The sequence below is a fragment of the Bradyrhizobium sp. CER78 genome, from assembly GCF_029846235.1.
Lineage (GTDB): Bacteria > Pseudomonadota > Alphaproteobacteria > Rhizobiales > Xanthobacteraceae > Bradyrhizobium.
The window spans coordinates 55,059-168,211 of record NZ_JARVWP010000012.1; the positions used below are offsets into that span (position 1 = coordinate 55,059).

A 113,153-nucleotide genomic window follows, 5' to 3' on the forward strand; every position below is an offset into this window, starting at 1 on the left:
AGCCTGCGTCATGTAGGGAAGCAGCTGGCCAAGCTCCTGGTTCGGCACCGCGCCGAACGAGAACAGATAGCGGCTGCATTTGCCGCCCTCGTAATTGGTGGCGTAGAGCAGCGGCGTCTTCGAGCTCTCGGCAAGCGGCACCAGCGCATTCAGGTTGCGCGAGGTGATCGGGCCGACCACCGCAATCACGCCCTGCTTCTCGACCAGCAAATGCATTGCGTCGGCGGCGGCCTCCGGTCGTGTCTTGTCATCGGAATAGATCACCTCGACGGGCCGGCCGAGAATGCCGCCGGCGGCGTTGATGTCCTTTGCGGCGAGATCGAGCCCGAGCCTGGCCTGCCGGCCGTAGAGCTCGACGCCGCCGGAAAACGGCAGCACCGCGCCGACCTTGATCGGTGGACCGGATTCGGCAGCGCACGAAGGCTGAAGCACCGCAGCGTAGAACGCCAGCGCCAGCGTCATGAACGAGATCGAGCGTGATGCCATATCCGTCTTCCCTTCGCGCAGATGCAACCGCGCTCGATTGACATTATCGGCGCTGCACTGAAGAATTCGTCAAGCACGCGCCGCCTTGCGTCACATTCGCACAGCGACAGGCGACCGCCGTCACTTGACATTCAGAGGTTGCAGGCGTATCTCGGCGACCCTCGCGAACGCCATGTTTGCGAACAAGTGCGAGCAAACCGATGGTACCGCAGCAAGGACACGAACAGATCCGCAGACCGTCAGCCAATCTACGGCCGATCGTCTATGCATGCCCGGTTCATGGGAGCGGTCTCGCGTAAGCGCGATCGACAATCCGTACGTCACGGACCCTCCCGAGCCAGCCGCTTCGGAGGGTTTTTTGTTGCCCACAAGCGGTCTGGTCAAGCTCCGGCAAGGACAATCCCGAATGGCCGCGCGGCGTGCGCGCGGCTTGTCCAGATTCAGCAGGAACAAAGACAATGCGACGACCTGATCCCTACCAGGAACGCGCCCGCGAACTCTGCCTCGCCGCGGGCGTCGATCCGGATTCCCGCGTCGGCGAAGGCCGCGGCCAGCCGGCTTGGTGCCTGTATCGCGATGCCGCCCGCAAGGAGAAGCTTGCGCGCGAGGCCGATGCGGCCTCGTCGGAGATCGCGATGCTGCGCCCGCAAGAGGAGCGCTTCAAGAACGCGCCACTGCAGGTGTTCGGCGAGCATGACGCGGCGACCATCAAGCAGATGCGAAACTGCATGGCGGTCGGTAACGTCGTGTCCGGCGTGATCTGCGCGGATGGCCATCTCGGTTACGCGCAGCCGGTCGGCGGCGTGATCGCTTATGAGAAGCAGATCAGCATCTCCGGCGTCGGCTTCGACATCGGCTGCGGCAACATGGCCGCGCGGCTCGATGTGCGCTTCGACGACATCCGTGCGACCGTCCCGACCATCATCCGCGACGTTGCCAAGGTGATCTCCTTCGGCATCGGCCGGAAGAACGTCGAGAAGGTCGAGCACGCGCTGTTCGACGATAGCGACGCCTGGCGCGAGAGCGACATGGAGGCATACCGGCAGAAGGCCGTCGGCCAGCTCGGCACGGTCGGCTCCGGCAACCACTATGTCGATCTGATGCGCGACGAGGCAGGCTTCGTCTGGATCGGCGTTCACTTCGGAAGCCGCGGGCTCGGGCACACCAGCGCGACCCGCTACCTCAAGGCCGCCGGCGGCAAGGACGGGATGAATGTTCCGCCCGCCATCGTCGACGAGGATTCCGAACTCGGGCGCCGCTACATCGCCGCGATGCAGCTCGCCGGGCGCTATTCCTATGCGGGCCGCGAGTGGGTCGTAGATCGTGTCCGCCAGATCATCGGCGGCAAGGTCACCGAGTCCGTGCACAACCACCACAACTACGCCTGGCGGGAAACGCATGACGGCAAGGAATTGTGGGTGGTGCGCAAGGGCGCGACGCCGGCCTTTCCCGGACAGCGGGGCTTTGTCGGCGGGTCGATGGGCGACGATGCCGTCATTCTCGAGGGCGTCGATAGTCCGGAGGCCAAGGCCTCGCTCTACTCGACGGTGCACGGCGCCGGCCGGCTGTTCGGCCGCAACGAAGCGAAGCGCCGCTTCACGCGCGAGGAGATGGACCGTTGGCTCACCGAGCGCGGCGTCACGCTTGTCGGCGCCGATCTCGACGAGAGCCCGATGGCCTATCGGTGCTTGCCGGAGGTGCTTGCCCAGCATGCCGGAACGGTGAAGGTGCTGCACACGCTGCGGCCGTTTGCCGTGGCCATGGCCGGTGAAGGCGAGTTCGACCCGTTCAAGGACTAAAGCGAGGCGTACGCGCCTCGCTGGGTGTGGTGGCGAAATGGGAACGCTGCGGTCTGCAAAACCGCCATGAGCCGGTTCGATTCCGGCCCACACCTCCAAGGCTTGACCTCCAAGGCTTGTTGCCTGTCCCGGACCCGGAAGCTATCCTGGTCCTGCCCGTCGAGAGCGTCTCCGGGCGATCCCCCAGACCTGCAAGTTCCATCAGGCGTTCCGCGACCGCGGACCGCCCTGCTCTCACTGTCGCAAGCAAAGGACCTTCTCTTGAACCATCGCTCCGTGCTGATCTCCGGCTGCTCCGGCGGCGGAAAATCGACCTTGCTGGCTGAACTGCGCGCACGCGGCTATCCGGTCGTCGAGGAGCCCGGCCGCCGCATCATCGCCGATGAGATCGCATCCGGCGGCAATGCGCTGCCCTGGGTCGATGCAGCGGCTTTTATCCGCCGCGCCGTGGACGTCGCGCTCAGGGATATGGAGATGGCCGAATCCCATTCCGGATGGGTGTTCTTCGATCGCGGTCTCATTGACGCGGCGTCGGCGCTCGAGACGCTGACAAGCGAGCCGGCGCTGCGCCCGATCTGCTCTGCACATCGCTACCACAGGCGCGTGTTCATGACGCCGCCATGGCCCGAGATCTACGTGACCGATTCCGAGCGCCGCCACGGCTTCGAGGCAGCAACGGCGGAATATCACCGGTTGATGCAAACGTTTCCCATGCTCGGCTACGACGTCATTAACCTGCCGAAGAGTTCGCCGGCCACGAGGGCCGATTTCGTGCTGGCGACGCTCGGCAGCTGCGTCGCTCCGGCGGCGAAACCATCGCCCTCCTAGAACGACGTCCCGCCGCCGAACCGGAACTCCTGCACGATGTCGTATTTGCCCTTCGTGATCGGCACGGCGTAATCGAAGCGCAGCGGCCCGAATGGCGACGCCCAGATCAGGCCGACGCCGAAGATCGCTGCGTGGCTGATCGTGGCGATCATCCCGCAGATGGGCAGCAACGTCCTGCACAACTCGAACTCCCCTCTGCGTCATCCCGAGGCGGAGCGGAGTGGGTGGCGAAAATCCGGAAGGCCGCGATGCAGATACAGCGCGTTACATTTTGCTGCCGAACGATCAGCCCTTCTTCGCATCGCCGCGCGTGTGATGCAGCAGGTTGTCGCGCAGCCTGACCACGCTCTTCTGCACGATCGGAAATTCGTCGCCGAGCCCGGTGGCTTCGACCAGCGACGCGTTGATCTCCTTGTCGAGCAGACGCCGGCCCGCCGCCGTCAGGCTCACCCGCACCTGCCGCTCGTCGGCGGGATCGCGGGTACGGCTGATGTAGCCGCTCTGCTCCAGCTTCTTGAGGATCGGCGTCAGCGTGTTGGATTCCAGGAACAGCTTTTCGCCGAGCGCGCTGACGGTCTGCTCGTCCGCCTCCGACAGCGCGATCATGGCAATGTACTGGGTGTAGGTCAGACCGAACGCGTCGAGGATCGGCTTGTAGGCGCGGCCGAAGGCCAGATTGGCCGAATAGACCGCAAAGCACAGAAAACTCGATAGTTTTCGGCCTTTGGTGTCGGCCTTGGGGGAACGGGTCACGGGCGTCTCCGGAGTTTGTGAAGTCTCGACCAATATAAATCGTATCCGATTAAATCGGAAGAGCTTGACATCGCCCGGCACGGGGTCTATTTCAACTCGCATCCGATTAGATCGGATACGATCTATATCCAACCCAAAGGAGTTCGCCATGACCGCCAATGCAAAGGTTCTCGTCACCGGAAAGACCCACGTCACCGCCGGCCCGAACGGCGCCGCCCGCTCGCGCGACGGCTTCCTCGACGTCAAGCTGCCGCAGCCGCACCCCGCCGCCGAAAACCTATTCGCCGCCGCCTGGTCGGCTTGCTACATCGGCGCAATCCAGCTCGCCGCCGGACAGCGCAAGGTCAAGCTCGCGAGCGAGCCCGAGGTCGACGCCGAGATCGACCTGAACCAGGCCGGCAGCGCCTACTTCCTGAGCGCACGCCTCAACGTTCACGTTCCTGGCGTCGAGCGCGAGGTCGCGCAGGAGCTGATCGAAGCCGCGCACGGCATCTGCCCCTACTCCAAGGCGGTTCACGGCAACATCGACGTTACGACCACCCTGGTCTGAGACCAGCCCATGACGAGCTCCGACGCGGCCGGCCGCTTGCCGGCTCGCGGTCGGACAGCACAACTCCAGGAGTTCAAGATGACCAGCAAGCTGATGACGGCGACGCGTCTCCTCGCAAGGACGGCCTTGTTCGCTGCAAGTCTCCTGACGATCCCGAGCGCGCAGGCGCGGCAGCCGGCCGGCATCGCTCGAACCGATCTGCAGCGCCACGACCTCAGCGCGCCCGGACGCGAAGCCGTGCAGGTGCGTGTCGACATCGCACCGGGCAAGGCCTTCGGCCAGCACACCCATCCCGGCGAAGAGATCATCTATGTGCTATCAGGGACGCTCGAATACGATGTCGACGGCAGGCCGCCGGCAACGCTGAAGGCCGGCGACGTCCTGTTCATCCCCGCAGGCACCATCCATGCGGCGAAGAATGTCGGCAACGTCACCGCCAGCGAGCTTGCGACCTATATCGTCGAGAAAGACAAGCCGCTGCTGACGCTTGTAAAGTGAACCGATGCCGCCTGCCCGCCCGTGCTCAGCCTGGGGCGGGCGCGGCGACATCATCTCACTTCGTGCATTGAACCTGCGGCTGCCGCACCGTCCGCCCATTGAAGATCAGGAAACTGATTGCGGCCATGATCCAGACGCCGATGCCGCCATAGAGCATCACCCAGCCAAAACCGCTCGCCAGCGCCTGGTGCACGACCGGGCCGGTCAGCTCCGGTGCGGACGCGGCATCGCCGGACGCGATCCGCTCGGCGAGGACACGGAGTTGCGCACCGTCCAGCGACGGCAGCACGGACTTCAGATGTGCCAGCACGCCGCTCGCCAGGATGAATCCCATCAGCGCGATATTGACCGAGAGGGAGACCATCCGCGCGCTCATGTCGATGCCGGAGGCCATGCCGGCACGGTCGCTCGAGACCGAGCCGGTGGTCGTGTTGGTGACCGGCGTATTGGTGATGCCGAGTCCGATCCCGGCAAGCAGGCAGCCCGGCAGCATCGTCAGCCAGTCGGGCTGCGCGGCCGCGCTGCCGAACTTCATCAGCATGAACCCGGTGCCGATGGTGAACAGCCCCGCCGGGATGATCAGGCCCGGCTGATAGCGCAGCGAAAGCCGCTCGGCAAACGGCGGCATCACCAACGTCGGCAGCGTGTAGGCGAGCAGCGCAAGGCCGGCGGACACGCTGTCATAACCGAGACCGGCGTGAAACCAGATCGGCAGATAGATCATGAACGGCCAGTAGCTGAGGTTCATCGCCGCCGAGCCAACGATCGAGCCGGAGAACGCCGGGATCCGAAACACAGAGAAGTCGAACATCGGCCGCCGGCTGATTCTCTCGGCGACGAGGAACGCGATGAAGCTGACCGCCGAGACGCCGAGGATCGCGAGCCCCTTCGGGCTGACGAAGCCGAGATCCGGCCCCTGCGTGATGTAGAAGGCGAGACAGAACACCGCGAGCGACATCGTCACGATGCCGGCGACGTCGAGGCTGCTGGCCTTCGGGTCCTTCGACTCATGCACGCCGCCGATCGTGAGCACGAACGCAACGGCTGCGAACAGCACGTGGACAAGGAACACCCACTCCCAGCTCAGCACCGCGACGACGGCGCCGCCGATGATCGGGCCGAAGCCGAGGCCGATGCCGAAGATGACGCCCCACCAGCCCCAGGCAACCGCGCGCAGGCGGCCGCCCTGGAATTCGTGCGAGAGCACGGCGATCTGGCAGATCAAGAGCGCGCCGCCGCTCAGCCCTTGCAGGAAGCGGGCGACGATCAGCATTTCGACGCTCGAGGCGACGCCGCAGATCAGCGAGGTGATGCCGAACGCCGCGATCGCGACCAGGAAGATGCGCTTGCGCCCGTAGCGGTCCGCCACCGTCCCGATCGCCATGAGTACGGTGGTCACCGCGATGGTGTAGGCATTCATGATCCATTGCAGCGCCTTGAAATCGGCATGCAGCACCCGTTCCAGCGTCGGCAAGATCGCGGGGATGCTGGATATCTCCAATCCGAACATCAGGCAGGCAAGGCATACGGCGGAGAGGACAACAGCGCCGCGGCGGCTCAGTTCAGTAGACATGATCGGGCCTTTTGTTGTGGCAAGCCAACGGCATACCGCACCCTGTTGCCAGGGTGCTGGCAGCAGCGTCGGTCGATCGACTCACGATGGTTTGAGGCAGCAGCGGCAGGAATCGGGTGGCCGCGGCGCTTCACGACGCAAAGCTAGTCACGCCTTGAGCATTGGTGAATTGGATGACTAGATATTTCAGAGACAACAATTCCGGATGATTGACATGACCACGCTCGACATCGACGCCGTGAAGACCTTCATGACCATCGCCGAGCTCAGCAGTTTTACCCGCGCTGCCGAAGCGCTCGGCACGACGCAGGGCGCGATCAGCGTCAAGCTGAAGCGGCTGGAGCGCCAAGTCGGCCACAGACTGATCGAGCGAACCCCGCGGCTGGTGCGCCTGTCGGCCCAGGGTGCCGAGTTCCTCGCTCCCGCGCGCGAACTGCTCGCCGCGCATGACCGCGCCGTCGCCGGACTGTCGTCAGCCCGCCGCCGTTTTTCACTGGGGATCGCCACTCACGTCGGCGCCCCCGAACTTCCCACCCTGCTCGCCCGGCTCAATGCACATGATCCCATGCTCACGATCGAGGTACGCCTCGGCGATGCCCGTGATCTGCTCGACACTTTCGATCGCGGAATGATCGACGCCGTGATCATTTTTCGGGAGGACGATCGTCGCGACGGCGTCGTTCTCGGCCCCGATCATTTCGGCTGGTTTGCCACGCCGGACTTTCTCCATCGCGCCGGAGAGCCGTTCCGATTGGCGGCATCGTCACCCGCCTGCGGCATCCTTAACACCGCCACGCGTGCGCTCGACGCAGCGGCACTGCCGTGGACGGAAACCTTCCTCGGTTGCGGCGCTTTTGCCGTGGCCGATGCGGTCTCGGCGGGCCTGGCGATCTCGGTGTTCTCACGCCGGGTGGCGCCGCCCGGCACGATCGAGGTGACCGAGAAGTTCGGCCTCCCCGCCCTGCCTCCATCCGAGATCATGCTGCTGTCGACGTTGTCAGACGCGAGGTCGCGCGCGGCGTTGAAGACGTTGGCAAGCGCCTTTCGCGAGCACCATCGTCCGCCCGCGAGCACCGGCAGCGCAGCGGGGAACACGCGAACCATCGCTGTCGCTGCCGGGTCCTGAACAATCAGTGACGCGCAAGATCGCCTATCGGCTAACGCCGCGAGCCTTCGGCCCGCTTTCCCTCGAACAGCGCGCGTTCCGACCCAAGCGCCTTGGCCAGAAAATCCAGCGTGGCGCGAATCCGCGCGGTGCGCCTGAGATCGTCATGCGTCAACAGCCATAGCGCCGATCGCGGCCCGGCGAGCGGCTTCGGCGTCAGGCGGCGCAGCGCAGGCGTGAGATCGCCGACATAGCAGGGAAGCAGAGCCAGACCCATTCCAACCATTGCTGCGTCGCGCAGCGCCGGAAGCGCATCGACGCGGCAGACGACGCGCACCGAACGCAGGTTCTTCCGCATCCAGTCGGCGATCACGGTCCCCGCCAGCGCGTCATCGAGCCCGATCCAGTCATGCGCGGACAGATCCTTGTCGTTGCGCCGGGCGAGATAGGCACGCGATCCGTAGACCGCATGGGCAATCTCGGCGATGCGCCGTCCGACCAGCAACTCGGACGGCGCCGGCGTCGGCCGGATCGCGATGTCGGCCTCGCGGCGCGTCAGGTTGGCCATCGCGTTCGAGACGATGATCTCGGGCCGGATCTCCGGATGCGCAGCGCGCATCGCCGGCAGATGCCGCACCAGCACCGCGCCGAGCGTGTCCGTGGTCGTGATCCGGACCGGACCCGACGGCCTGAGGTCCTGTCCCGCCAGCTTGCGCTCGAGCGCGAGCACCTCGTCCTCGAGCCGGACCGCCGACGCTGCCGCGGTGTCGCCGGCCGGTGTCGGCGCATAGCCGTCGCGGAAGCGCTCGAACAGCCGCGTACCGATCGCTGTTTCGATCGTGCCGAGACGGCGAAACACCGTCGAATGCGTGACGCCCAGCCTGCGCGCCGCGCCTGAGAGGCTGCCCTCGCGCGCGACAGCGAGGACGAGCCGAAGGTCATTCCAGTCGAGAGGACTGTGCATTTTTGCAAACTCGCTTGGCAGCTCTGGATAATATCTTATCACGAACGGACAGGCCATCTTCCGGTCGTTGGTGCGGCGCGCCGACGATGCAGAGGAGTTGGCAGGTGACAAGCGAGACCACCGAGACATTGCGATTGCACGACACGCGGCCGGCGATGGTCGACCCGCGGCGCTGGCTGGCGCTGCCCGTGCTGCTGACCGGAGCCTTCCTGCCGATCCTCGACTTCAACGTCGTCAACCTCGCTCTGCCGGCCATTCGCGACAATCTCGGCGCGACAGCGAGCGAGGTGCAGTTCGTGATCTCGGCCTATGCCGCGACCTACGCGGTCTTCCTGATCACGGGCGGCCGGCTCGGCGACCTGCTTGGCCGGCGGCGCATGTTCCTGACCGGTGTTGCGGGCTTCACGATTGCGTCGGTGTTGTGCGGTATTGCATGGTCGCCCACCGTGCTGGTCGCCGGGCGGATCCTGCAAGGCCTCACCGCCACCGTGATGGCGCCGCAGGTGCTCGCCTCGATCCGCGTGCTGTTCCCCGCGGCCGAACAGGGCCGCGCGCTCGGCTTCTACGGCGCGACGTTCGGTCTTGCCAACATCTGCGGCCAGGTGCTGGGCGGCATCCTGGTGTCGGCCCATCCGTTTGGCCTCGCCTGGCAAGCGATCTTCCTGATCAACGTGCCGATTGGCCTCGTCGCGTTCATCGGCGGCCTGCTGTATCTGACCGACTCGCGTGCCGAGCATGCCCAACGGCTTGATGTCGGCGGCGTCGTCCTGCTGTCGCTCACGCTCGGCTGTCTGGTCTATCCGCTGATCGAGGGACGCGAATCCGGCTGGCCGGTCTGGATCACCGCGATGCTGCTGGCGTCTCCGCTGACGCTCGCCGCCTTCGTCCGCTTCGAGGCGCAGCTGTCGGCGCGCGGCGGCGATCCGCTGGTTGCCCTGCATCTGCTGCGCAACGGCGACTTCGTGATCGGGCTGGTGATGGCGCTTGCCTTCTACATGCTGTCGTCGTTCTATTTGACCTTTGCGGTCTACCTGCAGAGCGGACTGCATTTTTCACCGCTGGCGGCCGGCCTCGCCACCCTGCCCTTTGCCACCGGATTCTTCGTGAGCTCGCTGGTGTCATCGCTGGTGATGCAATGGCTCGGCGCGCGCACGCTGACCGTTGGCTTCGCGCTCCAGGTCATCGGCTTCGGCATCGTGATGCTGTCGGTGGGCGGAGTGCTGCCGCAGAGTGCGGAGTTCGGCCTGATCTGCGGCGGGCTCGGCTTCGGCACCGTGATGCCGTCGGTGATCAAGGCCGTGATCGGCAGCATCGATCCGCGCCATGCGGGACTGGCGTCGGGCATGATGATCTCGACCTTCCAGATCGGTGCCGCACTCGGCGTCGCCATCATCGGCGGCATCTTCTACAGCCTGCTCGGGCCGCATCCGCAGGCCGACGACTACGCCCATGCCTTCACGATCGCGCTCGGCTGCAACGTCGCTTTGCTGGCGCTCGGCGGCTGGCTGTCGCTGTGGCTGCCGCGCGAGCCGGTTGCTTGAAATCAGGAGAATCCATGACCGCACCGCTCTACGATGCATCCGTCCCGGTATTTCGCCAGATGCTCGACGCACTCGCCGATCTCCTGCGCAAGGGCGAGGCCCACGCCCGCGAACGCGGTCTCGATTCCGACGTTATGCTCGCGGCGCGGCTGGCGCCCGACATGCTGACGCTGGTCGGCCAAGTGCAACGGGCCAGCGATCACGCCAAGGGCGCTGCCGGGCGGCTCGCCGGCCTCGAGCCACCGCCCTTCGCCGACGATGAACGGAGCCTCGCCGAGGCCCACGCCCGCATCTCGCGGACGCTCGACTACATCGACACGGTCCCGGTTCGGGCATTCGACCAGGCAGCGGAACGTCTCATCACTCTGCCCTTCGGCGTCCCGCCAATGCCGGCAGCGCGCTACCTCCACGGCTTCGCGCTGCCGAGCCTGTTCTTCCACGTCGCCACCGCCTACGCCATCCTGCGCCATCGCGGCGTGCCGCTCGGCAAGCGTGACTTCCTCGGCAACTACCTCTCGAATTGATCGCTACTTCTTTGCGACCTCGCGAAGCGTGTTGTAGACCCACTCCGCGCCCTGCTTGACGGCCTCGACGCCGATCCTTTCGTCGTTGCCATGCATCCGGCTCAGAATGTCGTCGTCGAGCGGATAGGGATAGATGCCGTAGACGGGCACGTTGCGCTCGCGCCAGGCGGTGGCGTCGGTGCCCGCCTCGAACATGGTCGGCACCAGGACGGCGTCCTTCCAGATCCGCTTGGCATTGCGATCCAGCGCGGCATAAAGCTCGGTATCGACCGGCGACGCGGGGATCTTGCTCCGCATCAGATAGGCGTCCCGCGCCGCCTGCTGCGTCAGCGAGGTCACGATGCTGACTTCAATGCCGGGATCGCCGACCGCGCGCTTGATCTCGGCGATCATCTGGTCCGTCGTCGTTCCCGGAAGCAACCGCGTGTTCACGACCGCCTTGGCGTCGCCGGGGATGACGTTGGGCTTGATGCCGGCGTCGATCATCGTGATCACCATGGTGTCGCGCAGCAGGGCGTGCAGCAGCAGGCTGTCCTTGGGATTGTCGGCGACCAGTTTCTTTCCGGCCGATTCGAGATCACCCTGGTCCTTTGCGGCCAACAGCTGCTTGATGTCGGCCGCCGTCTGCTCCGAACTGATCGGCAGCAGTGCTTTGAAATAGGCCTCCGTCGCCGGCACCAGCTTGACGGCCGGATCGTGCGCCGCGAGCTTGGCCAGTGCCGCGATCAGGCGGTCGTTGGCCATCGCGCCCGCCGGGAACGGCCGCGAGGAATGGCCCGAGGGACCGGTCGCCTTCAAGGCAAAGGTCGCCGAGATCTTTTCCGCCGTCGTGACATTGACCTGGCGCACCCTGCCGTCGCGCTCCTGCAGCACGTAGCCGCCTTCGTTCAGCGCGAACTCCGCGTCGATCTTGTCCCAATGGTCCTTCGCCAGCCACACCGTGCTGTACTGCCCCTGCTCCTCGTCGGCCTCGGCCAGGAAGATCACATCGCGCGCAAGCGGCGTCTTCTCTTCCGCCAGCCGCATCACGGCGCTCGCGAAGACGGCGAGCCCGCCCTTGAAATCCATCGCGCCCCGCCCGTAGACGAAACCGTCCTTTTCGACGCCGGCGAACGGCTCGACGGTCCACTTCTCGCGTTCGACCGGAACGACGTCGGCATGCGCGGCGAGCAGCACCGGCTTCTTCGAGCCGTCACCGCGCAGCCGCGCGATGAAATGCGCGGCCTTGCCGTTCGGGGCGACGAAGATGTCCACCTCGGCGCCCAGCGGCGCGAACTGCGACTTCAAGTACTCGGCGAGCGCCCGCGTATCGCCCGGGCCATTCGAAGTGTCGAAGGAGATCAGTTTCTTGAGCAGCGCAACCGTGCGGTCGCCCGGCTGCTCGGCGCGCGCATGTCCCGCTCCGGCACAGGACAGCAACGCGGCAACGGCCAACGCTGCGAGGCGGGTCTTGGTCGACGGCATCATGTTCTTCTTCCTCCCATATATGGTTTTGAAACAGGATAATCTGCGCCGCTCGCCCCAGGGAGTCCTCGAGTTCAAGAAGTTCTGGGGAACATCACCTTCAGCATGGCGGCTGCGAGCAGTGTCGTCATAGCGAGGCCGGTGGAGAGATAGAGCGCGCTCGCATCGCCGAACCGGTCGATCACGATCGCATAGACCAGCGGCGCCGCCGCCGGCAGGATGAAGCTCGGAACGATCAGCCGGCCGACCAGCGTGCCGTAGCTGCGATGATCGAACAGGATCAGCGGTAGCGTTCCCCTTGTGATGGTGAGAATGCCGTTGCAGGCGCCGTAGAGCAGCGCGAAGGCGATCGCCATCTGCTTCGACGACCCGCTGAACAATCCGGCGATGAAGGAGAGCGGCATGATCAGGCATGCCATCAGATTGAGCGCCAGCGGATCGAGCCGTGCACCGAACAGGATTTCGCAAAGGCGCGCAGCGGATTGTCCAATGCCCCGCAGCGTTGCGATCCAGACGGCCACGCTGACGGTGAGCCCGAGGCCTGAGAGCACCGCGATCATGTGCGCGGACATGCCGGCATTCAGGAAGTTGGCGCCGGTCATGATCACGGCATAGAGCCCGCCTGCCGCGGCAAGCTGCCGGCGGCTGGCGGCGCGTGGTTGCTTATGTGCCGGCGCGGCGGAGCTCGATACGCCGGCAAACCGTTTGGTCGGGATCAGCACGTGCAGCGGGATCGTCAGCAGTGCGAGACCGGCATAGACCAGCACCGCGATGCGCCAGCCGAACTGTTCCGAGAGCGTATGGCCGAGCGGCCAGAACACAGTTGCCGCGAGGCCGCCGAGCAAGGTGATCCCGGACATCGCGCGGCGCGCCTCCGGTCCGCCGATCCGGGCCAGCGCGGCGAACGCCGCATCGTACAGCGTCAACCGCATGCCGAAGCCGAGCACGATCCAGGATGCGTAGTAGGTGCCGATCTGATGCGAGACCGCGAGACCGGCGCAGCCGAGCGCGTTGATCACGGCGCCTGCGACCATGACCTGACGGCCGCCGCTTCTGTCCACCCACCTCCCCGCAAGGGGCGACGTCACTCCCATCACCAGCAACGCCGCGGCGAATCCGCCGTAGACGATGTCGCGCCCCCAGCCGACATCCGCCGATATCTGCTCGCCGAAGCCACCGATCAGATAATAGGTCGCGCCCCACGAGATCAATTGAGCCAGCCCGAGGGCGGCCACGACGCGGCGAGCGATCACCGTGGCAATTCCCTCTCCGCGGGAAGCGTGGCGGCGCCCGGCCCAAGCGGCCGCTGCATCAGCACGGTGTCGACCCATTGCCCGAGCTTGAAACCGACCGACCTGAGCGTTCCGACCATCTCGAAGCCCATGCGACGGTGCAGTGCGATCGATCCGACATTGCCGCTGTTGCCGATCACGGCGATCATTTGCCGCCAGGGCCCCGCCTCCGATCGCTCGATCAGCGCCTGCAGCAGCGCTGCCCCGACGCGGCGGCCGCGCAGGGCTTCCGACACGTAGACCGAGTCTTCAATGGTGTTGCGATAGGCCGGCCGCGGCCGGTACGCCGTCGCATAGGAATAGCCGGCCACCTGCCCGTCAACCACAGCCACGAGATACGGCAGCCCCGCCGCCAGCACGGCGCTCCGGCGGCTGCGCATCTCGTCCACCGTCGGCGGCACCTCCTCGAAGGTCGCTAGCCCGTTGAGCACGTGATGGGCATAGATGTGCTGCACTTCCGCCATGTCGACCTCGGTGGCGTCGCGGATCATTGTGGCTTCGCTGTCTCTCATCCTTCTACTCTCGTCCTGCGGCATCAGGCCTGTGGTTCGACGGCGCGTCGGCGCATTCTGCACGCACCATGGACTCATCTCGACATCGCTGCGCGACAGTCCGACATCCGCCAGCAGACGATCGTCGAGCTCGCCCAGCGCCTGCCAGCGGCGGATGCGCGAATGCGGTGAGACCGCAAGATAGCGCCCCAGCTCGACGATAACGCCGCCAATGCGCCTGAGGCCAGACAATGCCTGCTCCCGATCCGCCGAAGCCGTCGCTTGCCGGACTATGCGCTCCGGCCTTATATAAGTGAAGCTTTTATAATTTATGCGCAGCATAAGAGGTGCTTTGATGAAGAACCTCAACCTCAACTATCTCGAAAGCTTCGCCGTCGTGATCGATAGCGGCAGCTTCTCCGCCGCGGCCGAGCGGTTGCAGCTCACCCAGCCTGCGGTGAGCCTGCAGGTGCGCCAGCTCGAAAAGAGCCTGAATGCGACCTTGATCGAGCGGGTCGGACGACGGGCGAGGCCGACGGCCGCCGGCGTCGCCTTGCTCTCGCACGCGCAGCAGATCAGCGCGGCGGTGACGTCGGCGGTCGACGCCGTTGCGCAGCAGACCACGGGAACGGCAGGCCGCGTGCGGCTCGGCACCGGTGCCACCGCCTGCATCTTCCTGCTGCCGCCGATCCTGAAGGAGTTGCGGGCAGCAATGCCCTCGCTCGAGATCACGGTCACGACCGGCAACACCGCGGAGATCGCGCGGGCGGTCGAGGACAACACGATCGACATCGCGCTGGTCACGCTGCCGGTGTCGGGGCGCAGCTTTGAGATCACGCCTGTGATGAATGACGAGTTCGTGCTGATCGCGCCGCGCGAGATGAAGCTGCCGACACGGATCACGCCGGAGGTGCTGGCGACCAGGCCGGTTCTGCTGTTCGAGCCCGGCGGCAACACAAGGCGCACGGCCGACGAGTGGCTGGCGCGCGGCGGCGTGTCGCTAAAGCCGTTGATGTCGCTCGGCAGCGTCGAGGCGATCAAGGAAATGGTCCGCGCCGGCCTCGGCTGCGCGATCCTGCCCGGCATGGCGGTGCCTGCCAACACCAAGCGCGACCTGATCGTCCGGTCGCTGTCGCCAAAGCTCTATCGCCGCCTCGCGGTCGTGATCCGCCGCGACAAGCGCCTCGATCGCGGGCTGCGGCAGACCTTGTCTGCGCTGAAGGCGCTCTCGGCCAGATAGGGAGGACGCCGCGCGCCCTCCCCAACTCCACCCCCGTCAAGTCGCCTTGCGTTCCTGCTCGGCGATCTTGCGGAACGCAGCTTCGCCGGCGTCGGTCACGGCCGCCCACTTCGCGTTCGGTGCGGTCTCGACCTCGTAATTGTCGTGCCAGTTCCACCATTTGTAGGTCGGGCCCTGCGGATAGCCCTTCGGCGAGTCCTCCCAGAGCTCCTGACGGCCGAACGGCGTGATGTCGAGATAGCTCCACACCGTACCCATCGATTCGTCGCCGCGGCTGTTGACGAGATAGGTGCGGAAAATCCGTTCGCCGTCGCGGATGAAGACGTTGTGGCCGTGCCACTCGGCGACGCCGAAATCTGCGTCGAAGCTGTCGGTGATCGTGTACCACGGCATCTCCCATTCCATCCGCGCCTTCAGCCGCGCGATGTCGGCCTGCGGCGCGCGTGAGGCGTAGGCCAGCGTGGTATCGCGCTGGTTGAGATGCGAGAGATGGCTGACCTGATCGGCGCCGAGCGAGCAGCCGCGGCAGCCGTGATCCGGCCAGCCGAACACGCCGGGCTCGAAGAACGCGCGGTAGATGATCAGCTGTCGGCGGCCCTCGAACAGGTCGAGCAGGCTCACCTTGCCGTTCGGTCCCTCGAAGACATACGGCTTCTCGACCGCCATCCAGGGCATCCGCCGCCGCTCCGCCGCGAGCGCGTCGCGCGCCCGCACATGCGCCTTTTCCTTCACCAGCATCTCCAGGCGCGCCGCCTCCCACGCTTCCTGCGACACGACAGGCGGTGTCTGCATTGCCGCCAGTCCGCCGCGATCGCTTTCAACCGATTTGCTCATGATGATCTCCATCTCTCGAATTGGACGAACTCCGGCACCACTGCGCAGTTCCATTGCTGGCGGCCGTTCGTCATTGGCCATGCCGCAATCTGGCGCGGCGGCGGCGGCCGGTGGGAGTGACAAGTGTGTCGGGATTTTCGCGCATGCGCCCCGATCGGTTCAATCTCTTTGCATAGTACTTGCACTCTGCAATTATCTATGCGAGCCTCCAGCCATGAAACAGACCGCGCGTGCCGCCGACGATGGCCTGAAGCTGAGCAGCTGGCTGCCCTATCGCTTGTTCCTGGTCGCGGCCCAGGTCGCCCGTCCGCTCGAGAGTTTCTACGGCGAGACATACGGACTGAGCCAGGCCGGCTGGCGCATCCTCGCCGTCATCGCCGAGCGCGACGCTGCCAATGCCGCCGAGATCGGCCGCGCCTGCGCGCTCGACCCGTTCGCGACCAGCCGCGGCATCGGCCAGCTCACGGAGCTCGGCTTCGCGGTGCGACGTGCCGGCAAGTCCGATCGCCGCTTCGCCGCGGTCAGCATCACCCGCAGCGGCCGGACCGCCTTCAACCGGATCGCCGCACTCGGCAGCGCGATCGAGGCGCGGCTGCTGGCGCGCCTGTCGGAGAGCGAGCGAGCCGCGCTCGATTCCACCCTCACCCGGCTCGAGGACGAAAGCGCGCGGATCGATGCCGGCGGCTGGCGGGATGCCGGCGCGTCATGACGGCCGCATTGTTCGCGTTGACCGCACTGCTATGGGGCGGCGGCGCGCTGGCAACGGCGATGCAGGCCGGCATCACGCCAGCGCCGTGGTCGGTCGCGCTGCGCATGGTGCTGGCCGGCCTTATCCTGGTCGGTTACGCCCGGCTACGTGGCGTGCCGCTCGCGATCCCGCGCAAGGACCGAGCGGCCGTCGCATTGCAGGGCCTGCTATTCTTCGCGATCGCCTTCGTCGCCTTCTATGAAGCGACCGCGCGGATGCCGAGCGGACTTGCCGCGCTGGTGCTCTCGACCTCGTCGCTTTTCGCAGCCGTGATCGCGCGTGCCGCGCTCGGCGTCACGATCTCCTCCGGCTTCGTGTGGGGCGCGCTGTGCGGCATTCTCGGGCTCGCGATCATCTTCCTGCCAGGCGCCAGCGCGCATGGCGCTGCGTCGCCGGCTGGTTTCGCCTGGGCGCTCACCGCGGCGATCGCGACCGGCGCCGGGACGACCGTCGGCGCGCGCAACCAGCGCGCCGGACTGCCGGTAGTCTCCGTGCTGGCTTGGGGCGCGTTCGTCGGCGCCGCCGCGAGTGCGCTGTGGGCTGTCGCAACCGGCACGCCATTCGCGGCCGACGTCTCGCTCTCCTACGCAGCGAGCTTCCTCTACCTCGCGGTCGCGGCGTCCTGCATCACCTTCATGCTCTATTTCGAGCTGGTGCGCCGGCTCGGCCCCGGCCGCGCCGCCTACACGCTCGCTCTGGTGCCGCTCGTCGCCCTCGTGTTGTCGGCGCTGTTCGAGCACCTCGCGCTCGGCTGGCCGGTGCTCGCCGGCGCCGCCGCGATCCTGGCCGGCAATGTGCTTGTGCTGGCGCGAGCCTAGATTGCCGCCCGGTCGCGGAGCCATCGCAATTGACCTGCGGACGATATCTGACTAAAGTCAGATATATGCTCGACCCTGTTTCCCGCGTCCGCCGCTTCAACCGTGCCGTCACCTCTGCCGTCGGCGCGCTCGACACCTCATTCCTTGGTCGAGGCCGCCCGCTCGGCGCGGCGCGCGTGCTGAACGCGATCGGGCACGGCCGCGCTGATGTCGGCGACATCAGGGATTATCTCGGGCTCGATTCCGGCCTGATGAGCCGCCTGCTGCGCAGCCTCGAGGACGAGGAGCTGATCGAGACTACCGCGCATGAGGATGACGCGCGCCGCCGCATCGCCAAGCTGACGGCGGCGGGCAAGCGCGAGTTCAACGCCTATGAGGCGATCTCCAACCGGCAGGCGAAGGACTTCCTCGCCCACCATTCCCAACGCGAGGCGCTGCTGGCGGCGATGGATCTGATCGCCTCGGCGCTCGGGCGAGATGGCACCGCGCTGCATGAGATGGACCCGCGCAGCGAGGAAGCGCGTTATTGCCTCGGCGAATATTACGCCGAGCTGGCGCAGCGCTTCAAACAGGGGTTTGACGTCAAGCTGTCGCGCGACCCCGACGCCAAGGACATGGTGCGCCCGCGCGGCAGCTTCATCGTGGCGGTGTCGGACGGCCTGCCGCTCGGCTGCGTCGGGCTGAAAGGTGGCGGCCGCGAGTACGCGGAGATCAAGCGGCTCTGGGTCGCACCCGCCGCGCGCGGCCTCGGTCTCGGCCGCCGCCTGATGGACACCGCCGAGCATGCCGCGCGCGAGCTCGGCATCGCACTGCTGCGGCTCGACACCAACAGCGCGCTGGCGGAAGCCGGCCAGCTCTACCGCCGAAGCGGCTGGACCGAGATCGCGCGCTTCAACGATGACCCCTACCCTGACCTGTTCTTCGAGAAGCGGCTCTGAGCGGCGCGCCGCGCGCGGGTTGTCCAACATCCGACGCTGGCTTAAGACGCTGGCATGACCATTCGCCCCATCGTCCGCTATCCCGATCCGCGGCTGGCGCTGCCGGCCGAGCCGGTGACCATGTTCGACGACGCGCTGCGCGAGCTGGCAACGGATCTGCTCGAAACCATGCGCGCGGCGCCCGGGATCGGCATCACCGCGCCGCATATCGGCGTGTCACTCCGCGTCGTGGTGCTCGAACTCGACGCGCGCGAGGGCCCACAGACCTATGTCAATCCGAAAATCATCTACGCCTCGGACGACAAGATCCTGCACAAGGAAGGCAGCGTCTCGATGCCCGGGGTCAACGACGAGGTCGAGCGGCACGCGCAGGTCCGCATCCGCTACCAGGATCTCGACGGCAACATGCAGACCGAGGAATCCGACGGGCTGCGCGCGGTGTGCCATCAGCACGAGATCGACCAGCTCGACGGCGTGTTCTGGATCCGGCGGCTGTCCCGCCTGAAACGGGAGCGCCTGATCAAGCGATACGAAAAGATTTCGCGGGGCTAACCCAGAACCGTAGGGCGGGTTAGCGAAGCGTAACCCGCCGCATTTATCACCACGGAAAGTCGGTGGATTACGCCTTCCGCCTTCGCTCGTTGAGCTACGGCGGACGTGGTCGGCTAATCCACCCTACAAACGAAACTTGCGTCGCTAGCCTCCCGCCATCAAATCCTTGGCCAGCGCCATATAAGCCGGCAGCGTCACCGGGTCGTTCGCAGCATTACCCGCGGCGTGGTGCGAAGCGTAGCGCGCGATCACCATCTCGGCCTTCGGATCGATATAGATGCCCTGGCCGTGCACGCCGCGCGCCATGTAGGCGCCGTGCGCATTATGCGTCACCCACCATTGGTTGCGGTAGGACGCGCCCGGCAGCGTGGTGTAGCCGGCCGGCTTGAATTTTTCGGGATCGCCGCCGCGCGCGATGTCCTCGACCACTTGCGACGGCACGATCTGGCGGCCATTGAAGCGGCCGTGATTGCGGATGGTCTCGCCGAAGCGGGCGAGATCGCGCAGCGTCGTCGACAGCCCGCCACCGCCGCTTTCGGTGCCGATGCGGTCGACGTGATAATGCGCGTCCTCCTCCGCGCCCATCGGCGCCCAGATCTTCTCGGACAGCAGATCCGACAACGTCATGCCGCTGGCGCGCCTGACGATGAAGGCCAGCACGTCGGAATTGACTGTCTTGTAAGCGAACGCCTTGCCATGCTCGCCCTGCTTCTGCTGCGCGCAGAGGAAGTCGAAGATGTTGGTCGCGCCTTCATAGCCTGACGGAATCGGCGCCATGCCGTTGGCGCGCCGCAGCCCCCAGACATCGGAATTCCTGTCGGTATAGACCTCGGTGTATTTGAGGCCGGTGGTCATATCCATCGCCTCGTGCACGCGGGCGTCGCCGAACGCGCTTGCCTTCAGCTCCGGCACATAATCGGTGATCGGCGCCTGCGGATCGATCTTGCCCTCGGCGATCAGGATGCCGGCGAGCGTGCCGGTGAACGATTTCGTCACCGACATCGCAATATGCGGCTTGTGCGGTTTCAAGGCGCCGAAATAGCGCTCGTAGATCAGCTTGCCCCGGTGCAGCACGGCGATCCCATCGGCATAGCTGTCCTCGAGCATGCGCGCGAAGGTCTGCGGGCGGCCGTCCATCGTCACCGATGCGGAGCCGCCGATATCGTGATCCTCGCGCGGCAGCACCGACGCTGGCCCGGCCCCGCGCCAGACATTCACTGTCGGCACCAGCTGGCGGATGTTGCTCCAAGCCCAGCGCAGCTCGGGGAAGCTGCGGAGCGAGCCGTCCTGGAACGTGATCGTCTTGTCCTGCGGCGGCGGAAAGCCCTGCATCCAGCCAAGCGTCTCGGGATCGCTCTCGGCGGCGGTGGGAGGCTGTTGTTGGTTGGGGGCGGTCGCGACGGACATCAAGGTGGGCTCCGGTGAAACGATGTTGACATCGGATCATGGCATGCCCTCACGCCAGGAACATCCCATGTTTGCGCCGGGGTGATCATCGCCGCGAGCGCATGCCGGCATGCGTCACGATAGTTTTGCCAACGTTCGAGCCTCGGCCGTGCCATCATGACGTCCCACCGAAGCGGCCGGCGCGGCTCTTAACGTCCGTTCGCCGCCTGCTCGATCGCCGCGATGTCGATCTTCTTCATCGTCATCATCGCCTCCATCGCGCGCCTACCGGTCGCACGATCGGCGGCGTTGACCAGCTCGAGCAGCCGCCGCGGCGTGATCTGCCAGGCGAAGCCCCAGCGATCCCGGCACCAGCCGCACGGCAATTCCGCGCCGCCATTTTGCGTGACCGCGTTCCAGTAGCGGTCGGTCTCCTCCTGGCTGTCGGTCAGTACCATGAAACTCACCGCCTCGTTCGGCACGTAGTTGGAGCCGCCATTCAGCCCGACGAAGCGGCGGCCGAGTACGGTGAACTCAACCGTCAATTCATCACCCTGCCCGATGCCCGGGATCGGCGAGACATGCCCCGCATCGACATGGCTGTCGGGAAAGGTCGCGGCGTAAAACTCCGCCGCTTCGCGCGCGCGGCCCTGGTCGAACCAAAGGCATGTGACGAGATCGGTCATGTGCAGTCTCCTTGTTTGCGCGGAGGACGGTTGGCGAAGACGGCAACCGACAGGCCGACGAAAATAATTCGCGGGAACTGCGTTTGTGACGACACCGCCTCCCCACACGCCGCTGTCGTCCTGGCGAAAGCCGGGACCCATAACCACCGAATTTGATGATGAACGGGATTGCGGCTCCAGCGTCTTTAACAATTGCCATTTGGGGTAATGGGTCCTGGCCTTCGCCAGGACGACGGCGGGGATGGCTCTCAATTCAAGACACCAAACAACGCGCTGTCATCACCCGCGAAAGCGGGTGATCCAGTATTCCAGAGACGGTCGTAATTAAACCGAGAGGCCGCGGCGTACTGCATCGCCCGGTCGAGCCGAGCGATGACAGCTGTAAATGAGGATAGCTTCGCATTCTCGCGACATGAATCGTCCGAGCTTTGCTGTTCGATTTGCGTCGAGGCAACTCAGTCGCGCGATACGGACAATCCTGCGAGCAGCGGCGCGTACGCGGCGAGCCTGCGCGATACGAACTCGGTGAAGAGCCGCACCCGCTTGGTCTTGCGTGTCTCCCCCTGGGTGAGAAGCCAGAGCGTGCCATGCATGTGCAGGTCTGTGCCCGGCACCCTCGCCAGCAAGGGGTCGGCATCTCCGACAAAGCACGGCAGTGTCGTCATCCCGAGCCCTTGCCGAACGGCGGCGATCTGCGCCTCGCCGTCCGTGGTCCTGAACGGAACTCCCGTGGTACGCACCTCACCGTCGCCGGCCCAGTCCGGGACGCCATGCATGCTGATAACGATCCACCTGACAGGATCGGGCGCGCCCGCACGCCACGCGGCCAGTCGATCGCGGGACATGTAGACGCCGCCGAACAGCTCCGGCCCCTTCAGGCCGTGAAGATTGAGCGGCAGGGTCTTGCGGTCGTAAACGACACGGATCGCGACATCGGCCTCTCGATTGGTCAGATTTGCCAGCTCGCCGGACGACAGGATTTCCATTTCGATGTCCGGATGCAGACGCGCGAAATCGGCGAAGTCCGGCATGAGCAGGTGTGTCGCGAGGGTCGGCGCCAGCGTGACCCGCAGGAGCCCGCGCACGCTTTGGTCGCGCCCCAAGACGCGCGTCTCCAGCTGGTGCGACGACGCTTCCATCTGGTCCGCGAGTTCGAGGACCTCCTCCCCCGCAGCCGTCAGGCGGTAGCCCGAAGGCAGCTTTTCGAACATATGCGCCTCGAGGCGTTCCTCGAGCTGGGCGATACGTCGGAGCACGGTCGAGTGATTAACCCCGAGGCGCTCGGCGGCAGCCCGCACCGAGCCTCCGCGCGCGACGGCAAGAAAGTAGCGAATGTCATCCCAGTCGATCATGGTGCAATCCGGCACCGCGTGGTGCGCCTTCCAATGCCCGCATCTAACACATCGAACCGCAATACGGGCGGTCAACATAGCCTATGTCGACGAGCGGCCCAGTTCCGCGCGGCGGATACCAATCGTCGCGGCATGCCGTGAGTCGTCCTAGCCGGATCGTTTTCGCACCACCGCTGTGCGCACTTCCGCACTCAACGCCCGACTCCGGCGCACCCATCTTGGCCGTCACGGGGGGCTTCCCCGAACGACCAAGCGGAGCCTGAAAGGAGAAGTCATGGGAAAGCTTGAGGGTAAGGTTGCAGTCATCACGGGTGGATCGAGCGGCATGGCGCTGGCGAGCGCCAAGCGGTTCGTTGAAGAAGGCGCCCATGTCTTCATCACGGGCCGAAGGCAAGAGGCGCTCGACGCGGCCGTCAAGCTGATCGGCCGGAACGTGTCCGGCGTGCGCGGCGATGCGGCCAATCTCGACGACCTCGACCGCCTGTTCGATACGGTGAAGCGGGACAAGGGCAAGGTCGACGTCTTGTACGCGAGCGCCGGCATCGGCGAAGCCGTCCCACTGGGTGAGATCACCGAGCAGCATTTCGATGCGGCCTTCGGCCTGAATACGCGCGGCACGCTGTTTACGGTTCAGAAGGCGTTGCCGCTGTTCAGCGATGGCGGATCGATCTTCATGACCGGATCGGTTGCTTCGGTGAAAGGTTTTCCGGGTTACGGCGTGTATGCGGCGAGCAAGGCGGCGTTGCGCTCATTCGCACGCACCTGGCTCAACGAACTGAAGGGCAGGAATATCCGGGTCAACGTGCTGAGCCCGGGGCCGATCGCCACGCCGATGCAGGACCAGGTCCTCACCGAGGAGGCAAAGCGGATGTTCGAATCCCTGATCCCGCGGGGAAAGATGGGTCGCCCTGAGGAAATTGCGGCGGCCGCGGTGTTCCTAGCTTCCGACGAGTCCAGCTTCGTGAACGGCGTGGAGCTGTCCGTCGACGGCGGCTTCTCGGCCATCTGAAGGCGGGCAATCAATATCAACACGGATCGGAGAAGCATCATGAGCTACGCGATTATCGGATTCGGCAAAGTGGGCCAGGCTCTCGCCCACGCCTTCGCCCGCAAGAACATGGAGGTGGCCGTCGCGAGCCGCCGGCCGGCCGAGGCGTTGGCGCCGCAGGCCCGGGCGATTGGCCCCACGGTCGTCGCCAAGTCGCTGCGGGACGCACTGGCGGCCGACACAATCATCCTAGCTGTCCCGTTCGAGGAGCATCGCGAGGTCGCAAAAGCTCTGCCGAACTGGAACGGCAAGACGGTCATCGACACGATGAACACGTTGGCTCCGCCTGAGGCGCTCGATGGTCTGCCGTCCTCCGCATTCGTCGCGAAGGCCTTCAGCGGCGCCAGGCTCGTGAAAGGCTTCAATCACCTGATTGCGGCCAAGCTGGCTGTCGATCCGATCGTCGAGGGCGGCCACCGCGTCGTCTTTCTCTCTGGTGACGACGAGGACGCGACCGTTCCCGTGGCGGACTTGGCCAAACAACTCGGGTTCGCACCCGTCAAGCTCGGAAAGCTCAACGAGGGCGGGGCGCTGGTGCAGGGACGCGGCGGCACCTGGGGCCGGCTCGTCTTCCAGGATTTGTTCAAGAAGGCGCAGTGATCGAAAGCGTATAGACGCTGTGTAGCCCGCATGAGCGCAGCGATATGCGGGAGACCACGAACGAAGGAGCCCCGGATATCGCGGAGCCTGTCATCGGGCGCGCGTTCGCGCGACCCGTTGGCTCATCGGGGCTAGGCTTGCGACACTTGCCGATCCGCCCTCGCGCAGGACTCGCGAGGGCGGACGTGCGCCGTCTCCGCTCAACCAGATGCCTTGGCCGGTTCGGACATCGTGATCCGGTTCTTGACGCTGGGACGCTCCTGCATCCTCGCGTACCATGCCGAAAGAGCCTCGCACTCCGCCGGCACAGCCACCTTCACGAGTCCCGCGAAGATCAAGCCGCCGATGACGGTGATATCGGCCATCGTGAACGCTTCGCCGGCGACGAACGGCTGCCGCTTCAGAATGCCGTCGAAGTAGTGCATCCCCCTGAGCGCCTTGTCGCGCTGGCGGAGCCCCCATTCGGGGTTCTGATAGATCTCGACATGAGGCCCAAGACCCGGCGTGGCGTGGTGAAAATAGACGCTGATGGGGTCGAGCAGTTCCAGTTCGGCGCGCTTGCTCATCATGTGGATCACGCCCTTTTCGCGCGGCGTCCTGCCGGTCAGCGTTGGCGCGCCATCGAGCGCGTTGAGGTATTCGGTAATGGCCGTGCATTCGCCGATAAAGGTCCCGTCGTCGAGTTCGAGCACCGGCAGCGTGCCCGAGTAGTTCTTCGCAAGGAATTCAGGTTTCTTGTGTTCGCCCTTGTAGAGATCGACCAGGACGAACTGCACGCGCGGCCGCAGGTTCTTCTCGGCCAGGGCGATGCGAACGCGGGCCGGATATGGGCCAGTCGGCCAATCGTAAATCTTCATCACGACTCCTATTTTGTCTACCTGTCACTTGGTAGGTCCGATATGAGTACTTCACATCCGGCTGGTCAAGCCCTACCTGTCACTTGGTAGATAACGAAGCAGTGAGAGGACGAAGTGAGTTCAAGCGCTCGGGAGGCCATCTTGGCGGCAGCAAAGCGGACCGCGCAGGCGCGCGGCTATGGCGGCTTGAATTTCCGCGATCTCGCCGACGAGGTCGGGATCAAGGCGGCCAGCATCTACCACCATTTCCCGAGCAAGGCCGAACTCGGCGTCGCCGTCGCGAGGCGCTACTGGGAGGACACCGCCGCCCAGCTCGAGGCGATGCTGGCGGAAACCGCGGATCCGGTCCGCTGCCTGCGTCGATATCCCGAGGTGTTTCGCAAGGCGCTCGAGAACAACAATCGTATGTGCCTGTGCAGCTTCATGTCCGCGGAAGTCGACGACCTGCCGGACGCGGTGAAGCAGGAGGTCCAGACCTTTACCGACGTCAACGTGGCGTGGCTGAGCAAGCTGCTGGTGGCCGCGCGCCTGGCCAGTGCAAGAAAAAGCGAACAACGCGCCCGCGCCATCTTCGCCGCCGTCGCCGGCGCGCAGCTGATGGCCAGAAGCCGCGGCGATATTTCGCTCTACGATTCCTTGATCGACAACTATCGCGCCGCGGGTCTGCTGCCGGCGTAGCTCATCCATGGCTCGATGATCGATGTGGTGCATCACGCCTCCTCGGCCGATCCGCCCTGCCCGCTTCAGCGGCGCGCGGGCATGAAACCGCATTCTCGCGACTGAACCGTCCGAGCTTTGTGCATCGTTCGGCCCTCTCGAAGCAGAGGGCGCAGGGAAAGCCGGGTGCCGATCGCACCCATGGGCCCCGAGCAATGGGTAGGAAGCTCGGGGGTAGGACCACAGGTGTAACCGGAAACAACCCGGCTTTCCCTGCGCGATGGGCTACGGCTTACTTCGTGCTCTCCCCGGCGAGACCAGGCTTCTTTGTCACCGTCTTCGCCACGCGCACCGCGCAATGTGAAGAGACACCTGCCATGAGGGCGTCAGGACCACACGACTTCGCCGTCCGCCTCACGCGCACTCGTCAGTCGCGCACTCAGCGTCCACCGCATCTCGCCCCGCGTTCGTGACGATCGCGATCCGCCCCTCGTATCGGGTGAGACGCGCATATTGAACAGCTGAGTTGGGTCAAACGCCAAGCGGAATATTTTCTTATCCGCGGATTGACAGGTTTTGCTGAGTTGCCCGTCGGGGTGATTTGTCGCAGGGGGAGCAAAGAGGTTTGATTTGCGTCGGCGCAAATTGATCGTGGACTGGTCGCCGTTAGGCCCTATCCGAATCGATTTGCTAGCATCAGCCAAGAACCCTGGAGTTGCCGCAGCGCGTCTTCCCCGCAAATTTCAATCATCAACCGTAGATTAGACATCAGGTTGCAGAATCTATCTCTCTCCTGCATAGCTTACGTGGTTCACGCTTCGTGCTCATTCAGGAATGGGTGTGATCGGACGCCAGCAGCATGGAGGCCGGCAACTCAAGCCACCGGAGCTCAGCTGCTTGAACGAAGCATACCTATAGGTCCAACTCGTAAACTCGGGCCGCCGTCTGGATAGCCGAATGCTGCTAGAGTCTATGAACGAGATCATTGAGCGATACGGAGGCGATCCGTCTTCGATTCGGTCATTCGAATTGGACGGCCCAGAGCTGTTGCCATATGCAACTCTTCATACCGCACGCACTCACAGCACATCGGACTTTACGCCAATAGCGGCAGTGTACGAGTGGGACAAACGTCCCCTCATCATCTTGGTTGATGGAAACCAAGTGAGAGGTTCTAGCCATCTGAATGCAATCCGTCGAGCCGTCGCGATGCGTGGTGATGCGCCGTATCTCGGCGTGATTCAACTTGGTCGTTTGACCATCTACACTATCGCATTGGACGATCGCTCGATTGATCAAGCGTTAATACCGCTCGCACTTGATTTAGTGACGCAATCACGTGCCCTAATTCCACATCTTGGCAACACGCGACCGATCGTTTCGCCTCGACATTGGATCAGCGATGTGGTCCTGCGTCTCTTAACGGGCACCATCGACGCGATCATAGGAGACGGATTGGCCGATGAAGACGCCATTTCTTTGGTTGGGCGAGCCCTCTTCGTTAGATTCTTGGCGGATAGGTCGCTTCTACAGGCGGGCACGCTGCCCAAGCAACTAATCGATCCAGCAAGCTCGTTTGACACGCGAGAAGGCATCGCCACGATCACAAGGTGGCTCGACAAAACTTTTAACGGTGACTTTCTTCCGCTTACACCTGGCTTGGTCAAACAGCTACCTGACGCCACTCTTCTCCGCCTTGGAGATCTCCTTCGATCAGCGCCAGGCGGTCAGCTATACCTTGGCTGGCAAGAGAAATGGGACAGGCTCGACTTTGCTCATATCCCTGTGGGGGTGCTGAGCCAGGCTTATGAAAGGTATCTAAGTCGGCACGATCCGCTCACCCAAAGGCTTGAGGGAGGCTATTACACCCCGCGACATATCGCAGATCTGATGATCAGCGCGTCCTTTGCGGCTCTAGAGGATGACGGACGTGCGGCAGATGCTCGGGTCCTCGATCCCGCTGCGGGGGCAGGCGTCTTCTTGATTACTGCATTTCGCCAACTTGTCGCCCAGCATTGGCGAGCGCACAACAAGAGACCCGATACCACCACCTTGCGTGCTATTCTTCGCAACCAGATAACCGGCTTTGACATCAATGAATCTGCCCTTCGGTTTGCCGCGCTCGGGCTTTATCTGATTTCCATCGAGCTGGACCCGAATCCGGAGCCAATCGAGAAACTACGCTTCGACAACCTCAGACCTCAAGTCCTGCGCAAGGTCGAGGCGAAGCGACGAACCGACAGAGTTAAAGAGAGGCGAAAAACCAGTAAGGAAGCCTCGGAACTCGGCAGCTTAGGTCCAGACGTAGGGCTCGATCATCTTGGTGCTTACGATCTCGTCATCGGCAATCCTCCATGGGCAAGCTCAACTCGACTTCAAGGTTGGCACTGGCTTCAGGAGCACGTGAATGAGATCGCGCGAGATCGCGCTCAGGACGATTCATTAGTCGCACCACTGCCAAACGAAGTCCTGGACCTACCATTTGTTTGGCGGTCGCTAGAGTGGGCAAAGCCAGGAGCGCAAATTGCCTTTGCCCTTCACGCACGGCTGCTATTTCAGCAAGGGGAGACGATGCCCGGTGCGCGTGACGCGCTATTCCGTTGTCTCGATATTACCGGGGTCATAAACGGTACAGAGATTCGCAATACTCGCGTATGGCCCGAAATTAGCGCACCATTTTGCCTCTTGTTTGCTCGGAATCGGGCACCGAGCCCGGGTAGCGGATTCCGGTTCGTGACTCCCAGGTTAGAGTCTCGCTTGAATCAAGCAGGAGCGTGGCGCATCGACGTTACCAACTCCGAAACTGTCGCTATCGCTGAAGCACGCAGCCGGCCGACCTTGTTGAAAACTCTATTTCGCGGCAGCCGCCTAGACGCAGAGGCATTGGATCGCATCGAGTCGCATGGCTGGCCGTCATTGGAGCAGTATTGGATAAAGCTTTTCGGCGAGCACCGGGGTAAGTCTAGCGCTTCGGGCAATGGCTTCCAGAGGATACGCAGGAGCAGCCGAGTTCGAAAGAACGGCGACGGGCTGCCAGGAGTCTCGGCTGAGTATCTTCATGGCGTGCCGCTAGCAGATGCGGATGACGACCTAGGCGTTTTGGTTGAGAGCAGAACTCTAACCAAATTTAATGAGCCGCGCATACATGATCCGCGGCCACTGGAGATTTTTCGAGGACCACTCCTACTGGTTCGAGAGTCGCCTCCGGTGCGAAACGGTCGGATGAAGGTTTCGCTCGCAGAGAGTGATATCGTCTATAGTCAGAGCTTTCATGGCTACAGCGCGCAAGCGCACCCAGAACGCCTGACATTTAGCAAATATATTGCGCTCTTGATCGGCAGCAAGGTTGCCCTTTGGCGTGCACTTTTGACCAGTGGCCGCTTTGGTTTCGAACGAGAAGTTGTTGAGAAATTCATCATCGATGAAATTCCCATCAAGCCGTTCGAAGAACTTGACGGAGCCGACAAAGTAGAAATCGAGAGCTTATTTTCGGCGGTAGCTGCAGAGAAAGACGACGCTGGTTGGTGCAGGGTCGATAACTGGGTTGCATCGCTATACAAACTTCAAGACAGCGATCTGGAATGCATCGATGATACACTGCGGCTGAACCTCCCATTCGCTGAAAATAGACGCCTAAGTCAGGCCCCTCCCTCTGATAAAGAAGTCGAGCACTTCTGCGTAACGCTTGGCGGTGAACTGGCGGAATGGCGAACTGAGGCTAGACCATCGTTGACTATTTCAATGACGTCCCGACCTCCCTTGTCGCCCTGGCGATTTGTTCGAATTGCCGGAAAGCCGAGCCGGGCTGGCCCTAATGACCCGTTGGAGGATGGCCTAATCCAAGCCGCGAATGTTATGGCTGCAACAGAGATTGTGCTGGTCGACGAAGGAGAAGACTGCCTTTGGTTAGGGCGGTTAGATCAATCACGGTATTGGAGTCGCAGCCAAGCTCGCCTGGCCGCACGCCACATCGTATGGGAGCACTCTAGCTTTCTAAGCGGTAGGACTTAGCAGCGATGACACTAAGTCCGCGACCGGATCAAGTCGCTGAACTAACGCGCGGCGCGGCCCTTCCTATTCCGGCGATTGCTTCTCCGCTGCTCGGAGTGATCATCGATGCATTGCGCGAGGCTTGGCAGCAGCTCGCCTCTCGGTACGGCACTGCGTTGCATGGCAAGTCTGAACCCGAGCTAACAGCCTTGATGCAATCTCGCCTTAATGACCTACGGAACGACCGCCGCAAGTTCGGACAGATCGTATCTTGCATCGTCCGAGGCGCAGAAAGTATCAGCTACGACGGTAGGCACATCGAAAAGCGACCTGATCTATCAATCTTCATGACCACCAGGAACGCAAATTTCCCTTTGGTGGTTGAGTGTAAGATTATTGATCATGACCTTGGCAAAGGAGTTGCCCTATACTGCAATAACGGCGTGCGGCGATTTGTCGACGGCGAATACGGATGGGCATCAACTCAAGCATTGATGATTGGATATGTCTGCGACGATTCATCCGTAGAGAAGCATCTGATCCCTCATCTTAAGACGCGCGCAAGCTCCAAGTCCGACTCCTTAAAGACGAAAAGTTGGTCCGCGAAAGCGATAGCTGCTTCAATGACGTCCGATCATTTGCGAACGTTTCGTTACCTCACTCCATCACCTGATAGCGATCCTGGCCCGGTTACGATTTTTCATATTTGGACCGAGGTGCCGCGGGACAATATTTAGTGACTAATGGGCACACGCTAAATTTCTAGCCTAGCCTACTCCCACTCAATCGTCCCCGGCGGCTTGCTGGTCACGTCGTACACCACCCTATTCACGCCCTTCACCTCGTTGATGATGCGCGTCGCGGTCTCGGCCAGAAACTTCATGTCGAACTGATAGAAGTCGGCGGTCATGCCGTCGGTCGAGGTGACGGCGCGCAGGCCCACGACGTATTCGTAGGTGCGGCCGTCGCCCATCACGCCGACGGTCTTGACCGGCAGCAGCACCGCGAAGGCCTGCCAGATCGCATCATAGAGGCCGTGCTTGCGGATCTGGTCGATATAGACCGCATCCGCGTTGCGCAGGATGTCGAGCTTCTCGCGGGTGATGTCGCCGGGGCAGCGGATCGCAAGGCCCGGGCCCGGGAACGGGTGGCGGCCGACGAACACTTCGGGCAGACCGAGCTCGCGGCCGAGCACGCGCACCTCGTCCTTGAACAGCTCGCGCAAGGGCTCGACCAGCTTCATGTTCATGCGCGCCGGAAGGCCGCCGACATTGTGGTGCGACTTGATGGTGACCGACGGGCCGCCGGTGAAGGAGACGCTCTCGATCACGTCAGGGTAGAGCGTGCCCTGCGCCAGGAATTCGGCGCCGCCGATCTTCATCGCCTCGGCCTCGAACACGTCGATGAACAGGCGCCCGATGGTCTTGCGCTTCACCTCGGGGTCGGTGACGCCTTCGAGCTCGCCGAGAAACTGCTTCGACGCGTCCACATGGACCAGCGGGATGTTGTAGTGGTTGCGGAACAGGTCGACGACGGTCTTGGCCTCGTCGAGCCGCAGCAGGCCGTGATCGACGAACACGCAGGTGAGCTGGTCGCCGATCGCCTCGTGGATCAAGACCGCCGCGACGGCGGAATCGACGCCGCCTGAGAGGCCGCAGATCACCTTGCCCTTGCCCACCTGGGCGCGGATCTTCTCGATCGCCTCCTCGCGGAAGGCCCGCATGGTCCAGTCGCCGGTGAGGCCGGCGACCTTGCGCACGAAATTGCGCAGCAGTTTGGCGCCGTCGGGAGTGTGCACCACCTCGGGATGGAACATCAGGCCGTAGTACTTCCGCTTCTCGTCCTGGATGATCGCGAACGGCGCATTCGGCGAGGTGCCGGCGACGGAGAAGCCGGGCGGCATCCTGGTGATGCGATCGCCGTGGCTCATCCACACCTGGTGCTTCTCGCCGTGGTTCCAGATGCCGTCGAACAGCTGGCTATCGGTCTTGACCTCGACATCGGCGCGGCCGAATTCGCGGTGATGCCCGCCCTCGACCTCGCCGCCGAGCTGGGCGGCCAAGGTCATCTGGCCGTAGCAGATGCCGAGCACGGGGACGCCGGATTCGAAGATCAGCTGCGGGGCGCGCGGCGAGCCGGTCTCGTGAACAGACTCGGGTCCGCCGGAGAGGATCACCGCCTTCGGCTTCATCTCCTTGAAGGCGGCTTCGGCCTTCTGGAACGGCACGATCTCGGAATAGACGCCCATCTCGCGGACGCGGCGGGCGATCAGTTGCGTCACCTGGCTGCCGAAATCGACAATCAGAATCTTGTCATGCGCCGAGGCCACGGAGGGTGTCGACGGCGCTTGAACCGAGTCTTGGGCTGTGTGCTGGGCTGTCATGGCAAGCAGATACGCGACAGCGCCCGCCCCCGCAACCGCGGCCAGCGTTGCGCCCACATTCTTCTTTGGGCATGGACAAATCGATATAGGTCAGTATTATTGACCTAATTTGACCATAAGCACCAAGGAGGAAAGCAATGCCCGATTTTCACGACCCGTCCCGCCTCACCGCGCTCGGCCACGAGTGGGTCGCCGCCTGGAACGCGCGCGACCTCGAACGCGTGCTTGCGATGTATTCCGATGACACCGAGATGACCTCGGACCGCATCCCGGCGTTCGGCTTCGGCGCGTCCGGCACCGTGCGCGGCAAGGCGCAGCTGCGGGCCTATTGGAGCGCGGCGCTTGCGAAACTGCCGGAGCTGCATTTCGAGCTGATCGATCTCTATGTCTCGCCCGACAGCGTCGTGGTGTTCTACCAGAACGAACGCGGCAAGAAGATCTGCGAGTATCTGCGGCTCGATGATCAGGGCAAGATCAGGCAGGGCTCGGCGAACCATCTGGTGCATTGAGCAAGAGCAGACCGTAGAAGCGTAGGGTGGGTTAGCCGAAGGCGTAACCCACCCAACCACACGACGAGAAAGTCGGTGGGTTACGGCTTCGCCTAACCCACCCTACGGTTTCGAGTTTGAGGACGCAGCCGATGAAAATCCCGACCCTGCCCTTCACCGTCACCGACTGGAGCAATGTCGAGCCGACGGTGCATCCCGGCGAGACCGGGCAAGCACGGTGGCGCACGCTCAACATCGGCGATCTGCGGGTGCGGATGGTGGAGTATTCGCCGGGCTATCTCGCCGACCACTGGTGCGATCGCGGCCATGTGCTCTTTGTCGTCAGCGGCGAGCTCGACACCGAGCTGCGCGACGGCCGCAAATTCACGCTGACGTCAGGCATGAGCTACCAAGTCTCCGATTTCGGCGACGCTGCGCACCGTTCGTCAACGGCGACCGGCGCGACGCTGTTCATTGTGGATTGAAGACGGTCCCCTTACTCTCTCCCGTCACCCTGAGGAGCACGCTTTCGCGCGCGTCTCGAAGGGCGACAGCCCGGCTCTGTCCCCGTCATTGCGAGCGAAGCGAAGCAATCCATTTGTCCGCATATGCTGAACGATGGATTGCTTCGTCGCTTCGCTCCTCGCAATGACGCGGAGAGAGCTCGGCGCTCACCGCTTGCGCCCCGCAACCTTCCTCACCTTCGTCTCCGCCCAGCCCAGCGGCTTACCGGTCTTCGACGGCAGCACGAGTTGGCCGACCGCCTGCCCGGCCTGGTCGAGCAGCACCGAATGCGTCTCACCGCGCGCATAGAGATACGCCTCGCCCCATTGCCTGAGACCCACCACGATCGGGAACAGGTCCTGTCCCCGCTTCGTCAACACATATTCCTGATAGGCGCTGCCGTCGGACGCCGCGACCTGCTCGAGCACGCCCAGTTCAACCAGCGTGCGCAGCCGCGTCGTCAGCATGCCCTTGGCGATGCCGAGGTTCTTCTGGAAGTCGCCGAACCGGCGCAGGCCGTCGAACGCGTCGCGCACGATCAACAGCGACCACCAGTCGCCGATCGCATCCAGCGCACGCGCCACCGGGCAGTCCGCCTTGGCGAATCCGGTCCGCTTCATCGCGGTCCTCCTCCTCGATCACGATTCCGAACTGGTCTTAAAATAGGACTAGACAACGTCCGACGCAACTGGTCTCATCATAAGACCAGATTGCGAATGCAGCGGAGGCGAGATTGACGAACCAGACCATGACGAAGGCCCGGCCGGCTCAAGGGGACGACAAGACGGACGGCAGGCGCGGCAACGCAGCGGCAAGCGCACTGTCATCCGCCGTGGTGCTGCTGTTCGCTGTCGCCTGCGGGCTCAGCGTCGCCAACATCTATTTCGCGCAGCCGCTGCTCGACACCATGGCGCGGGATCTTGCCATCACGCCCGCCGTGATCGGCGGCGTCGTGACGCTGACGCAAATCGGTTACGCCTTCGGGCTTGTCCTGATCGTGCCGCTCGGCGATCTCTGGGATCGCCGCAGGCTGATCGTCGGCCAGACCGTGCTGTCGGCAATCGCGCTCACCGTCGTCGGCACCGCGCCGAACGCCGCCGTGCTGCTCGCCGGCATGGTGCTGGTCGGGCTGCTCGCGGTCGTGATCCAGGTGCTGGTCGCCTACGCCGCGACGCTGGCGGCGCCCGCCGACCGCGGCCGTATCATCGGCACCGTCACGAGCGGCGTGGTGTCGGGCATTTTGCTGGCACGTTTTGCCGCCGGGGCGCTGGCCGATCTCGCCGGCTGGCGCGTGGTCTATCTCACCTCCGCCGCGCTGACGCTGGTGCTGGCGGCGCTGCTGGCGCGCGCGCTGCCGCGGCACGCCCCGCAGCCGATGGCCGGATCGTCCTACGCAAAGCTGCTGCGCTCGACCGTCGCGCTGTTCGTCGAGGAACCGGTGTTGCGCGAGCGCGCGGTGTTCGCGCTCCTGATCTTCGCAAGCTTCAGCGTGTTCTGGAGCTCGGTCGTGCTGCCGCTCGCCACGCCGCCGCTGTCACTGTCGCACACCACAATCGGGACGCTCGGGATCGCGGGCCTAGCCGGCGCGCTGGCGGCGCGCAATTCAGGCCAGCTCGCCGATCGCGGCTGGGGCCAGCGCACCACCGGATTGTCGCTGCTCCTGATGCTCGCGGGCTGGGTGCCGATCGCCTGCCTCAACACGTCACTCTGGCTGGTGGTGGTCGGCGTCGTGATGATCGACTTCGCGGTGCAGGCGATCCACGTCACCAACCAGAGCCTGATCGTCGCCGCGCGCCCCGAGGCCGCGAGCCGGCTGGTCGGCGGCTACATGGTGTTCTATTCGATCGGCACCGGATTTGGCGCGATCTCTTCGACGATGGCTTATGCGGCGGCTGGCTGGTTCGGCGTCTGCGTGCTGGGCGCCGCGATCAGCGCCGTTGCGCTGCTGTACTGGGTGATCGTGGTGAGCAGGACGCCGGCAGGCGCCGCGTATGGGTGCGGGCGATCGTGAGGTGATTTTCGTCGCTCCGGGGCAATGCGAAAGCATTGAACCCGGAGCCTCGAGATTCCGGGTTCGTCCTTTGGACGCCCCGGAATGACGAGACCGCGGTCACGCCTTCTTCAGCACCGCGACGTAAAACCCATCCGTGCCGGTGCGGCGCGGCGTCATCAGCAGGCCTTCCGCCGATTGCAGCGCGGCCTCGGCAAACGCCTCGGCCTTGTCCCACAGCACCGATGCGGTCTGCTCCGGCGGCTGCACGGAAAACTCCGGATGCCGCGCGATGAACGCTTTGACCTGCTCGCCATTCTCCTCCGACAGCACCGAGCAGGTGATGTAGGCGATGCGGCCGCCGGCCTTCACCAGCGGCACCGCGCGCTCCAGCACCTCGGCCTGGTCCTTCAGCCGCACCTCGAGCGCGCCGGGGCGCATCCGCCATTTGGCGTCGGGATTGCGGCGCCAGGTGCCGGTGCCGGTGCAGGGAGCATCGATCAGCACGAGGTCGGCGGAGGCCTTGATGTCGGACAGCACCTCCTCCTCGCCGCGCGGCGTGCGGACATCGCAATTGTGCACGCCGGCGCGCGACAGCCGCTCATGGATCGGCGCGAGTTGGCGCTTGTCGCTGTCGGTTGCGATCAGCCGGCCCTTGCCTTGCATCTGAGCGGCAATCGCCAGCGTCTTGCCGCCGGCACCGGCACAGAGGTCGATCACCTGCTCGCCGGGCTTGGCCGCCGAGAACAACGCGGCGAGTTGCGAGCCCTCGTCCTGGACCTCGATGGCGCCCTTGATGAAATCCTCCTCGGCATGGATGCCGGGATTGCGCGCGTCGGCGCCGAGCTCGATACGCAGGCCGAGCGGCGACCACGGTGTTTCCCTGGCGCCGAGATGCGACAGCCGCGGCAGCACCTTCTCGCGCTTGCCCCGCAGCGTGTTGACGCGCAGATCGAGCGGCGCGCGGCTCGCCATCGCGGTCGCTTCCGCGGCGCGGTCGTCGCCGAACACTTTTGCCAGATGCGGATCGAGCCAGTCCGGATAGTCGCCCGCGACGTGGGGCGGCGCGTCCTTGAGCGTACGCGAGGCCAATGCGGCCTCCTCGGTCGCGGTCAGCGGATCCGGCGCGAACCGGCCGCCGTCGCACAGTGCCGAGATCGTCGGAATATCCATGCCGCGCTCGAGCTTGAGCATGCCGAGCACGCGCGCGCGGGCGCTGTCGTCCTGCATCAACCAGGCCGCGGAGGATTGCCGGCGCAGCACGTCCCAGATCAGGCCGGAGATCGCGGCGCGATCGCCGGACCCGGCATAGCGGTGCGCGGTGCCCCATTCCTTCAGCGCTTTCGCCGCGGGAATGCGCTGTGCGTCGATGGTGGCGATCAGCTCGATCGCGGCGGAAAGCCGGGCAGCGGGGGTCATTGGTCTCTTTCGGTTGGGCGCATCAAATCAGCAGCAGCAGTCTGAGCGCGAAATACAGCCACATCGCCGCCAGCACCAGCACGCCGGCGAACCAGGCGAGCGAGCGCGGCCGCACATCGTTGGAGGTGACGAACACCCCGGCATGGGCAAACCGCGTCACCACGAACACCCAGGACATCAGCACGGTGAACAGATCGGCACGATGCAGCGGCAGCGCAATGGCGATCAGGACATAGAACAGCACCGGCAGCTCGAATTGGTTGGCAAAGCAGTTGGCGAACTGGGTGGCGCGGGCGGGCCAGTTCGGCTCGCGCAGCGCGATATCCTTCATCCTCGTCTCACCGCTCGCCAGCGTCCGCGTGCGCGCCGTCGCCATCGCGAACAACAGCGCGAAGGTCAGCCCAATCTGGATGAAGACCGGCAGTAGAACCATTTGAACCGACATCGAGAATCTCCCTCAGCCGCGGGCGCCCGGCCGCCCTCTTAGCCGCCGCTCGCGGCCCTGACAATGAAGCGTACGCGGTAACCCGTTGAACCATCATCCGAGCCCGGCTGACCAACTCCCGGGACCAATGGCGGTTTCAGTTCCAACGGGATGACGCGATGCGCATCATCACCCCGATCCTCGACGGCGCGGCCCTGGCGGCGGCGTCCCTCGGCGACCTCCTCAGCTCCCTGCTGAAGGTGATCGACCCCGGCATCGGCTGGTTCGACGATTCGGCGGATGGCGGGCTCGACATGGTGATGTCGAGCCTCGCCGGCTTCGCCGCGGCGCTCCTGGTCGCGGTCCTGTTCTCGGTCTATTTCCGCAGCGACTATCGCTCGACGCGCGACATCGTCAGGCACAGCCTCGTCGCGGCGCTGCTGCTCGCCCTGCTCGGTTTTGCGGCCTACGACATGGGCCACGATGCGCTGGCCTATCTCGGGCTCGACACACAGCCGGCCGCGACCGGAACAAATTCCAACACCGGACTGCTCGGAAGCCGCGTCCGTCCGCCTGCCGCGCCGACGCCCTCGATCATGCAACTCGCGATCTAGGGTCGACGCGAACGCTTCAAACAAGCCTCTTCAAACAAGACATCAAACAACGCATCAAACAGGGCAGCGAATAAGACGACGAAATAGTCATCGTTCCGACTTCGCGCCGACCTATGCTCCCAGCGAAAGGAGCGATGCATGCCCCAGTTTCGCCTGACCCAAATCTCCGACACCCACCTCGCGCGCCGCTTCAAGCCGCTCGTCGACAATTTTCATCGCGTCAGCGAGCACATCGATGCGACGCGTCCCGATCTCTTGCTCAACTCCGGCGACGTCTCGTTCGACGGGCCGACCAGCCGCGACGACATGGTGTTCGCCAAGCAGCTGCACAATGCGCTGCCGGTCGATTGCCTCTATCTGCCGGGCAATCACGACATCGGCGACAATCCGACCGCGGTCGGCCCGGTGCCGACACAACTGCCGACCGAACAAACGCGCGACGCCTTCACCTCGGTGCTCGGCGAGGACCGCTGGCATTTCGACGCCGCCGGCTGGTGCTTCATCGGCCTCAATTCGCTGATCATGAACACCGGCCTCGACAGCGAGGCCGAGCAGTTCGACTGGCTCGCAGCCACGCTCGACAAGGCCGTCGGCCGACCGGTCGCGCTTTTCGTGCACAAGCCGCTCTATCTCGACGTGCCCTACGATGCCGAGCGCGTCGAGACCGCGATCCGCTACGTGCCGCAACCGGCGCGCCGGCGCCTGATCGAGATGCTCGGCAAGGTCGATTGGCGCCTGGTCGGCAGCGGCCATGTGCACCAGCGCCGCGACTACACGTTCGAGCATGTCAGGCACATCTGGGCGCCCTCGGCCGGCTTCATTATTTCAGATGCGCGGCAGGAAGTGATCGGTGTCAAGGAAGTCGGTCTTGTCGAGTACCGCTTCCAGCCGGACAGCTTCGAGGTGTGCCACGTCAGGGCCAAGGGCCAGGTCGATGTCGATCTGGACATGCTGCTCGGCAAAGAGCCGGCCTAACGGCGAGACTCCTTGCCACCGTCATTGCGAGCCACCCGATCGGCGCGAAGCGCCGCCGGATGACAGGCTCCGCGAAGCAACCCATCGCGCCGCAAGCTGGCAAATGGATTGCTTCGTCGCTTTCGCTCCTCGCAATGACGTGGATGGAGCGGTGTGCACCCGCTCCGCGCGTCAGCTCCGTGCCGCGTCGTGCAGGTCCCGCTTGATGACGGTGAGCAGCGCCTGCAGCGAGTCCTTGTTCTGCTGCTGCGGCATCTCCGGCGCGGGCCGCGCGCGCGGCACATGCGGCATGAAGCGGGCCGGCGGCTCGGCGGCCGGCTCCTCCTCGACGAATTTTCCATGCAGGACGTCGTCGCGGCGGCCCATGACGAACATCGTCGCCCAATAGCCGACGGCGAGAACAATGACCCCGAAAACAATAGCTTCAAAAACCATGGCTACACCTGAAATATAGCCATATTGAATCAACTGCTCCGGGTCCCCGTCAAGCAAATGGGGGCCGAAAAGCCCCCAAAAGCCCGCCAATGTGGCGTTTTTGATACTTTGTTGCGCGGAATGGGAGCTGGAAAGCCCCCGTTTTGACGCGTTTTCTTGACGCGAACCGGTACCCGCTTCGCTCGAAAACGCTGCGCTCAGGCCTTGTCCGGCCCGACCCGGACCAGCTGCTTGCCGAAATTGGCGCCCTTGAGCAGGCCCATGAAGGCCTCCGGCGCGCTGTCCAGGCCCTCGGTCACGAACTCCTTGTACTTGACCTTGCCCTCGCGCACCCACTGCGACATGTCGCGCAGGAAGTCGCCATGCATGGCGGCGAAGTCGCTGACGATGAAGCCGCGGAAGGTCAGCCGCTTGGTCAGGATGTTGCGCATCATCGCGCCGGCCCATTTCGGTGCGTGCGCCTCGGTGTCGTTGTAATGCGCGATCAGGCCGCAGACCGGAATCCGCGCGAACGCATTGAGCAGCGGAAACACCGCGTCGAACACCGCACCGCCGACATTCTCGAAATAGACGTCGATGCCCTTCGGGCAGGCTTCCTTCAGCTTCGCCGCGAGATTGGGATCGCGGTGGTCGAGACACTCGTCGAAGCCGAGCTCGTTCTTGACGTAGGCGCACTTGTCCTTGCCGCCGGCAATGCCGATCGCTCGCGCGCCCTTGATCCTGGCGATCTGGCCGACCGCCGAACCGACGGCGCCGGACGCAGCCGCAACCACCACCGTCTCGCCCGCCTGCGGCTTGCCGATCTCGAGCAGGCCGGTATAGGCGGTCATACCGGGCATGCCGAGCACACCGACCGCGGTCGAGATCGGCGCGATCTTCGGATCGATCTTGGCGAGCCCCTTGCCATCGGACAGCACATGGGTCTGCCAGCCCGCGCGCGACAGCACGATATCGCCCTTGGCAAAGGCCGGATTATTTGAAGCGATCACCTCGCTCACCGTGCCGCCCTCCATCACGCCGCCGACCGGCACCGGTGCGGCATAGGACGGACCGTCGGCCATGCGGCCGCGCATATAGGGATCGAGCGACAGCCAGATGGTGCGGAGCAGCACCTCGCCCGCGCCCGGTGTCGGCGGCGTGTAGTCCTCGAGCCTGAAATTGGCCGGCGTGGGCTCGCCATGCGGGCGCGAGGCCAGAACGATGCGCTTTCCTTGGGACATGATTTTCCTCTTGAGGTGATTGGTTCGTGGCGCACACGTAGTCATGCAATCCACCTCCCCGCAAGGGAGATGGATTTGCTGTTTTCGTGCGCGCTTGTTTGAAATTCTGTTTGAAATGACGGACGTCATGCCCAGCACATGATCGCCGGTCGGCTCACAATCATGTACGGAAAATCAGGACTCAGTGCGCGTGCGAGCCTTCAGCCATCCTAAAATGGCGGGCGGAGCACCAAATCCGATGATAACCAGGATGATGGCCCAATGTTTAGGAAGGTATCCTCGCAAGACGAGGACGTTTGCCAGCCCGCCCGATAAGAAGAATCCGGCGAAGGCCGCGATCCACTGTGACGGCGTAAAATCGAGACCTTTCCTGACGGGCAGACTCATTGACTCACGCCCCTCCGCGAGACAGCCCCCGAAACCGCTAGATTCCGGGTTCGGTCCTGCGGACCGCCCCGGAATGACAACGTTCGGTGTTTACACCCCGCCCGGATAGTTCGGGGCTTCGCGCGTAATGGTGACGTCGTGGACGTGGCTCTCGCGCAGGCCGGCGCCGGTGATACGGACGAACTCGGCTTTCTCGTGGAAATCCTTGATGTCCTTGGCACCGACATAGCCCATCGCGGCGCGCAGACCGCCGGCCAGCTGGTGCATCACATTGCCGACCGGGCCCTTGTAAGGCACCTGGCCCTCGATGCCTTCAGGCACGAGCTTCAGCGTGTCTTTGATGTCCTGCTGGAAGTAGCGGTCGGCCGAGCCGCGCGCCATCGCGCCGACCGAGCCCATGCCGCGATAGGCCTTGTAGGAGCGGCCCTGCCACAGGAAGACTTCGCCGGGCGTCTCGTCGGTGCCGGCGAGCAGCGAGCCGACCATCGCGATGTCGGCACCAGCGGCCAGCGCCTTCGCGAGGTCACCGGAATATTTGATGCCGCCGTCGGCGATCACGGGCACGTCGGCCTTCTTCGCCGCCGCAACCGCATCCATGATCGCGGTGAGCTGCGGCACGCCGACGCCGGCGACGATCCGCGTGGTGCAGATCGAGCCCGGGCCGATGCCGACCTTGATGCAGTCAGCGCCGGCATCGATCAGGGCCTGCGCGCCGCCCTCGGTGGCGACGTTGCCGGCCACGACCTGCACGGCATTGGAGAGCCGCTTGATGCGGTTGACGGCATTGAGCACATGGCGCGAGTGACCATGCGCGGTATCGACCACGACGACGTCGACGCCGGCATCGATCAGCCGCTCGGTGCGCTCATAGCCGGTCTCGCCGACCGTGGTGGCGGCGGCGACGCGGAGACGGCCCTGCGCGTCCTTACAGGCGAGCGGATGGGCGACCGCCTTTTCGATGTCCTTCACGGTGATCAGGCCGACGCAGCGATATTGATCGTCGACGACGAGCAGCTTCTCGATGCGATGCTTGTGCAGCATCCGCTTCGCCTCGTCCTGACCGACGCCCTCGCGCACCGTCACGAGGTTCTCGTGCGTCATCAGTTCGGAGACCTTCTGCCGGGGATCGCTGGCAAAACGCACGTCGCGGTTGGTCAGGATGCCGACCAGCTTGCCCGGAACATTCTTGGCGGCGCCGGTGACGACCGGAATGCCGGAGATGCCGTTTTCCTTCATCAGGGTCAGCGCGTCGGCCAGCGTCGCGTCGGGGCCGATGGTCAGCGGATTGACCACCATGCCGGACTCGAACTTCTTCACCTGCCGCACCTGCGCGGCCTGGCCGTCGGGATCGAAGTTGCGGTGGATGACGCCGAGCCCGCCGGCCTGTGCCATCGCGATCGCCATGCGGGCCTCGGTGACCGTGTCCATCGCGGACGCCATGATCGGGATATTGAGCGAGATCGCGCGGGTGACGCGCGAGCGGATATCGACTTCCGAGGGAAGGACGTCGGACAGACCGGGCTTCAGAAGCACATCGTCAAACGTGAAGGCTTCTCGGATAGCCGGAAATCCCGTGGCCATTGCCAACTCCTTATCTGCGGTCCAGCCGCGATGGTCTTACGGATGAACGCCACCTGCGGCGACGCTCGCTGCGTCACCGTCGAATCGGCGCCCATCGGTGGGGTTGACGCTGGTCGATAGCATGGCGGCATGACGAATCAAAGTGTTTGCCAGCCATGCACAGGCTTTTTACGGCCCCCGGTAGCCCGTTTAGCGATAACCCTGCGGCGGCCCGTACCGGCGGATCGCCTCGACCATCTCGCGGTGGCGCCGGTCCTCCCGCTTCATGTGGACGGCGATGACCGCATGGGCCGACGGCACCAGCAGCAAGACATGGAAAAATAGCCCGAAAATCGCGCAAAACACGATCAGGACCAGATTGAGGATGGCCGAAAACGGCTGTCCGTTCAGGAGCAGCCCGATCGGCGGCAAGAGAGCGGCAAGGACGTAGATCACGGCGAACCTTCCAGAGCGTTTTCGAGCGAAGTGGTTACCGGTTCGCGTGAAGAAAACGCGTCAAAACATGAATCCAGAGCCCCGCTCCGACCCGTCGGAACGGGGCTCGAACGCTGGCGGATGCATACCAGCGTCACGCTGGATTTAGGGCGTTTGGCCGGTTCCGCAATAGCGTGGCCCGGGGGAGGATGATACAGCCCCCTCGCCCGCCTTTTTCAGCACAACCGTCCCATTTTGATGAACAAACAACGCCTGATCCCGCTCATCGTGGCAACTGCCCTGTTCATGGAAAACATGGACTCCACGGTGATCGCGACCTCGCTGCCGGCGATCGCCGCCGATATCGGCACCAGCCCGCTGACGCTGAAGCTTGCGATCACGTCCTATCTGCTGTCGCTCGCGGTGTTCATCCCGGCGAGCGGCTGGACGGCGGACCGCTTCGGCGCCCGCATCGTGTTTGCCGGTGCCGTCGCCGTGTTCATGCTGGGCTCGATCGGCTGCGCGCTGTCCTCCTCGGTGACCGATTTCGTGTTCGCCCGCATCCTGCAGGGCCTCGGCGGGGCGATGATGACGCCTGTTGGGCGATTAGTGCTATTGCGCTCGGTCGACAAGAGCGCGCTGGTCAACGCGATGGCCTGGGTGACGGTGCCGGCGCTGATAGGCCCGGTGATCGGGCCGCCGCTCGGCGGCTTCATCACCACCTATTTCTCCTGGCACTGGATCTTCCTGATCAACATTCCGATCGGGTTGCTCGGCATCCTCCTCGCGCTGAAATACATCGACCCGATCAAGAGCGAGGCCCCCGAGCGCTTCGATCTGATGGGACTGGTGCTGGCCGGCATCGGGCTCGCCGGCATCGCCTTTGGGCTGTCGGTCGCCGGCCTTAACCTGTTGCCATGGCCGATCGTCGCCGGATTGGTCGGCGTCGGCACGGTGTCGATGACGCTCTATGTCATCCACGCGCGGCGCACCGGTTCGCCGGTACTCGATTTCGGCCTGCTTCGGCTGCCGACCATGCGCGCGTCGATCATCGGCGGCTTCATGTTCCGGCTCGGCATCGGCGCGCTGCCGTTCCTGCTGCCGCTGTTGATGCAGGTCGGCTTCGGCCTGTCGCCGTTCCAGTCCGGCCTCGTGACGTTTGCATCCGCGGTCGGCGCCATGGGCATGAAGACGCTGGCGGCGCGCATCATCAAGGCCTTCGGCTTCCGCAACATGATGACGGTGAATGCGGTGGTCAGCTCGGCCTTCCTCGCCGCCTGCGCCCTGTTCACGATCTCGACGCCGCTGATGCTGATCTTCACCATCCTGGTGGTCGGCGGCTTCTTCCGCTCGCTGCAATTCACCGCGATCAACACGGTCGCCTATGCCGAAGTCGAGCCGCCGCAGATGAGCCGCGCCACCACCCTCGTCAGCGTCAACCAGCAGCTCGCGGTGTCGGCGGGCGTCGCGGTCGGCGCCTTCTCGGTCGAAACCACGCTGGCGCTGCATCACCAGACCGAACTCTCCGCCGATGTGTTCGGACCGGCTTTCATCGTGGTGTCGCTGATCTCAGCTGCGTCCGCCTGGTTCTTCTGGCAGATGCCTGTTGACGCCGGCAACGAGATCGCCGGCCGCAAGGCAATCGATATCTCCAGCCGCAAGGGCGCCGAGAAGCGCGCCGCCGCCGAAGCCGTCAAGGTCGCGACCGAGGACACCCAGAACGCGCGGGATCAGCGGCTGGGGTAGTCGATCGAGCGAGCTCTTCGCGAGGCACGGTCAAGCGCGCCGTCGGTCACGACCGGGCCGCTAAGGATTGCCGGTCATTCCGGTTGCCTGTTGTCGATCCGGACGTTCAATAAGTTCGTATGTAGGAACGTGGGTCGCTTCCAGCCACGATTCCAGCGCTGCTCCGCAGACCGTGCAGATCGCGTCACCCGTATGCGGCACCAAGAACTTCTCTTCAGTGCGTCTGTACTCGGCGCCGCAGTTGCATTGAACAATCGTCGCCATCGCCGAAATATGCACCTGGCAACGTCGGTTTGCCAGCTTATTCCAACAAACGGCCCCAGTGCGCGAAACGCTGCTGCACCAAGGCCGCAACCCAGTGGGGGTTTTCTCCCGGTGGGGCTTGGGGGCTCGGGCACCGGGAGCAGGGATTCGACGCCGGCCATCCCTTCCAGGTTCCTATCGACCACGTCGAAATGTTGGCCTGAGCTGGGTCCTGCAAAAAAATCTCCGCGAGAGTCAGAAAGCGAACGGAAGCTCCGCCGCCGCTCCTGCATGGTCCGGCTCAAGCGGGCACGCAGTGACCCCACATCAGCAGAAAATTACGCAGGAGGAAGCGCTCCGGATTCCCTTCCGTGGTGTCCGTACGCCACGGAAGGACCGGATTTTCCTTGATTGAGTTCCGCTTGAAAGGATCAGAGCCAGTGAGTGACGCACATACGAACGAAGTGAACGACAATTCGAAAGTCGGCTTCGGCCTGCCCCTGTTTGCCTTCCCCAAGGCCTTCCAGGGCATCGCCCAGCAAAATGCGACGCGCGCCAAGGAACAGTTCGAGAAGGTCAAGGAGGCCTCGGCAGACATCACCCTCCTGCTCAAGGAAGCCTATTCGATCAATGCCAGCGGCACCGCGGATTACGCAGCCAAGCTGGTCGAGATCACGAGCACCAATGCCAGTTCGGCCCTCGCCTTCGTGGCCGATCTCGCCGGCACCAGGTCGCTGTCGGAGGCGATGCAGCTTTCGGCCGAGCATGGCCGCAGGAATTTTGAGGTCACCACCGCGCAGAACAAGGAGCTTTGGGAGCTCACCAGGAAGGTCGCGACCGAGACCTCCGAGCCGCTCAAGAAGAGCCTTGCAAGGGCGTTGAAGACAGCTTCCTGAGGAGCAAGCCCCCGCTCCCGGAGCCCCGGCTGGAACGAGCGTCTCCCCACAAGAAGAGACGCCGTCCAGCCGAGGGGCGCGGATCCAGCAATACCTGACGTTGGAGGAGGACGCCGTGGGCGTGATCATGATCAGATGTCCGCGGACAGGCCGCGCGATCACAACCGACAAAAAAGCCGACCGCGAGACATTTCGCTGCAGCACGGTGTTCTTTTCGCGCACTTACTGCACGATCTGCCGGGCCACCCACGAATGGTTTGCCAAGGACGCTTGGGTCGACGAACCCGGCGAGCGGATGCTCGAGGCGTCCTGACACCCACGCGCGCCTGACAGGTTGATCAATGGCTGCGTGATCGCGAGGCCCCCGCCACACGCGGATGTGCCTGAACCTTGTCGCCATTGGCCCATGGTTGAGCGTGCGAACGCTGCGGCCCATGCGCCGCGGCACCGCGACCGGACGGTTTCAATCCTTCGGCCGAAACGATGCGATCGATCCTGTCTCGCATGATTTCGTAGCATTCGCAGGCCGCCACTTCGAGGCCCTGCCTGTCGACCTCGATCGAGCTGCGTCGGTTGGACCGGATCGCCCCCGATGCGCGAAGCTTCTGCACGACGTGGGTGACGGTCGTTCGCCGCACACCCAGCAATTCCGACAGCGTCTGCTGCGTCAGCGGGAGTATGTCCTGGCCGATCTGGTCGTGAATCTGCAGCAGCCAACGGGCCAGACGGGCTTCCACCGAGTGCAGCGCATTGCACGCCGCCATATGCTGGAACTGTACCAGCAACGATCGCATATGGAGCTGCACCGTATCCGCGAGCGCATGACTTCGCACGAGCGCAGCCCGAAACCGCGCCGGCGAGATCTGCCATGCCGTGCCGGCGACGCGAACCACCGCCGTCATCGGCGAACGGACCGGCCGCAGTGTCGACAGGATGCCGGCCGCCCCTTCGTTGCCGACCATCGTGGTCGCGACGGCCTGTCCGTTCGGCATGTCCATGACGAACGCGATCAAGGCCGTGCACGGGAAATAAATCTGTTCGACGGGGTCGCCCGACCGCACCAGCACGAGGTCACGTTCGAGCGATACTTTGCGCAGATGAGGCACAAGCAGATCGAAATCTGCGTGCGGCAGCGCAGCCAGAAGACGATTGCCTGTGCGCGTGCTGTACTCCATCACAGGACATCTCCCAGACGGAGGCGCGGCTCGTTGCACAGATTCCGCGGTGGCGTCAGGCTGAGATACGCAACGAACAGACCGCGCCGGGAAAATAGAATACGCCGCAGGGGAAAGGGTTCCAAAAGCTTCAGCTTGGTCCGCGCCCCCTCCTTCCGGGGCACCACCCCCAGGCGTCGCCGGACCTCGGTAGTACCCGGCCGGAAGGCAATCCATCCCACCGCGCGTCTGGATGGATTGCTTCGTCGCTACGTTCCTCGCAACGGCTGCTGCCCGCGAAACCCAGTCGCCAGCACGTAGCGCTCCGAGGAGTCCTGCCGGCTGGCCGCCGGCTTGACGTGGCGGACGGTGGCGAAATCGCGCTTCAGCTGCGCTACCAGCTCGGCGTCGGCGCCGCTCTGGAACACTTTTGCCAGGAAGGTGCCGCCGGGATTGAGCACCTCGCCGGCGAAATGCGCGGCGGTCTCGACCAGGCCGATGATGCGCAGCTGATCGGTCTTGCGATGGCCCGTGGTGTTGGCCGCCATGTCGGACATCACGATGTCGGCGCGGCCGCCCATCATCGCGATCAGCTTCTCCGGCGCGTCCTGGTCGAGGAAATCGAGCTGCGCGAAGGTGACGCCGGGAATCTCGCCCATCTCCAGCAGATCGATCGCGACCACCTTGCCCTTGCCGTCGGCGGCACCGGTGCGCTTGGCCGCGATCTGGCTCCAGCCGCCGGGCGCGGCGCCGAGGTCGACCACGGTCATGCCCGGCTTGAGCAGGCGATATTTGTCGTCGAGCTCGAGCAGCTTGAAAGCCGCGCGCGAGCGGTAGCCCATCGCCTTGGCCTTGGCGACATAGGGATCGTTGAGCTGGCGCTCGAGCCAGAGTTTTGACGACAGCTTGCGCTTGCCGCCGCTCTTGACCGTGACGTGCAGCCTCCCGGTGGTGTCTTTCGCCATACTACTTCTCTACTCCCTCGCTCCGCTCTTGCGGGGAGAGGCATAGGCGGCCCTTCGGCCGCCGTTCTTAAAAGGACGCCGACGCAAAGCGTCGGCTACGGTTGAGGGGCTGCCTCGTCAGAGAAGGTGAGAGATGGGCTCGTGGAGAGCCCCCCTCACCCGGATTGCATTGACATGCAATCCGGCCTCTCCCCGCAAGCGGGGCGAGGCAAGAGAAGCTCTAGCATGCCCGCAGCGCGCCGTCCTCGCGCATCATCTCGACCAGCATGCCCTCGCGCAGGCCGCGATCGGCGACCCGGAGCCGCGGCATCGGGAACGCGTTGCGGATCGCATCGAGGATCGCGCAGCCGGCGAGCACGAGGTCGGCCCGCTCGACGCTGATGCAGTTGTTGTTGACGCGCGCCTCATAGCTCATGCCGAGCAGCTTCTGGATCGTCGCCGACACGTCGCCATCGTTCATCCAGATGCCATCGATGCGGCGGCGGTCGTAGCGCGACAGATTGAGGAAGACGCCGGCGAGCGTGGTCACGGTGCCCGAGGTGCCGAGCATATGCATGTCGCGCAGGTCCCGGCCGTGCTCGGCCGCGAACGGAGCGACATGCCGCGCGACTTCATCGATCATCTGCGCATACAAATCCCGGCTGACGTTCCTGCCGCCGAAATGCTCGGCCAGCGTCACGACGCCGAGCGGGATCGACATCCACGCCTTGATCCGCGGCGGCGCGTCGGGTGCGGCGGGATCGCGCTCGATCCGCACCAGTTCGGTCGAGCCGCCGCCGATGTCGAACAGGATGGCGCCCCGCCCCTTCGGATCGAGCAGCGGCGAGCAGCCGATCACGGCGAGCGTCGCTTCGGTCTCGCGATCGATCACCTCGAGCTCGATGCCGGTCGCGGCCGCGACGCGGGCGCGAAAGCTTTCGGCGTTGCCGGCGGCGCGGCAAGCCTCGGTGGCGATCAGACGCAGCCGGCGGGCCTTGCGATAGCGGATCTTGTCGCTGCAAATGGCGAGCGCAGCGATGGCGCGCTCGATCGCCGCTTCGCTGATCGAGCCGGTCGCGGCGATGCCCTCGCCGAGCCGGATGATCCGCGAGAAGGAGTCGACCACGCGGAACCCGTCGCCAGTGGGACAGGCAATCAACAGCCGGCAATTGTTGGTGCCAAGATCGAGTGCGGCGTAGACGCCAGTATCTGCGGCTGCCGCAACCAACCCTGACGGGGCTTCGCCGGCCGGAGGGCCGTCGCAAAGCCGCACATGGTCGTTCATCAAAACTGTCTTTCCGCAGGACCCCAAAGTCGATCCATCGGGATCCTTGGGCCCGCCGAATAATTGTCGTTCACAGAAACTTTAGCAGCGTCAAAGCCCTGCGCAAACTCTGTTCACATTGGGTCCATGCCCAATCGGGCGTTGTCGTTAAGGAGGGCGTGCGTTATCTCCTCAGCGCCCCCAAACTCCAGCAAATCCGGGCATTTCAGGTCATTTTCGATGCAAGATCACACGCCGCCCGCCTCCCTCGACAACGCTATCGCACTGCAAAAATACGGTGTCGGACAGCCCGTTCGACGAAAGGAGGACGACACCCTGGTGCGCGGCAAGGGCAAATACACCGACGATTTCTCCCTGCCCGGCCAGGCCATCTGCTGGATGGTTCGCTCTTCCCATGCCCATGGAATCATCAAGGGGATCGATACCGAAGCCGCCAAGGCGATGCCGGGCGTGCTCGGGGTGTGGACCGGCGCCGACCTCGCGGCCGCCGGCTACAAGCCGTTCACCTGCGGCCTGCCGTTGAAGAACCGCGACGGCTCGCCGCTGCTGCAGACCAATCGCCCGGCGCTGGTGACTGACAAGGTGCGCTTCGTCGGCGATCCCGTCGCTTTCGTGGTGGCGGAGACCGCGGCGCAGGCCCGCGATGCGGCCGAGGCGGTCGAGGTCGATATCGAGCCGTTACCCGCGGTGACCGATGCCGCCGAGGCGTCGAAGCCCGGCGCGCCGCAGCTCTATGACAACATCCCGAACAACGTCGCGCTCGACTATCACTATGGCGACACCGCCAAGATCGACGCAGCTTTCGCTGCCGCCGCGCACGTCACAAAACTCGACATCGTCAACACCCGCGTCGCCGTGGTCTCGATGGAGCCGCGCGTCGCGCTCGCGCATTACGACAAGAAGTCCGAGCGCTTCACGCTGCAGGTGCCGACCCAGGGCGTTTCCGGCAACAAGGCGATCCTGGCGCGCCTGCTCAACGTGCCGGCCGACAAGGTCCGCATCCTGACCGGCAATGTCGGCGGCTCGTTCGGGATGAAGAACCTCAACTATCCCGAATACACCTGCATCGCGCATGCGGCGCGGGAGCTCGGACGCCCGGTGAAGTGGCTCGACGAGCGCTCGACCAGCTTCCTGTCCGACAGCCAGGGCCGCGCGCAGCTGATCCATGCCGAGCTCGCGCTCGATGCCGACGGCAAGTTCCTCGCGGTGCGGCTGTCTGGCTACGGCAATCTCGGCGCCTACATCACCGGCGTCGCGCCGGGCCCGCTGTCGCTCAACACGGGCAAGAACCTCGCCAGCGTCTATCGCACGCCGCTGCTCGGCGTCGACATCAAGACGGTTTTGACCAACACCACGCTGATGGGCGCCTATCGCGGCGCCGGCCGGCCCGAGGCCAATTACTACATGGAGCGGCTGATCGATGCCGCCGCCGACGAGATGGGCATCAACCGCTTCACGCTGCGCAAGCGCAACTTCATCAAGCCCTCGCAGCTGCCCTTCCCCGCCGCCTCCGGCGTCACCTACGACAGCGGCGATTTCGCCGGCGTGTTCCAGAAGGCGCTCGAGATCTCCGACTACGACAATTTCGCCAAACGCAAGAAGGAGAGCAGGAAGAGCGGCAAGCTGCGGGGCATCGCCGTCGGCTCCTATCTCGAGGTCACCGCGCCGCCGTCCGGCGAGCTCGGCAAGATCACCTTCGAGCCCGATGGTTCGGTGAAGCTCACCACCGGCACGCTCGACTACGGCCAAGGTCACGCCACGCCGTTCGCGCAGGTGCTGTCCGACCAGCTCGGGGTGCCCTTCGAGAAGATCACGCTCGAACAAGGCGACAGCGATCTGGTGCGGTTCGGCAACGGCACCGGCGGCTCGCGCTCGATCACCGCGACGGGACAGGCGATCGTCGAGGCCTCCGCGCTGGTGATCGAGAAAGGCAAGAAGGCGGCGGCGCACATGCTGGAGGCCTCCGAGGCGGACATCGAGTTCGGCCAGGGCCGCTTCACCATCGCCGGCACCGACCGCTCGATCGGCATCATGGAGCTCGCCGAGCGGATGCGCGCGGGCAAGATGCCCGAGGGCACGCCCGAGACGCTTGACGTCGATCACGCCACCAAGGAAACCGCGTCGACCTTCCCGAACGGCTGTCACGTCGCCGAGGTCGAGATCGATCCCGACACCGGCGTGACGCGGATCGTGCGCTACTCGGCGGTCAACGATTTCGGCGTCGTGATCAATCCGATGATCGTCGCCGGCCAGCTGCACGGCGGCGTCGCGCAGGGCATCGGCCAGGCGCTGATGGAGGAAGTCAGCTACGACGCCTCGGGCCAGCCGATCACCGGCTCGTTCATGGACTACGCGCTGCCGCGCGCCGGCGACGTGCCATCGATGCAGGTCGGCGATCACCCCTCGCCGGCGAAGTCCAATCCGCTCGGCACCAAGGGCTGCGGCGAAGCCGGCTGCGCTGGCAGCCTCGTCTGCATCGTCAATGCGGTCGTGGACGCGCTGTCGGAATACGGCGTCAAGCACATCAACATGCCGCTGACGCCCGAACGCGTCTGGCGCGCGATCCAGGATGCCAAGGCGAACGCGGCGTAAGGGCGCACTGCCCCGCAGCCAATACCACTGTCATCACCCACGAAAGCGGGTGATCCAGTATTCCAGAGGCAGCTGTTGTTGAGCCGAGACGCCGCAGCGTACTGGATACCCCGCATGCGCGGGGTATGACACCACTGGCTGCGGACGGGTTTTGCCCCTTCCCTACGCCGCCGCCTGCTCGCGGGGCTGGGTGATCGCGATGTGCCAGCAATGCGCGAGCGGGACGCCGTTGCCGAGCACCAGCGCATCGAGCTCGACGAAACGGTGGCCCTTCTTGTCGTAATTGCCGGTCACCTTGGCGCGCGCGGTGAGCTCATCGCCGATCTTGCCGGCCGACAACAGCTGCATCCTCGTGCCGACATGGATCCACGGCCCGAGGATCGCATTGTCGACCAGCACCTTGTTCATCACCCGCGGCAGCAGGCCGGGATGGCCGAGACCTTCGCGCAGATAGATCGGGTCGGTCTCCCTGATGTCGGCGAGATACTCCTTGGCCGCATCGCCGGACCAGTCGCGCGGGATGACGCCGAGCCACTTGCCCTCTTCATAAGACGACGCGCTGACCGGCTTGCGCTCGGTGACGGCGGCGACCTGCTTGTAGTCGCCAAGCACGAATGTCGGCACCGAGGCCGGCAGCGATGCGGTGCCGGTGGCGCAGAGCTCGCCGCGGCTGAAGAGCTCGATCGTGAGCCCATTGCCGGTCTCCCGGCCGGTCAATTCCGCGATCTCGCCGTCATAGACCGGCTTGACGAAACGCGCCTCGATCAGGCCGCGCGCGAGGAAATCGCGGCCCCATTTCTCCACCGGCAGATGCATCATGTAGGCCATCACATCGACGCCGGGCACCAGACCGCCGGAAAAGCCGAACTTCCGCGCCACCGTGTCGTCGTGGATCTTGTTCTCTGACAGTTTCGAGGTGTTGTAGGCCGAGACGCGGTAGGTCTGCGCAGGCGTCGTCGAAGGCATGGGGTTTCCCCTTATTTCGGTTGTTTTTCTCAGGCAATCGTAGTCGAACCGGGCAGCGTGACAAGCCTCTCGTTTTGCTCGCAATTTTCCGCACCATGGAGTACACGCAGGCCGTGCCTGCGAACCCGGAATCGATGACTGAAACCCCTGCCCTGACCCGCATCTATGTCGACGCTGACGCCTGTCCGGTGAAGGATGAGATCTATCGCGTCGCGATCCGGCTCGGCGTGCCCGTCAGCGTGGTCGCGGGCAATTTCATCCGCGTGCCGCAGGATCCGCTGATCGAGCGCATTGCCGCCGGTTCCGGCATGGATGCGGCCGACGACTGGATCGCCGAACGCGCACATGCGGGCGATGTCGTGATCACCGCGGACATTCCGCTGGCGAGCCGCTGCGTGAAGGCCGGCGCCGACGTGATCGCGCCGAACGGCAAGCCGTTCACCGAACAGTCGATCGGCATGACGCTCGCAGTGCGCAATCTGATGACCGATCTGCGCTCGTCGGGCGAGATCACCGGCGGGCCGAAATCATACTCGCCGCGCGACCGCTCGAATTTCCTGTCGACGCTCGACCAGACCATCCGCCGCATCCAGCGCCGCCGCGCCGAGCAGGCGGCGACGAACGGAGGTTAGCGCGATGGCTCCGCCTCCTCTGATCCAGCTCAAGGACATCAGCCTGACCTTCGGCGGCACGCCGCTGCTGTCAGGCGTCGAGTTGTCGGTCTCCGCCGGCGAGCGCGTCTGCCTGATCGGCCGCAACGGCTCCGGCAAGTCGACCTTGCTGCGAATCGCGGCCGGCCTGGTCGAGCCCGATGCTGGCAGCCGTTTCGTGCAGCCCGGCGCCACCATCCGCTATCTGCCACAGGAGCCTGATTTCGGCGAGCACAAGACGACGCTGGCCTATGTCGAGGCCGGCCTTGGCCCGGGCGACGACCACTACCAGGCGCGCTATCTGCTCGAACAGCTTGGCCTCAGCGGCGAGGAAGATCCGGCGCACGTCTCCGGCGGCGAGGCGCGCCGCGCGGCGCTGGCGCGGGTGCTGGCGCCCTCGCCCGATATCCTGCTGCTGGACGAGCCGACCAACCATCTCGACCTGCCGACCATCGAATGGCTCGAAGGCGAGTTGGAAAGCCGGCGCTGCGCACTGGTCCTGATCAGCCACGATCGCCGCTTCCTGACCAATCTGTCGCGCACGACCGCCTGGCTCGACCGCGGCCAGATCCGGCAGATCGAGCGCGGCTTCGGCGCCTTCGAGGCGTGGCGCGACGAGGTGCTGGCGGAAGAAGAGCGCGAGCAGCACAAGCTCGACCGCAAGATCGTCAACGAGGAGCACTGGCTGCGCTATGGCGTCTCCGGCCGCCGCAAGCGCAACGTCAAGCGGCTCGGCAATCTCCATGCGCTGCGCGACCAGCGCCGCAACTATCGTGGCGCCACCGGCAATGCCACGCTCGCCGCCGCCGAGGCCGACAAGTCCGGCCGGCTGGTGATCGAGGCGAAGGGCATCGCCAAGGCCTTCGGCGAGCGCACGATCGTCGACGCTTTCTCGACCCGGATCCAGCGCGGCGACCGCGTCGGCATTGTCGGTCCCAACGGCGCCGGCAAGACCACGCTGGTGCATCTTCTGATCGGCAACGATCCGCCCGACTCCGGCTCGGTGCGTCTCGGCGCAAATATCGAGATGGCGACGCTCGACCAGCACCGCGAGAGCCTCGATCCCAAGCTGACCTTGGCAGAAGCCTTGACCGGCGGCCGCGGCGATCACGTGATGGTCGGCGACAAGTCGAAGCACGTGATCGGCTACATGAAGGATTTCCTGTTCGCGCAGGAGCAGCGCGGCACCCCGCTGGAGGCGCTCTCCGGCGGCGAGCGCGGCCGGCTGATGCTGGCGCGGGCGCTGGCCAAGCCGTCGAACCTCTTGATCCTGGACGAGCCGACCAACGACCTCGATCTCGAAACCCTCGACGTGCTTGAGGACATGCTCGGCGACTACGAAGGCACCGTGATCCTGATCAGCCACGATCGCGACTTCCTCGACCGCGTGGTTACATCCGTGATCGTGCCGGAAGGCCAGGGACGCTGGATCGAATATGCCGGCGGCTACACGGACATGCTGGCGCAGCGCGGCGCCGACGTGAAGCGCGAGACGGTGAAGGCGGAGGCCGCGGCCGTTGAGGAGAAGAAGGAAGCCAGGGCCGCCGCACCCGAAGCCGCCCCCAGGCGCCGGCTGAGTTTCAACGAGAAGCACGCGCTGGAGACGCTGCCGAAGACGATCGACAGATTACACGCCGAGATCGCGAAGCAGCAGAAGCTGCTCGACGACCCCGATCTCTATGCGAAGGATCGCAAGAAATTCGACGCGGCTTCAGCGGCGATCGCCAAGGCGCAGGAAGAACTCGCCGCCGCCGAGGACCGCTGGCTCGAACTCGAAGTGCTGCGCGAAGAGATCGAACAGGCGTAAACAATGACCCTTGCCGTCATTGCGAGCGAAGCGAAGCAATCCATCTCTCCTCATTCGCGGATGCATGGATTGCTTCGTCGCTACGCTCCTCGCAATGACGAGAACGTCAAACCGGAGTTGACCCAATGACCACGCCCCTCGCCGCCAAGATCGCCAGGGAATACGGTACGCCCTGCGCCGTGATCGACATGGACCGGGTCGAGCGCAACATCGCACGGATCCAGAAGGCCTGCGACGAGGCCGGCGTCGCCAACCGGCCGCACATCAAAACCCACAAGAACCCGATGCTGGCGCAGCTGCAGATCAAGGCCGGCGCCAGGGGTATCACCTGCCAGAAGCTCGGCGAGGCCGAGATCATGGCCGATAGCGGCATCGACGACATCCTGATCAGCTACAATCTGCTCGGCGACGAGAAGATGGCGCGGCTCGGCGCGCTGCAAGGCAAGGCCAATGTCACCGTCGCCGCGGATAATTCCGTCGTGATCGGCGATCTGCCGAAGGCGGCGGCCGCCTCCGGCCGCCCGCTCTCGGTCGTGGTCGAATGCGACACCGGGCGCAAGCGCGCCGGCGTCGAGACCCCGGCCGAGGCAATCGCACTGGCGCGCGAGATCGCAGCCTCGAAGGGCCTGAGCTTCGCGGGCTTCATGCTGTACCCGACCGAGACCGGCTGGGCCGATGCCCAGAAGTTCTACGACGAGGCGCTGGCCGGCGTGCGCGCCCACGGCCTCGATGCGACCATGGTCTCGACCGGCGGCACGCCGAACCTGGTGAACATCGGCAAGCTGAAGGGCGGCACCGAGCATCGCTTCGGCACCTACATCTACAACGACCGCATGCAGGTCGCCGCCGGCGTCGCGACCTGGGACGACTGCGCGCTGCACATCTATTCCACGGTCGTCAGCCGCGCCGGTCCCGAGCGCGGCATCCTCGATGCCGGCTCCAAGACGCTGACCTCGGACACCGGTGGCCTTGAAGGCCACGGCCTGATCCTCGAACATCCCGAAGCCAGGATCGCGCGCTTCGCCGAGGAGCACGGCTTCCTCGATCTGTCCCGCAGCAACACGCGGCCGAATGTCGGCGACGTCGTGCGGATCGTGCCCAATCACGTCTGCGTCGTCGTCAACATGATGGACGAGGTCGTGATGGTGCGCGGCGACGAGATCATCAGTGCGCTGCCGGTGACGGCACGGGGGAAGTTGCGATAGCCGCACACGTCGGCCCCGTAGGATGGGTAGAGCGCAGCGAAACCCATCAGCTTTAATCCGCGCTGCGAGGTGATGGGTTTCGCTGCGCTCTACCCATCCTACGCAATTACCACGCGTCTACCCGCGAATAAGCGCCTGCAACTCCCGATCCAGCGCCGAGCGAAACACCTCGATCGGCCGCGCCAGGCGGCCGGCGGGCGGGCGGTGCACGATCCAGGCACGCACCGCCGGATTGAAATCCGCGATCTTCACGATCTTCAGCCTGTTGCGGATCGGGCTGCGCTTGAGCGCCACCGGCGTGACCAGGCCGATGCCGAGCCCGCGCGCCACCAGCGACAGCCGCAGCTCGCTGTCGAGCGCTTCCACCGCGATGTTGAACGGTAAGTGCGCCGCATCGAAATGCCGCTTCAGCGTCTGGCGGAAGCCGCAGCCATCCTGGTTGATCACCCACCCCGTTCGCGACAGCCATTCGAGGTCGACGAACTTCGGCGTCTTCATCTCGCGCGCGACGACGAATACCACCGGCTGCGCGCCGAGATCGTCGGCGGCGAGATCGTCCGGCGGCGTGGTGCCGTCGGGCAGGCAGATCGCGGCGGCGTCGAGCTCGTTGCGGCTGACCCGCTCCATGTGATTGGGCGACCAGCCCGAGACGACGCGCAACGCAAGCGCGGGAAATTCGCCGCGCACCGCATCGAGCGGACCGGTGAGCCCGGCCTCCGACAGGAACGGCGTCAGCCCGAGCCTGAACTCGCCGCGCACCACACCGTCATTGGCGACGCCTGACTTGAGGTCGTCGAGCATGCGCAGCACGCGGCGGCCCTGCTCATAGGCCTCGACGCCCGCCGCCGTCGGCTTCAGCGGCTTCGACAGCCGGTCCAAGAGCTGCGCGCCCAGCATCTCCTCGAGATTCTGGATCCGCCGCGTCACCCCGGGCTGGGTCAGATTCAGCCGTGCTGAGGCCGCGACGATCGATCCGGTCTCCACCACGGCGACGAAAGCCACAAGGTCATGGGTGTTCATAACAATCTCGCATATTCTTCATCATCTTATTTGAATTGTAGCATATTAGCCCGATCCCCTAAAGGGGGCCTCGCCACTTCCTCGCGAGGTCCCATGACCATTTCCGAAGCCACCAAACTCTCCCCGGCCCGCACCGTCTCGGTGCGTCCCCTGATCTGGATCGGCGCCATCACGACCGGCACCGTCGTCACCAATCTGTTCGCCCCCCAGATCCTGGTTGGCCTGATGGGCCGCTCGCTCGGCATGACCGAGCTGCAGGCCGGCCTGATCTCGACGCTGACCCTGCTCGGCTACGCGCTCGGGCTGTTGCTGCTGGTGCCGCTGGTCGACCTGGTCGAGAACAAGCGGCTGATCCTGCGCACGCTGGCCTGCGCCATCATCGCCGCGATCGGCACCGCAATGGCGCCGACGCCGCTGATTTTGCTGGCCGCAACCTTCATCCTCGGCGCGTCCTGCGCCGCGATCCAGATGGTGGTGCCGTTGGTCGCGTCGATGGTCCCGCCGGAGCGCCGGGGCCAGGCGATCGGTGACGTCATGAGCGGGTTGATGATCGGCATCCTGCTGTCGCGGCCGGCGGCAAGCCTGATCGCCGACAGCTGGAACTGGCGCGGCTATTATGTCACCTCGGCCGTCCTGATGACGGTGCTCGCCGGCGCGTTGGCGCGCTATCTGCCGAGCTTGCAGCCTGCCGCGAAGGTCAGCTACGCCGCGCTGCTGCGCTCGTTTCCCAAACTGCTGCGCGAAGAGCCGGTGCTGCGCGTCCGCTCCTGGACCGCGGCGCTGGTGATGGCATCGTTCACCGCGTTCTGGGCCGCGGTGGCGCTGCGCCTGCCGGACGTGCCGTTCAAGCTCGACGCCAAGGGAATCGCGCTATTCGCGCTGATCGGCGTCGCAGGGGCGGCAGCGACGCCGATCGCCGGGCGCTGGGGCGACAGAGGCTTCGCGCGGCCGCTGCTGATCGTCTCGCACCTCCTCATCGCCGGCGCGGTCGCGCTGTGCGCCTGGGCCGGCATGATCGAGTCGCGGATCGCGGCTCTCTCATTGCTAGGCGTCGGCGCCGTGCTGCTCGATTTCGGCATCACCACCGACCAGACGCTCGGCCGCCGCGCCGTCAATCTGCTGCAGCCGGAAGCGCGCGGCCGGATCAACGGCCTGTTCGTGGCGCTCTTCTTCATCGGCGGCGCGGTCGGCGCAGCGGCTGCGTCCACGGCGTGGAGCTATGGTGGATGGACGGCGGTCTGCGCGGTCGCGGCAACGTTCGGCGTGCTCGGCTTCATCACCGACATCGCGACGAGGACGGGCTCGGAATGAGCCGCATCTCGTAGGACGGGTGGAGCGCAGCGATACCCATCAACCTTTCCAGCGCGGCACCATGATGGTTATCGCTTCGCTCCACCCATCCTACGAAGCTATGACTTTAACCATTGCAACGCGCCCTTCCCGGCGGCGGCACCGGTCGCGAACGATGCCTGCAACAGATAGCCGCCGGTCGGCGCTTCCCAGTCGAGCATCTCGCCGGCGGCAAAGACGCCGGGCAGTTTGCGCAGCATGAAATGCGCGTCGAGCTCGCTGGACGCGAGCCCGCCCGCGGTCGAGATCGCGCGATCGATCGGCGCGATGCCCGTAAGCTGAACCGGAATCGCGTTGATCAGCTGCGCGAGCTCTGCCGGCGAGAACGATGTCAATGGCCGGCCGGACGCGATCGCCGCCTCCTGCATCAGGCCGATGCCGACAGGAGAGAGTTGCGCCGCCTTGCGCAGGAAATTCGCGAGCGACTGCTTGCCGCGCGTCCCGGACAGGCGGGTGGTCAGCGCGGCGGCGTCGAGGTCCGGCCGCAGCGCGATCGTGAGCGTCGCCCGTCCGATACCGAGCACCGCCTCGCGCAATTCCGCCGAGAGCGCGTAGATCGCGCCGCCTTCGATGCCCGTGCGGGTGACGACGGCCTCGCCGCGCACCGTGTGCGGCCCGATCGTGAGAGCGACGCCCTTGAGCGGCCGCCCCTCAAACCGGTCGCGGAAGATATCCGACCACGCGACGGTGAAGCCGGAATTGGCCGGTCGCATCGAGGCCACGGCAACGCCCTTGGCCGCAAGGATCTCCGCCCATGCGCCATCCGAGCCGAGCCGCGGCCAGCTCGCGCCGCCGAGTGCGAGTACGGTCGCACCGACGTTGACAGTGCGCTGGCCGTCGGGCGCCTCAAACAGCAGTGCGCCCTGCGCGTCCCATCCAACCCAGCGATGCCGGAATGCGAACGCGACGCCCGCGGCGTCGAGCCGCCGCAGCCAGGCACGCAGCAGAGGCGAGGCCTTGAATGCCTTGGGAAACACGCGGCCGCTGCTGCCGACAAACGTCGGCTGCCCCAGCGCCGCGCACCAGGCGCGCAAGCTGTCGGGCGGAAATGCCCCGACCGCGGCTTTGAGGTGCGGCATCGCCTCGCGATAGCGCGCAAGGAAATCCGGCAGTGGCTCGGAGTGGGTGAGATTGAGCCCGCCGCGCCCGGCTATCAGGAACTTGCGGCCGGCCGACGGCATCGCGTCGTAGACGGTGACGGCAACGCCACCTTGCGCAAGCACCTCCGCGGCCATCAGGCCGGCGGGGCCGGCTCCGATGACGGCGATGTGTTTGGCGGGAAGTGGCATCGCTTTTGTCGAACCCGGCGCCCATATGGGCCAGTGTCATTCCGGGATGGTCCGAAGGACCAGACCCGGAATCTCGAGGTTCCGGGTTCGATGCTTCGCATCGCCCCGGAACGACGTATTCTACAGCTTGATCCCGGCTCGCGCGGCGGCTTGGGCGACATACTTCTGCGTCTGCTCGAATGCGCCCTGCAACGCCTTCGCGGTCGACATGTCGCTGATCGCGGCAAAGTGCGCGGCAACACCGTCCGGCGTCCACTCCGACTGCGGCAGGTTGACGCCTTCGGTCTCCAGCACGCGGATCACCGCGAACGAGCCGGCGCCGGCGCCCATGATGGTGCGGGTCGGTGCGTCCTCCGACAGCAGGAACTCGACGGCCGGCGTGATCGCTTCCGGCTTCATCAGCTGCAGCGCCTGCGGCGGCAGCAGCTCCTCGGTCATGCGGGTCGCCGCCGTCGGCGAGATGGTATTGACCTTGATGTTGTTCTTGCGGCCCTCTTCGGCGAGCACATTCATCAGGCCAACCATGCCGGCCTTCGCAGCGCCGTAATTGGCCTGGCCGAAATTGCCGAACAGGCCGGACGATGAGGTCGTCAGCACGATGCGGCCGTAGTTGCGCTCGCGCATGCCGGCCCACACCGCCTTGCAGCAGTAGAAGGTGCCGGTGAGATGCACGTCGAGCACCTTGGCCCAGTCGGCGACTTCCATCTTGGCAAACGACTTGTCGCGCAGGATGCCGGCATTGGCGCATAAGAGATCGACGCTGCCCCATTCCTTGGTGGCGCGCTCGACCATCGCAGTGACCTGCTCGAAGTTCGAGACATCGGCGCCGTCGGCTATCGCGGTGCCACCGGCCTTGCGGATCTCCTCGACCACGGTCTCGGCCGGCGACAGCGAGCCGCCGGTGCCGTCGCGCGCGCCGCCGAAATCGTTGACCACGACCTTGGCGCCGCGGCTGGCGAGACCCAGCGCATGCGCCCGTCCAAGACCATTGCCCGCGCCGGTGACGATAGCGACGCGTCCGTCAAACCTGATTGCCATGCCGTAAAATTCCTGTTCTTCCCTTCTCCCCTTGTGGGAGAAGGTGGCGCGCAAGCGCGCCGGATGAGGGGTTCTCTCCACGGATGAGCACGCGGAGAGAGACCCCTCACCCGGCTTCATCTCGCTCCGCTCGATTTCGCCACCCTCTCCCACAAGGGAAGCGGGTGCATGCCCGAGCGGCATGAAAAGGTTCGAGACTTTTGAGCAGCGATGGATGGCCGGGTCAAGTGCGGCACTGACCGGCCAAGGGGGGTGCGTTAGACCGCTGGGGTCATCGATCCGCAGGGCTTCAGGCTCTTGAGCAGGTGCCCGCTCCAACACTCGTGATGCTCCTGGGCGTAGCTCATCGAGCCAATCAGAAGCAAACCGACTACGACTAGTCCGGCGACGATGTTCTGCACCATGGCTGCCACTCCCGGGACCGCACCGCCTAGAGGCGGCATGATGGACACCAGGGGCCGAAGCCGTCAATGCACTACTTGGACGAGGCGCGCTCGCTCCACCTCTCTTGCTTGCATGAAAGGTGGAGCTACTCAACTATCCCTTAGCTGAAACTCAACTGTTGCTTAGCTGAAATAGATCAGCCCGAGCCAGTCGGCGACCAGCGCGGGCTTGTCCTCGCCCTCGATCTCGACCGTAACGTTGGTGCGCGACAGCAGTTCCTTCGGCTTGCGCAGCGTGGCTTCGGCCAGCACGAAGCGGCCGCGGACGCGCTTGCCGGAGCGCACCGGCGAGATGAAGCGCAGCTTGTCGAAGCCGTAATTGACGCCCATCGCGGTACCCTCGAGCACCGGCATCACCTCGTAGGACATGATGCTGAGCAGCGACATCGTGAGGAAGCCATGGGCGATCGTGGTGCCGAACGCGGTCTCCTTCTTCGCACGCTCGGGATCGACATGGATGAACTGGTGATCCTCGATCACGTCGGCATAGGTGTCGATGCGGCCCTGATCGAGCAGGTGCCACGAGGACACGCCGATCTCCTTGCCGACCATGCCCTGGTAGGTTTCCAGCGACACCGGCGGCTTCTTCCAGACTTCATTCATTGGCTGACCTCCTAACCGGAGGTCCGCACCTTCTGCAGCTCCGGAAATTCTTCCTCGCGGAACTCGACCCCGCGCAACGCATCGCTTCTGACATCGTCATGTTCGAGCCGGCGCAACTGCACCCGACGGATCTTTCCAGAAATCGTCTTGGGCAGCTCGGTGACCAGCTCGATCTTGCGGATGCGTTTAAACGGTGCGAGCCGCGTGTGCAAATGTTTGAAGATCGACAGCGCCGTCTCCGGGCTGCGCTCGACGCCGGATACCAGCAGCACATAGGCCTTGGGGACCGCCAACCGAATCGGGTCCGGGCTCGGCACCACGGCGGCCTCGGCCACCGCGTCATGCTCGAGCAGCACGCTCTCCAATTCGAACGGCGAGATGCGGTAGTCGGATGATTTGAACACGTCGTCGGTGCGGCCGACGAAGGTGAGATAGCCCTCGTCATCGGTGAACACGACGTCGCCGCTGCGATAGATCTCGCCATCTGTGCCGATCAGCCTGCCGTCGTCGCCCTGATAACCCTGCATCAGCCCCGCCGGCCTGTCGGCGCCGAGCAGCAGGGTCACCTCGCCTTCCTTGGCGGCGTGGCCGTCACTGTCGGTCACCTGGACGCGATAGCCCGGCAGCGGCCGGCCCATCGAGCCGACCTTGACCTTCTGCCCCGGCGAGTTGCCGGCCAGCGCCGTGGTCTCGGTCTGGCCGTAGCCGTCGCGGATGGTGAGGCCCCAGGCCGATTTGACCTGGTCGATGATTTCAGGGTTGAGCGGCTCGCCGGCCCCGCAGACCTCACGCAGCGAGACCTTGAAGCTGTCGAGATCCTCCTGGATGAACATCCGCCACACCGTCGGCGGCGCGCACAGCGTGGTGACGCCGCAGCGGCCGATGATCGAGAGCAGCCCCTTCGCCTCGAAGCGCGGCTGGTTGGCGATGAAGATCGTCGCGCCGGCATTCCACGGCGCGAAGAAGCAGCTCCAGGCATGCTTGGCCCAGCCGGGCGAAGAGATGTTGAGATGGATGTCGCCGGGCTGCAGACCGATCCAGTACATGGTCGAGAGATGACCGACCGGATAGCTGCGCTGGCTGTGCCGCACCAGCTTCGGCTTCGCCGTGGTGCCCGAGGTGAAATAGAGCAGCATCGGGTCGTCGGCGTTGGTCGGGCCGTCGGCGGTGAAAGCGTCGGACGCCTTGGCCGCATCCTCAAACGGCAGCCAGCCGTCCTGCGTCTGCGCCGCGCCGACCACGATGCGGACGAGACTGTCGCTGCCGAGGCCTGCGAACTTCGCGACCTGATCCTGGGTGGCGACCACCGCCTTGGCCTTGCCGCGATCGAGCCGGTCGCGCAGTTCATCGGCGGTGAGCAGCGTGGTCGCGGGGATCACCACGACACCGAGCTTCATCGCCGCCAGCATGGTCTCCCACAGCGGCACCACATTGCCGAGCAGCAGCAACAGATGATCGCCGCGCTTCAGCCCCTGCCCACGCAAGAAATTGGCGACCTGATTTGAGCGGCGCGACAGCTCGGCGAACGACAGCTTGGTCTCGTTGCCGCTGGCGGCATCGACGATCCACAGCGCCGGCCGGTCGCGGCTGTCGGCATTGCGTGCCAGCTCAGCGTCGAACCAGTCCAGCGCCCAGTTGAACGGCACCGGATCCGGCCAGCGGAATCCCTTCACCGCGGCGTCGTAGTCGGTGCGGTGCTTGAGCAGAAAAGCGCGTGCGTCCTGAAATGTGGTCATCTTCTTCCGAGCCCGTTGATTGGCAACCAGCGTTACCTTCAAGCGTAGCCCGGATGGAGCGAAGCGCAATCCGGGGGCGGTCGCGCCAGTCGATAAAGCTGTCCCGGATTTCGCTGCGCTCCATCCGGGCTACGAGTGGTCAGCTACTTCCCAGCGAGGCTGCGAACGTGCTGGATAATTCCGGAAAAGTCGACCCCGCCATGGCCCGACGCGTCGAAGGTCTTATAGAGCTCCTGCGCATGCTTGCCGAGCGGCGTCACCGCGCCGGCGGCATTGGCGGCGTCCTGTGCCAGCGTCAGGTCCTTCACCATCAGGTTGGAGGCGAAACCCGGCTTGTAGTCGTTGTTGGCCGGCGAGGTCGGCACCGGGCCGGGAACCGGACAATAGGTCGTCAGCGACCAGCACTGCCCCGACGAGGTCGAGGCGACGTCGAACAGCGCCTGGTGCGACAGGCCGAGCTTTTCGGCCAGCACGAAGGCCTCGCCGACGGCGATCATGGAGATACCGAGGATCATGTTGTTGCAGATCTTGGCCGCCTGCCCCGCGCCACCGGCGCCGCAATGCACGATCTTCTTGCCCATGTTGGCCAGCATCGGCTGAGCCGCCGCGAAGGCCTGCGCTTCACCGCCGCACATGAAGGTCAGCGTCGCGCCCTTGGCGCCGCCGGTGCCGCCGGAGACCGGTGCATCGACCGAGGCCATGCCGTGCTTGGCAGCGAGCGCGTGCGCCTGCTTGGCGCTTTCGACGTCGATGGTCGAGCAATCGATGATCAGCGCACCCTTGCTCATGGCAGGAAGCACTTCGTTCCAGACGCCGAGCACATGCTTGCCGGCCGGCAGCATGGTGATGACGACATCGGCGCCCTTCACCGCGGCAACGCCGCTCTCGGCGATCGCGGCGCCGTCGCTCTTGGCCTGATCGCGGGAAGCGGCGACCAGATCGAACGCGGTCACCTTGTGGCCGGCCTTGACCAGATTGGCCGCCATTGGCCCGCCCATATTGCCGAGCCCGATGAATGCGACGTTTGCCATGGGAAGTCCTCCGCTTGCGACGTTTCTATTTGCTGTCAGGAAATTTCAGTTCGTCGGCGCCGATCTCGGCGAAGTAAGGCGCCAGCATCTCCGCCGTCACATCCTCGATCCCCGGCGGCGACCATTTCGGATTGCGGTCCTTGTCGATCACGGCAGCGCGCACGCCCTCGCGGAAATCGTCGCTGGCGAACACCTCGAGCGCGGCGCGATATTCGCGTACCAGGCACTCTTCCAGCGTCTCGGTCGCCCGCGCCAGCCGCAGCAGCTTCAGCGTCACCACCATGCCGCGCGGCGATTTTTCGCCGAGCGTCTTCAGCGTGGCCTGCGCCAGGTCGGAACCGTCGGCCGTCAGCGCCGCGACAATCTCCTCCATCCGGCCGCGCGCGAACCAGCCATCGATCTTGGCCTGCATTGCTGCAACGGGGCCGGCCTTCTCGCCGGTGGCGAAGCCCGCGATCAGCCGGTCGATCTCGGCCGAATTCGTGCCCGGCGCAACCTTGGTCAGCGCCTCGCGCAGTGCCGGCAGCTTTGCGCTCGGCACCACGGCATCGGCAAACCTGGCGTAGATCGCATCGGGGCCGTTCATCGTGGTGCCCGTCAGCCCGAAATAGGTGCCGATCTCGCCCGGCGAACGCGACAGCAGATAGGTGCCGCCGACATCGGGGAAGAAGCCGAGGCCGACCTCGGGCATCGCGAGTTTGGTTCGCTCCGTCACCACGCGGTGGCGGCTATGCGCCGACAGGCCGACGCCGCCGCCCATCACGATGCCGTCCATGAACGCGACATAGGGTTTCGGGAACTGCTTGATCCGCGCGTTGAGGATGTACTCGTCGCGCCACAGGATCTTGCCGAGGTCGCCCCTGACCTTCGAGCTTTCCCAGAGCGCGCGGATATCGCCGCCGGCGCACAGGCCGCGCTCGCCGGCGCCTTCCAGCACGATCACCGCGACATCAGGATCGGCTTCGAACACATCGAGCGCCCTGTCGATGTCATGGAACATCTCCAGCGTCACGGCATTGATCGCCTTCGGCCGGTTCAGCCGGATGATGCCGGCCGCCCCTTCCTTGCGCGCGATCAGATCGCCTTCCGCGGCCAGATCATTCATCGCGCGCCCTCGATCAATTTGCGCGACACGATCAGCCGCATGATTTCATTGGTGCCCTCGAGGATCTGGTGCACGCGCAGATCGCGCACGATCTTCTCGACGCCGTACTCGCTGAGGTAGCCGTAGCCGCCATGCAGCTGCAGCGCCTGGTTGGCGACCTCGAAGCCGACATCGGTGCCGAAGCGCTTCGCCATTGCGCACAGCATCGAGGCGTCCGGATCCTTGCGGTCGAGCGCGGCCGCCGCGCGCCACAGGAAGGTGCGCGCTGCTTCCAGCTCGGTTGCCATGTCGGCGATCTTGAACTGCAGCGCCTGGAATTCGTCGAGCCGCTTTCCAAAGGCCTTGCGGTCCTTCATGTAGGCCAGCGCCTTGTCGAGCGCCGCCTGCGCGCCGCCGAGCGAGCACGCCGCGATGTTGAGCCGGCCGCCGTCGAGGCCGGCCATCGCGATCTTGAAGCCGATGCCCTCCTCGCCGAGCCGGTTCGCGACCGGCACGCGCGCATTCTCGAAAATCACGGCGCGGGTCGGCTGCGCGTTCCAGCCCATCTTGCGCTCGTTGTTGCCGAACGACACGCCCGGCGTCTTGCCGTCAATCACAATCGTCGAGACGCCGCCGGGACCATCGCCGCCGGTCCGCACCATTGCGACCAGGATATCCGTGCTGCCGGCACCGGAGATGAACTGCTTCTGGCCATTGAGGACGTAATGATCGCCGTCGCGCACCGCGCGGGTGCGTAGCGCCGCGGCGTCGGAGCCGGCACCCGGCTCGGTCAGGCAGTAGCTGGCGAGCAGCTCCATGGTGCAGAGCTTCGGCAGCCATGTGTGGCGCTGGGTGTCGTTGCCATAGGCATCGATCATCCAGGACGCCATGTTGTGGATCGAGATGAAGGCCGACGTGGTCGGACAGCCGGTCGCCAACGCCTCGAAGATCAGCGCGGCGTCGAACCGCGTCATCGCCGAGCCGCCGACATCGTCCTTGATGTAGATGCCGCCGATGCCGAGGCCTGCGGCCTCGCGCATCACATCCACCGGAAAGTGCTTTGTCTCGTCCCATTCGAGCGCGTGCGGCGCGATCTTTTCCGCCGCAAACGCCCGCGCCATGTCGCGAACCGCGATCTGGTCCTCGTTGAGAGCGAACTGCATCATTGCCTCGCCCTGAACGGACTTACTTCATCGTCGGGATCGAGAACTCCGCACCGTCCTTGACGCCGGAAGGCCAGCGCGAGGTCACCGTCTTGGTCTTGGTGTAGAAGCGGACCGAGTCCGGACCGTGCTGGTTGAGATCGCCGAAGCCGGACTTCTTCCAGCCGCCGAAGGTATAATAGGCGATCGGCACCGGAATCGGCACGTTGACGCCGACCATGCCGACATTGACCTTGGCCGCGAAGTCACGCGCGGCGTCGCCGTCGCGGGTGAAGATCGCAACGCCGTTGCCGTAGTCATGGTCGGACGGCAGCGCCAGCGCCTCGTGATAGTCCTTGGCGCGCACCACCGAGAGCACCGGGCCGAAGATCTCTTCCTTGTAGATCCGCATGTCCTTGGTGACGTTGTCGAACAGCGAACCGCCGAGATAGAAGCCGTTCTCGTAGCCCTGCATTTTGAAGCCGCGGCCGTCGACCGCGAGCGTCGCGCCTTCCTTGACGCCGATGTCGATGTAGCTCTTGACCTTCTCGACCGCCTCGCGGGTCACCAGCGGACCGTAGTCGGCCGACGGATCGACCGAGGTGCCGATCTTGAGCGACTCGACGCGCGGGATCAGCTTTTCCATCAGCCGGTCGGCGGTGGTCTTGCCGACGGGAACGGCGACCGACACCGCCATGCAGCGCTCGCCGGCCGAGCCGTAGCCGGCGCCGATCAGCGCATCGACCGCCTGGTCCATGTCGGCGTCGGGCATGATGATGGCGTGGTTCTTGGCGCCGCCGAAGCACTGGCAACGCTTGCCGGTCTGCGCGGCGCGTTCATAGATATATTGGGCAATGGGCGTCGAGCCGACGAAGCCGATCGCCTTGACGTCGGGGTCGTCGAGGATGGCGTCGACCGCTTCCTTGTCGCCGTTGACGACGTTGAGGATGCCGGCCGGCAGGCCCGCCTCGATCATCAGTTCGGCGAGCTTCATCGGCACGCCGGGATCGCGCTCCGAGGGCTTCAGGATGAAGGCGTTGCCGCAGGCGATCGCCGGCGCGAACTTCCACATCGGGATCATCGCCGGGAAGTTGAACGGGGTGATGCCGGCGACCACTCCCAGGGGTTGCCGCATCGAATAGATGTCGATGCCGGGGCCGGCGCCCTCGGTGTACTCGCCCTTCATCAGATGCGGGATGCCGCAGGCGAATTCGGCGACCTCGAGGCCGCGCTGGATATCGCCCTTGGCGTCGGGAACCGTCTTGCCGTGCTCGCGCGCCAAAAGCTCGGCGAGCTTGTCGTAGTCGCGCTGCACCAACTCGACGAACCTCATCATGACGCGGGCGCGGCGCTGCGGGTTGGTGGCGGCCCATTCGCCCTGCGCGGCTTTGGCGTTCTCGACCGCGGCGCGGACTTCGGCCTTCGAGGCCAGCGCGACCTTGGCCTGGACGTCGCCGGTCATCGGCTCGAAAACGTCTGCGGTACGGCCCGAGGTGCCCTTGACCTCCTTGCCACCGATAAAATGTCCGATTGAGCGCATGGATAAACCTCCCTGAAGGACCTGAATCGCCAGCCGGCCGGCGGGATCACTTTACAAACCCTATTGACCCTGCATTTTATAGGATTCAAGTCCGATAAATTGCACCATAGATGTGCGGAAATGCTGGATCAAGGCGGCGGCACAATCGACTGGGACGACTTCCGTTTCGTGCTTGCCATCGTGCGCGGCGGGTCGGTTTCGGCTGCCGCCAAGCAGCTCGGCGTCGATCATGCCACAGTGATCCGCCGTGTCGACCGGCTGGAGCGCCACCTCTCCGCAAAACTGTTTGATCGGCGCAAGACCGGCTATTTGCTGACCGAGGCCGGCCAGCGCGTCGCCGACAGCGCGGAAGCAATGGAATCCACCATCGTCGCCAACCAGGAGGCGGTCGGCGGCTCGCGCGCCCACCTCACCGGCACGGTGCGGATCGGCGCGCCTGACGGCTTCGGCAGCCACTTTTTGGCCTCGCGGCTGGTCAAGTTCACCGAGCGGTATCCCGACCTCGATCTGCAGCTCGTCGCTACCGCGCGGCTGTTCTCGCTCTCCAAGCGCGAGGCCGACATCGCGATCAGCCTGACGATGCCGAAGGAAGGCCGCATCGTCGGCCGCAAGCTGCTCGACTACACGCTCGGGCTTTATGCCGCACCCGCCTATCTGGCGCAGGCACCTGCGATTGCCGCGCGCGCCGACCTGCCGCGGCATCGCTTCGTCGGCTACATCGAGGAGCTGCTGTTCACGCCGGAACTGGACTATCTGCCGCAGGTCTCGCCGAAGATCTCCGCCAAATTCCGCAGCGCCAACCTGATCGCCCAGCTCAACGCCACCATCGCCGGCTTCGGCATCGCCGTGCTGCCGCACTTCATGGCATCAGCGCATCCCGAGCTGCAGCCGGTGCTGCGCGACGAGGTGCAGATCTCCCGCACCTTCTGGCTTTTGATGCACGCCGACAGCAAGGACCTCGCCCGCATCCGCTCCGTGGCGGATTACATCTACGAGACGGTGGAAGCCGAGCGCATGCTGTTCAGCGGGCCATAGGGCTCGTCGACATCATCCGGCGGATCGGATGCCTCGGGGGTCGGTATCCCTGTTCGATGCGACGTAGTCGACCTCGCCACGCGAGATCCCGATATCCATGAGCTCCCGGTCGCTCAGGCTGCCGAGATCGGCGCGCAGCCGCTCCCATTTGCGCCATTCCTGAATTGAGTCCCAAAAGCTCTTGAAGGCGCCGGAGACCCGCGGCGTCGATGCGCTCGCCTGGGCTGAGCGCGTTGGACTGTAGGTCGTGCTCATTGCAGCACCTCCAGGTTCGTTCCGTCAGGACAGGGTACCGGGGCCTGCGCAAGCGCACTTGACGGGCGGCTTACATTTTCCTCGCCGGCAGCCTATTCTTGGCGGCTGAGGCGCCGCCAAAGCGCTGATGGCGATCATCGGACGCATACCCAAGGGATTCGCGGCTTGCGCTATCTCTTCGAGGAGTACGCACTCGACACGGACCGGCGCGAGCTGCACCGCGGGACGGACGTGGTCTCCGTCGCGCCACAGGTATTCGACCTGCTCGACTTTCTAATCCGCAACAGGGAGCGCGTCGTCAGCAAGGACGATCTCATCGACGCCATCTGGAACGGGCGCTGCGTGTCCGATGCAGCCCTGACCACACGCTTCAACGCTGCGCGAAGCGCGATCGGCGATTCCGGCCAGGAGCAGCGCCTCATCAGGACACTGCCGCGCAAGGGCTTCCGGTTTGTCGGCGCGGTCCGGGAAGAGCGGACGCCGGCAAGCGCGGCAACGGCCGTTTCCCCCGAACCGCGACAGCCACCCCTCAATCTCCCCGACAAGCCCTCGATTGCCGTGCTGCCGTTCCAGAACCTCAGCGCCGACCCGGAGCAAGAGTATTTCGCCGACGGCGTCGTGGAAGACATCACCATGGCGCTGTCGCGATTTCGTTGGCTGTTCGTGATCGCGCGCAATTCGAGTTTCACTTACAAAGGCCGGCCCGTAGACATCAAGCAGGTCGGCCGCGAGCTTGCGGTGCGCTATGTGCTCGAAGGTAGCGTGCGCAAGGCCGGAAATCGTATTCGTATCGCCGGTCAGCTTATCGATACCGAAACAGGCGCACATCTCTGGGCGGACCGCTTTGATGGCGCGCTCGAAGATATTTTCGATCTGCAAGACCAGGTGACTTCTACCGTCGTGGGCGCAATCGCGCCGATGCTTCAGCGCGAGGAAATCAAGCGAGCCAGGCGCAAGCCAACCGAGAATCTGGATGCATACGACTATTACCTGCGTGGGTTGGCGATCGTTCGTCGGTGGACCAGGGAAGCGAACAGCGAAGCGCTCCAGCTCTTCAGCAAGGCGATCGAGCTCGATCCAGGTTTGGCGTGCGCTTATGGCATGGCCGGATGGTGCTACATCCAGCGCAAAGCGCGCCACTGGATGATCGATCGTGTGCAGGAAAGTGCCGAAGCTACACGGTTAGGCTGGAAGGCAGTGCATCTGGGAGCAGACGATCCGGCCGCGATGTGCATGGGTGCATATGTACTCGCCTTTATAGCCCATGAATTCGACGACGCCGTCGCCTTCGTGGATCGCGGACTCGCGATCAATCCGAACCTGGCGCAAGCATGGCACCTTGGTGCCTGGGTGAGAGCGTTCAGAGGTGAACCGGACCTCGCGCTTGACTACGCGATGCGTGCCATGCGCCTGAGCCCGCTCGATCCGTCCATGTACGGCATAAACGGAGCGGTGTCGTATGCGCATTTTCTCTCCGGCCGCTACGACATGGCGTTGTCATGGGCCGAAAAAGCATTGCGCGACAATCCGGATTTCCTGCTGGCCATCTGCATGTTCGCAGCCAGCAACGCACTCACCGGACGCCTTGAGGCGGCACAAAAGGGCATCGCACATATACGCGAACGCGATCCCGATTTGCGCATCTCCAATCTGGGAGAGCTGGCACCATTTCGGCGAGCGAAGGATCTTGCGATTTTTACCAAAGGCCTTCGCGCAGCCGGGCTTCCCGAATGAAGGTGAGTTCGCGGCTCACCCCGGCAGCAGGATCGAACCGGTCAACTGTATCGGCGGCGGATTACATCTGCGAGACGGTCGAAGCCGAGCGCACGCCGTTCAGCGGGGTGTGATGCGGGCGGGCACATCACCGTCATCCTGAGGAGCGCGTAGCGCGTCTCGAAGGATGCACGGCCCGGCTCGTGGCCGTCGATCCTTGGAGGGCCGCTGAAGAAGCGGCCACCTCAGGATGACGGGTTCAAAAGCGGAGCGTGCCCTTAGTTCACCTTGGCCTTCTTCGCCGGCGGCTTGGCCGCCGCCGCGCGTCCCAGCACGGCCTCGCGGCCGGCCGACAGGATCTCGTCGGACATTTCGCCATTGCCGGCGATCCGCGACATCACGATGGAGCCCATCATGGTCGCCAGTGTCGCCATCGCCTGCTTGCGCGCGGTCTTGCGCGGCACGTCCTGGATCTGGTCGGTAATCATGTCGATCATCTGGTCGAGCTTGAGCGCAAAGGCCTTCCGGGTCTTCGGGCTTTCGCGGGCGATCTCGGCGCCGAGCGCCGGCACCGCGCAGCCCTGGCCGGGATCGTCGCGATGGGTCGCCGACAGGTAGCCGTCGACGATCGTCGCAAGCCGCTTCTCCGGGGGCACCTCCGCCGTCACCTTGCGCCAGCGCTCGTTGGCGCGGTCCATGGCATAGTTGAAGGCCTCGATCACCAGCGCCTCGCGCGAGTCGAAATGCGCGTAGAAGCCGCCATGGGTGAGCCCGGCGTCCTTCATCAGGTCGGCGACGCCGATGCCATGGGCGCCCTTCTCGCGCAGCCGCGTTGCGGCCTTCTTCACGATTCGCGCGTGGGTCTCCTGCTTATGTTCTTTCGAATAGCGCATGCCGATCTCATGGAATGTTTCTAATCATATAATAGCAGATTTGCGCCGGGAATGCTGCAGTTATTTCGGCTTGTTCACCGCCAGGGGTTCCCCGCCGAGCATCGAAAATGTCGCAGTCGCGTGCACCGCAAGATTGCCTCTGCCGTCACGGACGAAGCCCTCGGTGTAGCTGGTCTGGCGGCCGAGCTTGATCACCTTGCCCTCGGCCGAGATGGTTCCCGAACGCACTGAGAGCGGGCGCAGATAGGTCAGCTTGAGGTCGAGCGTGACCGAGGCCTGCCCGGCCGGAAGCATGGTCGAGATCGCGCAACCCATCGCGGTATCGAGCAGCGCCGCGGCGGTCGCGCCGTGCAGCAGCCCGATGGTGTTCTCCAGGCTCTCATGCGGCTCGAGTTCCATCACGATCCGCCCCTCCTCGACCACGGCCACGCGGAAGCCGATCAGCTTGGCCATCGGCGGCGGCGGCAGCACGCCGTCGCGGATCGCACGCATCGCCTCGATCCCAGACATAGGCATCGCCGCCTTCGCCACCGGCCCGGGCGCCTGCCATTCCACCGTGCGCGTGCGCGTCAGCTCGGGGGAATGAAGATCTGATGTCTCGGCGGCGGTCATGACGGCTCCATTTATATGATTAACATAATTCTATAGATCCGAGCCGCGCGCGACGCAACCGCAGGGCCAGTGCCTTGACAGAAGCGGCCTTTGTCCGGGACATGGCAGGAGTCATTTCGGGGCGATGCGCAGCATCGAACCCGGAATCTCGAGATTCCGGGTCTGGTGCTTACGCACCATCCGGAATGACGTGTCGATCAATTCCTGCGCCGGAAGCACTCCATGGACATGCTCAATCCCCACTGCGGCATCGACCGCGACGACAGAGGCGTCGTCCGCCTCACGATCTGCAACGCCGGCAAGCTGAACATCGTCAGTTCGGCCGTGACCAACGGCGTGCGCGAAGGCTTTGAGCATCTGGCCGCCGATCCGACCATCCGCGCGGTGATCCTGGCCGGCGAAAGCGAGCGCAGCATGATCGGCGGCGCCGATATCAAGGAGATGGCGACGCTCGACCAGAAATCCGCCGAAGCCTTCATCAGCCGCCTGCGCGACCTCTGCGAGGCCGTGCGCAAATTCCCGGCGCCTGTCATCGCCCGCCTGCCCGGCTGGTGTCTCGGCGGCGGCCTCGAGGTCGCAGCCGCCTGCGACGTCCGCATCGCCGCGCATGACGCGATGTTCGGCATGCCCGAGGTCAAGGTCGGCATCCCCTCGGTGATCCACGCCGCGCTGCTGCCGCGCCTGATCGGCTGGGGCCGCGCCCGCTGGCTGATGATGACCGCGGAGAACATCGACGCACCGACCGCGCTCGCTTGGGGCCTGGTCGACACCGTGGCAAAACCCAATGGCCTCGATGACGCTGTCGAGCACACCGTCAAGGCGCTGCTGGAATGCGGCCCCGAAGCGCTGCGCATCCAGAAGGACCTGCTGCGGCAGTGGGAAGAGCTGCCGCTGACCGAATCGGTCAATCTCAGCGTCGGCGTGTTCGGAAAATCGTTCCAGACCGGCGAGCCGCAGCGGCTGCTGCAGGGATTCCTGGATCGGAAGAAATAGAAAGTAGAAGACGCGGATCGAGGCGTTCAGACCTCGATCCGCGTCCTTGTTGGTCCGGATTTCCGTGCGCCTTAGTCGTCGGTCTCGACGAAGGGCGGCATGAAATAGCCGGGCTGGACGCCAAGCTGGAACCGACCGATCGACCGGTAATCACCGAGATTGTTGCTCGGCTGCGGCGTGTTGTAGCCGGCGAACACGATCGTCACGGTCCGCTCGTCGGTCAGCACCGCCTGCGGATCGTAGACCCGGCCGCTGAAGAAGTTCGTGGTGTAGCCCTCGCCCGGCGGTACGAAGGGCGCGACTTGCGCGGCCGTCAGGGCGTCTGCGCCATGAACGTTCACGAGCGGCGCATTCAGTGGGTACGGCCGCGGGCCGGCGGGATCGACGACCTTGTCCGTGGACAGGATCGGATTGTCGAAGCCGTTGACCACGTGCCACTTCAGGAGATCGCCTGCGCCGCGAACCGGATTGTCGGTTTCGGCGTAGCCGATGAAGTGGAAGCCGTCGGAGTCGTTGTCCAGGCAGTTTCCGGCGCCGAAGAACATGCCGAAGCGCCCGTCATGGATGCGCAGGATGCTGCCGCTGCCGAGCCAGCGAATGCCGTTCAGCGCAACCGTGGTCTGGTCGTTGAGGCCGGTCGCCGCGCCGACGTCGGTGAAGTTCACGCCATCAGACGTCGTTGCAATACGAATCGTGATCACGTCGTGGTTGGGCTTCCGCGGCTTCTTGTTGACGAGGTTGGTCAGCGCGAAGGCCGGCGTTGACGGGCACACCTGGTTGGCCGGAAAACTCTTGTCGCCGGGGGTGAGGTTCTTGGAGACGTAGACGACGGCGGTCTTCTCGCCCATGTGCACGGCGCCGAGAATGGCGTCGGGATCGATCAGGCCGGTGGTCGCGCCCGCCGTAGCCTCGAGCTTGGGATAGCCGCCAGACGCAAGCGGGCTGACAAATCCGAGCTCCGGAAGTCCGAACAGCGAGAAGTCCTCGCCGCGATGCAGCGGATGGACCACGAGCTGATCGCTGTCGATGTGACCATCGGCGCGGTTGAGATGATAGACGCGCTGCTTGCCCCTCACGGACAGCACGAAGGCGTGGCCAAGCCCGTTGTCGGCGGCATTTGCGCTCGACGAGCCGTACGCCGTCTTCACGCCATTGACGTTGACGTTCTGATTGTCCGGATCGGTCGCATCCCACGGGCAGTAGGGGTTGAGCGCCAGCGCCTTGCCCTTGAACTGCCAGGTCGCGCCCCAATCCGTCGAGATCGCAGCAACCGTCGCCTCCTGCTCATTGCGCGGACGATAGTCGAACAGGCCTTCGAGGACGGCGCCGCGACGGCGAACGAACGGAAAATAGTAAGGCTGCATCACGCTCTTGCCGTGATTGATCGTGGTCTCGCCGCTCGCCGAGCAATAGTCGGCATAGGGCGTCCCATAGAGGGTCGGATTGTAGGGCGGCGTGAGCGTGCCCGGCGGCACGATGCCGGAAGCGTCGTGATGAAAATGATGTCCGGACTGATGCAGCGTCCACGGTCCGTGTTCGATCACGGATTGTGTCAGGCTGTCCGGAACGTATGAAAGCGTGGAGCCGGCATGGGCGGTCGATGCGACCGCAAGCAAGACACCGGCGGCGGCAGTGCCAAAGAGCAAGCGCGTCATGGAGCTGAGCCTTTTTTGTCTGGGGGGAGCAATTCGATAAATTAGGCAATGCGGAGAGCACCCCGCGGAAAATGCGGGGTGGTGCGAGCCGGTCGTAACACCGGGCTCCAACAGATATGTGACGCCGGGATGTCCTCCACAGCCAAGGCGGATGGGCTTTGTTCTAAGAACGTCGGGCGCGACGTCGCGCGAGCCGTGGCTCCATCCGGACCATGCGTCTGACGGACTGTTGACCGCGGGCGCCAGCCTACTAGTCTAGGCTCGACTGCGAGACGATTGTTTCAGATCGAGAACGTCGATCGGAGCACGGCGGTTTCACGCCGTCCGCGGCAGAAATCTACAATCAATTCTCGGGACAAACGCACAAGGTCACACTTCAAGAGCTGCAGGAGGACATATGGTCCAAAAGCGCGACGTTCCCGGTATCCGCCCCTATGATGCTCCGGCCGGCGGCTGGGGCGCCCTCAAGGCCACCGCTGAGGCGGTTCGCACCCAGATGGATCTGGTCGAGGCGCCGATTACGCTGCTGCGGACCAACAAGCCTGATGGCTTCGACTGCCCGGGCTGCGCCTGGCCCGACAAGGAGCACACCTCCACCTTCCAGTTCTGCGAGAACGGCGCCAAGGCCGTGACCTGGGAGGCGACCAGCAAGCGCGTCACGCCGGAGTTCTTTGCCGCGCACACCGTCACCGAGCTGCTCGGCTGGACCAATTTCCATCTCGAGAACGAGGGCCGCCTGACCCAGCCCCTCGCCTATGACGCGGCAAGCGACACCTACCAGCCGATCGCCTGGGAGGACGCCTTCGCGCGGATCGGCGAGACGCTGCGCGCGCTGCCGGATCCCAACATGGCCGAGTTCTACACTTCCGGCCGCGCCTCGAACGAGGCCGCCTTCCTGTTCCAGATCTTCGCGCGCGAATACGGCAGCAACAATTTCCCCGACTGCTCGAACATGTGCCACGAGGCGACCAGCGTCGGGCTGCCGCAATCGATCGGCATCGGCAAGGGCACGGTGTCGCTGGACGATTTCGACCATTGCGAGCTGATCATCGCGATGGGCCACAATCCCGGCACCAACCATCCGCGCATGATGGGCACCTTGTGGGAGGTCTCGCGCCGTGGCGTGCCGATCATCGTGTTCAATCCCTTGCGCGAGCGCGCGCTGGAGCGCTTTGCCGATCCGCAGGACCCGATCGAGATGGCGACGCTCGGCTCGACCCGGATCGCCTCGACCTATTACCAGCCCAAGGTCGGCGCCGACGCCGCGGTCCTGAAGGGCGTCATGAAGGCGCTGATCGAGACGGACGACGCGAGCCACGACGTGCTCGATCACGCCTTCATCGCCGAACACACCAACGGCTTTGATGCGTTCGCTGCCGATCTGCGCGCCACGCCGTGGGACAAGATCGAGACCGTCTCCGGCTTCAGCCGCGCCCAGCTCGGCGAGGTCGCGGCCGCCTACGCCAAGTCCAATGCCACCATCGTCACCTACGGCATGGGCATCACCCAGCACATGCGCGGCACCGATAATGTGCAGCAGATCGCAAACCTGCTGCTCTTGAAGGGCAATTACGGCAAGCCCGGCGCCGGCATCTGCCCGCTGCGCGGCCACTCCAACGTGCAGGGCAACCGCACCGTCGGCATCACCGAGAAACCCAACATCGCAATGTTCGAGGGCATCGAGCGGACCTTCGGCTTCAAGCCGCCGCGCCATCACGGCCATGACGCGGTCGCCGCGATGGAGGCGATCGACGACGGCCGGTCGAAGGTCCTGGTCTGCCTCGGCGGCAATTTTGCCATCGCCCTGCCCGACCCGGAACGCTGCACGGCCGCGATGCGCAAGCTCGAGCTTGCCGTCCACCTCGGCACCAAGCTGAACCGCTCGCATCTCTTGGTCGGCAAGCAGTCGATCATTCTGCCGGTGCTCGGCCGCACCGAGCGCGACATCCAGGCTTCGGGGCCGCAGGTCGTCACGGTCGAGGATTCGATGTCGATGGTGCACGCCTCGCGCGGCAAGCTGACCCCGGCTTCCGAGGATCTGCTGTCGGAATCGGCAATCATTGCCGGCATCGCGATGGCGACCTTGCCGGCGACCAAGGTGCCGTGGGCCGAGCTGATCGCCGATTACGACCGCATCCGTGACGCTATCGAGGGCGTCTTCCCCGACTTCAAGGATTACAACGCACGCATCCGGATTCCCGGCGGCTTCCGTCTGCCGTTGCCGCCGACCGAGCGCAAATGGACCACCGCGTCCGGCAAGGCGGAATTCCTGATCTTTGACGGCCTCGAAGAGGACCCGGTGCTGGCGGACAAGTCAGTCCTCAAGCTCGCCACCATCCGCAGCCATGATCAGTACAACACCACGATCTACGGCTTGAACGACCGCTACCGCGGCGTGTTCGGCCGGCGCGACGTGCTGTTCGCGAACGAGGCTGATCTCACCGCGCGCGGCCTCGCCCATGGCGACCTCGTCGAGATCGAAACCGCGCTGCCCTCCGGCGAGCCGCGCCGTCTGACGCTGACCGCGATCGTCTACGACATCGCCCGCGGCTCGGTCGCCGCCTACTATCCCGAGGCCAACGGTCTGGTGCCGCTCGACTATCAGGACAAGGAAAGCGGCACGCCGTCCTACAAGTCGGTACCGGTGCATATCAGGCGGGCGGCGCAGGCGGCGTGATTGACACAAAACGCGGCTCGTAGCCCGGATGGAGCGCAGCGAAATCCGGGGACGCGTCATCCGCGCGTCGAGTTGTCCCGGATTGCGCTGCGCTCCATCTGGGCTACGCTAGATGTTGACGATCTAGTCGACCACGGCGCGTTGAGACGGTGGATGCAATGGTGAATGAAGTAATTGCGGCGGCAGGCAATACGGCTGTCCCAGCATATCTCACGCTACTCAAGCTTGGATACACAGTTGATCGTGCTGGCAAGGGCGATCGGGAGCACTGGATCGCGAAGAAGGAGACGCTCCATCTTGTCGCCGATTGCCCACTAGAACTCCTGGGCCTCTGTTTGTTGCGGAGTGAGCAAGGTCCACACTGGCAGGCGACAGACCGCCAGATTGACGAATTCATGAGACAGTTCTACCCGACTGCGAGTTCAACGTAAACATCACGCAGCAAGCGGTCGTCGTCGACTCCTGTGGCCCGCATGAGCGAAGCGACATGCGGACCCGATCGTCCCGGAGATCGCTTCGCTCACCCGGGCTGCAATGGCTGAGCGCATCACCGTTCGGGAGTGACCCGCACGCGGTGGAAGGAACGTCGCACAAAGCGCGAGAACGGTCAGAACAAAGCACGCCCAGATCATGTACTTGAGGATGTCCTTGCCCGTGATCATCGTGCCACTTCGTGTGCCAGATCGTGATTTGTAGCCCGGATTGGAGTGCAGCGAAATCCGGTGACCGTCATCCGTAGGTCGAAGTTCCGGATTGCGCTTCGCTCCATCCGGGCTATGCGTGCCCCTCACCTCGCATTCGCCGGCGCATGCACCGGCCACAAATCGGCGCGCCAATGCAGCGCGATCGCCAGCATCGCGATGAAGCCGGCGGCGGCGAGCAGCGTGCCGGTCGCAGTGTAGCCGATCAGGTCGATCAAGCTGCCGGCCGCGAGCAGGCCGAGCGGCAGGCCGTAGATTACCATCATCCGCACGCCCATCACGCGGCCGCGGAGATGCGCGCTGGCATTGCGCATCAGCATCACCGCGGCCGAAATCATCGACATGCTCTGCGCGATGCCGGCGAGCAGCAGGCAGGCCATTGCCACCGGCATGGTCCTGAGCTCGACGAACACCAGCAGCATCGCGTACCAGGCGAGCGTCGCGCCGATCAGGAGCCGCGCGATGCGTACGCCGCCGGCCATGCTGAGCGTGATCGAGCCGATCAGCGAGCCGACCGCAAAGCTCGCGGAGAGATAGCCGAGGCCGGTCTGGTCGGTGTGGAAGATGTCGCGCGCGACATAGGGCAACAGGCCGTTGGTCAGCGGAAACGCGGTGAGGTTGGCAAGGAACGCGACACAGAGAGCGGCGCGCATGCCCGGGCCGCTCCAGGCATAGACGATGCCCTCCTTGAGGTCGCGCAGCAGTTTCGAGCCCGGCAGGTCGATGTCCGACTGATCGGCTGGGGCATGCGATTTCGGCCGGCCCATGCAGAGCATCAGGATGGCGGCGATGAAATAGAAGCTGGCGATCCCGACATAGACATAGCCGATGCCGAGCGCCGCGAACAATCCGGCCCCGGTCAAGGCGCCGGCGATGCGCGCCGAGTCCTGCGTGGTGCGCGCCAGGCTGATAGCGCCGACCAGCTGCTCGGGCGGCATGATGTCGGCGAGCAGCGCACCGCGCACGCCGAGGTCTGACGGGCGGATCAGCCCCATGACGGCGACGATGATCATCACATTAAGAGGAGCAAGATGTCCTGTCAGCGCCAGCGTCATGATGGTGCCGGCCAGCGCCGTATAGGCAAAGCGCATCACGGCGAGCAGATCGCGATGCCCCATCCGGTCGCCGATCATGCCGACCACAGGCGCGACCAGCGTGCCGACATATTGCAGCGAAGCGAGCACCGTCAGCAGCAGCACCGAGCCGGTCTCGACCATGATGTACCAGCCGAGCACCAGCGTCTCGACCTCGAACGCCCAGGAGGTGAGCAGATCGGACGGCCATTGGAAGCGATAGCTGCGGATGCGAAACGGTGCGAGCGCGGAGGTCCGCGTGGTCCCGCTCACGACGCGATGACGCGTGTCACGGCGTGTCCTGCCCTTTTCTTGGTTCTTCTGGGTCTTGATTGCAGATATTGATTCTCTTGGGAAAAACGCTCCTGTTCCGGCAGCGTAGCGCCGAGGCAGGACGTGTCAATCGAAGCCGCCGCATGCGGCCATGCGCGGTGGTAGCGGCGTGTTGCACTGCCCACCAGCACGCGCTGCCCGAGCATCCGTCTGCTCCGCCCCGTGCGATGATGTGCTACAATGCCTGTCCGAGACCGCGGAGGACACCATGACAGCCTTCGAAGTTTTCGCGATCTACGTGACGCCCTTTGTGATCATCGGGATCGCAATCAAGCTGCTGATGAAGCGTTACGCCGTCGATCTGCCCGACGTGCAGAAGCAGGCGGGCTCCGCACCGAAGCGGCGATTCTTGCTCGGCGCCTGGCGGTCGGATTAGGGCATGAAGTCGAGCGCTTGAGGCCCCGCTCCGATTTACAAGGTCCCAGCCACGGCGTAGCGCTGCATCCTTGAACCTGTTTTTGGATCGCCCCTGAGGAGGAAGTGACAGCGTGCCTGGCCCGGAAAGCCTTCCAATCGACCAGATCTACGTTCCCTTGAAGAAGAGGAAGACCCTCAAGCTTGAGGTCGTTCAAGAGATAGCGGCCAGCATTCTGGAAATTGGACAACAAGTCCCGATTCTCGTTCGGCCAGATGAGAGCCGGCTCGTCTTGCTCGAGGGATTGCATCGGCTCGAGGCCTGCAAAGCGCTGGGCGAGACCACGATCATCGGAGTGCTGGGTTCGGCAGAGACTGCTCACCACAAGGCGCTGCTATCCGACACTGCTGAAACCGAGGCAGAGCGGGACAAGATGGCGCGATTGAAGAAGCTGCGCCTCGAAAAGGAAGCTGCGGATCGATCGACCGCATCCGCGGCTGCAACGATGAAAGCTGAATCGATCGAGCTCCGGTCAACGCGCTCCGGCAACAACATCCGACGAGAGCTCTCCCGCGATCCAGCACCGAAAACGAAAACGTTGTCGGAATGGCTCACGCAGCAAAAGCGCGATGGTGGCCGCTATTGATGGCCGGCCCGGCTGCCGAAGCAGGAGGAGCGAAACCAATCCCCTCATCATCCCCGTGACGGTCTCCGCATCAGAAAGGCGCAATCGCAGCCGACGTGACCGGACCAGGAGCAACCCTCACATCCTCGTAGGTGGAGCGGATGACTTTGAGAGCAGACTCGTCAGACGAGGTGACATCATAGAACCTCATCACACCTGTCATCGCCCGGCTTGACCGGGCGGTCCAGTACGCCGCGGCCCATCGGTTCAATAACGACTGCCTCTGGAATACTGGATCGCCCGCTTTCGCTTTCGCGGGTGATGACACCGCGTGTTTGACATCTTGAATCGGGAACCATCGACATCGTCGTCCTGGCGAAAGCCGGGCCCATTACCCCATATCTCAATTGTTGCGCGACGCTGGGGCCGCGACCCCTCATCACCAAATGCGGTGGCTATGGGTCCCTGCTTTCGCAGGGACGACGCGTGGAGGGAATCTTATCCCCACCTACACCTGTCATCGCCCGGCTTGACCGGGCGATCCAGTACGCCGCGGCCCATCGGTTCAATAACGACTGCCTCTGGAATACTGGATCACCCGCTCTCGCGTGTGATGACGCCGCGTGTTTGACATTTTGAATCGGGAACCATCGACATCGTCGTCCTGGCGAAAGCCGGACCCATTACCCCATATCTCAATTGTTGCGCGACGCTGGGGCCGCGATCCCTCATCACCAAACGCGGTGGTTGGGTCCTGGCTTTCGCCAGGACGACAGTGGAGATCGGGGAGAAACATCCCCGCACCAATTCATGCGAACACGACATTTTGTCATGGGACACGCGGTTGCATTTTTTGCGCTGCATCATATGATGCATATAATCTAATCAGATTCCCGCATGGAACGGAGTTCCGCCATGACATCCAGCGCCGATCCCGTCGTCATCCTCTCCGCCGCCCGCACCCCGCTCGGCCGCTTCATGGGCGAGCTGACGCCGCTCGCGGCCCACAAGCTCGGCTCGCACGTGATCGGCGCGGCGCTGGAGCGCGCAAAACTCGCGCCCGAGCGGATCGACGAGGTGTTCATGGGTAACGTGCTGCCCGCCGGCCAGGGCCAGGCCCCTGCCCGCCAGGCCGCGCGCGGCGCCAAGCTGCCGGACGCCACTGGCGCCACCACCGTCAACAAGGTCTGCGGCTCCGGCATGAAGGCGACCATGCTGGCCCACGACATCATCAAGGCGGGCTCGGCCGAGATCGTGCTGTCCGGCGGCATGGAGAGCATGAGCAACGCGCCGTATCTGTTGCAGAAGGCACGCGGCGGCTATCGCGCCGGCCACGACCGCATCATCGACCACATGATGATGGACGGACTCGAGGACGCCTACGAGACCGGCCGCTCGATGGGCGATTTCGGCGAGGCCACCGCGGAGGCCTATCAGTTCACCCGCGCGGACCAGGACGCGTTCGCGATGGAGACGCTGAGCCGCGCCCGCAAGGCGGTCGAGGGCGGCGCCTTCAAGGGCGAGATCGCGCCGATCACGCTCACGGAGAAGGCCGGTCCCCGCATCATCGCCAATGACGAGCACCCGCTGAAGGTCGATCCGGCCAAGATCCCCGGCCTGAAGCCGGCATTTCGCGCCAATGGCACCATCACGCCGGCCGCCTCCTCGGCCAACGCCGACGGCGCCGCGGCGCTGATCCTGGCGCGGCGGTCGCTCGCCGATCGCGACGGGCTCCCTGTGCTGGCCGAGATCAAGGGCCACGCCACCCACAGCCAGGAGCCGCAGTGGTTCACCACGGCGCCGATCCCGGCGATCAGGAAACTGCTCGACAAGGTCGGCTGGAGCGTCGGCGATGTCGACCTGTTCGAGATCAACGAGGCGTTTGCCGTCGTCGCGATGGCGGCGCAGCGCGACCTCGGCATCCCCAGAGATCGGCTCAACATCAACGGCGGGGCGTGCGCGCTCGGCCACCCGATCGGCGCCACCGGCGCGCGTCTGATCGTGACGCTGCTGCACGCGCTGGAGGCGCAGAACCTGAAGCGCGGCGTCGCCGCGCTGTGCATCGGCGGCGGCGAGGCCACCGCGATCGCGGTCGAGCGGGTGACGCACTGACCAGCGCCGTCGTCATTGCGAGGAACGATAGCGACGAAGCAATCCATACATCCACGCGTGCGGATCGATGGATTGCTTCGCTTCGCTCGCAATGACGCGGAGAGATGGTGACCCCTCCGGATCGTCCGTCAAGACGCGACGGCACCGTCCGCGCTTGAGTCCGAAAACGAGGGAACAATGTCATTTTAGACATAGCTCCCTCGTGTCATATTGCGCATCACCAACAGACCCCTCATTGCATTTGATCTGGAACCCAATGATCTCGAACTGGCTTGCCTCCGCCCTCGCCCGCCGCAACATCCACTATGGCTGGGTGATGGTCGCCGTGACCTTCCTGGCCGCGCTGATCTCGGCCGGCACCGTCGGCGCGCCCGGCGTCTTCATCGTGCCGCTGCAGAAGGAGTTCGGCTGGTCCAACGCCGAGATATCCTCGGCGCTGTCGATCCGCTTCATCCTGTTCGGGCTGATGGCGCCATTCGCCGCCGCGCTGATGAACCGCTACGGCCTGCGCAACGTGACGCTGGCGGCGCAGCTGATCGTGGTGTCCGGCCTTGTCGCGTCGCTCGCGATGACGCAAGTCTGGCAGCTCATCCTGCTGTGGGGCGTCGTGATCGGGATCGGCACCGGCATGACGGCGCTGGTGCTCGGCGCGACCATTGCCACGCGCTGGTTCATGGCGCGGCGCGGCCTCGTGATCGGCATGCTCACCGCAAGCGTCGCGACTGGGCAGCTCGCCTTCCTGCCGCTGCTCGCGACTATCACGGAGCGCTATGGCTGGCGCGTCGCGCTCGGCTTCGTCTGCGTCATGCTCGGCATCGCCGCCTTTGCGGTGCTGATGCTGATGCGCGACCGGCCGAGCGATGTCGGCCTGCGCCCGTTCGGCGATGCGGGCACCGCGCCGCTCCCCGCACCGCCGCCGGCCAACGCGCCGATCATGGCGGCCGCGCTCGGCACGCTGCGCGACTCCTCGAAATCGTCGGTGTTCTGGATTCTGTTCGCGACGTTCTTCGTGTGCGGCGCCTCGACCAACGGCCTGGTCCAGGTCCATCTGATCCCGATGTGTCTCGATTTCGGCATCCCGCAGGTGCAGGCCGCGAGCCTGCTCGCTGCGATGGGCATCTTCGACTTCTTCGGCACCATCATCTCGGGCTGGCTGTCGGACCGTTTCGACAACCGCTATCTCTTGTTCTGGTACTACGGCCTGCGCGGCCTGTCGCTGCTGTATTTGCCCTACTCCGATTTCACGTTCTACGGCCTGTCGCTGTTTGCGATGTTCTACGGGCTGGACTGGATCGCGACCGTGCCGCCGACGGTGCGGCTCACCGCGCAGCGGTTCGGCGCCGAGCGCGCCAATTTGGTGTTCGGCTGGATCTTCGCCGGCCACCAGCTCGGCGCCGGCGCCGCCGCGTTCGGCGCCGGCGTATCGCGCACGGTTTATTCCAGCTATCTGCCGGCGTTCTTCATCGCCGGCGCGCTCTGCGTCTGCGCGGCGGTGATCACGCTCGCGATCGCGCGGCCGAAGCCGGTGGTAGAGCCGAAGCCGGCGGCGGCCTGAGACCGCTGCCCGCCTTGGTCCGTGTCGGCGACAGCTCTACTCTGCCGCGAGGCCGGTCGGCGCTGCCGCCTCGGCGGCTTCCTTGTTGTAGTCGTGCACGAGGCGGCCGAACGGCAGCGTCAGGTCGGCGATGTAGTGATGCGCGCCGACCACGCGCTTGACCGGGAAGTCGGCGACCGGTGCGTTGACGTGCGGCACGAGATGCAGCCGGCCCGGCCCGATCCAAGATCCCTTGACGACGATGTCGGTCAGGTTGATCGCGACCAGCTGACAGACCTCGAGATGGCCGTCGACGCCCGGGATCATCTTCAGATTGACTTGCGTCTTCGACAGCGTGGCGCGGGTGACATCGCCATTGCCGGCCATGCTCTCGTGCTTGTAGCCCATCGTACCCATTGCGACGAGCTGGCCGGCATATTCCAGCGTGCCCGTCAGCGTGTCCTTGACGATCTCGAGCTTGGGATGAGCGTATTTCTTCGGGAAGCCCCAGATCTCGCGGCCAGCCGCGATCGGCGGATCATCGTCGAGATACATCTGGCAGACAAAGTTGACCTCTTCGCCGTGCAGGCGCGCGGGGATCACGAGGCCAGACTCGGTGTAGCTGCCGAAGCCGGAGCTGTCGGGCATCTTGATCCATTCGTAATGCACGATCGCCTGCTCGATCGGCTCCAGCGGCTCAGGCAGGCCGGCGCGGATCAATTCCGGATCGGTCTCATAGGTGATGACGAGAAATTCGCGATCGATGAAGCGGTAGGGACCGGCGGGATAGCTCGGACCGGCGGCCGGCATGGACGGAAGCTTGAGCAGATCTTCCCTGCGCATCGCAATAACCCCCTGTTGGCAAAATTTGTGCGGAGGCTATCGGCCGAGATTGACAGCGATATGAGGCATTTCCGTCAGCGGCATGACCCCGGGGCGCGCTTGCGCGACCTCAGGCACGCTTGCGTGACGCCGGGCACAGCTTGCGTGACCCGCATTTGCCTGGTGAGGCCAATGCTAACCATGCAGGCAGGCATGGCGGATGCGCCGTGCGCCGGCGCCGCGCATGTCATCACGGCGTCATCGGCGCCCTGAATTCTCGCCGCGATTTTTTTTGGAGTGTCTGATATGGACGCGCGTACCCCTCATGTCGACGATATCGAGCACGCAACGCCCGGCTGGCGTCCCGATGGATGCGATCGCGTGGCGCTGGTGCTGCAGGGCGGCGGCGCGCTCGGCGCCTATCAGGCCGGCGTCTACCAGGCGCTGCATGAGTGCAACATCGAGCCCGACTGGGTCTGCGGCGTCTCGATCGGCGCGATCAACTCGGCGATCATCGCCGGCAATCCGCCCGACAAGCGGCTGGAGCGGCTGCACACCTTCTGGGATCGCATCACCAGCCGCAAGATCTGGCACTACACGCCTGACGGCGACATCTTCCGCAAGGCGCGCAATTTCACCAGCTCGTGGCTGACGACGACGCTGGGGCAGCCTGGCTTCTTCACCCCGCACCAGGCCAATCCGTGGTTCAGCCCGGCCGGCGCGCGCACCGCCACCAGCTATTACGACACGACGCCGTTGCGTGAATCGCTGCTCGAACTGGTCGATTTCGACCGCATCAATTCCAAGAAGATGCGCTTTGCGGTCGGCGCGGTGAACGTGCTGTCTGGCAACTTCATCTATTTCGACAACGCCCATGACGAGATCATCCCCGAGCACATCATGGCGAGCGGCGCGCTGCCGATGGTGAAGGTCGGCACCGATCATTTTTGGGACGGCGGCATCGTCTCCAACACGCCGCTGCAGCATCTGCTCGACCAGGAAGACAACATGAATTCGCTGGTGTTCCAGGTCGATTTGTTCTCGGCGCGCGGCGCGCTGCCGCGCGACATCCAGGACGTGATGGCCCGCCACAAGGACATCATGTATTCGTCGCGCACCCGCTACAACACCGACGTCTACCGCAAGACCTACAATCTGCGCACCGCCCTGCACAACGCGCTAGGAAAGATTCCGGACGATCATCTATCGGAAGACGAGCGCCAGCTCAAGAAGGCCAACAGCCGGCTGCCCGGCATCACGCTGCTGCAGCTGATCTATCAGCAGAAGGCCTATGAGGGCGACGCCAAGGACCACGAATTCTCCGGCACCTCGATGCGCGAGCATTGGGCGAGCGGACACGAGGACACCAAGCGTTCGCTGAAGCGCCGCGATTGGATCAAGATGCCCGAGAACGGCATGGGCATCGTGATCCACGATGTGCATCGCGAGGCGGAGTAGGACGCAATCGCCCCTTCGCCGTCATTGCGAGGAGCGAAGCGACGAAGCAATCCACGCGTCCACGCGCATGCGGATAGATGGATTGCTTCGCTGAGCCTGTCATCCGGCGGCGCTCCGCGCCGACCGGGTGGCTCGCAATGACGATGATTGATCCTACGGCCGCGTCGACATGTTGCTCGGCGGCCCGGCCTTGCGGATCGGCTCGGCGAGGCGCGCGAACTCGCACAGCAGCGAGCGCGTCTTGCGCGGATCGATCACCTCCTCGACCCAGAACTTCTCCGCCGAGCGGAACGGCGAGCGCAGCTTGTTGAGGCGATCTTCGATCTCGCGCAGCTTGGCGGCGGGATCTTCGGCCGCATCGATCTCGGCGCGATAAGCGGCTTCGATGCCGCCTTCGAGCGGCAGCGAGCCCCAATAGGCCGACGGCCAGGCATAGCGCATCGAGAAGCGGTTAGCCGGCTGATGCACCACACCGGCGACGCCGAAGGCATTGCGGATGATGATGGTGCACCAGGGCACCGTGCTCTGGTTCACCGCGGCCATCGCCCGCACGCCGTGGCGGATGGTCGCCGACTTCTCCGCCTCGAGCCCGATCATGAAGCCGGGGCAATCCATCAGATAGACCACCGGCAGATGGAAGGTCTCGGCGAAGTCGACCCAGCGCACAACCTTCTGACAGGCGTCCGAAGTCCACGAACCGCCATAGTGGAACGGATCGCTGGCGAGCAGCAGTACCGCCCTGCCCTCGATCCGCGCCAGGCCTGTGATGATCGGGCGGCCGAAATTGGCGGCGACCTCGAAGAACGAGCCCTTGTCGACGACCGCTTCGATGATCGGCCGCATCTTGTAGACCTGCCGGCGGTTACGCGGCACGGCCTTCATGAGCGATTCCTCGGCGCGCTCCGGGTCGTCGGTGCAGGGAATGGTCGGCGGCAAATCGTAGACCGACGACGGCAGGTAGGACAGGAAGCGCCGCGCGTAATCGAACGCCTCCTCTTCCGTCTCGACCGCCTGGTCGATCGCGCCGGCGCGGGTCTGGATGTCGGCGCCGCCGAGCTCCTGCTTGGTCAGATCCTGGCCCAGGCGCTTCACCACCGGCGGACCGGCAACGAACATCGCGGAGTTCTTGGTCATGACCGAGTAATGCGTGGCCGCGAGGCGCGCGGCGCCAAGGCCTGCGACCGAGCCGAGCCCGAGGCCGACTACCGGCACGCGCGCCAGATTGGCGGTCGTGTACCAGTACCAGCGCGTGCCGCCGACGCCGCCGGGCAGATTGGCCGCGCCGCGGGTCTCGATGGTCTTCACCGAGCCGCCACCGCCCGAGCCCTCGATCACGCGGACGATCGGCAGGCGGAAGTCGTGCGCCATCTCCTCCGCCATCAACGGCTTGGCCGAAATCGATGCATCCGCCGAGCCGCCGCGCACGGTGAAATCGTCGCCGACCACGACCACGGTGCGGCCGTCAACCCTGGCCCGGCCGAACACGCAGTTCGCCGGCGTCAGATTCTTGAGTTCGTTGCTCTCGTCGTATTCTGCGATGCCGGAGATGGCCCCGACCTCGTGAAAACTATTCTGGTCGACGAGCTTGTCGATGCGCTCACGAACCGTGAGCCGGCCCTGGTCGCGTTGCCGCTTGACCTTGTCAACGCCTCCCATCTCCCGCGCGAACGCTTCGCGCCGGGCGAGGTCGTCGAGTTCCGGCTTCCAGTTCATTCATTGCCTCCGTCTTGATGATTTTGTTGTTGTTATGGGCGGTCACCGGAAGCGACTTGCGTTCGATCCGATTGTTGAAGATGTCGCCATCGGCGCCTTCGAGCAGGCTGCCGAGTGCGGCGGCGAGGTCGACCATTTGCGGCGCGACCTCGCGATGCAGGCGCGCCTCGTCATACATCGCCGAGAGCAGGCCGATCGTGGTGACCACATAGGTCTGATATTGCGGCGACCACAGCGGCACCGCGACGCCGTTGATGTGCGGGCTCCACAGGCCGCAGGCGACGACATAGCCGTGCTCCTGCAGATGCCGGCGGTTGGCCGCGATGCGCGGCGTCAGCATCTTGGCACCCTCGGGCAGCTCGCCTTCCATCTCAGCGATCAGCGCATCACCGATCGCAGGATCGAGCGCTGCGGTGTAGGCGTGGCCGGCGGCGGTGGTCGCCATCGAGATGCGGCTGCCGGTCGCTTCATGCAGGCCGAGCGCATTCGCCGCGCGCGCGAACTCTAGATAGACCAGATGAAAGCGGTCGGGGATGACGAAGCCCACGGTGCCGGGCAACTGATCGGCGACATCCTGCAAACGCAGCCGGATCAGGTTGCGAAGCTGCAGCCCCTTCATCATCGTTGTGCTCATCGCGACCGCGCTCGGACCGATGCGATATTTCTGATCGCGCGGCAGATAGACGAGCTGTCCCATCCGCGTCAGCGTGTGCGTCAAGCGCGACACCGTCGAACGCGGCAGGCCGCAGCGGTTCGAGATCTCGAGATTGCCGAGGCGCGCTTCATGTCCCTCGAAGCACCGCAATACGTCAAACGCGCGCGACACCACCTGGATCACATCGCCATCGCCAGTCTCGCTGGCGAGCATTCCCTGCCTGCTAAGCCGTTCCGAGCGCCGTCCCATCTTGTTTGGCTCCATTCCGTCTTGCGGAATAAAATTCCACTTGCAGATGAAGCTACCTCAGGCAATCTGCCGCGACAACAAAAAGCCGTTCGCCGGATGAAATTTCCGCTAGACGGTATCGGAGAGTGGAATGCCAGAGATCAAGGTTGTGACCGAAGTTGCCGGGCGCGTTTGCGCGCTTCCTGTTGAAGCCGGCAACAGTATCGGCGATGGCGACGAGATTGCGTTCGTCGAAGCGATGAAGATGGAGATACCGGTCACATCGACGGCAGCAGGCAAAATCAAGTCGATTCTGGTGAGGATTGACGACGTCATCGCCGAAGGCCAGGCGATCGCGATCGTCGAGACCTGACGGCGGGCGTGCCGCCGCCTCGCGCGGATCAAATTCCCAGATGCCGCATCCTGGGTGGTGGTTGCCTTGCAGCCAACGCAACGGCGCACGCTGTTTCGCTTTCGAAACATTCCTCATCAAAAAGTTTCGTATGACGAAACAAATGCCGAGCAACCGCTCGTTTTGTGAACATCTGTTCGAAAGTCGACATCCTCTCGCGCCGGCCGCCTCACGGCTGACGTCGAGGCGCGCTCGGTTGCGCGCGCCCTGATTGCGTTGCACAACAGGAGGCGATGAAACGATCGCCTCCTCCCGTCACTGCCTCTACCGTCAACTGGGCCCGCTCGCAGCCGCCGCTGCTGCGGTTTCTGCACACTTGTTATGCAGACTTCCTCCCGGAGGAAGCCGGCGCGGTTGCCGACTACATCCCGGAGCTCGGCAAGGCCGATCCCGCCCATTTTGGCATCAGCCTGGCGACCCTCGACGGCCATGTCTATGAGGTCGGCGACACCAGGGTGCCCTTCACCATCCAGTCGATGTCGAAGCCGTTCGTGTTCGCGCTCGCGCTGGACACGCTGGGCGCCGAGCGGGTGGAAAGCGTGATCGGCGTCGAACCATCAGGCGACCCCTTCAACTCGATCCGGCTCAATGCCGACAACCATCCGTTCAATGCGATGGTGAACGCCGGCGCGATCGCCTGCTCGGGCCTGCTCCATGCCGACAAGGGCGACGGCGCGTTCGATTATATCCGTCACGCGCTCGGCCGTTTCGCCGGCCGCGAGCTCGAGGTCGACGAGGCGGTCTACGCCTCCGAGAGCGCCACCGGCGACCGCAACCGGGCGATCGGCTACCTGCTGCGCACCAACAGCGTGATCACCGAGAACGTGCCGGCGGTGCTCGACGTCTATTTCCGGCAATGCGCCATCCTCGTCACCGCGCGCGACACCGCCGTGATGGCGGCGACGCTCGCCAACCGCGGCATCAACCCGCTGACCGGCGAGCAGGTGGTGACGCCCTACGCGATCGCGCGCACACTGTCGGTGATGACCTCGTCGGGCATGTACGACTTCGCCGGCGAATGGATCTACCGCGTCGGCATTCCGGCCAAGAGCGGCGTCGGCGGCGGTATCCTGGCGGCGCTGCCGGCGCGGCTCGGGCTCGGCAGCTACTCGCCGAAGCTCGACAAGCACGGCAACAGCGTGCGCGGCATCAAGGTCTGCGAGACGCTGTCGGCGCATTACGATTTGCATATGCTGAACCGCAGCGACGACGCCCGCCACAGCATCATTGCCGACTACAATATCGGCAAGAACCCGTCGCGCCGGGTGCGGCGGCCGCAGGAACAGGAGATCCTGGCCAAGCACTTCCAGGAGGTGCGCGTGATCGAACTGGTCGGCACGCTGTCGCTCTCCAATGTCGACTACGTCTCGCGCCGCCTCGCCGGCAGCCCGCGACCGGAGTTCGTGATCTTCGACCTGCGCCGCGTCACCGCGACCACGCGCGCGGGTGCCCGGCTGGTCGCGGAGGCTTTCCAGGAACTGGCGGAGCTCGGCGTCACCGTGATCCTCTCCGGCATCAAGCGCACCTCGCGCGAATGGACCACGATCAGCGAGTGGACCAACCGGCTCGGCAACATCAGGGATTTCTACCTGCTCGACACCGCAATCGAATGGGCCGAGGACCAGATCGTCTACCGATACGGCGGCTCGATCGACTTCTTCGAGACGACAGAGCTTTCCGAGCAGCCGCTGCTGGCCGGATTGAACGAGGCTGAGATCGCCGACCTCGCGTCGCTCTGCGCGGTCCGGACCTACCAGCCGAACCAGAAGATCATCACCGCGGGCACCGATGCGGCCTCGCTGTTCTTCCTGCGCAGCGGCGTGGTCCACGTCACCCTGCCCGACGGCATCCGGCTCGCGACCCTGACCGCCGGCATGGCGTTCGGCGAGATGGCGCTGCTGGAACCGACGCGCTCGGCCGACGTGGTCGCCGACATGTCGGCGACCGCCTATGAAATGACGATCAAGGATTTCGAGCGCTTCCGCGAACAGCATCCGCGCGCCGGCGAGCGGATCATGCGCAACCTCGCGCAGATTCTCGCCGAGCGGCTGATCGTGGCGAACGCGAAGGTGGATCTGCTAACGTCGGGGTAGCTCTTTCTTCTCCCTCGCCCCGCTCCTGCGCGGAGAGGGTTGGGGTGAGGGGCTGCATCCGCAAAATAGCTTCGAGTTGACTCGCGGAGGCTCCCCCTCACCCGGACCGCATTCCGCTTCGCTGCATGCGCTCCGACCTCTCCCCGCAAGCGGGGCGAGGCGAAGGAACCTGCGCCCGTGGTTAGAGCTCAGCTCACCACTTCCGTCACCGGCTGCATGTCGATCTCGAATGTCTCGAGAAACTTCGACGTCATGATGTAGAAGCCGACCGAGAGCTGCAGCTCGATCAGCGCGGCCGGCGTCAACAGCGCCGCGATCGCCTTGAAGGTCGCATCGGTCGGCTTCTTCAGCTTGACGATCTCGTCGGTGAAGGCGAGCGCGGCGCGCTGCACCTCGTTGAAGCAGCTCGCGGACTGCCAGTTCTCGAGCGCTGCGTTCTGCTCGTCGGTGACGCCGACATTCTTGCCGATGCGCTTGTGCGCGACGATCTCGTAAGGCGCCTCGCAGAGAATGCCGGTGCGGGTGATCGCAAGCTCGCGCACGATCGGATCGAGCTCACCCTTGTGCCGAATCGCGCCGCCGAGCCGGCAGTACTGTTCAAAGTAGCTCGGCGAATGCGCCATCATGCGGAAGATATTGGCGTTGCGGTTCTTATCGAGGATCTCGCGGGTGCGCGGGCTCGCCTTCGCGGAATCGGAGTAGTCGATACGGGCCATTTCCTAACCTTGATCTTGCTATCGTTTCTGTCGGGTTCGAAACAGTAACTGCCGGCCGTCGCAGGAGCAACACGCGCGAGTCAAATTGCCGCCGCATTCCCAGACAACCCTGCCAAAGTCGATATTCGCTGAGTGGGGACTCGTCAAAAGCGAATGCTCGACGCGGGGTGTTCCGAGTACAAAAATCTGGCCGTCTTGCGCGCTCTCGGCGCAACGATGAGTCACGCCCAAGTCTAGGGGAAACGCATGAAGGAAGCCACCAAGAGGGCGGCCTCGGAAGCGCTTGCGCAAATGCTGGCGGTGACGGCGATGCTCGTCATCGCCAGCTTTGTATTTTATTGGCGATAGTATCCGCAACTAGAGGGGCAAGAATGATCTGGATCAGCCTGGTTTCGCGTTCTGACCGGATCGTTCAGCCCCTCATTTCGCCTTTGCGAAATACGGCACCAGCCGTCCCGCAAATTGCGTGAAGCGTGCCAAGACCTTGTCGCCGATGGCGAGGTCGTTGTCGCCATGGGCCATCATGCGAAAGCCCTCGTCGGCATCGACCAGCACGATGTTGTAGGGCACATGCGCCCGCGTCTCCGGCGTTGCGGCGCGGCAGACCAGTGACGTCGCATAGACCGTCCCCGCCCCGCTCGCACGATGCTCGGCCAGATCAGGCGAGCCGCAAGCCGCGCAAAAACTGCGGCGGAAATATTGCCGCGCGCCGCAGGCGCTGCAGGTCTGATAGACGATGGCTTCCGCACCCTTGGTCCAGTCAGCGATCGGTCCACTCATCGCACGCGCTCCAGGAACATGCTGACGTGCGACGACAGCACGCCGCCGTCGCCGTGCAGCAGCGCGACCGAAGCGTCGCGCACCTGGCGGTTTTCGGCGCGGCCGGTCATCTGCAGATGGGTCTCGACCAGATGCGCCATCGCGCCGCCGACGCCGCAATGACCGTAGCTGAGCAGGCCGCCATGGGTGTTGAGCGGCATCTCGCCATCCCTATTGAAATAGCCGGCACGCACCCGCGCCGCCGCCTCGCCGCGCCCGGCAAGGCCGAGATCTTCCAGCAGCATCGCCAGCGTGATCGTGAAGCTGTCGTAGACTGCGGCGTAACGCACGTCCGAGATCGCGATGCCCGACGCCTGCTTCGCTTTCGCGATCGAAATCTCCGCACCGAGCTCGCTGAGCGCAGGCGCCGCCGTGACGTGCTGATGGGTGTGCGCCTGGGCGCAGCCGCGGATGCGGACCCGCCTGTCTCCGGTCGGCTCGCGGCTGATCACGCAGGCCGCGCCGCCGTCGGACACCGGGCAGCAATCGAGCAGTTTGAGCGGCATCGCCACCGGCTTCGAAGCCATCACATCGGCAACCGTGATCGGCTCGTGGAACTGCGCGCCGGGATGCGTCAGCGCGTGCTTGCGCATCAGCACCGCGAACTCGGCGAGATCCTCTTGCGTCAGGCCGTATTCGTGCATGTAGCGGGTCGCGACCAGGCCGTAATAGGCCGGGATCGTCGGCCCCAGCGTCACCTCGTAGTCGGGATGCCCGACCTGGGCCAGCGCCTGGATCGAGGCGTCGCGGCTCTGCCCGGTCAGCCGGTTCTCGCCGCCGACCACCAGCACGTGCTTCGCCACGCCGGCATCGACCAGATGATGCGCCAGCATGGTCATCGCGAGGCCTGTGGCGCCGCCGACCTGCACGGCGTGAGCGTAGGATGGGCTGATGCCGAAATGCTCGGCGAACACGGTGGCCAGCATGATGTGCGGCGAGACCGTCGAGTAGCCGCACAGGATGCCGTCGATGTCGGAGCGCTTCAGCCCGGCGTCTGCGATCGCAAGCTCGGCGGCCTTGCTCATCAGGTCGAGCGAGGACAGGCCTTCATGCTTGCCGTAGGACGTGAGGCCGACGCCGGTGACGAAGCTCATTTCAGCTCACCTCTCTCAGAGCGTCATTCCGGGGCGATGCGAAGCATCGAACCCGGAATCTCGAGATTCCGGGTCTGGTCCTTCGGACCATCCCGGAATGACGGCCTACAATGACTTGCATCATCTCAATACGACTTCGGAAGGCCGAGCACCTTCTCGCCGATGAAGCTGAGAATGAGCTGCGGGCTGATCGGCGCGATGCGCGGGATCAGCGACTCCCGCAGATAACGCTCGACGTGGTACTCCTTGGCGTAACCGAAGCCGCCATGGGTCATCACCGCCTGCTCGCAGGCATGGAAGCCGGCTTCCGCGGCGAGATATTTCGCCGAGTTCGCCGCGGGGCCGCATGGCAGGTTCTGGTCGTATTGCCAGCCGGCGCGCAGCACCATCAGCCAGGCCGCCTCCAGCTCCATCCAGCACTTCGCCAGCGGATGCTGGATCGCCTGGTTCATGCCGATCGGACGGTTGAACACGATGCGGCCCTTGGCATATTCCGACGCCCGCTTCAGCGCGATCTGGCCGAGGCCGACCGCCTCCGCCGCGATCAGAATGCGTTCGGGGTTCATGCCGTGAAGGATGTATTCGAAGCCGCGGCCTTCCTCGCCGATCCGGTCCTCGACCGGGATCTCGAAATTCTCGAAGAACAGCTCGTTGGAGTCGACCGGCTTGCGGCCCATCTTCTCGATCTCGTGCACGGTGACGCGCTTGCGGTCGAAATCGGTGTAGAACAGGCTGAGGCCGTGGGTCGGACTGCGCACCCCCTCTAGCGGCGTGGTGCGCGCGAGCAGCAGGATCTTGTTGGCGACCTGCGCGGTCGAGATCCACACCTTCTGACCGTTGACGATGTATTTGTCGCCCTGGCGCACCGCGCGGGTCTTGAGCTGCGTGGTGTTGAGGCCGGTGTTGGGCTCGGTGACCGCAAAGCAGGACTTGTCGCGGCCGTCGATGATCGGCGGCAGCATGCGCTGGCACTGCTCCTTGGTGCCGAACACCACGACCGGATTGAGCCCGAACACGTTCATGTGCACGGCGGAGGCGCCTGACATGCCGGCGCCGGATTCGGAGATCGTGCGCATCATGATCGCGGCATCGGTGATGCCGAGGCCGGAGCCGCCATATTCCTCGGGAATGCAGATGCCGAGCCAGCCGGCATCGGCCAGCGCGCGATGGAAGTCGGCCGGATAGCCACCCTCCTTGTCCTTCTTCAGCCAATAGGCCTCGTCAAAGCGCGAGCAGATTTTTGCCACCGCGTCGCGGATCGATTCCTGGTTGGCGGAGAGTGCGAAATCCATCTGTCGTCTCCTATGCCTTCAGCGCCTTGGCCGCGCCGTCACGCAGCATCGCCGCGATCTCCTCGGTCGAGAAACCCGCCTCGCGCAGGATCGCTTCACTGTGCTCGCCGAGCCGCGGCGCCAGCCGGTTCGGTTCCACCTTGGTCTCCGACCATCGCGCCGACGGCGTCATGCTACGGATGCGGCCCTCGGTCGGATGTTCGACGACGGGGAAGACGCCGGTCGCGACCATATGTGGGTCCTCGAGCAGGCTCTCGAGATCGTGCATCGGCATCACGGGCACGTCCGCCTTCTCGAGGATCTCGTTCCATTCAGCCGTCGTCTTGGTCTGCAGGATGCGCGCGAGTTCGGCGTAGACGACATCGATGTTGGTGGCACGACCGGCGAAGGTCGCGAACTTCGGATCGCTGCGCAGATCGTCGCGCCGGGTCGCGTTGAAGAAATTCTCCCACTGCTTGTCGTTGTAGACGATCACGCAGATATAGCCGTCGAGCGTCTTGTAGGGCCGCCGGTCCGGCGAGAGATGGCGGGCATAGCCGCCCTTGTCGAGCGGCGGGTCGTAGGTCAGCCCGCCCATGTGGTCGCCCATGACGAACCCGGCCATGGTTTCGAACATCGGGATGTCGACGCGCTGGCCCTGCCCGGTGCGGTCGCGATGCACGAGGCTCGCGCAGATCGCGCCGACCGCGGTGAGGCCCACGATGCGATCGACCAGCGCGTTCGGCACGTAGCGCGGCACGCCATCCGAGGTCTGCGCCATCAGCGCCGGCAGCGCGGTCGCGCCCTGGATCAGATCGTCATAGGCGGGCTTCGCGGCATACGGCCCGTCCTGGCCGAAGCCGAACACGCCGGCATAGATCAACCGCGGATTGACCTTGGCGACGACGTCGTAGCCGAGCTGCAGCCGCGCCATCGCCTGCGGGCGCACGTTGTAGACCAGCACATCGGCCTTCGCGATCAGCCGCAGCACCGCCTCGCGCCCCGCCGGCTTCTTCAAGTCGAGGCAGACCGAACGCTTGCTGCGGTTGGTATTGAGGAACACCGGGCCCATGCCGGGATGCCGGGTCGGACCGATCTGCCGCGTCACGTCGCCATCGGGCGACTCCACCTTGATGACGTCGGCGCCGTAATCGCCAAGCATCTGCGTGGCGTAGGGTCCCATCAGCACGGTCGTCATGTCGACGACCTTGATACCCTGCAATGGTCCCATCGTGCTGCTCGCTCCCCGGCTGTTCTGGATTGAAGCCTAGTAACGGGAGGTCTTTGCCGAGATCAAGCTGCGCCGGGCGTATGGGCGTATGCGCGGCGACGGCCGGATCGTTTCCGCGCGGCGGAACGCAGGGCGGGCGAAGCGTGCCTACCGCCGGCCCGATGCCGGTTACTGCCCGGTCATCACCTCGCGCGCCTTCAGGAGCTTTTCCAGTTCCGCATTCTGCTGCTCGAGGCGTTCGGCGATGCGCTCCTCGACTTCGGCGCCCGCAGCGCCCGCGGCCTGCTCGATCAGCTGCCTGATATTGTCCCGGAGGATCGCGATGCGATCGTTCACTTCCGACAGCGACAGCGACGTCTCGATTCCCATGGTCCGTTCTCCCGGTGACTGGGCGCAGACAGCTTAGCGCGACGGGAGGCCTTGGCCTATCCCCTAACCGCTTCAGTCACCCCAATCCCGACTGTGCATGGGGTTGTTTTCGATGTTTTCGATTCAACCCGGCCTCATCGCGCTTTAGCCCTTGGCCATCATCTGCCGCAGCGCGGTCTTCAGCACCTTGCCGTAGTTGTTCTTCGGCAGGGCATCGAGATAGACGTAGCGCTTCGGCCGCTTGAAGCGGGCGATCGAGGCAAGGCAATGCGCGTCGAGCCTGCCGTCGTCGGCGGTGGCGCCATCCTCCAGCACGACGCAGGCGACGACGATCTCGCCCCATTCCGGATCCGGCACGCCGATTGCCGAGACCTCACGGACGTCGGGATGCGTCAGCAGCGCTTCCTCGACCTCGCGCGGATAGATGTTGGTGCCGCCGGAGATGATGACGTCCTTGGAGCGGTCCGACAGTGTCAGGAAGCCGTCGGCATCGAGCCGGCCGACATCGCCGGTGCGCAGCCAGCCGTCCTTCAATGTCTCCGCATTGGCCTTGGGGTTGTTCCAGTAGCCGAGCATCACGGTTAAGCCCTTGACCTCGATCTCGCCGGTCTCGCCTGCGGGCAGCGGCTTGCCGTCCTTGCCGGTGATGCGGACAGTGACGACGCTCTGCGCGGTGCCGACCGAGGCCAGCCGTTCGAGATAGCGCGGACGATCGCTCTGGGCGTGCCAGCCGCGCGACAGTGCCGTGATCGTCATCGGCGACTCGCCCTGGCCGTAGATCTGCACGAAGCGCTGGCCCATCGTCGCGATCGCGTCCAGGATGTCGGCCGTGTACATCGGCCCGCCGCCATAGATGACGGTGCGCAGCCCCTCGCCGTTCTCGCCGCGCTTTTTGGCTGCGTCGACCAGGCGGCGCACCATCGTCGGTGCCGCGAACATCACGACATTGTCGAGCTGGCGGCCGAGGTTGAGCACCTCGTCGGGATCGAAGCCGCCGGACTCGGGAACGACGTGGCGGCCGCCCATCCGGACATGCGGGAAATTGTAGAGCCCTGCGCCATGCGAGATCGGCGCGGCATAGAGCGAGGCATCGTGCGGCGTCGCCGGATCGACATCGGCGAGATAGCACAGCGACATCGCAATAAGATTGCCGTGGCTGAGCATCACGCCCTTGGGACGGCCTGTCGTGCCCGACGTGTAGAACAGCCAGGCGAGATCGTTGCTTTCGCGCGGCAGCGGCGCGGGCGGCCCCTCGCCGCCTCGCATCGTCTTGTAGGCGTCGCTGTCGACCGACAGCATGGTCATGCCCGCGGGACAATCGTCGCTGGCTTCCGTCAGCGCGCCGACCGTGTCATCGGATACGAAAGCGAGTTTGGCACCGCCATTGCCGCAGATCCACGCCGCCTCGCGACCGTGCAGTTTTGCATTGATCGGGATCGCCGCGGCGCCGATCCACCAGATGCCGTAGAGGCATTCGAGATACTGCGTGCAGTTCGACGCAAACAGCGCGATGCGGTCGCCGGCAGCAATGCCGTGGTCGCGCGCCAGCGCCGCCCCGATCGAGGCGGCGCGGCGGGCGAAGGTCGCGTAGTCGGCGTCGAGATCAAAGCCGGTCAGCAGCGCCGGCGCATCGGGTCGCGCCCGCGCCGTCGCCGCCAGCCATTCGGCAATGTTCAAGCTACTTCGCCGGCTCGAGGATCGAGACGTAATTGGCGACCGCGGCGCCGCCCATGTTGAAGATGCCGCCGATCTGCGGGTTCTTGAGCTGCATGCCTTCGGGCGCCTGGCCCGTGAGCTGCATCGCGCTCATCACATGCATGGAGACGCCAGTGGCGCCGATCGGATGGCCCTTGGCCTTGAGGCCGCCGGAGGGATTGACCGGCAGCTTGCCGTCCTTCTGTGTCCACCCCTCCATGATCGCGCGCGCGCCCTGGCCCTTCGGCGTCAGGCCCATCGCTTCATATTCGATCAGCTCGGCGACCGTGAAGCAGTCGTGGGTCTCGACGAAGGAGAGATCGGAGAGTTTGAGGCCGGCCTTGTCCAGCGCGCGCTGCCAGGCGGTGGTGCAGCCTTCGAACTGCAGGATGTCGCGCTTGGACATCGGCAGGAAATCCTGCGCATGGGCGGTGGCGCGGATGTTCACCGCCTTGCCCATGGACTTGGCGGTCTCGGCATCGGTCAGCACCAGCGCGGCGGCGCCGTCCGAGACCAGCGAGCAATCGGTGCGCTTCAGGGGACCGGCGACGAACGGGTTCTTCTCGCTCTCGGCGCGGCAGAACTCGAAGCCGAAATCCTTGCGCATCTGCGCATAGGGGTTGGCGACGCCGTTCTTGTGGTTCTTGGCGGCGATCATCGCCAGTGCATCCGACTGGTCGCCGTACTTCTGGAAATAGGCCTGCGCGATCTTGCCGAACACGCCGGCGAAGCCGCCGACCGTGTCGCCGTCCTCGGGCAGGTACGATGCCTTCAAGAGGTTCTTGCCGATCTCCGGGCCCGGAGTCTTGGTCATCTGCTCGACGCCGACCACCAACACGATCTTGGCGGCGCCCGCCTCGATGGCGCGGATGCCCTGGTGCACGGCGGCCGACCCGGTGGCGCAGGCGTTCTCGACCCGCGTGGTCGGCTTGAAGCGCAGCGCCGGATTGGCCTGCAGCACCAGCGAGGCCGTGAAGTCCTGCGGCGAGAAGCCGGCGTTGAAATGGCCGAGCATGATCTCATCGACATCGGACGCGGCAATGCCGGCATCGGCGAGCGCCTCATTGGCGACCTTGACCACGAGACCCTCGACGGTCTCCGCGTCGAACTTTCCGAATGGCGTATGCGCCCAACCCACGATGCTGGCTGCTGTCATGGCCGTATCTCCCTGTTCCTGTTCGGGAGTTATGTAGCGTATCTTCAGCCAGCTTTCAGCGTTTTCATCGCCTTGGCGCACATGGCGGTTATGCCGGCCCAGTTGCCGGCGCGGATATCGGCCGCCGGGCACAGCCAGGAGCCGCCGACCGCCAGCACATTGGGCTCGGCGAGCCAGATCGCCGCATTGGCCTCACCGATGCCGCCGGTCGGACAGACCCTGACGTTCGGGAACGGGCCGGCCAAAGCGCGCAGTGCCTTGATACCGCCGGCCTGCTCGGCGGGGAAGAATTTGACGACGTCGAAGCCGTGCGCCAGTGCCTGCATCAGCTCGGAGGCGGTCGCGATCCCCGGTGCGAAAGGCAGCCGGCCGGCGGCGACCGCCTTCAGCAGCTCGGGCGTCGCACCCGGGCTGATGCCGAATTTGGCGCCGAGCGCCTCGGCGCGCGCCAGATCGTCGGCATTGAGGATCGTGCCGATCCCGACCACGGCGTCCGGCACCTCGGCGATGATGGCCTTGGCCGCATCGACCGCAACCGGCGTACGCAGCGTCACCTCGAGGGTTCGCACGCCGCCCGCGACCAGCGCCTTGGCGAGCGGTACGGCGTCGGCAAGCCGCTCGATGGTCAGCACCGGAATGACGGTGGCCTGACGGATCAGCTCGGCGATCTGGTCCTGCTTTGATGTCGTTGTCATTGCGAGGCCTTGCGGGATGGTGGGGGACGAGGCGTCTTCTTCGGCGGCATGGCGTAGCGTGGAATGATCGCACCGGGATAGCACACGACGACGCCGGCCAGACGGTGGCCGGCGCGCGCAGCCTCCGTGGGCTCGGCGCCGCCGAGCCGTGCGGCAAGATAGGCCGCTGCGAAACTGTCGCCGGCCGCCGTGGTATCGACCACCGGCTTGATCAGCGGCTCCGCCCTCACCTCGTTCGTCCCCGCGGGGGAACGCACGATGCAGGCGGGCTCGGCGAGCTTGAGCACGACCTCGGGGCTCGATATGCCGGCGAGCAGCGCCGTGTTGCTCTCGCCGGGATAGAGCGGCGCCAGATCTTCGGTCGAAGCGAGCACGATATCGGCGGTCTCGAACGCGCTGCTGAACACCTGCCGCGCGACGGTCAGGTCCGGCCAGCCGCGGGCGCGGAAATTGGTGTCGAACGCGAAGCGCGTGCCCAGGAGCCGCGCCCGCTTCAGCGCCGCCATCAGCCGCTCCCGTCCGTCCTCGCGCAGGATCGAGAGCGTGATCGCCGAGAGATAGACGAGATCGTACGTCGCGAGCGAGTTCAGCAAATCTTCCGTATCGGGCAGGTCCATCAGCTCGCGGGCGGCGGCGCTGTCGCGCCAGTGGAAGAACCGCCGCTCGCCCTTATCATCGGTCTGGATCAGATAGAGCCCGGGCAGCTTGCCCGCCAATCGCGCGACATGCTTGGTCCCGATGCCTTCCGCCGCCCAGCCGGCGATCATCTCATCGCTGAGGGCATCATCGCCAAGCGCCGTGATGTAATCGATGTGGACGCCGAGCCGCGACAGATAGACCGCGGTGTTGAGCGTGTCGCCGCCATAGGAACGCGAATACAGTCCGCCGGGCTGGCCGCCCGGCGCCTGGCGCAGCTCGATCATGCATTCGCCGATGCTGGCAACCCTGGTCATCCCAAGACCCGTGCGCCTGAGCGGAGCTAGACGGCGAACTTGCCGCCCAGCTCGTCCTCGATATGGATGCGGATGATGTCGTCGAACGTCTTCTCGGCGGTGGTGAAGCCGAGTTTCAGCGCGCGGTCGGTGGCGAAATCACGCGGCCAGCCCGAGACGATGCTGATGATGGTCGGATCGGGCACCCGCTTGATCCGCGCGGTGACGTTCTTGCCGGCGACGCGCTCCAGCGAGGCGATCTGCTCGCCGACGGTGACGGACATCCCGGGCATGCTGAGATTGCGCCGCGGCCCCATCGCGTTGAGATCCATCGTGCCGGCATGGACCAGGAAGCCGACCGCCGACTTCGGCGAAGCGTGCCAATGCCGGACATCCTCGGAGACCGGCAGGACAGCCTCCTCGCCCGCCAGCGGCTCGCGGATGATGTTGGAGAAGAAGCCGGACGCCGCCTTGTTCGGCTTGCCCGGGCGCACGCAGATCGTTGGGAGGCGGATGGAGATGCCGTCGAGCAGACCCTTGCGGGTGTAGTCGTTGATCAGGAGCTCGCAGATCGACTTCTGCGTGCCGTAGCTGGTCAGCGGCGTGTGGAAGAACTCGTCGCCGATCTTCTCGGGGAACGGAGCGCCGAACACCGCGATCGAGGACGTGAACACCAGCCGCGGCTTGTAGCCGCCGCCGACAGCGCGGATCGCGTCGATCAGATAGCGGGTGCCGTCGAGATTGATCCGGTAGCCCTTGTCGAACTCGGCCTCCGCCTCGCCCGAGACGATCGCGGCGAGATGGAAGATCACATCGGGGCGCTCGGCGATCAGCGGCGCGGCAGCGCCGGCGTCGGCGAAATCGGACGCGACGACACTCACCGGGATCGCGGCATTCGCGGGCTTCTGCGGCGCGACCACGTCCTGCAGGGTCATCCTGGTGATGTCCTGTTTGCCGAGGCGGCCCTCACGCAACAGACGTTCGGTCAGCTTGCGACCGACCATGCCGGCGGCGCCCAGAATCAGAATGTGCACGACCCTGCTCTCCTTTTCTTGTCTTGTTGGCTTTGTTGTTCGAATTCAGCTGCGGGCCTTGCGCGTCATTCCTTCACGGCACCCGTCATCGCCGAGACATAATGCTCAACGAAGAAGGCGTAAAGAATAACCAGCGGCAGCGAGCCGCATAGCGCCCCTGCCATCAGGGAACCCCAGCGATAGATGTCACCGTCAACGAATTCGTTGACGATGGCGACCGGCACGGTCTTGTTCGGGGTCGATTGCAGGAACGTCAGCGCGTAGATGAACTCGTTCCAGCACAGCGTGAAGCAGAAGATGAAGGCCGAGATCAGGCCGGGAATGGCGAGCGGCAGCACGATCTTGATCAGGATCTGCCAGCGGCTGGCGCCGTCGATCAGCGCACACTCCTCGAGCTCGAACGGGATGGTCTTGAAATAGCCCATCAGCAGCCAGGTCGAGAACGGGATCAGGATCGTCGGATAGGTCAGGATCAGCGCTAAGGGCGAGTCGAACAGACCGTACTGGAAGACGACAGTGGCAAGCGGAATGAACAGGATCGACGGCGGCACCAGATAGGCCAGGAAGATCAGGCCGCCGACGACGTTGGCGCCCTTGTAGCGCAGCCGCACGATCGCGTAGGCCGCGAGCACGCTGGCGATGATCGACAGCACGGTGGCGCCGACCGCCACATACATCGTGTTCCAGAGCCAATGCGGATAGTAGCTCTCGAACAACAGCTTGTGGATGTGCTTGAGGGTCGGATTCCAGGTCCAGAACGGATTGTACCTGTCGAGGTCGAGCAGCTGGTCGTCCGGCTTGATCGCGGTCAGCCCCATCCAATAGAACGGGAACAGCAGGATGATGACGATGATCGACAGCGGGATGTAGAGCGTCACGATCCGCCGCGGCACCGACTGCAAATAGCTCATGCCCTCGCTGTTATCGACGCGGGCCGACGTCGACAGGATGGACTTGAGGTCGGCCTTCTGTGCGGGGAGATCAGTCATTGTTTTCTCCCGGGCGCGCGCGGGGCTTGCCCCGTTCGCGCAAAGATGCCAGCAAGCGGCAGAGATCAATCATTGCTCTCTCCCTGCTGCCACTTCCGGCGCTGCAAGCCGAACCAGGAGACCATGATCGCAGCGAGCAGGAATGGGATCATCGCGCTCGAGATCGCGGCCCCCTCGCCCAATTGTCCGGCGATGATCGCGCGCTGGTAGGACAACGTCGCCATCAGATGGGTGGCGTTGACCGGGCCGCCGCGGGTCATCGCCCAGATCAGCTGGAAGTCGGTGAAGGTGAACAGCACCGAGAACGTCATCACCACAGCAATGATCGGCGTCAGCAAGGGATAGGTGATGAAGCGGAACATCTGCCAGCGCGAGGCGCCGTCGAGCGTCGCCGCTTCATAGAGCGACGGCTGCACGGTCTGCAGGCCCGCCAGCAGCGTGATCGCGACGAACGGCACGCCGCGCCAGATATTGGCGAAGATCACGCAGATCCGGGCCCAGGTGCTGTCGCCGAGGAAATTGATGTTTTGCGTGATCAGGCCGAGCTGCTTCAGCGACCAGGAGATGATCGAGAACTGGGAATCGAAGATCCACCAGAATGCCAGCGCCGACAGCACGGTCGGCACGATGAAGGGGATCAGCACGGCGGCGCGCAACAGCGCCTTGAACGGCATGCGCTCGTTGAGCAGCAGCGCCAGATAGAGCCCGACCGCGAATTTGATGGCGCTGGCAATGAAGGTATAGATCAGCGTGTTGAACACCGACAGCCAGAAGATCGAATCGTCCCACAGCCATTCATAGTTCTCGGTGCCGATGTAGTGGCCGACGCGCCCGATCCGCGCATCCGTGAACGACAGCCAGATGCCGAGCCCCAGCGGATAGGCCAGGAAGAAGATCAGGAACGCCATCGCCGGCAACATGAACCAGAAACCGAGCCAGTTCTTGTTGTGGCGCAGCTGATCCCAGGCGGTCGCTTCGCGGATTTCGGTCTTCGCACGTCGCGGCGCGAGCGCAATGTCAGCCATAGGCGATGTCCCGATTGCTCAAAGGATTGAGCATGACCACGCAATATTCCAGTGATGGCATTCCAAATGATGGTGCGGGCGGCGGCGATCCGCCGCCCGCGCCGATCACATCAACGATAGATGCGCTTCAATTGCCGCTCGGCTTCCACCATCGCAGCCTTGCCGTCCTTGGCACCGGTGCAGTAGTTCGCAAACATGTCGACCACGATGAAGTCGGCGATTGCGGTCGCCGCCTTCTCGCCGGGCGTGCCGATGCCGGAGGCCGGGAGCGTGCGCTTGGAGGCCTGCGCGAACACGGCGTTCTTGGGGTCCGCCGTCCACACCGGCGCCGACTCATACGCATTCAGCGTTTGCGTAAGGTAGCCCTGAGCGCCATCCAGCCACTTGTCGTACTGCTCCTTCTCCAGCATGAACGCGACGAACGCCTTTGCGGCATTCGGATATTTGGTGAAGTTGAACGCAAGGATTGGAAACGCCAGCTGCAATTCCGTCGGCTTGCCGATCGGGCCGATCGGGTGCAGCGCGTGATAGGTATCCTCGGCAAGTTCCTTCTTGGTCGGATCGGTTTTGGCCGCCACGTAGATGGAAATGCCGTTGAGCGTGCAATAGAGCTCGCCGGCCAGGAACGCCTTGTTGTTGGAGGAGTCGTTCCAGGATGCGACGCCCGGAATGAAGGTCTCCGACAGCGCCTTGGCATATTCCAGCGCCTTCATCGTCTCCGGCGAGTTGATGATGACCTTGTCGTCCTTGTCGACGGTCCAGGCGTTGTGGCCCCAGAGCAACCAGTGCAGCCAGCCGTTGGCGTCGCCGCTGGCATGTCCCAGCGCAAAGCCGGCCGGCGTGTTGTTCGCCCTCAACGCCTTGCACATCTCGAGGAAGCCCGGAAAATCCTTCGGGAATTCCTTGAAGCCCGCCTTATCGGTCGCCGACTTGCGATAGGTCATGTACCCGCCGTTGGTGGCGACGGGGATGCCAAGCCAATCATTGCCGAGCTTGCAGGTCTTGGCGGCCGCATCCGTCCAGCCGCCATATTTGTTGCCGAGATAATCGGCAACGTCGTTCATCTTGAGAACCTTGGTCGGGAACAGCTGCGGCAGCGTGTGCAGGCCCCAGGCGAGGTCGAGACCCGAGCCGGTGTTGGCGGCAACCGAAGCCTTCGGCTGCACGTCCTCGAAGGACTCGCTGAATACGTTCATCTCGGTGCCGGTTGCCGCCTTGAAGGCCGCCACCATGGCATTGAACGCATCGTCTTCCGCAGGCACGAAGCGCTTCCAGCGCATCACGGTGAGTTTGGCGCCGGGCTCCGCCTTCCAGGGCGCGCTCTGCGCCCAGGCCTTGGCGAAGTCAAACAGCGCCGGCCCGGTGAGCATCCCGGCTGCGGCCAGCGCGGTGCCGCCCTGAAGTAGCGAGCGGCGAGTCAAATCGTGCATCGTCCTTCTCCCAATAAATGTGTTTTTATTGTTTTTTGATCTGGCCTGTTGGTCGGCCATTATGATCGATCAGTCCGTCAGCTATTCAGTCGTTTCCCCGTCGCATCGTCGAACAGATGAACCAGGCCCGGATCCGGCTTGAGCCGAACCTTGTCGCCGGGATTGAACAGATGGCGCTCGCGGAACACGGCGACGACCTGCTCGCCGCCGAGCTTGGCGAACACCTGGGTCTCCGAGCCGGTCGGCTCGACCACCACGATCTCGGCCTCGGCACCGTCATCGGCGATGGTGAAATGCTCCGGCCGCACGCCGTAGACCGCCGGCTTGCCGTCGGAATTGGCCGGCGCGGATTTCAACGGCAGCTTGATCCCGTTCGGCCCTTCGAAATAGGCGGCGCCGTTCACCTTCACATTGCCCTTGAGGAAGTTCATCGCGGGCGAGCCGATGAAGCCGGCGACGAACTGATTCGCCGGCGTGTCATACAGCTCGAGCGGCGAGCCCATCTGCTCGACGATGCCGTCATGCATCACCACGATCTTGTCGGCCATGGTCATCGCCTCGATCTGGTCGTGGGTGACGTAGACCGTAGTGGTCTTCAGCCGCTGGTGCAGCTCCTTGATCTCGGTGCGCATCGCCACGCGCAGCTTGGCGTCGAGGTTCGACAACGGCTCGTCGAACAGGAACACCTGCGGATCGCGCACGATGGCGCGGCCCATCGCGACGCGCTGGCGCTGACCGCCGGAGAGCTGGCGCGGATAGCGCTCGAGCAGCGGCGTCAAAGCGAGGATTTCCGCGGCGCGCTTGACGCCGGTCGAGATTTCCTCGGCCTTGGCGCCGCGCAGCTTGAGCGAGAAGCCCATGTTGTCGGCAACCGTCATGTGCGGATAGAGCGCGTAGTTCTGGAACACCATCGCAATGTCGCGCTCTTTGGGCTGGACATTGTTGACGACGCGGTCGCCGATCGAGATCGTTCCTGAGGTGATGTTCTCAAGTCCCGCCAGCATGCGCAGCAGGGTCGACTTGCCGCAGCCCGACGGGCCGACCAGAACGACGAACTCGCCGTCCTCGATCGGGATCGACACGCCGTGCAGGACTTCAAAATTGCCGAACGATTTCCGCACGTCGCGAATCTGGACCGACGACATCCACTTCCCTCCCTCAAGTTCCCGGCGGCGTACGACGAGTGCCGCCACCGCTCTGTTTTATTCCGGCCACGCTGGGTGCGCGGCTCTGTTGGACTGACGATATTGTCCGCAGTTTATCCGGTTTTGGCAATCGTTCGATTAGCAATCGCTTGGTAGCGCTGTCAATATCGGTTTGTCTGCGACGAACGTCGTGATATGAGCGGCAATGGCCCGAAAGCGCATCACGCCTGGCAAGATCCGGCTCGCCGAAGTCGCGAAGCTCGCCGGTGTCAGTCCGATTACGGCCTCGCGTTTCTTCAGGAATCCGGAAGCACTCTCCGCCGGCAAGCGCGCCCGGGTCGAGAGTGCGGCAAAAGAACTCGGTTACGTGCCCAATCTCGCGGCACGCGCGCTTGCGTCGCAGCGTACCGAGGTGATCGGTGTCCTGATCCCGTCACTGACCAACAATGTGTTCGCCGACGTGCTGCGCGGCATCTATGACGCGCTCGACGGCAGCCGCTACAGCATTCAGCTCGCCAACACCCGCTACAGCATCCTGCAGGAAGAACGCCTGCTGCGTCTTTTTCTGGCACAGAAGCCGGCCGGGCTGATCATTACCGGCATCAACCAGACCGCCGATTCCCGCCGCATCATGGAAACGGTCGATTGCCCGATCGTCCAGATCATGGAGGTCGGCCCCGCCCCGATCGACATGATGATCGGATTTTCGCATTTTGACGCGGCAAAAGCCGCGATCGCCCACCTCCTCGCGCAGGGCTACCGGCGGATCGGCTTCCTCGGCGCGCGGATGGATCCGCGGGTGCAGCGCCGGCTGGACGGCTACCGCGCCGCGATGACCGAGGCTGCGCTGTTCGATCCGCAGCTCATCGTCACGACGGCCATACCGACCTCGGTGACGCTGGGCGGGACGCTGTTTGCCGACCTGCTCGCCAAGGCGCCCGACATCGACGCCGTGTTCTGCGTCAATGACGACCTTGCGCTCGGCGCGCTGTTCGAATGCAAGCGCCGCCACATGGCGGTGCCGGAGCAGATGGCGATCGTCGGCTTCAACGACCTCGAATTCATGGCCTCGAGCGAGCCGACGCTGAGTAGCGTTCGGACCAATCGCTACGAAATGGGCAGAAACGCTGCCATGATGGTGATCGAAACGCTGGAAGGCCGCCCGCCCGCTGAGGCCGTCGTCGATCTCGGCTTCAGTGTCATGGAACGGCAAAGCTCCGCGCGACGCAACTGACATCCACCCGACACCAGCCCGTCACAAGGACGCGAAAAATGACAAAATGATAGCGCAACCAAGTGCCTTCAACTAAGGTCCAATCCATCCACTGAAACACCTCTGCGTGATCGCCTGAGTTTGTAATGACCGACGATTAGCGCAAGGTAGAACGACGTTGAACCAGAGCCCTTGAATGGGCCCAGCAAGATTTGCATTGCGGGAGAAACCAATGACAAAACCCCACACCAACGGGCACAGCGCCGCAGGCGAGACCACAAAGGGCAAGGGCCGCAGGCTCCGCTCCCAGGAATGGTTCGACAACCCGCACAATCCGGGCATGACCGCGCTCTATCTCGAGCGCTACCTCAATTACGGCCTGACCCGCGAGGAATTGCAGTCGGGCAAGCCGATCATCGGCATCGCGCAGACCGGCAATGACCTGTCGCCCTGCAACCGGCATCACCTCGAGCTTGCCCACCGCGTCCGCGAGGGCATCCGCGCCGCCGGCGGCATCGCGATGGAGTTTCCGACCCATCCGATCCAGGAGACCGGCAAGCGCCCGACCGCGGCGCTCGACCGCAACCTCGCCTATCTCGGCCTCGTCGAGGTGCTGTTCGGCTATCCGCTCGACGGCGTGGTGCTGACCACCGGCTGCGACAAGACCACGCCGGCGTGCATGATGGCGGCGGCGACCGTGAACCTGCCGGCGATCGTGCTGTCGGGCGGGCCGATGCTGAATGGCTGGCACGAAGGCCAGCGCACCGGCTCCGGCACCGTGGTGTGGAAGGCGCGCGAGCGGCTCGCCGCGGGCGAAATCGACTACGAGCAGTTCATCGAGATCGTGGCCTCCTCGGCGCCCTCGGTCGGCCATTGCAACACGATGGGCACCGCCTCCACGATGAACTCGCTCGCCGAGGCGCTCGGCTTCTCGCTGCCGGGCTGCGCGGCGATCCCGGCGCCCTATCGCGAGCGCGGCCAGATCGCCTACGAGACGGGAAAACGCATCGTCGACATGGTCTGGGAAGATCTCAAGCCGTCTGACTTCCTGACCCGCGAGGCGTTCGAGAACTGCATCGTGGTCAACTCCGCGATCGGCGGCTCGACCAACGCACCGATCCACATCAACGCGCTGGCGCGCCATGTCGGCGTCGAGCTCTCGATCGACGACTGGCAGAAATACGGCCACGACGTGCCGCTGCTGGTGAACATGCAGCCGGCCGGCTTCTATCTCGGCGAGGAATACCACCGCGCCGGCGGCGTGCCGTCGGTGGTGCGCGAGCTGATCAAGCACAAGCGCATCCATGAAGGCGCCCTCACCGTCAACGGCCGCACGATGGGCGAGAATTGCAAGGAGGCGCCGCAGCCCGATGGCGACGTGATCTGGGGCTACGACAAGCCGCTCGTAAAGGACGCCGGCTTCATCGTGCTGCGCGGCAATTTGTTCGATTCCGCGATCATGAAGACCAGCGTGATCTCGAAGGAGTTCCGCGACCGCTATCTGTCCAACCCGAAGGACCTCAACGCCTTCGAGGGCCGTGCCGTCGTGTTCGAAGGCCCGGAGGACTATCACGCGCGGATCGAGGATCCCGCGCTCGACATCGACGAGCACTGCATCCTGTTCATCCGCGGCACCGGCCCGATCGGCTATCCCGGCGGCGCCGAGGTGGTGAACATGCAGCCGCCGGCGGCGCTGATCAAACGCGGCATCCTGTCCCTGCCCTGCATTGGCGACGGCAGGCAGTCCGGCACCTCCGGCTCGCCGTCGATCCTCAACGCCTCGCCCGAGGCCGCCGCCGATGGCGGGCTCGCGATCCTGAGGAGCGGCGACAAGGTGCGCATCGACCTCAACAAGGGCAGCGCCAACATCATGATCTCGGAGGATGAGCTGCGCACCCGCCGCGCCGAGCTGAAGGCCAAAGGCGGCTTCCCGCACCCGGCCAACCAGACGCCGTGGCAGGAGCTCTACCGCCAGACCGTCGGCCAGCACGCCACCGGCGCCTGCCTCGAGCTCGCGACGCGCTACCACGACATCGCCGGCAAGGTCGGCGTGGCGCGGGATAATCATTGAAGCATCAACCCGTCATTCCGGGATGGTGCGTAAGCACCAGACCAAAGATGCGCAAGTTGCGCATCGGGGAATCTCGAGATTCCGGGTTCGCGCTGCGCGCGCCCCGGAATGACGGACAAGAGGAAGGGAAGAAAAGCATGTCAGACAGACTGAAGGGAAAGCGCGCCGTTGTCACCGCCGCGGCGGCCGGCATCGGGCGCGCATGCGCGATCGCATTCGCGCGTGAAGGCGCGACCGTGATCGCCACCGACATCAATGAGAGCGGCATCGCCACGCTAGGCAAGGAAGGCATCGCCGAGACCGCCCGGCTCGACGTTCGCAGCACCGCCGACGTCAACACCTTCGCCAAGCGCGTCGGCAAGATCGACGTCCTGCTCAATGCGGCGGGCTTCGTGCATCACGGCACCATTCTGGAGTGCTCCGACGAAGACTTCGACTTCTCGTTCGATCTCAACGTCAAATCCATGCACCGGACCATCAAGGCGTTCCTGCCTGCGATGCTGCAAGGCGGTGGCGGCAGCATCGTCAACATCTCGTCCTGCGCGGCGTTGCGGCCACCGGCCAATCGCTACGTCTACAGTGCGTCGAAAGCGGCAGTTTCGCTGCTCACGCGCGCGGTCGCGCTCGACTTCATCACCCAGGGCATCCGCTGCAACGCGATCTGCCCCGGCACCGTTGAGACGCCCTCGATGCTGGAGCGCGCAGCTGCCGCGGGCCCGGACGGACGCGAGAAGTTCGTGGCCCGCCAGAAGATGGGCCGGCTCGGCACCGCCGAGGAGATCGCGGCCATGGCTGTGTATCTTGCGAGCGACGAAGCCGCTTTCACCACCGGCGTCGACATGGTCGTCGACGGCGGCTTCATGCTCTGATGGGCACGCAAAGGCATTCGGCATGAACAAGATCGATCTCGACGGCCGCTGCGCCGTCGTCACCGGCGGCGCGCAAGGGTTCGGCCGCGCCATCACCGAGCGCTTCGTCGCATCCGGCGCCAAGGTCGCGATCTGGGATTTCGACCAGCCGCTCGCCGAGCAGACCGCGCGGGCGATCGGCGAGGACGTGATCGCGATCAAGACGGATGTCACCGATCCCACCGCGGTCGACGCCGCGCGCGATCAGACGCTCGGGGCATTCGGCAAGATCGACATCCTCGTCAACAACGCCGGTATCACCGGAGCCAACAAGCCGGTATGGGAAACCGATCTCGACGACTGGCGCAGGGTGATGCGCATCAATCTCGAGGGTCCCTTCATCTGCTGCAAGGCGATCGTGCCGACCATGATCGGGCAGAAGTATGGCCGCATCGTCAATATCGCCTCGATCGCCGGCAAGGAAGGCAACCCGAACGCAGCGCACTACTCCTCGTCGAAGGCGGGCCTGATCGCGCTGACGAAATCGCTCGGCAAGGAGCTCGCGCAGCACGACATCCTGGTCAATGCGGTGACGCCTGCTGCGGCGAAGACCGCGATCTTCGACCAGATGACGCAGGCGCATATCGACTTCATGCTGTCGAAGATTCCGAAAGCCCGCTTCGTGCAGGTCGAGGAACTGGCTTCGATGGTGGCATGGCTGGCGTCGGAGGACTGCGCCTTCTCGACCGGCGCGGTGTTCGACATCTCCGGCGGACGGGCGACGTACTAGCTCGCGCGCTTCGTTTGCTGTCGAAGCGCGGCGACCAGGTGATCTGCCAGCAATGACGCCGCGCGCGAAAGATTTGGCGCGCGGTGCAGCCGGATCTCGGCTCGCGGCAGGCGCGGCATGCCGTCACGCGCGGTCAGGCGCCGCAGCGCCGGCGGAAAGGTGCCGGACTTGACCACGGTCACGGCGAGCCCCTGCGCCGCGATCGCTTCGACCGCAGAAAGACTATGGCTGACAAAAGCGAGCCGCCAAGGCCGGCTCGCTTCGTCCAGCGCCTGCATCGCCCAGGCCCGGAACAGACAGCCCTGCGGATACAGCGCGACCGGCAGCGGATCGAGTTCTTCGACACGATGCGATGCGCTAGCGGCCCACACCGCCTGCTCGGTGCGCAGCAACTCGCCCTCGCCGCGCCCCTCGGGGTGCATCGCGATCACGAGGTCATAGGCTTCGCCGAGCCGGTCCGTCATCGACGATGTCAGCCCGGTCTCCATCTCGACATGGATCAGCGGATAGT

At 64.6% G+C, this 113,153-nt stretch carries 103 protein-coding genes and 1 tRNA gene (2 of these 104 cut by a window edge); 46 read left to right on the plus strand and 58 right to left on the minus strand.

The genetic code is table 11. From position 1 onward, the window contains the following. Positions 1-486, minus strand: partial view of an ABC transporter substrate-binding protein gene (locus QDT69_RS24515; protein WP_279709042.1) — the 5' portion only. It extends 681 nt beyond the left edge of the window; the window shows 486 of its 1,167 coding nt (coding positions 1-486); the start codon lies at positions 484-486; its stop codon lies beyond the left edge, outside the window. A gap of 458 nt (positions 487-944) precedes the next feature. Here QDT69_RS24515 and QDT69_RS24520 point away from each other — a divergent pair, with 458 nt between their 5' ends. From QDT69_RS24520 to QDT69_RS24530, 3 genes are all read left to right on the plus strand, one after another. Beyond that, positions 945-2,285: an RtcB family protein gene (locus QDT69_RS24520; RefSeq protein ID WP_279709043.1), complete on the plus strand. Its 1,341-nt coding sequence runs from the start codon at positions 945-947 to the stop codon at positions 2,283-2,285. Positions 2,286-2,308: 23 nt separating this feature from the next. Further along, positions 2,309-2,383, plus strand: a tRNA-Cys gene (locus QDT69_RS24525). Between the two features lie 163 nt (positions 2,384-2,546). Next, entirely contained in the window at positions 2,547-3,113 is a 567-nt protein-coding gene (locus QDT69_RS24530; RefSeq protein ID WP_279709044.1) for an AAA family ATPase, read from the plus strand. On the opposite strand, the gene QDT69_RS24535 is transcribed toward QDT69_RS24530, so the two are convergent. Continuing rightward, positions 3,110-3,295, minus strand: a complete 186-nt coding sequence (locus QDT69_RS24535) for a BamA/TamA family outer membrane protein (RefSeq protein WP_279709045.1) — start codon at positions 3,293-3,295, stop codon at positions 3,110-3,112. The genes QDT69_RS24530 and QDT69_RS24535 overlap by 4 nt on opposite strands. A 103-nt stretch (positions 3,296-3,398) precedes the next feature. Beyond that, entirely contained in the window at positions 3,399-3,866 is a 468-nt protein-coding gene (locus tag QDT69_RS24540) for a MarR family transcriptional regulator (RefSeq protein ID WP_279709046.1), read from the minus strand. Between the two features lie 148 nt (positions 3,867-4,014). Here QDT69_RS24540 and QDT69_RS24545 point away from each other — a divergent pair, with 148 nt between their 5' ends. After that, positions 4,015-4,416: an Ohr family peroxiredoxin gene (locus QDT69_RS24545; RefSeq protein WP_050419009.1), complete on the plus strand. Its 402-nt coding sequence runs from the start codon at positions 4,015-4,017 to the stop codon at positions 4,414-4,416. Positions 4,417-4,509: 93 nt separating this feature from the next. Then, positions 4,510-4,914, plus strand: coding sequence for a cupin domain-containing protein (locus QDT69_RS24550; protein ID WP_279709192.1), 405 nt, complete (start codon positions 4,510-4,512; stop codon positions 4,912-4,914). A gap of 55 nt (positions 4,915-4,969) precedes the next feature. Here QDT69_RS24550 and QDT69_RS24555 read toward each other — a convergent pair whose 3' ends face one another. Further along, complete coding sequence (locus tag QDT69_RS24555) at positions 4,970-6,487, minus strand: MFS transporter (protein WP_279709047.1); 1,518 nt, start codon at positions 6,485-6,487, stop codon at positions 4,970-4,972. Positions 6,488-6,701: 214 nt separating this feature from the next. Between QDT69_RS24555 and QDT69_RS24560 the strand changes: the two genes are divergently transcribed. Beyond that, the gene (locus QDT69_RS24560) at positions 6,702-7,613 is read left to right on the plus strand and encodes a LysR family transcriptional regulator (RefSeq protein WP_279709048.1); all 912 of its coding nucleotides are present in this window, start codon (positions 6,702-6,704) and stop codon (positions 7,611-7,613) included. A 31-nt stretch (positions 7,614-7,644) separates the two neighbouring features. Here the strand turns inward: QDT69_RS24560 and QDT69_RS24565 are convergent, their stop codons facing one another. Then, the gene (locus QDT69_RS24565; RefSeq protein ID WP_279709049.1) at positions 7,645-8,556 is read right to left on the minus strand and encodes a LysR family transcriptional regulator; all 912 of its coding nucleotides are present in this window, start codon (positions 8,554-8,556) and stop codon (positions 7,645-7,647) included. A 104-nt stretch (positions 8,557-8,660) separates the two neighbouring features. Here QDT69_RS24565 and QDT69_RS24570 point away from each other — a divergent pair, with 104 nt between their 5' ends. Both QDT69_RS24570 and QDT69_RS24575 read left to right on the plus strand, forming a co-directional pair. After that, positions 8,661-10,097, plus strand: a complete 1,437-nt coding sequence (locus tag QDT69_RS24570; RefSeq protein ID WP_279709050.1) for an MFS transporter — start codon at positions 8,661-8,663, stop codon at positions 10,095-10,097. 14 nt (positions 10,098-10,111) lie between these two features. Continuing rightward, positions 10,112-10,621, plus strand: coding sequence for a DUF1993 domain-containing protein (locus tag QDT69_RS24575; RefSeq protein WP_279709052.1), 510 nt, complete (start codon positions 10,112-10,114; stop codon positions 10,619-10,621). Between the two features lie 3 nt (positions 10,622-10,624). Here QDT69_RS24575 and QDT69_RS24580 read toward each other — a convergent pair whose 3' ends face one another. The 3 genes from QDT69_RS24580 to QDT69_RS24590 all read right to left on the minus strand — a co-directional run bounded on the left by QDT69_RS24580 (position 10,625) and on the right by QDT69_RS24590 (position 14,120). Beyond that, positions 10,625-12,088, minus strand: a complete 1,464-nt coding sequence (locus QDT69_RS24580; RefSeq protein WP_279709054.1) for a M20/M25/M40 family metallo-hydrolase — start codon at positions 12,086-12,088, stop codon at positions 10,625-10,627. A 71-nt stretch (positions 12,089-12,159) separates the two neighbouring features. After that, positions 12,160-13,338 carry an MFS transporter gene (locus QDT69_RS24585; RefSeq protein WP_279709055.1) on the minus strand — a complete coding sequence of 393 codons (1,179 nt, stop codon included), beginning with the start codon at positions 13,336-13,338 and terminating at the stop codon, positions 12,160-12,162. After that, positions 13,335-14,120 (minus strand): GNAT family N-acetyltransferase, encoded by a 786-nt coding sequence (locus QDT69_RS24590; protein WP_347952058.1) that lies wholly within the window; start codon positions 14,118-14,120, stop codon positions 13,335-13,337. Before QDT69_RS24590 ends, QDT69_RS24585 begins: the two co-directional genes overlap by 4 nt. Before the next feature lie 103 nt (positions 14,121-14,223). On the opposite strand from QDT69_RS24590, the gene QDT69_RS24600 reads away from it, so the two are divergent. Further along, the gene (locus QDT69_RS24600; protein ID WP_279709056.1) at positions 14,224-15,108 is read left to right on the plus strand and encodes a LysR family transcriptional regulator; all 885 of its coding nucleotides are present in this window, start codon (positions 14,224-14,226) and stop codon (positions 15,106-15,108) included. Between the two features lie 36 nt (positions 15,109-15,144). On the opposite strand, the gene QDT69_RS24605 is transcribed toward QDT69_RS24600, so the two are convergent. Further along, positions 15,145-15,942, minus strand: coding sequence for a DUF899 domain-containing protein (locus QDT69_RS24605; RefSeq protein WP_279709057.1), 798 nt, complete (start codon positions 15,940-15,942; stop codon positions 15,145-15,147). Between the two features lie 214 nt (positions 15,943-16,156). On the opposite strand from QDT69_RS24605, the gene QDT69_RS24610 reads away from it, so the two are divergent. The 4 genes from QDT69_RS24610 to QDT69_RS24625 all read left to right on the plus strand — a co-directional run bounded on the left by QDT69_RS24610 (position 16,157) and on the right by QDT69_RS24625 (position 18,998). Further along, positions 16,157-16,651: a MarR family transcriptional regulator gene (locus tag QDT69_RS24610; protein ID WP_279709058.1), complete on the plus strand. Its 495-nt coding sequence runs from the start codon at positions 16,157-16,159 to the stop codon at positions 16,649-16,651. Next, on the plus strand, positions 16,648-17,508 hold the full coding sequence (locus QDT69_RS24615) for a DMT family transporter (RefSeq protein ID WP_279709059.1): 861 nt from the start codon (positions 16,648-16,650) through the stop codon (positions 17,506-17,508). Before QDT69_RS24610 ends, QDT69_RS24615 begins: the two co-directional genes overlap by 4 nt. Before the next feature lie 65 nt (positions 17,509-17,573). Next, entirely contained in the window at positions 17,574-18,446 is an 873-nt protein-coding gene (locus QDT69_RS24620; protein ID WP_279709060.1) for a bifunctional helix-turn-helix transcriptional regulator/GNAT family N-acetyltransferase, read from the plus strand. 54 nt (positions 18,447-18,500) lie between these two features. Continuing rightward, on the plus strand, positions 18,501-18,998 hold the full coding sequence (locus QDT69_RS24625) for a peptide deformylase (protein ID WP_279709061.1): 498 nt from the start codon (positions 18,501-18,503) through the stop codon (positions 18,996-18,998). 144 nt (positions 18,999-19,142) lie between these two features. Here the strand turns inward: QDT69_RS24625 and QDT69_RS24630 are convergent, their stop codons facing one another. From QDT69_RS24630 to QDT69_RS24640, 3 genes are all read right to left on the minus strand, one after another. Then, complete coding sequence (locus QDT69_RS24630; RefSeq protein ID WP_279709062.1) at positions 19,143-20,405, minus strand: serine hydrolase; 1,263 nt, start codon at positions 20,403-20,405, stop codon at positions 19,143-19,145. A 188-nt stretch (positions 20,406-20,593) separates the two neighbouring features. Next, positions 20,594-21,070: a VOC family protein gene (locus tag QDT69_RS24635; RefSeq protein ID WP_279709063.1), complete on the minus strand. Its 477-nt coding sequence runs from the start codon at positions 21,068-21,070 to the stop codon at positions 20,594-20,596. A 455-nt stretch (positions 21,071-21,525) separates the two neighbouring features. Then, positions 21,526-22,422 carry a LysR family transcriptional regulator gene (locus QDT69_RS24640; RefSeq protein ID WP_279709064.1) on the minus strand — a complete coding sequence of 299 codons (897 nt, stop codon included), beginning with the start codon at positions 22,420-22,422 and terminating at the stop codon, positions 21,526-21,528. Positions 22,423-22,696: 274 nt separating this feature from the next. Between QDT69_RS24640 and QDT69_RS24645 the strand changes: the two genes are divergently transcribed. Both QDT69_RS24645 and QDT69_RS24650 read left to right on the plus strand, forming a co-directional pair. Continuing rightward, positions 22,697-23,431 (plus strand): SDR family oxidoreductase, encoded by a 735-nt coding sequence (locus tag QDT69_RS24645; protein ID WP_279709194.1) that lies wholly within the window; start codon positions 22,697-22,699, stop codon positions 23,429-23,431. A gap of 36 nt (positions 23,432-23,467) precedes the next feature. After that, a complete protein-coding gene (locus tag QDT69_RS24650) occupies positions 23,468-24,070 on the plus strand; it encodes an NAD(P)-binding domain-containing protein (protein WP_279709195.1) in 603 nt (200 codons plus the stop codon). 200 nt (positions 24,071-24,270) lie between these two features. Here the strand turns inward: QDT69_RS24650 and QDT69_RS24655 are convergent, their stop codons facing one another. After that, on the minus strand, positions 24,271-24,927 hold the full coding sequence (locus QDT69_RS24655; RefSeq protein ID WP_279709065.1) for a glutathione S-transferase: 657 nt from the start codon (positions 24,925-24,927) through the stop codon (positions 24,271-24,273). Between the two features lie 114 nt (positions 24,928-25,041). On the opposite strand from QDT69_RS24655, the gene QDT69_RS24660 reads away from it, so the two are divergent. The 3 genes from QDT69_RS24660 to QDT69_RS24670 all read left to right on the plus strand — a co-directional run bounded on the left by QDT69_RS24660 (position 25,042) and on the right by QDT69_RS24670 (position 30,311). After that, complete coding sequence (locus QDT69_RS24660; RefSeq protein ID WP_279709066.1) at positions 25,042-25,605, plus strand: TetR/AcrR family transcriptional regulator; 564 nt, start codon at positions 25,042-25,044, stop codon at positions 25,603-25,605. 951 nt (positions 25,606-26,556) lie between these two features. After that, complete coding sequence (locus tag QDT69_RS24665; RefSeq protein ID WP_279709067.1) at positions 26,557-29,595, plus strand: N-6 DNA methylase; 3,039 nt, start codon at positions 26,557-26,559, stop codon at positions 29,593-29,595. Between the two features lie 5 nt (positions 29,596-29,600). Then, entirely contained in the window at positions 29,601-30,311 is a 711-nt protein-coding gene (locus QDT69_RS24670) for a hypothetical protein (protein ID WP_279709068.1), read from the plus strand. Between the two features lie 35 nt (positions 30,312-30,346). On the opposite strand, the gene guaA is transcribed toward QDT69_RS24670, so the two are convergent. Beyond that, on the minus strand, positions 30,347-31,957 hold the full coding sequence (guaA, locus tag QDT69_RS24675) for a glutamine-hydrolyzing GMP synthase (protein ID WP_279709069.1): 1,611 nt from the start codon (positions 31,955-31,957) through the stop codon (positions 30,347-30,349). A 137-nt stretch (positions 31,958-32,094) separates the two neighbouring features. Between guaA and QDT69_RS24680 the strand changes: the two genes are divergently transcribed. Both QDT69_RS24680 and QDT69_RS24685 read left to right on the plus strand, forming a co-directional pair. Further along, positions 32,095-32,466: a nuclear transport factor 2 family protein gene (locus QDT69_RS24680; protein ID WP_279709070.1), complete on the plus strand. Its 372-nt coding sequence runs from the start codon at positions 32,095-32,097 to the stop codon at positions 32,464-32,466. A gap of 131 nt (positions 32,467-32,597) precedes the next feature. Continuing rightward, entirely contained in the window at positions 32,598-32,930 is a 333-nt protein-coding gene (locus QDT69_RS24685; protein ID WP_279709071.1) for a DHCW motif cupin fold protein, read from the plus strand. Between the two features lie 186 nt (positions 32,931-33,116). On the opposite strand, the gene QDT69_RS24690 is transcribed toward QDT69_RS24685, so the two are convergent. Further along, a complete protein-coding gene (locus tag QDT69_RS24690) occupies positions 33,117-33,569 on the minus strand; it encodes a helix-turn-helix domain-containing protein (RefSeq protein ID WP_279709072.1) in 453 nt (150 codons plus the stop codon). Between the two features lie 113 nt (positions 33,570-33,682). On the opposite strand from QDT69_RS24690, the gene QDT69_RS24695 reads away from it, so the two are divergent. Further along, positions 33,683-34,960 (plus strand): MFS transporter, encoded by a 1,278-nt coding sequence (locus tag QDT69_RS24695; protein ID WP_279709073.1) that lies wholly within the window; start codon positions 33,683-33,685, stop codon positions 34,958-34,960. Between the two features lie 99 nt (positions 34,961-35,059). Here the strand turns inward: QDT69_RS24695 and QDT69_RS24700 are convergent, their stop codons facing one another. Further along, a complete protein-coding gene (locus tag QDT69_RS24700; protein WP_279709074.1) occupies positions 35,060-36,358 on the minus strand; it encodes an RsmB/NOP family class I SAM-dependent RNA methyltransferase in 1,299 nt (432 codons plus the stop codon). A 22-nt stretch (positions 36,359-36,380) separates the two neighbouring features. After that, complete coding sequence (locus QDT69_RS24705; RefSeq protein ID WP_279709076.1) at positions 36,381-36,803, minus strand: MAPEG family protein; 423 nt, start codon at positions 36,801-36,803, stop codon at positions 36,381-36,383. Between the two features lie 158 nt (positions 36,804-36,961). On the opposite strand from QDT69_RS24705, the gene QDT69_RS24710 reads away from it, so the two are divergent. Continuing rightward, positions 36,962-37,396 carry a hypothetical protein gene (locus tag QDT69_RS24710; RefSeq protein ID WP_279709077.1) on the plus strand — a complete coding sequence of 145 codons (435 nt, stop codon included), beginning with the start codon at positions 36,962-36,964 and terminating at the stop codon, positions 37,394-37,396. A 138-nt stretch (positions 37,397-37,534) separates the two neighbouring features. Continuing rightward, positions 37,535-38,371 carry a metallophosphoesterase gene (locus tag QDT69_RS24715; protein ID WP_279709078.1) on the plus strand — a complete coding sequence of 279 codons (837 nt, stop codon included), beginning with the start codon at positions 37,535-37,537 and terminating at the stop codon, positions 38,369-38,371. Between the two features lie 171 nt (positions 38,372-38,542). Here QDT69_RS24715 and QDT69_RS24720 read toward each other — a convergent pair whose 3' ends face one another. The 4 genes from QDT69_RS24720 to QDT69_RS24735 form a co-directional block, all read right to left on the minus strand. Then, entirely contained in the window at positions 38,543-38,896 is a 354-nt protein-coding gene (locus QDT69_RS24720; RefSeq protein ID WP_347952059.1) for a hypothetical protein, read from the minus strand. 107 nt (positions 38,897-39,003) lie between these two features. Then, the gene (locus QDT69_RS24725) at positions 39,004-40,026 is read right to left on the minus strand and encodes an NADP-dependent oxidoreductase (RefSeq protein ID WP_279709079.1); all 1,023 of its coding nucleotides are present in this window, start codon (positions 40,024-40,026) and stop codon (positions 39,004-39,006) included. A gap of 477 nt (positions 40,027-40,503) precedes the next feature. Continuing rightward, complete coding sequence (gene guaB, locus QDT69_RS24730; protein WP_074128286.1) at positions 40,504-41,994, minus strand: IMP dehydrogenase; 1,491 nt, start codon at positions 41,992-41,994, stop codon at positions 40,504-40,506. A gap of 189 nt (positions 41,995-42,183) precedes the next feature. Further along, a complete protein-coding gene (locus QDT69_RS24735; protein ID WP_279709080.1) occupies positions 42,184-42,429 on the minus strand; it encodes a hypothetical protein in 246 nt (81 codons plus the stop codon). Positions 42,430-42,666: 237 nt separating this feature from the next. Here QDT69_RS24735 and QDT69_RS24740 point away from each other — a divergent pair, with 237 nt between their 5' ends. From QDT69_RS24740 to QDT69_RS24750, 3 genes are all read left to right on the plus strand, one after another. Beyond that, positions 42,667-44,154 (plus strand): DHA2 family efflux MFS transporter permease subunit, encoded by a 1,488-nt coding sequence (locus tag QDT69_RS24740; protein WP_279709081.1) that lies wholly within the window; start codon positions 42,667-42,669, stop codon positions 44,152-44,154. A 683-nt stretch (positions 44,155-44,837) separates the two neighbouring features. Continuing rightward, positions 44,838-45,293 (plus strand): phasin family protein, encoded by a 456-nt coding sequence (locus tag QDT69_RS24745; protein ID WP_279709082.1) that lies wholly within the window; start codon positions 44,838-44,840, stop codon positions 45,291-45,293. Positions 45,294-45,408: 115 nt separating this feature from the next. Next, positions 45,409-45,606, plus strand: coding sequence for a hypothetical protein (locus tag QDT69_RS24750; protein WP_279709083.1), 198 nt, complete (start codon positions 45,409-45,411; stop codon positions 45,604-45,606). A 25-nt stretch (positions 45,607-45,631) separates the two neighbouring features. Here the strand turns inward: QDT69_RS24750 and QDT69_RS24755 are convergent, their stop codons facing one another. The 3 genes from QDT69_RS24755 to QDT69_RS24765 all read right to left on the minus strand — a co-directional run bounded on the left by QDT69_RS24755 (position 45,632) and on the right by QDT69_RS24765 (position 48,676). Then, on the minus strand, positions 45,632-46,468 hold the full coding sequence (locus QDT69_RS24755) for a Crp/Fnr family transcriptional regulator (RefSeq protein WP_279709084.1): 837 nt from the start codon (positions 46,466-46,468) through the stop codon (positions 45,632-45,634). 248 nt (positions 46,469-46,716) lie between these two features. Continuing rightward, the gene (locus QDT69_RS24760) at positions 46,717-47,412 is read right to left on the minus strand and encodes an RlmE family RNA methyltransferase (RefSeq protein WP_279709085.1); all 696 of its coding nucleotides are present in this window, start codon (positions 47,410-47,412) and stop codon (positions 46,717-46,719) included. 220 nt (positions 47,413-47,632) lie between these two features. Next, positions 47,633-48,676: a Ppx/GppA phosphatase family protein gene (locus tag QDT69_RS24765; RefSeq protein ID WP_279709086.1), complete on the minus strand. Its 1,044-nt coding sequence runs from the start codon at positions 48,674-48,676 to the stop codon at positions 47,633-47,635. A 219-nt stretch (positions 48,677-48,895) separates the two neighbouring features. Here QDT69_RS24765 and QDT69_RS24770 point away from each other — a divergent pair, with 219 nt between their 5' ends. After that, positions 48,896-51,268, plus strand: a complete 2,373-nt coding sequence (locus QDT69_RS24770; RefSeq protein ID WP_279709087.1) for a xanthine dehydrogenase family protein molybdopterin-binding subunit — start codon at positions 48,896-48,898, stop codon at positions 51,266-51,268. Between the two features lie 162 nt (positions 51,269-51,430). Here QDT69_RS24770 and QDT69_RS24775 read toward each other — a convergent pair whose 3' ends face one another. After that, entirely contained in the window at positions 51,431-52,234 is an 804-nt protein-coding gene (locus tag QDT69_RS24775) for a hypothetical protein (RefSeq protein WP_279709088.1), read from the minus strand. A 134-nt stretch (positions 52,235-52,368) separates the two neighbouring features. Between QDT69_RS24775 and QDT69_RS24780 the strand changes: the two genes are divergently transcribed. The 3 genes from QDT69_RS24780 (at position 52,369) to QDT69_RS24790 (ending at position 55,896) form a co-directional block, all read left to right on the plus strand. Beyond that, positions 52,369-52,866, plus strand: coding sequence for a YaiI/YqxD family protein (locus QDT69_RS24780; RefSeq protein ID WP_279709089.1), 498 nt, complete (start codon positions 52,369-52,371; stop codon positions 52,864-52,866). 4 nt (positions 52,867-52,870) lie between these two features. Next, positions 52,871-54,691 (plus strand): ATP-binding cassette domain-containing protein, encoded by a 1,821-nt coding sequence (locus QDT69_RS24785; RefSeq protein ID WP_279709090.1) that lies wholly within the window; start codon positions 52,871-52,873, stop codon positions 54,689-54,691. Between the two features lie 125 nt (positions 54,692-54,816). Further along, the gene (locus QDT69_RS24790) at positions 54,817-55,896 is read left to right on the plus strand and encodes a D-TA family PLP-dependent enzyme (RefSeq protein ID WP_279709091.1); all 1,080 of its coding nucleotides are present in this window, start codon (positions 54,817-54,819) and stop codon (positions 55,894-55,896) included. A 117-nt stretch (positions 55,897-56,013) separates the two neighbouring features. Here QDT69_RS24790 and QDT69_RS24795 read toward each other — a convergent pair whose 3' ends face one another. Further along, positions 56,014-56,916: a LysR family transcriptional regulator gene (locus tag QDT69_RS24795; RefSeq protein ID WP_279709092.1), complete on the minus strand. Its 903-nt coding sequence runs from the start codon at positions 56,914-56,916 to the stop codon at positions 56,014-56,016. A 93-nt stretch (positions 56,917-57,009) separates the two neighbouring features. Here QDT69_RS24795 and QDT69_RS24800 point away from each other — a divergent pair, with 93 nt between their 5' ends. Continuing rightward, entirely contained in the window at positions 57,010-58,227 is a 1,218-nt protein-coding gene (locus QDT69_RS24800; protein ID WP_279709093.1) for an MFS transporter, read from the plus strand. 98 nt (positions 58,228-58,325) lie between these two features. Here QDT69_RS24800 and QDT69_RS24805 read toward each other — a convergent pair whose 3' ends face one another. The 8 genes from QDT69_RS24805 to QDT69_RS24840 all read right to left on the minus strand — a co-directional run bounded on the left by QDT69_RS24805 (position 58,326) and on the right by QDT69_RS24840 (position 68,172). Continuing rightward, positions 58,326-59,555 (minus strand): TIGR03862 family flavoprotein, encoded by a 1,230-nt coding sequence (locus QDT69_RS24805; protein WP_279709094.1) that lies wholly within the window; start codon positions 59,553-59,555, stop codon positions 58,326-58,328. Between the two features lie 120 nt (positions 59,556-59,675). Beyond that, entirely contained in the window at positions 59,676-60,593 is a 918-nt protein-coding gene (locus QDT69_RS24810; protein WP_279709095.1) for an SDR family NAD(P)-dependent oxidoreductase, read from the minus strand. Between the two features lie 566 nt (positions 60,594-61,159). After that, complete coding sequence (locus QDT69_RS24815; protein ID WP_050418862.1) at positions 61,160-61,639, minus strand: MaoC family dehydratase; 480 nt, start codon at positions 61,637-61,639, stop codon at positions 61,160-61,162. An 11-nt stretch (positions 61,640-61,650) separates the two neighbouring features. Beyond that, the gene (locus tag QDT69_RS24820) at positions 61,651-63,375 is read right to left on the minus strand and encodes an AMP-binding protein (RefSeq protein WP_279709096.1); all 1,725 of its coding nucleotides are present in this window, start codon (positions 63,373-63,375) and stop codon (positions 61,651-61,653) included. 143 nt (positions 63,376-63,518) lie between these two features. Next, positions 63,519-64,406, minus strand: a complete 888-nt coding sequence (gene mmsB / locus QDT69_RS24825) for a 3-hydroxyisobutyrate dehydrogenase (RefSeq protein WP_279709097.1) — start codon at positions 64,404-64,406, stop codon at positions 63,519-63,521. 25 nt (positions 64,407-64,431) lie between these two features. Continuing rightward, complete coding sequence (locus QDT69_RS24830) at positions 64,432-65,511, minus strand: enoyl-CoA hydratase/isomerase family protein (protein ID WP_279709098.1); 1,080 nt, start codon at positions 65,509-65,511, stop codon at positions 64,432-64,434. Further along, entirely contained in the window at positions 65,508-66,653 is a 1,146-nt protein-coding gene (locus QDT69_RS24835) for an isobutyryl-CoA dehydrogenase (RefSeq protein WP_279709099.1), read from the minus strand. Before QDT69_RS24835 ends, QDT69_RS24830 begins: the two co-directional genes overlap by 4 nt. Positions 66,654-66,675: 22 nt before the next feature. Beyond that, a complete protein-coding gene (locus QDT69_RS24840) occupies positions 66,676-68,172 on the minus strand; it encodes a CoA-acylating methylmalonate-semialdehyde dehydrogenase (protein WP_279709100.1) in 1,497 nt (498 codons plus the stop codon). Positions 68,173-68,292: 120 nt separating this feature from the next. Between QDT69_RS24840 and QDT69_RS24845 the strand changes: the two genes are divergently transcribed. Next, on the plus strand, positions 68,293-69,207 hold the full coding sequence (locus QDT69_RS24845; protein ID WP_279709101.1) for a LysR family transcriptional regulator: 915 nt from the start codon (positions 68,293-68,295) through the stop codon (positions 69,205-69,207). A 12-nt stretch (positions 69,208-69,219) separates the two neighbouring features. Here QDT69_RS24845 and QDT69_RS24850 read toward each other — a convergent pair whose 3' ends face one another. Continuing rightward, positions 69,220-69,462 carry a DUF1127 domain-containing protein gene (locus QDT69_RS24850; protein ID WP_279709102.1) on the minus strand — a complete coding sequence of 81 codons (243 nt, stop codon included), beginning with the start codon at positions 69,460-69,462 and terminating at the stop codon, positions 69,220-69,222. A 165-nt stretch (positions 69,463-69,627) separates the two neighbouring features. Between QDT69_RS24850 and QDT69_RS24855 the strand changes: the two genes are divergently transcribed. Next, positions 69,628-71,196, plus strand: coding sequence for a winged helix-turn-helix domain-containing tetratricopeptide repeat protein (locus tag QDT69_RS24855; protein ID WP_279709103.1), 1,569 nt, complete (start codon positions 69,628-69,630; stop codon positions 71,194-71,196). Between the two features lie 257 nt (positions 71,197-71,453). Here QDT69_RS24855 and QDT69_RS24860 read toward each other — a convergent pair whose 3' ends face one another. Together QDT69_RS24860 and QDT69_RS24865 are read right to left on the minus strand one after the other, a co-directional pair. After that, positions 71,454-72,068, minus strand: a complete 615-nt coding sequence (locus QDT69_RS24860) for a TetR/AcrR family transcriptional regulator (protein WP_279709104.1) — start codon at positions 72,066-72,068, stop codon at positions 71,454-71,456. Between the two features lie 60 nt (positions 72,069-72,128). After that, positions 72,129-72,680 carry a PaaI family thioesterase gene (locus QDT69_RS24865; protein ID WP_279709105.1) on the minus strand — a complete coding sequence of 184 codons (552 nt, stop codon included), beginning with the start codon at positions 72,678-72,680 and terminating at the stop codon, positions 72,129-72,131. 222 nt (positions 72,681-72,902) lie between these two features. On the opposite strand from QDT69_RS24865, the gene QDT69_RS24870 reads away from it, so the two are divergent. After that, on the plus strand, positions 72,903-73,673 hold the full coding sequence (locus tag QDT69_RS24870; RefSeq protein ID WP_279709106.1) for an enoyl-CoA hydratase: 771 nt from the start codon (positions 72,903-72,905) through the stop codon (positions 73,671-73,673). Positions 73,674-73,744: 71 nt separating this feature from the next. Here the strand turns inward: QDT69_RS24870 and QDT69_RS24875 are convergent, their stop codons facing one another. Next, on the minus strand, positions 73,745-75,328 hold the full coding sequence (locus QDT69_RS24875; RefSeq protein ID WP_279709107.1) for a hypothetical protein: 1,584 nt from the start codon (positions 75,326-75,328) through the stop codon (positions 73,745-73,747). Between the two features lie 397 nt (positions 75,329-75,725). On the opposite strand from QDT69_RS24875, the gene QDT69_RS24880 reads away from it, so the two are divergent. Next, the gene (locus QDT69_RS24880; RefSeq protein ID WP_279709108.1) at positions 75,726-78,005 is read left to right on the plus strand and encodes an FdhF/YdeP family oxidoreductase; all 2,280 of its coding nucleotides are present in this window, start codon (positions 75,726-75,728) and stop codon (positions 78,003-78,005) included. A gap of 787 nt (positions 78,006-78,792) precedes the next feature. Here the strand turns inward: QDT69_RS24880 and QDT69_RS24885 are convergent. After that, positions 78,793-80,052, minus strand: a complete 1,260-nt coding sequence (locus tag QDT69_RS24885; protein WP_279709109.1) for an MFS transporter — start codon at positions 80,050-80,052, stop codon at positions 78,793-78,795. A gap of 268 nt (positions 80,053-80,320) precedes the next feature. On the opposite strand from QDT69_RS24885, the gene QDT69_RS24890 reads away from it, so the two are divergent. The 4 genes from QDT69_RS24890 (at position 80,321) to QDT69_RS24905 (ending at position 84,759) form a co-directional block, all read left to right on the plus strand. Then, positions 80,321-80,488, plus strand: a complete 168-nt coding sequence (locus tag QDT69_RS24890) for a hypothetical protein (protein ID WP_167350138.1) — start codon at positions 80,321-80,323, stop codon at positions 80,486-80,488. Positions 80,489-80,600: 112 nt separating this feature from the next. Then, positions 80,601-81,113: a ParB N-terminal domain-containing protein gene (locus tag QDT69_RS24895; protein ID WP_279709110.1), complete on the plus strand. Its 513-nt coding sequence runs from the start codon at positions 80,601-80,603 to the stop codon at positions 81,111-81,113. Positions 81,114-82,007: 894 nt separating this feature from the next. Continuing rightward, a complete protein-coding gene (locus QDT69_RS24900) occupies positions 82,008-83,204 on the plus strand; it encodes an acetyl-CoA C-acyltransferase (RefSeq protein ID WP_279709111.1) in 1,197 nt (398 codons plus the stop codon). Positions 83,205-83,460: 256 nt separating this feature from the next. Then, positions 83,461-84,759 carry an MFS transporter gene (locus QDT69_RS24905; protein WP_279709112.1) on the plus strand — a complete coding sequence of 433 codons (1,299 nt, stop codon included), beginning with the start codon at positions 83,461-83,463 and terminating at the stop codon, positions 84,757-84,759. Between the two features lie 36 nt (positions 84,760-84,795). On the opposite strand, the gene QDT69_RS24910 is transcribed toward QDT69_RS24905, so the two are convergent. Next, a complete protein-coding gene (locus tag QDT69_RS24910) occupies positions 84,796-85,581 on the minus strand; it encodes an acetoacetate decarboxylase (protein ID WP_279709113.1) in 786 nt (261 codons plus the stop codon). A gap of 285 nt (positions 85,582-85,866) precedes the next feature. Between QDT69_RS24910 and QDT69_RS24915 the strand changes: the two genes are divergently transcribed. Continuing rightward, a complete protein-coding gene (locus QDT69_RS24915; protein ID WP_279709114.1) occupies positions 85,867-87,018 on the plus strand; it encodes a patatin-like phospholipase family protein in 1,152 nt (383 codons plus the stop codon). Between the two features lie 153 nt (positions 87,019-87,171). On the opposite strand, the gene QDT69_RS24920 is transcribed toward QDT69_RS24915, so the two are convergent. Both QDT69_RS24920 and QDT69_RS24925 read right to left on the minus strand, forming a co-directional pair. Further along, entirely contained in the window at positions 87,172-88,731 is a 1,560-nt protein-coding gene (locus QDT69_RS24920; RefSeq protein ID WP_279709115.1) for a carboxyl transferase domain-containing protein, read from the minus strand. Continuing rightward, complete coding sequence (locus tag QDT69_RS24925; protein WP_050418843.1) at positions 88,661-89,635, minus strand: helix-turn-helix domain-containing protein; 975 nt, start codon at positions 89,633-89,635, stop codon at positions 88,661-88,663. Before QDT69_RS24925 ends, QDT69_RS24920 begins: the two co-directional genes overlap by 71 nt. A gap of 130 nt (positions 89,636-89,765) precedes the next feature. Between QDT69_RS24925 and QDT69_RS24930 the strand changes: the two genes are divergently transcribed. Further along, a complete protein-coding gene (locus tag QDT69_RS24930) occupies positions 89,766-89,987 on the plus strand; it encodes an acetyl-CoA carboxylase biotin carboxyl carrier protein subunit (protein ID WP_106325384.1) in 222 nt (73 codons plus the stop codon). A gap of 272 nt (positions 89,988-90,259) precedes the next feature. Next, entirely contained in the window at positions 90,260-92,119 is a 1,860-nt protein-coding gene (gene glsA, locus QDT69_RS24935; protein ID WP_279709116.1) for a glutaminase A, read from the plus strand. 188 nt (positions 92,120-92,307) lie between these two features. Here glsA and QDT69_RS24940 read toward each other — a convergent pair whose 3' ends face one another. The 15 genes from QDT69_RS24940 to ugpC all read right to left on the minus strand — a co-directional run bounded on the left by QDT69_RS24940 (position 92,308) and on the right by ugpC (position 107,720). Continuing rightward, positions 92,308-92,835 carry a carboxymuconolactone decarboxylase family protein gene (locus QDT69_RS24940; RefSeq protein ID WP_279709117.1) on the minus strand — a complete coding sequence of 176 codons (528 nt, stop codon included), beginning with the start codon at positions 92,833-92,835 and terminating at the stop codon, positions 92,308-92,310. A 420-nt stretch (positions 92,836-93,255) separates the two neighbouring features. Beyond that, positions 93,256-93,615 carry an OB-fold domain-containing protein gene (locus tag QDT69_RS24945; protein ID WP_279709118.1) on the minus strand — a complete coding sequence of 120 codons (360 nt, stop codon included), beginning with the start codon at positions 93,613-93,615 and terminating at the stop codon, positions 93,256-93,258. Continuing rightward, complete coding sequence (locus QDT69_RS24950) at positions 93,612-94,748, minus strand: thiolase family protein (RefSeq protein ID WP_279709119.1); 1,137 nt, start codon at positions 94,746-94,748, stop codon at positions 93,612-93,614. The genes QDT69_RS24945 and QDT69_RS24950 overlap by 4 nt, the downstream gene beginning before the upstream one ends. Before the next feature lie 125 nt (positions 94,749-94,873). Then, entirely contained in the window at positions 94,874-96,040 is a 1,167-nt protein-coding gene (locus QDT69_RS24955) for an acyl-CoA/acyl-ACP dehydrogenase (protein ID WP_279709120.1), read from the minus strand. A gap of 10 nt (positions 96,041-96,050) precedes the next feature. Beyond that, complete coding sequence (locus tag QDT69_RS24960; protein WP_279709121.1) at positions 96,051-97,250, minus strand: CoA transferase; 1,200 nt, start codon at positions 97,248-97,250, stop codon at positions 96,051-96,053. A 168-nt stretch (positions 97,251-97,418) separates the two neighbouring features. Further along, positions 97,419-97,619 carry a hypothetical protein gene (locus QDT69_RS24965; protein WP_028334995.1) on the minus strand — a complete coding sequence of 67 codons (201 nt, stop codon included), beginning with the start codon at positions 97,617-97,619 and terminating at the stop codon, positions 97,419-97,421. Positions 97,620-97,763: 144 nt separating this feature from the next. Then, entirely contained in the window at positions 97,764-99,296 is a 1,533-nt protein-coding gene (locus tag QDT69_RS24970) for an AMP-binding protein (protein ID WP_279709122.1), read from the minus strand. Position 99,297: 1 nt separating this feature from the next. Continuing rightward, positions 99,298-100,470: an acetyl-CoA acetyltransferase gene (locus QDT69_RS24975; protein ID WP_279709123.1), complete on the minus strand. Its 1,173-nt coding sequence runs from the start codon at positions 100,468-100,470 to the stop codon at positions 99,298-99,300. Positions 100,471-100,514: 44 nt separating this feature from the next. Next, a complete protein-coding gene (gene eda / locus QDT69_RS24980) occupies positions 100,515-101,165 on the minus strand; it encodes a bifunctional 4-hydroxy-2-oxoglutarate aldolase/2-dehydro-3-deoxy-phosphogluconate aldolase (protein ID WP_279709124.1) in 651 nt (216 codons plus the stop codon). Beyond that, positions 101,162-102,118 carry a sugar kinase gene (locus QDT69_RS24985; protein ID WP_279709125.1) on the minus strand — a complete coding sequence of 319 codons (957 nt, stop codon included), beginning with the start codon at positions 102,116-102,118 and terminating at the stop codon, positions 101,162-101,164. Before QDT69_RS24985 ends, eda begins: the two co-directional genes overlap by 4 nt. A 26-nt stretch (positions 102,119-102,144) precedes the next feature. After that, on the minus strand, positions 102,145-103,131 hold the full coding sequence (gene denD, locus QDT69_RS24990) for a D-erythronate dehydrogenase (RefSeq protein ID WP_279709126.1): 987 nt from the start codon (positions 103,129-103,131) through the stop codon (positions 102,145-102,147). Positions 103,132-103,196: 65 nt separating this feature from the next. Next, a complete protein-coding gene (locus QDT69_RS24995; RefSeq protein ID WP_279709128.1) occupies positions 103,197-104,120 on the minus strand; it encodes a carbohydrate ABC transporter permease in 924 nt (307 codons plus the stop codon). Between the two features lie 65 nt (positions 104,121-104,185). Further along, positions 104,186-105,145, minus strand: coding sequence for a sugar ABC transporter permease (locus QDT69_RS25000; protein WP_279709129.1), 960 nt, complete (start codon positions 105,143-105,145; stop codon positions 104,186-104,188). Positions 105,146-105,255: 110 nt separating this feature from the next. Continuing rightward, entirely contained in the window at positions 105,256-106,575 is a 1,320-nt protein-coding gene (locus QDT69_RS25005; protein ID WP_279709130.1) for an ABC transporter substrate-binding protein, read from the minus strand. A gap of 77 nt (positions 106,576-106,652) precedes the next feature. Further along, complete coding sequence (ugpC, locus tag QDT69_RS25010) at positions 106,653-107,720, minus strand: sn-glycerol-3-phosphate ABC transporter ATP-binding protein UgpC (RefSeq protein WP_279709131.1); 1,068 nt, start codon at positions 107,718-107,720, stop codon at positions 106,653-106,655. Between the two features lie 205 nt (positions 107,721-107,925). Between ugpC and QDT69_RS25015 the strand changes: the two genes are divergently transcribed. From QDT69_RS25015 to QDT69_RS25030, 4 genes are all read left to right on the plus strand, one after another. Beyond that, complete coding sequence (locus tag QDT69_RS25015; RefSeq protein WP_279709133.1) at positions 107,926-108,954, plus strand: LacI family DNA-binding transcriptional regulator; 1,029 nt, start codon at positions 107,926-107,928, stop codon at positions 108,952-108,954. Positions 108,955-109,165: 211 nt separating this feature from the next. Further along, on the plus strand, positions 109,166-111,004 hold the full coding sequence (locus QDT69_RS25020) for a dihydroxy-acid dehydratase family protein (protein ID WP_279709134.1): 1,839 nt from the start codon (positions 109,166-109,168) through the stop codon (positions 111,002-111,004). A 137-nt stretch (positions 111,005-111,141) separates the two neighbouring features. Further along, the gene (locus tag QDT69_RS25025; RefSeq protein WP_279709135.1) at positions 111,142-111,873 is read left to right on the plus strand and encodes an SDR family oxidoreductase; all 732 of its coding nucleotides are present in this window, start codon (positions 111,142-111,144) and stop codon (positions 111,871-111,873) included. Between the two features lie 22 nt (positions 111,874-111,895). After that, positions 111,896-112,642 carry an SDR family NAD(P)-dependent oxidoreductase gene (locus tag QDT69_RS25030; protein ID WP_279709136.1) on the plus strand — a complete coding sequence of 249 codons (747 nt, stop codon included), beginning with the start codon at positions 111,896-111,898 and terminating at the stop codon, positions 112,640-112,642. Here QDT69_RS25030 and QDT69_RS25035 read toward each other — a convergent pair. Beyond that, positions 112,639-113,153: the 3' portion of a LysR substrate-binding domain-containing protein gene (locus tag QDT69_RS25035; RefSeq protein ID WP_279709137.1), read on the minus strand. Its footprint extends 355 nt past the window's final position; the window shows 515 of its 870 coding nt (coding positions 356-870); the start codon falls outside the window, past its right edge; the stop codon is at positions 112,639-112,641. The genes QDT69_RS25030 and QDT69_RS25035 overlap by 4 nt on opposite strands.

What these genes read in the sequence shown, in the direction of transcription:
- guaA (WP_279709069.1), bottom strand. Translation starts at nt 31,957, where the DNA reads ATGACAGCCCAGCACACAGCCCAAGACTCGGTTCAAGCGCCGTCGACA.
- QDT69_RS24805 (WP_279709094.1), bottom strand. Translation starts at nt 59,555, where the DNA reads ATGCCACTTCCCGCCAAACACATCGCCGTCATCGGAGCCGGCCCCGCC.
- QDT69_RS24900 (WP_279709111.1), top strand. Translation starts at nt 82,008, where the DNA reads ATGACATCCAGCGCCGATCCCGTCGTCATCCTCTCCGCCGCCCGCACC.
- QDT69_RS24685 (WP_279709071.1), top strand. Translation starts at nt 32,598, where the DNA reads ATGAAAATCCCGACCCTGCCCTTCACCGTCACCGACTGGAGCAATGTC.
- QDT69_RS24785 (WP_279709090.1), top strand. Translation starts at nt 52,871, where the DNA reads ATGGCTCCGCCTCCTCTGATCCAGCTCAAGGACATCAGCCTGACCTTC.
- QDT69_RS24820 (WP_279709096.1), bottom strand. Translation starts at nt 63,375, where the DNA reads ATGACCACATTTCAGGACGCACGCGCTTTTCTGCTCAAGCACCGCACC.
- QDT69_RS24920 (WP_279709115.1), bottom strand. Translation starts at nt 88,731, where the DNA reads ATGAACTGGAAGCCGGAACTCGACGACCTCGCCCGGCGCGAAGCGTTC.
- QDT69_RS24965 (WP_028334995.1), bottom strand. Translation starts at nt 97,619, where the DNA reads ATGGGAATCGAGACGTCGCTGTCGCTGTCGGAAGTGAACGATCGCATC.
- QDT69_RS24995 (WP_279709128.1), bottom strand. Translation starts at nt 104,120, where the DNA reads ATGACTGATCTCCCCGCACAGAAGGCCGACCTCAAGTCCATCCTGTCG.
- QDT69_RS25000 (WP_279709129.1), bottom strand. Translation starts at nt 105,145, where the DNA reads ATGGCTGACATTGCGCTCGCGCCGCGACGTGCGAAGACCGAAATCCGC.
- QDT69_RS24880 (WP_279709108.1), top strand. Translation starts at nt 75,726, where the DNA reads ATGGTCCAAAAGCGCGACGTTCCCGGTATCCGCCCCTATGATGCTCCG.
- QDT69_RS24940 (WP_279709117.1), bottom strand. Translation starts at nt 92,835, where the DNA reads ATGGCCCGTATCGACTACTCCGATTCCGCGAAGGCGAGCCCGCGCACC.
- QDT69_RS24955 (WP_279709120.1), bottom strand. Translation starts at nt 96,040, where the DNA reads ATGGATTTCGCACTCTCCGCCAACCAGGAATCGATCCGCGACGCGGTG.
- QDT69_RS24665 (WP_279709067.1), top strand. Translation starts at nt 26,557, where the DNA reads ATGAACGAGATCATTGAGCGATACGGAGGCGATCCGTCTTCGATTCGG.
- QDT69_RS24680 (WP_279709070.1), top strand. Translation starts at nt 32,095, where the DNA reads ATGCCCGATTTTCACGACCCGTCCCGCCTCACCGCGCTCGGCCACGAG.
- QDT69_RS24655 (WP_279709065.1), bottom strand. Translation starts at nt 24,927, where the DNA reads ATGAAGATTTACGATTGGCCGACTGGCCCATATCCGGCCCGCGTTCGC.
- QDT69_RS24645 (WP_279709194.1), top strand. Translation starts at nt 22,697, where the DNA reads ATGGGAAAGCTTGAGGGTAAGGTTGCAGTCATCACGGGTGGATCGAGC.
- QDT69_RS24520 (WP_279709043.1), top strand. Translation starts at nt 945, where the DNA reads ATGCGACGACCTGATCCCTACCAGGAACGCGCCCGCGAACTCTGCCTC.
- QDT69_RS24565 (WP_279709049.1), bottom strand. Translation starts at nt 8,556, where the DNA reads ATGCACAGTCCTCTCGACTGGAATGACCTTCGGCTCGTCCTCGCTGTC.
- QDT69_RS24865 (WP_279709105.1), bottom strand. Translation starts at nt 72,680, where the DNA reads ATGACCGCCGCCGAGACATCAGATCTTCATTCCCCCGAGCTGACGCGC.
- QDT69_RS24775 (WP_279709088.1), bottom strand. Translation starts at nt 52,234, where the DNA reads ATGCCTTCGACGACGCCTGCGCAGACCTACCGCGTCTCGGCCTACAAC.
- QDT69_RS24830 (WP_279709098.1), bottom strand. Translation starts at nt 65,511, where the DNA reads ATGAATGATCTGGCCGCGGAAGGCGATCTGATCGCGCGCAAGGAAGGG.
- QDT69_RS24715 (WP_279709078.1), top strand. Translation starts at nt 37,535, where the DNA reads ATGCCCCAGTTTCGCCTGACCCAAATCTCCGACACCCACCTCGCGCGC.
- QDT69_RS24640 (WP_279709064.1), bottom strand. Translation starts at nt 22,422, where the DNA reads ATGATCGACTGGGATGACATTCGCTACTTTCTTGCCGTCGCGCGCGGA.
- QDT69_RS24950 (WP_279709119.1), bottom strand. Translation starts at nt 94,748, where the DNA reads ATGAGCTTCGTCACCGGCGTCGGCCTCACGTCCTACGGCAAGCATGAA.
- QDT69_RS24835 (WP_279709099.1), bottom strand. Translation starts at nt 66,653, where the DNA reads ATGCAGTTCGCTCTCAACGAGGACCAGATCGCGGTTCGCGACATGGCG.
- QDT69_RS24985 (WP_279709125.1), bottom strand. Translation starts at nt 102,118, where the DNA reads ATGACCAGGGTTGCCAGCATCGGCGAATGCATGATCGAGCTGCGCCAG.
- QDT69_RS24850 (WP_279709102.1), bottom strand. Translation starts at nt 69,462, where the DNA reads ATGAGCACGACCTACAGTCCAACGCGCTCAGCCCAGGCGAGCGCATCG.
- QDT69_RS24780 (WP_279709089.1), top strand. Translation starts at nt 52,369, where the DNA reads ATGACTGAAACCCCTGCCCTGACCCGCATCTATGTCGACGCTGACGCC.
- QDT69_RS24770 (WP_279709087.1), top strand. Translation starts at nt 48,896, where the DNA reads ATGCAAGATCACACGCCGCCCGCCTCCCTCGACAACGCTATCGCACTG.
- QDT69_RS24545 (WP_050419009.1), top strand. Translation starts at nt 4,015, where the DNA reads ATGACCGCCAATGCAAAGGTTCTCGTCACCGGAAAGACCCACGTCACC.
- QDT69_RS24840 (WP_279709100.1), bottom strand. Translation starts at nt 68,172, where the DNA reads ATGCGCTCAATCGGACATTTTATCGGTGGCAAGGAGGTCAAGGGCACC.
- QDT69_RS24575 (WP_279709052.1), top strand. Translation starts at nt 10,112, where the DNA reads ATGACCGCACCGCTCTACGATGCATCCGTCCCGGTATTTCGCCAGATG.
- guaB (WP_074128286.1), bottom strand. Translation starts at nt 41,994, where the DNA reads ATGGCCACGGGATTTCCGGCTATCCGAGAAGCCTTCACGTTTGACGAT.
- QDT69_RS24625 (WP_279709061.1), top strand. Translation starts at nt 18,501, where the DNA reads ATGACCATTCGCCCCATCGTCCGCTATCCCGATCCGCGGCTGGCGCTG.
- QDT69_RS24605 (WP_279709057.1), bottom strand. Translation starts at nt 15,942, where the DNA reads ATGAGCAAATCGGTTGAAAGCGATCGCGGCGGACTGGCGGCAATGCAG.
- QDT69_RS24845 (WP_279709101.1), top strand. Translation starts at nt 68,293, where the DNA reads ATGCTGGATCAAGGCGGCGGCACAATCGACTGGGACGACTTCCGTTTC.
- QDT69_RS24810 (WP_279709095.1), bottom strand. Translation starts at nt 60,593, where the DNA reads ATGGCAATCAGGTTTGACGGACGCGTCGCTATCGTCACCGGCGCGGGC.
- QDT69_RS24945 (WP_279709118.1), bottom strand. Translation starts at nt 93,615, where the DNA reads ATGAGTGGACCGATCGCTGACTGGACCAAGGGTGCGGAAGCCATCGTC.
- QDT69_RS25025 (WP_279709135.1), top strand. Translation starts at nt 111,142, where the DNA reads ATGTCAGACAGACTGAAGGGAAAGCGCGCCGTTGTCACCGCCGCGGCG.
- QDT69_RS24560 (WP_279709048.1), top strand. Translation starts at nt 6,702, where the DNA reads ATGACCACGCTCGACATCGACGCCGTGAAGACCTTCATGACCATCGCC.
- QDT69_RS24795 (WP_279709092.1), bottom strand. Translation starts at nt 56,916, where the DNA reads ATGAACACCCATGACCTTGTGGCTTTCGTCGCCGTGGTGGAGACCGGA.
- QDT69_RS24975 (WP_279709123.1), bottom strand. Translation starts at nt 100,470, where the DNA reads ATGACAGCAGCCAGCATCGTGGGTTGGGCGCATACGCCATTCGGAAAG.
- QDT69_RS24930 (WP_106325384.1), top strand. Translation starts at nt 89,766, where the DNA reads ATGCCAGAGATCAAGGTTGTGACCGAAGTTGCCGGGCGCGTTTGCGCG.
- QDT69_RS24800 (WP_279709093.1), top strand. Translation starts at nt 57,010, where the DNA reads ATGACCATTTCCGAAGCCACCAAACTCTCCCCGGCCCGCACCGTCTCG.
- mmsB (WP_279709097.1), bottom strand. Translation starts at nt 64,406, where the DNA reads ATGGCAAACGTCGCATTCATCGGGCTCGGCAATATGGGCGGGCCAATG.
- QDT69_RS24925 (WP_050418843.1), bottom strand. Translation starts at nt 89,635, where the DNA reads ATGGGACGGCGCTCGGAACGGCTTAGCAGGCAGGGAATGCTCGCCAGC.
- QDT69_RS24705 (WP_279709076.1), bottom strand. Translation starts at nt 36,803, where the DNA reads ATGTCGGTTCAAATGGTTCTACTGCCGGTCTTCATCCAGATTGGGCTG.
- QDT69_RS24610 (WP_279709058.1), top strand. Translation starts at nt 16,157, where the DNA reads ATGAAACAGACCGCGCGTGCCGCCGACGATGGCCTGAAGCTGAGCAGC.
- QDT69_RS24740 (WP_279709081.1), top strand. Translation starts at nt 42,667, where the DNA reads ATGAACAAACAACGCCTGATCCCGCTCATCGTGGCAACTGCCCTGTTC.
- QDT69_RS24620 (WP_279709060.1), top strand. Translation starts at nt 17,574, where the DNA reads ATGCTCGACCCTGTTTCCCGCGTCCGCCGCTTCAACCGTGCCGTCACC.
- QDT69_RS24905 (WP_279709112.1), top strand. Translation starts at nt 83,461, where the DNA reads ATGATCTCGAACTGGCTTGCCTCCGCCCTCGCCCGCCGCAACATCCAC.
- QDT69_RS24790 (WP_279709091.1), top strand. Translation starts at nt 54,817, where the DNA reads ATGACCACGCCCCTCGCCGCCAAGATCGCCAGGGAATACGGTACGCCC.
- QDT69_RS24635 (WP_279709063.1), bottom strand. Translation starts at nt 21,070, where the DNA reads ATGACCGATCTCGTCACATGCCTTTGGTTCGACCAGGGCCGCGCGCGC.
- QDT69_RS24870 (WP_279709106.1), top strand. Translation starts at nt 72,903, where the DNA reads ATGGACATGCTCAATCCCCACTGCGGCATCGACCGCGACGACAGAGGC.
- eda (WP_279709124.1), bottom strand. Translation starts at nt 101,165, where the DNA reads ATGACAACGACATCAAAGCAGGACCAGATCGCCGAGCTGATCCGTCAG.
- QDT69_RS24555 (WP_279709047.1), bottom strand. Translation starts at nt 6,487, where the DNA reads ATGTCTACTGAACTGAGCCGCCGCGGCGCTGTTGTCCTCTCCGCCGTA.
- QDT69_RS24915 (WP_279709114.1), top strand. Translation starts at nt 85,867, where the DNA reads ATGGACGCGCGTACCCCTCATGTCGACGATATCGAGCACGCAACGCCC.
- QDT69_RS24630 (WP_279709062.1), bottom strand. Translation starts at nt 20,405, where the DNA reads ATGTCCGTCGCGACCGCCCCCAACCAACAACAGCCTCCCACCGCCGCC.
- QDT69_RS24755 (WP_279709084.1), bottom strand. Translation starts at nt 46,468, where the DNA reads ATGGAGTACAGCACGCGCACAGGCAATCGTCTTCTGGCTGCGCTGCCG.
- QDT69_RS24890 (WP_167350138.1), top strand. Translation starts at nt 80,321, where the DNA reads ATGACAGCCTTCGAAGTTTTCGCGATCTACGTGACGCCCTTTGTGATC.
- QDT69_RS24550 (WP_279709192.1), top strand. Translation starts at nt 4,510, where the DNA reads ATGACGGCGACGCGTCTCCTCGCAAGGACGGCCTTGTTCGCTGCAAGT.
- QDT69_RS24815 (WP_050418862.1), bottom strand. Translation starts at nt 61,639, where the DNA reads ATGAATGAAGTCTGGAAGAAGCCGCCGGTGTCGCTGGAAACCTACCAG.
- QDT69_RS24765 (WP_279709086.1), bottom strand. Translation starts at nt 48,676, where the DNA reads ATGAACGACCATGTGCGGCTTTGCGACGGCCCTCCGGCCGGCGAAGCC.
- QDT69_RS24760 (WP_279709085.1), bottom strand. Translation starts at nt 47,412, where the DNA reads ATGGCGAAAGACACCACCGGGAGGCTGCACGTCACGGTCAAGAGCGGC.
- QDT69_RS25015 (WP_279709133.1), top strand. Translation starts at nt 107,926, where the DNA reads ATGGCCCGAAAGCGCATCACGCCTGGCAAGATCCGGCTCGCCGAAGTC.
- QDT69_RS24860 (WP_279709104.1), bottom strand. Translation starts at nt 72,068, where the DNA reads ATGCGCTATTCGAAAGAACATAAGCAGGAGACCCACGCGCGAATCGTG.
- QDT69_RS24670 (WP_279709068.1), top strand. Translation starts at nt 29,601, where the DNA reads ATGACACTAAGTCCGCGACCGGATCAAGTCGCTGAACTAACGCGCGGC.
- QDT69_RS24960 (WP_279709121.1), bottom strand. Translation starts at nt 97,250, where the DNA reads ATGGGACCATTGCAGGGTATCAAGGTCGTCGACATGACGACCGTGCTG.
- QDT69_RS25005 (WP_279709130.1), bottom strand. Translation starts at nt 106,575, where the DNA reads ATGCACGATTTGACTCGCCGCTCGCTACTTCAGGGCGGCACCGCGCTG.
- QDT69_RS24690 (WP_279709072.1), bottom strand. Translation starts at nt 33,569, where the DNA reads ATGAAGCGGACCGGATTCGCCAAGGCGGACTGCCCGGTGGCGCGTGCG.
- QDT69_RS24580 (WP_279709054.1), bottom strand. Translation starts at nt 12,088, where the DNA reads ATGATGCCGTCGACCAAGACCCGCCTCGCAGCGTTGGCCGTTGCCGCG.
- QDT69_RS24725 (WP_279709079.1), bottom strand. Translation starts at nt 40,026, where the DNA reads ATGTCCCAAGGAAAGCGCATCGTTCTGGCCTCGCGCCCGCATGGCGAG.
- QDT69_RS24615 (WP_279709059.1), top strand. Translation starts at nt 16,648, where the DNA reads ATGACGGCCGCATTGTTCGCGTTGACCGCACTGCTATGGGGCGGCGGC.
- QDT69_RS24700 (WP_279709074.1), bottom strand. Translation starts at nt 36,358, where the DNA reads ATGACCCCCGCTGCCCGGCTTTCCGCCGCGATCGAGCTGATCGCCACC.
- QDT69_RS25020 (WP_279709134.1), top strand. Translation starts at nt 109,166, where the DNA reads ATGACAAAACCCCACACCAACGGGCACAGCGCCGCAGGCGAGACCACA.
- ugpC (WP_279709131.1), bottom strand. Translation starts at nt 107,720, where the DNA reads ATGTCGTCGGTCCAGATTCGCGACGTGCGGAAATCGTTCGGCAATTTT.
- QDT69_RS25030 (WP_279709136.1), top strand. Translation starts at nt 111,896, where the DNA reads ATGAACAAGATCGATCTCGACGGCCGCTGCGCCGTCGTCACCGGCGGC.
- QDT69_RS24710 (WP_279709077.1), top strand. Translation starts at nt 36,962, where the DNA reads ATGCGCATCATCACCCCGATCCTCGACGGCGCGGCCCTGGCGGCGGCG.
- glsA (WP_279709116.1), top strand. Translation starts at nt 90,260, where the DNA reads ATGAAACGATCGCCTCCTCCCGTCACTGCCTCTACCGTCAACTGGGCC.
- QDT69_RS24910 (WP_279709113.1), bottom strand. Translation starts at nt 85,581, where the DNA reads ATGCGCAGGGAAGATCTGCTCAAGCTTCCGTCCATGCCGGCCGCCGGT.
- QDT69_RS24600 (WP_279709056.1), top strand. Translation starts at nt 14,224, where the DNA reads ATGAAGAACCTCAACCTCAACTATCTCGAAAGCTTCGCCGTCGTGATC.
- QDT69_RS24875 (WP_279709107.1), bottom strand. Translation starts at nt 75,328, where the DNA reads ATGACGCGCTTGCTCTTTGGCACTGCCGCCGCCGGTGTCTTGCTTGCG.